The organism is Amycolatopsis sp. NPDC031561, assembly GCF_055580625.1.
Genome location: NZ_JBVILA010000004.1, coordinates 112,090 through 223,366, shown reverse-complemented (window position 1 = coordinate 223,366; position 111,277 = coordinate 112,090). Strand labels below are relative to the sequence as shown.

The window sequence follows — 111,277 nt, the reverse complement described above, 5'->3', positions numbered from 1 at the left end:
ACGAGGGTCTTGATGGTGCTGCGGTTGAGCCCCAGCTCGGTGGCCAGGGTCGCCCTGGTGCTCGGGCCGCTGACGTGCAGCAACCGGAGCAGGGTCGTGCGGTTGTGCCGGCGCACCTCGTCTGGTCGTGCAACGGGTGTGCTGGTCACGGACTTCATCATTCCATGCGGACTCAGCGCGGCGACGCAGCCGCGCGGCGCCGGGACAGCGCGTCCACCGTTGCCGCGAGCAGCAGCACCAGACCGGTGACGATGTTGACCACCGCCGCCGACTGCTTCAGCAGGCCCAGCGCGTTCTCGACGACCGCGAGCACGAGGCCACCGATCACCGCGTCGACGACCCGGCCCTTGCCGCCGAACAGCGACGTACCACCGATGACGGCGGCACCGACCGCGAACAGCAGCGTGTTGAGGCCACCGGCCTGCGGGTCGACCGAACCGACCTTCGACGAGTAGACGATCGCGCCGATCGCCGCCACCGCCGAGCAGATGACGAACACCGAAGCGCGGATCTTCTCGACGTTGATACCGGCGCGGCGGGCCGCTTCCCGGTTGCCGCCGACCGCGTAGATGTGGCGGCCGTACTGCGTGCGGTTGAGCACGTAGGTACCGAGCACCAGCAGGGCGAGCACGATCGGCACGACGTACGGGACACCGGAGATCACGATGTTCGGGTTGGGCGCGCGGTTGATCGTGAGCAGATAGGTCGCGATGGCCGCGACGACCGCGATCGCGCCGACCTTGAACAGCACCATCGGCGTCGGCTGGGTGACCAGGCCCCGTTTCAGCCGCGAGAAGTGCTGGCCCAGTGACACCGCGGCGAACCCACCGGCGGCGACCACGAACAGGATCCAGCTGCCCATCGTGGACAGGTTGCCGTTGGCGACCTTGAACAGCACGTCCGAGGTGCTGATGCCGAGGGTGCCGCCCTCACCGATGAACTGGAGGATGACACCTTGCCAGGCGAGGAAGAGCGCCAGCGTCACGACGAACGACGGCATGCCGATCTTCGAGACGAGGAACCCGGTGAGGACACCGATCGCGCCACCGACGCTGATCGCGAGCACGATCTCGATCCACGGATTGGCCGCCGCTCCCGAGAGCACCAGCGCGATGGCGAGCACGGCGAACCCGACACCCGCCCAGATCCGCAGAATCACCCCGAGCAGACCGGCGATCGCGAGCACCACGAGGAACGTGATGAACACACCGTTCCCCATCCCGCCCAGCAGGTTTCCGTTGCGCACGTAGTGCATCGCGAGGACGGCGGCGGTCACGCCGGACGCGGTGCCCGCGGACAGGTCGATCTCGCCGAGCAGCAGCACGAACACGATGCCCATCGCGATGATCGCCTTGCCGGCGCCCTGCGCCATCAGGTTCGCGATGTTGTTCATCGTCAGGAAGGTGTCCGACAGCGAGGCGAACACGATCACCAGCACGAGCAGGCCGAGCAGCGCGGGCAGCGAACCCAGCTGTCCCGCCTTGAGCCGGGAGAAGTAGTCGCCGATCGCCTCACCCGTTGACATCGATGTCGTGTCGATGCCGAAGTCCGTGATGGCCGCCGACGGGTTGAGCGCGGAAGCCGCCGACTTGCCCCCCTCCGGCGAGGCGGGCTTTGCAGGAGTCTCAGTCATTTCCGGTTCTTTCTCACTCACAGGACGGCGGCTTCGGGGCGGGCAAGGCCGAGGTCGCCGGAGCGGCCGGCGGTGATCAGTTCCACGACCTGGCCGTGGGTGACGTCCTTGGTGTGCACCTCGGCGACGAGACGGCCGAGGTAGAGCACCGCGATGCGGTCGGCGACCTCGAAGACGTCGGCCATGTTGTGGCTGATCAGCACCACTCCGAGGCCCTGTTCCGCGAGGCGGCGGACGAGGTCGAGCACCTGACGGGTCTGCGCGACACCGAGCGCGGCGGTCGGCTCGTCGAGCAGGACGACCTTCGAGTCCCACAGCACGGACTTGGCGATCGCGACGGTCTGCCGCTGCCCACCCGAGAGGGCCGAAACCGGTGTGCGGACGGACTTCACGGTGCGGACCGAAAGCGAGGCCAGTGTCTCGCGCGCGGCCTTCTCCATGCTGGCCTCGTCGAGCAGCCATTTGCTGCCGCGTTCGCGGCCGAGGAACATGTTCTGCACGATGTCGAGGTTCTCGGCGAGGGCGAGGTCCTGGTACACGACCTCGATCCCCAGATCCGCGGCGTCGCGCGGGCCGTGGATGTGCACCTGCTCGCCCTGGAACTTCACCGTGCCCGAGTCGTAGCCGTGGATGCCGGCGATCGACTTGACCAAAGTGGACTTGCCGGCACCGTTGTCGCCGACGAGCGCGGTGACCTCACCGGCGCGCACGTTGAAGTCCACGTCGTGGAGGACGTGGACCGGCCCGAAGCTCTTGTTCAGCTGCTTCAGTTCGAGGATGGGTTCGCTCATGGGGGTTTCTCGAATTCTCCCGGGTGGGAACCGGGCCGGGGCGCGCTGTCGGGAGCACGCCCCGGCCCGGTCGTCTGGATTAACGGGTCAGGAGATGCCGAGCTGCGTGCACGCCGCGGCCAGCTCGCCGCCGCAGATCTCGGCCGCCTTGACGTAGCCCTGCGTCACGACCTCCTTGACACCGTCCTTGGTGGTCAGCTTCGGCTCGAGGAGCACGGACTTGACCTCGCGGTTGCCCTTCGGGTCCTTCGCCTTGCCGGTGGCCAGCGCGTCGGCGCCCGCCTTGTCGCCCTTGGCCAGCAGGACGGCGAGCTTCGCCGCGGCCTCGGCCTCTTCCTTGATGGGCTTGAAAACGGTCATGTACTGGTCGCCGCGCAGGATCGCCATGAGGCCGTCCGCGGTGGCGTCCTGGCCGGTGACCGGGACCTTGCCGTTGAGGCCGTTCTTCTTCAGCACGGTGATGACCGCGCCCGCGAGACCGTCGTTCGCGGCGACGACGCCGTCGACCTTGCCCTTGTTGTCGGTCAGGATCTGCTCGAAGGTCTGACCGCCCTTCTGGTTGTCCCAGTTGTCGATGGCCTGTTCGCGCACGAGCTTGAGGTCGTTGCTGGCGAACTTCGGCTGCAGGACGGACTTCTGGCCGTTGGCGAACAGCGTCGCGTTGTTGTCGGTCGGGGCACCCTCGATCATGACGACCTCGGCGCCCTTCTTGTCCTTCAGCGCGTCGGCGAGGCCCTGGCCCTGGAGCTGGCCGACCTTCTCGTTGTCGAACGAGACGTAGTAGTCGGAGCTGCCGCCGAGGTTCAGGCGGTCGTAGTCGATCGTCGGGATGCCCGCGGCCTGCGCCTTCTTGGCGACGGCCGAGCCGACCTCGCCGTTGATGGCGGCGATGATCAGGACCTTGACGTTCTGCGCGATCATGCCGTCGGCCAGCGTGGTGAACTTCTGGACGTCGCCCTGCGCGTTCTGGACGTCGGCGTCGAAGCCCGCGTCCTTGAGCGCCTTGGTCAGGAACGGCTTGTCGAAGGACTCCCAGCGCGCGGAGGTGGCGGTCTCCGGCAGGATGACACCGACCTTGCCGCCGGCGGCGGCACCGCCCGGAGCCGGGGCGGACTGCGAGGAGTTGCTGCTGCCCGAGTCGGCGGAGTTGGCGCCACAGGCGGAGAGCACCAGGCCGGCGCCCACCGTCGCGGCGAGGAGGGTAAGGGTTCTGCTGCGCATCCTCGTTCCTTCCGGATCTTGCTCGCGGGCGGCGATCCTGGAGGACCGGTCGCACCATCGCGCATATGTTGTGGGCGACAACATATGCCGCCGAACGGGTTTCGCGGAAGACGGCTGAATCGATTAAGCCTCATCAAATGGACACGGTTTGGCAACGTGGCCGTAGCAAGACGTACGAAGTCTAGGTCCGTTGACGGTGTGACCGCCACCACTTGCGCAGCGTAATGTGCGCCGGTCCGCGCGTTCAGTCCCGGACGCAATGAACGGGACTTTCCTTGCAAATTTTGCAAGGAAAGTCCCGTTCATTACACGGGTACGGGGCGCTACCAGGTACGCAGGGTGACGATCCGCTCTTCGAGCTGTTCGACCGTCGCCATCGCGGTCGGCGGGCCGCCGCAGATCCGGCGGAGTTCGTTGTGGATCGCGCCGTGCGGCTTCCGCGTGCGGTGGTGGATCACGCCCACCAGGGCGTTCAGCTCCTTGCGCAGGGCACCGAGCCGCTCGCTGACCGACTGCGGCCGCGCGACCGGCGCCGCCTCTTCGGCCTTGGGCTTCCGGCGCTTCTCGTCCGAGAGCTGCTCCTCCTGCCGCTTCCGCAGCAGGGCGCGGACCTGGTCCGGTTCGAGCAGCCCCGGGAGCCCGAGGTACTCCTGCTCCTCGTCGGAACCGGAGAACACCGCGGTGCCGAAGGAGTTGCCGTCGTAGATGACCTGGTCGAGCTCGGCGGAGGCGCCCAGCGAGGTGAACGCCTTCTCCTCTTCGCCCGGCTCGTCCTCGGTGCGGTTGGCCTGGGCGAGGAGTTCGTCCTCCCAGCCCTCCTTCTCGCGGTGTGGCTTGCCGAGTACGTGGTCGCGCTGCGCCTCCAGCTCGCTGGCCAGTTCCAGCAGCACCGGCACGCTCGGCAGGAAGACCGAGGCCGTCTCGCCCGGTTTGCGCGAGCGCACGTACCGGCCGATGGCCTGCGCGAAGAACAGCGGGGTCGACGCGCTCGTGGCGTAGACGCCGACGGCGAGACGCGGGACGTCGACGCCTTCGGACACCATCCGGACCGCGACCAGCCAGCGGTCGGTCGAGTCGGAGAACTCCTTGATCCGCCCGGACGCCTTGGGGTCGTCGGAGAGGACGACAGTCGGGGTCTGGCCGGAGAGCCGCTCCAGGATCTTGGCGTAGGCGCGCGCGGAGTCCTGGTCGGTGGCGATCACCAGGCCGCCGGCGTCCGGGATGCCATTGGCGCGAAGCTGCGCGAGGCGCGTGTCCGCGGCCTGCAGCACCGCCGGGACCCACTCACCGGCCGGGTCGAGCGCCGTGCGCCAGGCCCGCGCGTTCTGCTCGGCGGTCAGCGGCTCGCCGAGCCGCGCGGTGAACTCCTCCCCCGCGCTCGTGCGCCAGGAGGCTTCGCCGGAGTAGGCGAGGAAGACGACCGGCCGGACCACGCCGTCGGCGAGCGCGTCGGCGTAGCCGTAGGAGTGGTCGGATTTGCTGCGCTGGAAGCCCGAACCGTCGGGCTCGTAGGTGACGAACGGGATCTGCGAGTCGTCACTGCGGAACGGTGTCCCGGTCAGCGCGAGACGGCGGACGGCGGGCGTGAACGCCTCGCGGATCGCGTCACCCCAGGACTTCGCGTCACCGCCGTGGTGGATCTCGTCCAGGATGACCAGGGTCTTGCGGTTCTCGGTGCGCACGCGGTGCAGCGTCGGATGCGCCGCGACCTGCGCGTAGGTCACCGCGACACCTTGGTAGTCGCGTGAGGTGGCACCGGCGCCGTTGCGGAAGTTCGAGTCGATCGCGATCCCCGCGGCCGCCGCCGAGGCGGCCCACTGGTGCTTCAGGTGCTCCGTGGGCGCGACGATGGTGATCGCTTCGATGGTCCGGTCGCTCAGCAGCTCGGCGGCGATCCGGAGACCGAACACCGTCTTGCCCGCGCCCGGCGTCGCGACGGCCAGGAAATCCTTCGGTTTCTTCGTCAGGTACTTCGTCAGCGCGCGGCGCTGCCAGGCACGCAGCGGGCGGGCGGTGCTGTCCTTCGACGCGGGAGGCGCGCCCAGCTCGCCTCGATTGCGCTCAACCGTTTCCGACATGCCGGTTCCCCTCCTCCCTCACCCGAAACCCCTGGTCATCCGCCCTGTCACAAGCGAAAACCCCCACTTTGGTATCCGGCCGCGACGCCGGCGCCTGAGGTGAGGGCACTCCAGTGAGCCTACCTGCCGGGCCCGTGGAACGCCGGAAGCGCCACCCCCGTTGTCGGTTTACTCACCCGAAAACCCAGGGGTGACGAGCCGAATGCCCGGACATGGACCATGCTGGACCCTGTCAAGGGCGCTCGGCGCCGGCGGAGGAGCTGCATGAGCGAGGAGAACGGCCGGAACGAGCCGGCCGCCGAGGTCACGAAGGCCCGCAGGCGCCCGTTGCGCCTACTCAGCCGCACGCTCAACAAGGCCTGGGAAGGCAACATCTTCTCCGAGGCCGCCGAAGCCGCGTTCTGGCAGACGCTGTCGCTGCCGCCGCTGCTGCTCGGACTCCTCGGTTGCCTCGGCTTCGTCGGCGACTGGTTCGGTCAGGAGGTCGTGACCGCGGTCCACGACCGGATCATCACCTTCAGCAAGACGATCTTCAGCGACAACGCCGTCCACGACATCATCGAGCCGACGGTCAACAGCATCCTGTTCGTCGGCAAGGGCGAGATCGTCTCCATCGGATTCCTGATCTCCCTGTGGGCGGGCTCGTCGGCGATGTCGTCGTTCGTCGACGCGATCACCGTGGCGCACGACCAGTACGGCGTCCGCAACGACGTCTGGCAGCGGATCTTCGCGCTGCTGCTGTACCTGGCCGGGCTGGTCATCCTGGTGGTCGGGCTGCCGCTGCTGGCGATCGGCCCGGACCTGCTCCCCCAGTTCTTCCCGAACGACTGGCGGGGCACGGTGTCGTACTGGGTCGGCACGCTGTACTACCCGGTGCTGGCCGTGATGATCGTGCTGGCGCTGACGACGCTGTACAAGCTGTCCCTGCCGCGCAGGCTGCCGTGGCACCGCGGGCTGCCGGGCGCGATGCTCGCCATGGTCGTGTTCCTGCTCTCCAGCATCGGCCTGCGGATCTACCTGAACTGGATCACCCAGACCGGCTACACCTATGGCGCGCTCGCCGCGCCGATCGCGTTCCTGCTGCTGATGTTCTTCATCGGGCTCGCGGTGGTCGGCGGCGCGTACTTCAACAGCGCGATCCAAGAACTGTGGCCCGCCAAGGCGACGAAACGCCAGCGCCGGAAATGGCGGCGGCTGGAGATGGAACGCGCCAGCGAACGGATCCGCGCCGAAGAGGGTCGCAAACTGTGGGAACGCACGACCGTCCCGCTCCGGCGTCCCCGCCAGAACGGCGATTCTCCCGACGGTGACGCCGAACACGCTTCGGAACAATCGGTGAACGAAGAAACGCAGAGCGAAGCCGATCAGGTGACAGAACGGCGAAGTTGACACCGGCCGGGGGATGACCTCATCCCGAAGTCGTACCCCGATTCCACCCGTGGTGTGAATCCAGTCCGCCCTCCGCCATGAAAGGCTCGCGGTAATCCGCACGTTCCCGAGTCGCCTTTCTGGGGGATCCCGTCATGTCCACGCTGGCCAGACTGAGCCTGCGCAACCGAAGTCTCATCGGGCTGCTCGCCCTGGTGGTCATCGGCTTCGGCGCCTTCGCTCTGCCGCAGCTGAAGCAACAGCTGTTCCCGTCTCTGCAGTTCCCGCAGGCGCAGATCATCACGCCGTACGCGGGCGCGTCGCCGGACGCGGTCGACCGTCAGGTCACCGAACCGCTCGAAGGCGGGCTGCAGGGCCTCAAGGGGCTCGAAGAACTGAACTCGACGTCGTCGGAGGGCTTGTCGCGGATCACCGCGCAGTTCGAATTCGGCACGGACATCGACGCGGCCGTCGGGCAGATCCAGCGCGTCGTCGACGGGGTCAAGGCGCGGCTGCCGCAGAACAGCGAACCGACCGTTTCGGCGGGCTCCACCGACGACCTCCCGGTCGTCCTGCTCGCCGCCGGGACCACCGGTGACCCGCAGGCCCTCGCGCCGGCGCTGACCGGGGAGGTCGCGCCGGAGCTGCGCAAGATCGACGGCGTCCGCGAGGTCGAGGTGACCGGTGCGCGGCAGCCGCGGGTCACCATCGCGCTGGACTACGCGAAGCTGGCCGCGGCGGGCGTCGACCCGTCGTCGATCGCCACCACGCTGCAGACCGCCGGTGCCGCCGTCCCGGCCGGGACGCTGACCGAAGGCGACAAGACGCTCACCGTCCAGGTCGGCGGCGGACCGACCACAGTGGACACGATCAAGAACCTTTACCTGACGCCGTCGGCGACGCCGGGATCGCGTCCCGGTGCCCAGGCGCCCAAGCCGGTACCGGTCAAACTAGGCGAGGTCGCGGACGTCCAGGCGGGCTTCGCGCCGCCGACGTCGATCACGCGCACCAACGGCAAGCCGAGCCTCGGGCTCTCGATCACCATGGTGGAGAACGGGAACGCGGTCGCGATCTCGGAATCCGTGCGGGACAAGCTGCCCGAGCTGTCGAAGAAGATCGGCGCCGAGATGAGCGTCGTGTTCGACCAGGGCACCCCGGTCAAGGACGCGATCAGCGGGCTGACCACCGAAGGCCTGCTGGGCCTGGCTTTCGCGGTCATCGTGATCCTGCTGTTCCTGATGTCGCTGCGGTCCACGCTCGTGACGGCGGTGTCGATCCCGCTCTCGGTGGTCGTGGCGCTGCTCGCGCTGTGGACCGGTGATCTGTCGCTGAACCTGCTCACCCTCGGCGCGCTCACCATCGCCATCGGCCGGGTCGTCGACGACTCGATCGTGGTGTTGGAGAACATCAAACGACATCTGGCGTACGGCGAGGAGAAGGAGCGCGCGGTCCTCGACGGCGTGCGCGAGGTGGCGGGCGCGGTGACCTCGTCGACGCTCACCACGGTCGCGGTGTTCCTGCCCATCGCCTTCGTCGGCGGTTTCGTCGGCGAGCTGTTCTCGCCGTTCGCGATCACCGTCACCGTGGCGCTGCTGGCGTCGCTGCTGGTCTCGCTGACGATCGTGCCGGTGCTGGCGTACTGGTTCCTCAAGCCGCCGAAGACCCCCGCGAACGAGCACGAAGCCGAGCTCACGCGGCAGGCGGCCGAGGACAAGGAACGCCGCGGGCTGCTGCAGCGCGGATACGTGCCGGTGATCAAGTTCGCTACCCGTCGCCGCGTCACCGTGGTGCTGCTGGCGCTGATCATCTTCGGTGGCACGGTCGGGCTCGCGTCGCAGCTGAACACGAACTTCCTCGACCAGTCCGGCTCGACGACACTGAGCCTTTCGCAGAAGCTGCCGCCCGGCACCAGTCCCGAGGCCAAGGAGAAGGCCGCGGGCGCGGTGGAGCAGGCGCTCGCCGCCGAACCCGCCGTCGAGACCTATCAGGTGAGCATCGGCGGAGGCAACTTCTTCGGCGGTGGCGGGACGGCCACCAACATCCAGGTCACCGTCGCCAAGGACACCGACGTCGAGGCGCTCTCGGATCGCTTGCGGGGCAAGCTGAGCGCGCCGGAACTCGGCGAGGTCAAGGTCGGCGCCGAAGCGGGCGGCTTCAACTCCGACGGCGTCTCGATCACCGTCACCGCTCCCGACGAAGCCTCGCTGAAGCCCGCCGCCGAGCAGGTCCGCCAGGCCCTGACCGGGGTGCCGGACCTGACCGAGGTGACCAGTGACCTCGCGCAGGGCTCGCCGCGCGTGCAGGTCGAGGTCGACGCCGCCAAGGCCGCCGCGAGCGGGCTTTCGGCGACGACGATCGGCCAGATCGCGAACCAGGCGATCGCCGGCCGCACGGTGACCCAGTTGCCGGTGGACGGCGAGCGCACGGACATCGTGCTGCGCGCCGGCTCGGCCCCGGTGTCGGTGGAAGCGGTCAAGGCGCTGCCGATCCCGAGCGCGACGGGCGTCGTCCGGCTCGACTCCGTCGCGAATGTGTCCACTGTGGACGGCCCGGCCGCGGTGCACCGCACCTCGGGCGAGCTGAGCACCACGGTCACCGCCAAGAACACCGGCGCGGACCTGGCCGCCACCACGAAGGCCATTCAGTCCAAATTGGACGGCCTGACCTTCACCGGCGGCGCGGCGTACAAGCTCGGCGGTGTCAGCGAGGACCAGCAGGAAGCCTTCGGGAACCTGTTCCTCGCGCTGCTGGCCGCGGTCGCGATCGTGTACCTGATCATGGTGGCGACGTTCCGCAGCCTGCTCCAGCCGCTGATCCTGCTGGTGTCGATCCCGTTCGCGGCGACCGGCGCGATCGGGCTGCTGCTGGCCACCGGTACCGCGCTGGGCCTGCCCGCGCTGATCGGGATGCTGATGCTCGTCGGCATCGTGGTGACCAACGCGATCGTGCTGATCGACCTGATCAACCAGTACCGGGCTTCGGGGATGAGCGTGTCCGAAGCGGTGATCGAGGGCGGCAGGCGACGGCTGCGGCCGATCCTGATGACCGCCGCGGCGACCATCTTCGCGCTGGTCCCGATGGCGCTCGGACTGACCGGTCAGGGTGGGTTCATCGGGCAGCCGCTGGCGATCGTGGTGATCGGCGGGCTGGTCAGTTCGACCCTGCTGACGCTGATCCTGGTGCCGACGCTCTACACGACGGTCGAGACGCGGAAAGAGAAGCGCCGCGCGAAGAAGGACGCGAAGCGGCGACGTCACACGGAAGCCCCGGCCTCCGAGACGCTGACGCCCGAGCCGACTTCGTAGGTCTGGGGGACGGGGGAGGAAGGCACGCCGGGCCGGTGGGACGCCCGGCGTGCCTTTCGCTCACGCCTTCCGGAAGCGCCACGTCTTGCTGTCGAAGGCCACACACCACGAAGGCGACAGCACCACGACCCGCAGGGTCCCGTCGGCGGCCACGTCGACGCCCTCGGTCTCGAAGTTCCCGCTGCAGGTGCTCTTCAACGGCAACTGCCCCAGCGAGGTCACCCGCCCGGTGACGTCCGAACCGGACGACGCGCCGGAAAGATCGACCTGCAGCAGCGGCTTGGTCGTCCCGAACAGCGTGCCCTCGGGGTCGTCGGACGCGCACAACAGCCGTGTCGCGGTGACGAAGTCGCAGCCCTGGATGTCCCGCACGGGCCGGTCGAGCCGGATCGCGGACGAGTACGGCAGGTTCGCCGACGGGTTCGTGTGCGCGACGCCGGGCATCGGGTGCACGAGGAGCCGGTCCATCGTGCCCCACTCGCCCGCCACCATCCAGCGCGCGTCGGGGGTCACGGCGGCGAACGAGTTGTTGTTCGCTTCCCACGATTCCAGCGCGTGCGTGTAGTTCGCCCAGGTCCCATCGGGCGACTCGACGCGGAAGAGCTTCGCGCCCCTGTCGTCGCGCTGGTACGGCTCGACGTACCAGCCTTGCGCCGAACCCGGGTCGCCGATGTGGTTCCAGCCCTGCGAAGACAGGTTGACGGGAACGGTCGCGATCCCGGTGTAGCGGTAGATGGTCCCGGAGGGCCGCTCGATGGTGGCCAGGCCCTGGCCCTCGTCGAGCGGGCGGGCGTTGTCCGAGCCGACCGTGGTCCAGCCCGTCACGGCCTGGGCCGCGGCGGGGGTGAACACCGCGAGCAAGGCGGCGATGGCGAGCACGATCCCGGTTTTGCGCATGAAGGCTCCGTCCCGACGGGTTTTCGCTGGCGGGTACTGAATTACCAGCGAAAACCGGGACGGGCAGCCACCATGTGAAGGATTTTCAGATTTTGTCCGGTTTCGGACACCGGACGGCCAGGTGTCAGTCGCCCGGCTTGAGACCGTCGTAGATCTTCTTGCAGTCGGGGCACACCGGCGAACCGGGCTTCGCCGACTTCGTCACCGGGAAGACCTCGCCGCACAGCGCCACCACGTGCGTGCCCATGACCGCGCTTTCGGCGATCTTGTTCTTGCGCACGTAGTGGAACATCTTCGGCGCGTCGTCGTCGGTGCCGTCGGTGCCCTCGGGACGGGTATCCGGCTTCGGAAGGGTCTGTGTACTCACCCCTCCATAATGCCCCAAAACCTCCTGCGCACACCGGCGACCTGGCAGGATCTCGCCCATGTTCCAGAAGGTGCTCGCGACATTCGGTTCGGGCGGGGCGAAGATCGACGCCCGGCTGCTCGATCGCTCGGTCTCCCCCGGCCGTCCCCTGCGCGGCGAGGTCCTGCTGCTCGGCGGTGAAGTCGATCAAGAGATCAACGGTCTCTCGGTGAAGCTGCTCGCCCGCGTCCAGATCCCGGGCGAACGCGAAACGAAGGTCGAAGACCTCGAGTTCGGCGCCCAGCAGCTCGCCGGCAGCGAGCGGATCACGCCCGGCCAGCAGGTCCGCATCCCGTTCGAGGTCGCCCTGCCGTGGGAGACGCCGGTCTCCAGCGTCTTCGGCAAGCCGCTGCACGGGATGGCCGTCGGCCTGCAGACCAGCCTCGACATCGCGAACTCCGTCACCGACCCGGTGGACGTCGACGGCGCCGCGATCGAGCCGCTGCCCGCGCAGAAACGGATACTGGACGCCTTCAGCCGGATCGGCTTCGTCTTCCGCGAGGCCGTGCTGGAACGCGGCCGGATCAACGGCGCGACCCAGCAGCTCCCGTTCTTCCAGGAGATCCGCTTCACCCCCTCGCCGCGGTTCACGAACGTCTTCACCTCCGTGGCGGTGACCTTCCTGTCCTCGGCGGCGGAGACGCAGGTCGTGCTGGAGGTGACCAAACGGGTCCGGGTGTCCAAGAGCGGCGGGTTCGGCGGGCGCGGCCAGGAGTTCCTCGGCCTGTTCAAGGTCGACCACGGGGCGCTGGACCGGGTCAAGTGGGAGCCGCAGATCGAAGGCTGGCTGCACGAAGTGGCCAAATCACGCGGAATCTTCGACTGAGATGGACTGGCCGACCGCGATCACCAGGCTCGGTGGCGATCACCAGATCGCCGCCGTCGCGTGGAACGACCTCGAAACCCGCTACGCCGAGCCGCATCGCCGCTATCACGATCTCCAGCACGCCAAAGCCGTCGCCCGCGACAGCGGTGCCCTCGCCGTCGCCTTCGGCCTGAGCTCCCGTGAGCGAGCCCTCATCGCCGTCGCCGCCTGGACGCACGACGTCGTCTACGACGCCCGACCCGGCGAGGACGAACAGGCCAGCGCGGCCTGGACCCGCGACGAACTCGCCAACGCCCGGGTCCCGGAGGCCGAAATCACCCGTGCGGAGGAGCTGGTCCTCAGCACGATCCACCACGCCGCCCCCGACGACGACGTCCTCGCCACCGCACTGCTCGACGCCGACCTCGCGATTCTCGGCGCCTCGCCGGAGAAGTACCAGGAGTACGCGAACGGTGTCCGGGAGGAGTACTCGATCTATTCGGACGAGGACTGGCGCATCGGACGCGCGACCGTCCTGGAGAGCCTGCTGGCGCGGCCGCGGCTGTATCGCAGCGACATCGCGCGGGCACGCTGGGAGAGCAAGGCGCGGGAGAACCTCGCGCGCGAACTGACCCGATGGCGTGGCGCGGACCCACATCACCGATGATGTTCGTTCGTGACTCCGCAACTGTCCCTTCACGAAGAGGTCGCCTCCGCCCTCGCCGACGGTGACCCCGTCGTCGCGCTGGAGAGCACCATCCTCTCCCACGGTCTCCCGCCCGGCCGGAACCTCGACGTCGCCCGGCGGCTGGAGAAGGTCGTGCGCGACGGCGGCGCCGTCCCCGCGACGATCGCCGTGCTCGACGGCGTCCCCTTGATCGGGCTCACCGGCGAGCAGCTGGAGCGCGTCTGCGCGCCGGGCGCGGACCTGGACAAGCTGTCCCTGCGCGACATCGGCCCGGCCGTCGGCCTCGGCCGCTCCGGCGCGACGACCGTCGCGAGCACCGCGGCGCTCGCCGCCGCGGCCGGGATCGGCATGTTCGCCACCGGCGGGCTGGGCGGCGTGCACCAGGGCGCGGCACAGAGCTGGGACGTCTCGGCGGATCTGGGCGTGCTCGCGAAGGTGCCGACCACGGTCGTCTGCTCCGGGGTGAAGTCGGTCCTCGACATCGCCGCGACGCTGGAGCTGCTGGAGACCAACTCGGTGCCCGTGCTGGGGTACCGCACCGGCGAGTTCCCCGCGTTCTACCTCCGCTCGTCCGGCTACGAGGTGCCGTGGCGGGTCGACGACGCCGCGCAGGCGGCCGCGGTCATCGCCGCCCACCGGGCACACGCGGATTCCGGGGTGCTGCTGGCGAATCCGATCCCGGCAGCGTCCGAAATGGACCGGGAACTGCACGATCGGCTGCTCGCCGAGGGGCTGGAACTCTTGAAATCGCAAGGGGTCCACGGCAAGGAGGTCACACCGGTGTTGCTGGAGCATTTCCACACCGCGAGCGGCGGCGTGAGTCTCGACGCCAACGAGGCGCTTGTCCTGTCCAACGCGGAACTGGCCACCTCGGTCGCCGTCGCGCTCGCCGGGAACGCGGCATGAGCGGGATCGTGGTCGTCGGCGACGTCGGTCTGGACGTGGTCGCGCGGCACGAAGGTCCCATCCCGCACGGCGGCGACATCCGCGCGAAGGTCCACTTCACCAGCGGTGGCGCGGGTGCGAACACCGCGCTGTGGCTGCGCGCCGAGGGAGCGGAAACCACGCTGATCGCGCGGATCGGCGACGATTCCGGCGGCCGCATGGTGAAGAGCGAGCTGGAAGCGGCGGGCGTCCGCTGCGAATTCGCGGTGGATCCCGAGGACCCGACGTTCTGCGTCGTGGTGCTCGTCGACGGTGCCGGTGAGCGGAGCATGCTCGCCGACCGCGGCGCGAACGCGAAGTTCGCTCCCGAGGACATCACCGAGCAGGCGCTGAGCGGGGCGAGCCACCTGCACCTCTCGGGCTACGTCCTGCTGTACCCGTCGTCCCGGCCCGCGGCGCTCGCCTCACTGGCGGCGGCGAAGAAGGCCGGGCTGACGACGTCGGTCGACCCGCAGGCGGCGACGCTGATGACCGATCCGGCGGGTTTCCTCGACGACGTGCGCGGCGTCGACCTGCTGATGCCGAACACCAGCGAGCTGGTCGCGCTGACCGGGTCGAGCGATCCGGAAGCGGCGAAGGAACTGCTGGGCTACGTCGGCGACGTCGTCGTCACCGCCGGTCTCGACGGCGCCAGCTGGATCGACGCGGGCGGCACCATCACCTCGGTGCCGTCGGTGCCCGCCGACTGCGTCGACTCCACCGGCGCCGGGGACGCCTTCGACGCCGGTGTGCTGGCGGCGTGGCTGCGCGGCGAGTCCACCGTGGAGGTGCTTCGGGCGGGTACGCGGCTGGGTGCCCGCGCGGTCGCGAAGGTCGGGCCGCAGCCCTGATCAGCCGCCGTCGATGACCTGGTGGTTGCCGCCTTCGATGCGGGTCGGTTCGGCCTGGTACCGGTTGACCGTTTCGCTCTTGCGTGGCGGCCGGTCGTTGGCCACCAGGACGGCGATCCAGGGCAGCGGGATCGAGATCGCGATCAGCGCCAGCGCGAGCCACCAGGTCTCGTAGAGGATGCCGGCGAGGATGAGGCACGGGATGCGGAAGGACATCATGATGATGTACTTCCGCTTCCGCTTGGCGAGCTGGTCTTCGTAGGACGGGGCGGCTTCGGTGATCAGCACCGGAGCGGGTTCCCTCGGTTCGGGACCGTGGGCGGGCGCGTTCACAGCACCACCTCCGGCTTCCATGCTCCCACTCGCCGGGCTCATCCGACACCCGGGTGGGTGAGCCGGTGCCAAGCCGCGACCACGAGCGTTTCCACGCCCGCCGAAAGCGTCGGATGCGGGAGCGGCGCGAACAGCGGCGAATGGTTCGACGGGATGTCCTGTTCGAACCGACCCGCCGTCATCGCGGCGATGACCTCCTGCTCGTCCAGCCCGCCGACCAGCCAGAACACCGACGGCACCCCGGCCGCGCGGCCGAACTCGCTGAAGTCCTCACTGCCGGTGACCAGCGGCGCGGGCATCACCCGGCCCTCGCCGAAGTGGTCGCGGAACGCGGCGGTGAGGCCTTCGGTGGCCGCGTCGTCGTTCTCGGTGACCGGGAACGTGCCGATGCGCTCGATCTCCGGCGGCTTCGGCGCGCCCGCGGTCGCGGCCTCGCCCTGGACGATCCGCTCGACCGCCGCGACGACCTTCTCCCGCACGGCCTGGTCGAACGACCGGATGTTGACCTCCAGCACGGCGTGGTCGGCGATGATGTTGTGCGCGGTCCCGATGTGCAGCGAACCGACGGTCACCACGGCCGACTCGGTCGCCGAGATCTCCCGCGAAACGATGGTCTGCAGTTTCAGCACCACGGACGCGGCGAGCACCGCGGGATCCACCGTCGTCTCGGGGCGCGAGCCGTGCCCGCCCCGGCCGTGCAGCGTGATGCGCAGCGCGTCGGTGGCCGCCATGATCACGCCCGGCCTGGTCAGCACCCAGCCCGCCGGACCGGGGACGACGTGCTGGCCGAGCACGACGTCGGGTTTGCCCGCGGGTTCGAAGACGCCGTCGCGGACCATGCCGACGGCGCCGTCCCCGGCCTCCTCCCCCGGCTGGAAGACGACCATCAGCGTGCCCGACCAGTGCTCGCGTCCGGCGGACAGCAGCGAAGCGGCGCCGGAGAGCCAGGTGGCGTGCATGTCGTGGCCGCAGGCGTGCATCACCGGGACGTCGCGGCCGTCGGCGTCGACCCCGCGGGCGGTGCTCGCGTAGGGCAGGCCGGTCTTCTCCTCGACCGGCAGCGCGTCGATGTCGGCGCGCAGCATGACCTTCGGGCCGGGTCCGTTGCGCAGCACGCCCAGGACGCCGGTGCGCCCGATGCCGGTGTGCACCTCGTAGCCGTCGGCCTCCAGGCGCCGGGCCAGTTCGGCGGCGGTGCGGGTTTCGGCGAACGACAGCTCCGGATGCCGGTGGAGGTCGGTGTACAGGTCTTCCAATCCGGGCAGCGCCGCCTGCAGCGGTGCCAGGACACTCTCGAGGCTCACGACGTCATCCTGGCAGTATTACCCACCGTGAGCACACCAGCGGCCTTCCCCGACCTGTCCGACGACGTCTGCGCGAGGCTGCGGGACGCCTTCCGCCGGGCGGGTTACGACGCCGACGGCGTGGTCGACGCGCTCGGCTCCGCGCAAGCCGCCCTCGGCCGCGGCGAACCCGAACTCGTCCATCGCGCGACCCGCGACGCCGGTGACCTCGGCACGCTGATCCGGCTGTTCCTCCTGGGCTCGACCGAAGCGGAGAAGGACGTCGAGGCCGCCTTCGCGCCGTTGTCCCTCGATGACGCGGTCGCCGCGACGCTGCTCGTCCCCGCCACCGACGGCTACCGGGCCGGTCTCGACGTCCGCCCGCACGGCGACGACGAGGGTTCGTGGTGGGTCGTTTCGGACCTGGACGCGGACATCCTCGGCCATACCGTGCCGGAGGACCACGTGCTCGGCATCGGGCAGGCGTCCCTCAGCCTGGTCCGCGCCACCGGCCGCCGCGAGGTCGGCAGCCTGCTCGACGTCGGCACCGGGAACGGCGTCCAGGCCCTGTACGCCACCCGCCACGCGAAGAGGGTCACCGCCACCGACGTCTCGGCCCGCGCGCTGGCGCTCGCCGCGGCCACCTTCCGGCTCAACGAACTGGACGTCGAACTCGTCCGGGGTGAATGGTTCGCCCCGGTCGCGCGGCGCCGGTTCGACCAGATCGTCTGCAATCCGCCGTTCGTGGTCGGCCCGCCGAGGGTGGACTACACCTACCGCGACTCCGGGCTGGCGGGCGACGACGCCAGCGCGCTCGTGGTGCGGCAGCTGCCCGGGTTCCTCAACGAAGGCGGCACCGGTCAGCTCCTCGCGTCCTGGTTGCACGTCGAGGGCGAGGACTGGGGCGATCGGGTGACCCGCTGGCTGCCCGCCGAGACCGACGCGTGGTTCGTCCAGCGGGACATCGCGGATCCTGGCCTGTACGTCGGCACGTGGCTGCGCGACGCGGGAATCGAGCCCCGCTCCCCCGAAGGCCGCGCGAAATCCGGCGCCTGGCTCGACTGGTTCGCCGAAAACGACGTCCAAGGCATCGGATTCGGCTTCGTCACCCTTCGCCGGGCGGACGGCGCGACCCCGACGATCGTGTGCGAGGACCTCCGGCAGGCCTACGACGACCCGCTGGGCGCCGAGGCGGCGAACTGGCTGGACCGGGTGGAATGGCTGCGCGCCAACGGGGAGTCACTCCTCGACACCCGGTTCCGGGTCCCGGAGAGCGTCCTTCTGGAGAGCGTCGCCGAGCCGGGCGAGGAGGGCTGGACCACGACCGTCCAGCGGCTGCACCGCACCGACGGTCCCGGCTGGTCACACGAGATCGACGAGCTGGCGACACGGCTGCTCGCCGGCTGTCAGGGCGCGCTGCCCCTCGAGGACCTGATCGTGCTCTTGGCGGCCGCTCAAGGCCTCGAACCGGAGGAACTGGCGGCCGCCGCGCTGCCCGTCGTCCGCGAACTGGTCCGGCACGGCATGCTCCTCCCCGCCGTCTGATGCGGGCGGTGGTGGCGAGGGTCACGGAAGCGAGCGTGACCGTCGGCGACGAGGTGACGGGCGCCATCGGCGAACCGGGTTTGCTGGTACTGCTGGGAATCCACGTCGACGACGATGTGACGAAGGCGGCCACGATGGCACGCAAACTTCACGAAGCTCGCATACTTCGCGACGAAGAGTCGTGTGCCACCACCGATGCCCCCCTGCTTGTCGTGAGCCAGTTCACTCTCTACGGCGATACCCGCAAAGGCCGCCGTCCGTCGTGGACGGCGGCCGCCAGGCCGGAAATCGCCGAGCCTCTCGTAACGGCCGTCGTGGACGCCCTGCGCGAACGTGGCGCACGGGTCGAGACCGGCCGGTTCGGGGCCATGATGGCGGTCCGGAGCGTGAACGACGGTCCGTTCACCCTCCTCATAGAGGTCTAGACCACATGGGTTTCTCCCCCACGGGCATTCTCAGGAAAAGCTCAGGGTTGGTCGAGCAACGTCCCAGGTCAGCCGCCCGTCTTCTCTGTAGCGGCCGGGAACGTTTTCGGACCTCCCGGCGTTGAGCAAAGTGTCCAGCCAAGCTGGGCCGACGAGGAGTAGCGGGTTTTCCACAGGGCTTGCTACGCCGAGGCGGTTCCGGCGGACACACCGCAGCACGTTCAGCCCGTGACCGGGGAGGCAGAATGTCAGTCCAGACTCTCGAACGCGAAGCGCGCGGGATTCGCGAGCGCCGTATCCCGGCGCAATCCACCGAGGAGCCGGTGATCGCGGGGGCGTTCACCGATGCAGCAGCAGATCTCGACGCCCAGAGCCCGGCCGCGGACCTCGTTCGCGTGTACCTCAACGGAATCGGCAAGACGGCACTGCTGTCCGCCGCCGACGAGGTCGAGCTGGCCAAGCGCATCGAAGCCGGAGTGTTCGCCCAGCACATGCTGGACACGGCCGAGAGCCTCACGCCGAAGCGGCGCTCGGAGATGACCGCCCTCGTGCGTGACGGCCACGTCGCGAAGAACCACCTGCTGGAGGCCAACCTCCGTCTCGTGGTCTCGCTCGCGAAGCGTTACACCGGCCGGGGGATGCCGCTGCTCGACCTGATCCAGGAGGGGAACCTGGGTCTGATCCGCGCGGTGGAGAAGTTCGACTACTCCAAGGGGTTCAAGTTCTCGACCTACGCCACCTGGTGGATCCGCCAGGCCATCACCAGGGGGATGGCCGACCAGGGACGCACCATCCGGCTGCCGGTCCACCTGGTGGAACAGGTGAACAAGCTGGCCCGCATCAAGCGCGATCTGCACCAGCAGCTCGGGCGCGACGCCACGCATGACGAACTGGCCGCCGAATCGGGCATTCCGGCGCACAAGATCTCCGATCTGCTCGACCACTCGCGTGACCCGGTGAGCCTCGACATGCCGGTCGGCACCGAGGAGGACGCCCCGCTCGGTGACTTCATCGAGGACTCCGAGGCGACCGACGCCGAGAGCGCCGTGATCTCCGGTCTGCTCCAGGACGACCTGCGTCGCGTGCTCGCGACGCTGGACGACCGGGAGTCCCAGGTGATCCGCCTGCGCTACGGCCTCGACGACGGCCAGCCCCGCACGCTCGACCAGATCGGCAAGCACTTCGGGCTCTCCCGTGAGCGCGTTCGCCAGATCGAGCGAGAGGTCATGTCGAAGCTTCGTCAGGGCGAGCGGGCCGACCGCCTGCGCGCCTACGCTTCGTAGTCCCCATTGCGCCTATCGGCGCGGAAAAAGCAACACCCGTTCGGCAGCGTTGACTTATGACCTGCGTCACGAGACCGTCGAGCAGGTAATAAGTCTTCGCGGTCGGGTGTTCGTGCCCGGATCGCTTTCCCCGGGAGGTCGGGTCCGTCGGGGTGGGCCCGGCCTCCCGAACTAATTTGTGCGGCGCGGCGACAAATTGCGGTGCGAAAATTGCAGTCCGCTTTAGCACTCCCGGACGCGGCGCCGGTCACTCGGGGCCCGCCTTGTACCGTGGGCGGGTTCCCGATGCCGGCAAAGGAGCCCGCGCAGTGGCGCCCACCACGTTCCAGCACACCGAAGTCCTCCCGCTCGCCAAGGACACCCACACCGAGTACCGGCTGCTCAGCGCCGAAGGTGTCGAGGTCGTCGAAGCGGCAGGCCGGAAATTCCTCAAGGTCGAGCCCGAAGCGCTGACCAAGCTCGCCAAGACCGCGATCACCGACATCCAGCACCTGTTGCGCTCGTCACACCTGGCGCAGCTGCGGGCGATCGTCGACGACCCGGAGGCGAGCGGTAACGACCGGTTCGTCGCGATGGACCTGCTGCGCAACGCGGCGATCTCCGCGGGCGGCGTCCTCCCGATGTGCCAGGACACCGGCACCGCGATCGTGATCGGCAAACGCGGCGAAGGCGTGCTCACCGGCGCCGACGACGAGCGCGCGCTGTCGCGGGGCATTTTCGACGCCTATCAGGAGTTGAATCTGCGCTATTCGCAGATGGCGCCGGTGAATTTCTGGGATGAGCGCAATACGGGCACCAACTTGCCCGCGCAGATCGAGCTCTATCACAAAGATGGCCAAGGCGACCCGAGCTATGAATTCCTGTTCATGGCGAAGGGCGGCGGCAGTGCGAACAAGACGTTCCTCTATCAGGAAACGAAAGCGGTCCTGAACCCGAAGCGCCTCGCGAAGTTCCTCGACGAGAAACTGCGCAGCCTCGGCACCGCGGCCTGCCCGCCGTACCACCTCGCGATCGTCGTCGGCGGCACGTCGGCGGAGTTCAACCTGAAGGTCGCGAAGCTGGCCTCGGCCCGCTACCTCGACGACCTGCCCACCGAGGGTTCCGAGCTGGGCCACGGTTTCCGCGACGTCGACCTCGAACAGCAGGTGCTGGAGATGACGCGCCAGTTCGGCATCGGCGCGCAGTTCGGCGGCAAGTACTTCTGCCACGACGTCCGCGTGATCCGCCTGCCGCGCCACGGCGCTTCCTGCCCGGTCGGTGTCGCCGTCTCGTGCTCGGCCGACCGCCAGGCCAAGGCGAAGATCACCGCCGACGGCGTCTTCCTGGAGCAGCTGGAACGCGATCCGGCGCGGTTCCTGCCGGACGTCACCGAGGACGACCTGTCCGACGAGGTGGTGACCGTCGACCTCAACCGCCCGATGGCCGAGATCCGCGCGCAGCTCTCGCAGCTGCCGGTGAAGACGCGCCTGTCGCTGACCGGCCCGCTCGTCGTCGCCCGCGACATCGCGCACGCGAAGATCGCCGAGCGGCTCGACGCGGGCGAAGAGATGCCTCAGTACCTTCGCGACCACCCCGTGTACTACGCGGGCCCGGCGAAGACACCCGAGGGCTACGCGTCGGGTTCCTTCGGGCCGACCACCGCGGGCCGCATGGACTCCTACGTCGAGCAGTTCCAGGCCGCGGGCGGCTCGCTGGTGATGCTGGCGAAGGGCAACCGGTCCAAGAAGGTGACCGCGGCGTGCAACGAGCACGGCGGTTTCTACCTCGGCTCGATCGGCGGCCCGGCCGCGCGGCTGGCGCAGGACTGCATCAAGAAGGTCGACGTCCTCGAGTACGCCGAGCTGGGGATGGAGGCGGTCTGGAAGATCGAGGTCGAGGACTTCCCCGCGTTCATCGTCATCGACGACAAGGGCAACGACTTCTTCGAGGCCACCTCGGAACCGACGCTGCAGATCAGCTTCCGCTGACGCTATGAAAGGCCCGTTACTTGCAAATTTTGCAAGTAACGGGCCTTTCATAGCACTCTCTGGAGCCCTACCGCATCTGCTTCAACACGACGGTCCGCTCTCCCAGCGGCGCCGCCAGCGACACCGAGATCACCGGATGCCGGATGTCCATCGTGCACATCTGGCCGGTCTGGCCCTTCAGTTCGGTCAGGTTGACGGTGACCCGGTTCCCGTCCTGCTGCGCGGCCTCCGCCGTCGCGTGCCCGCAGCCGCCTTCCTGGCCGCGGATGTTCAGGATCGTCCCGCCGTTGCTGGTGTACACCTCACGCGGGTAGTCCGCGGGAAGCGCCGCCGCGTCGAGCTGCTTGTCCGGCAGCTTCGTGCTGCCCTCCGGGACCTCCTGACGCGGCGCGCCCGGAATACCGGGCTGGCTGCCCGGGGCGGGCGTCGGCGAGGAGGACGGCGGGGCGGTCGGCGACGGCGGCACGGTACTCAGGGTGCCGCTACCGGGTCCGGCCGCGGGTTCCGCTGCCTGGTTCTGCGCCCCGCAAGCGGATACCGCAACGACGATCAGGCCAAGGCCGATGACATTCGTTAAGTACCTCATGCGGCTAGGACGGAACGAGGCCGCCGTGGGGTTGCACATGATCTCAACCCGCTTCCAGGACGATGGCCCGCGGCCCGATCGGCTCGGCGAGTTTCACCGGCAGGACGGCGTAGCGGATGACCTGCGGGCACATCTGCCCCGGCTTGCCGTGATCGATCTTCACCTTGATCACGACCCGCTGCGCGTTCTGTTCGGCGAGGTTCGCCGTCGCCTCGTCGCAGCCGCTCAGCTCGATGTGCACGTTCAGGCCACCGTTCTCGGCGCTGACCTGCGCGGGCACCTTGGCCTCGACCTGCGTCGGCGGCAGCATCTTGTCCGAGGGCGGTGGGCCGACGGTCGGTCGTGAGATCGGCGGTTTCGCGACCGGCGGGCTGGCCGGGAGCGAGGTGGGCAGATCCGAGGGTGTGGTGACGGCCGGTGGGGTGCTCGTGTTCGCCGGTGCTCCCGGGCCGCCCGCGCCGCAGGCGGCCGTCGCGGCGAGCACGAGCCCCGCGCCCAGCGTCTTCGCTGCGTTCTTCATGGCTGCTGGACGGAACGAAGCGGACAAACGGTTGCATCAGCGTTGCGCGGCACGACCGCGGGCCAGTCCGAGGATCACCACCCCGGCGAGCGTGACGGCCAGCAGCAGCACCGTGCTCGCCGACGCGAGGAACACCTGCCCCCGGTCCGTGAGCGCGAAGATGCTGGCGGGCAGGGTCCGCCAGTCCGGCGGGTACAGCATCATCGTCGCGCCCAGTTCGCCCATCGACATCGCCAGCGCGAGGCTCGCCGAAGCCGAGATCGACGGCAGCAGCACCGGGAGCCGCACCCGCAGCAGCACACGGACCGGCCCCGCGCCGAGGCTCGCCGCCGCCTGCGCCAGCAACGGGTCCATCCGCGCGATCGCGGCGGACACCGTGCTGTAGGAGAACGGCAGCAGGATCATCAGGTGCCCCAGCAGCACGATCCAGCGCGTGCCGTTGAAGGCCAGCGGCGGACGGCTGAACGCGACCAGCAGCGCCAGCCCCAGCACCACCGACGGCACCGCGATCGGCAGGTGGAACAGGGTGTCGACGGCCTTCCGCACCTTCGGCGGCGCGGACTGTGACGCGAGCGCGGCCCACGTCCCCAGCGCGACCGAGACCACCGAAGCGATGATGCCGGTCTGGATGCTCACCGAGAGACTCGCGAAGGTCTCCCCGGACAGCGCCTGCGCGAAATGCGAGCCGGTGAGCGCGCCCGGCAGCAGTCCCGTCCAGGTCCCGGCGACCGACGCCAGCACGATCATCAGCAGCGGCGCCAGCACGATCGCGGTGAACAGCACCGCGAACACCACCCACAGCAGGACACGGCTACGCCTGGTCCACAGCAGCACGACGGCCTCCCTTCGTCAGTCGCCGGTAGGTTCCGTACAGGGCGAGGGAGAACACGACGTTGACCACCGCGATGACACACGCCTGCGGGAAGTCGAACGTCACGATCCCCTTGCCGTACACAAGCATCGGCAGCGTCGTGACGTCCTTGGCGCCGAGGAACAGCACGATGCCGAACTCGTTCATCGCCAGCAGCATGGTCAGGCAGGCGCCGGAGGCCAGGGACGGCAAGGCTTCCGGGAGGATCACCCGGCGCAGTACGCGGCCGGGTTTCGCGCCGAGACTGGCCGCGACCTCCATCTGCGCCGAGGAGACCTGGCCGAACGCGGCGAGTGCCGGCCGCATCACGAACGGCGTGTAGAAGGTGATCTCCGCCAGCAGGATCCCGAACGGCGAGTACAGGAACCCGCCCGCGCCCAGGATCCCCGCGCTGCCGTAGATGAAGGTGAACGCGAGCGCGATGAGGAACGACGGGAACGCCAGCACGGTGTCCACCAGCCGCGAAAGCGTGCGCGCGCCGGGGAACGGCACGAACGCGATCACCAGCGCGAGGAACGTCCCGAGCACGACGCAGCCCGCGGTGGCGCCGAGCGCGAGCGCGACGGTCTTCCAGGCGGCGTCCCGGAATTCCGCCGAGCCCAGGACGTCCAGCCACACCGAGAGACCGAATTCGCCGGTCTTCGATTCCAGGGATTGGAGGACGACCAGCACCAGCGGGTAGCCGAAGAAGCCGAGCAGGACGAGCACCGGTGGCAGCAGGAGCCAACCGCGACGGGTCATCCGATACCCACCAGCGGGCAACCGTCCGGAATGGACACTCCGACCTTCTCCCCCACGCCCGGCAGTCCCTCGACGTCCGGCACCTCGGCCCGGACCTCGTCCCCGTTGTGCGCGAGTTCGAGGTCGAGCCGGAAGCCCGTGCCACGCCATTGGACGCCGCGCAGCACCGCGGGCAGCGCGCCGGGGGCGTCCACCGCGGTGATCCCGATCCGGTGGGGCCGCACGCCCAGCGCGACGGGCTGCCCCGCCCGGATCGGGCCGGACGGGTCGGCCGCCAGTTCGCGATCACCGAGCCGGACCCGGGTGCCGTCGGCCTGGATCAGCTCGACCGGGATGAGGTTGGACGCGCCGAGGAAGCTCGCGGTGAACTCGGTCGAAGGACGCTGGTAGAGCTCGCGGCTCGGGCCGAGTTCGACCAGTTTCGAATCGCGCATGACGGCGATCCGGTCGGCCAGCGCCAGCGCCTCACCCTGGTCGTGGGTGACGTAGATCAGCGTGGTGTCGGGCAGTTCGGCACGCAGTCGCAGCAGTTCCGCGACCATGTCTTCGCGCAGGGCGGCGTCCAACGCGGACAGTGGCTCGTCGAGCAGCAGCACGCGCGGCCGGATGGCCAGTGCCCGTGCGAGGGCGACCCGCTGTTGCTGCCCGCCCGAAAGCTCACGCGGATAGCGCCGGGCGTACTTGCCCATCCCGACCAGTTCCAGTGCCTCGGCGACCCTGCCCGCCGTCTCGGCGCGAGGTGTTTTCCTCGCCTTGAGCCCGAAGGCGACGTTGGCCTCGACCCGCATGTGCGGGAACAGCGCGTAGCTCTGGACGACCACGCCGAGGCCGCGCCGGTGGGGCGGCAGCTCGGTGACGTCCTCGCCGTCGAGCAGGACCCGGCCGGTGCTCGGCACGACGAAGCCCGCGAGCGCCTTCAAGGCCGTCGACTTGCCGGAGCCGGACGGCCCGAGCATCGCCAGCGTCTCCCCTCTCGCCACGGTGAGATCCAGTGGCGAGAGCGCGGTCGTCTGTCCGAAGCGGACGGACACCCCGCGGAACTCGACCGCCGGGGTCATCGGCCGACGGCCTTCTTGTACGCGGCGAGGTCGGCGTCGAGCTTCGCGAGGACGGTGTTCCAGTCCGGCTGCCAGATCTCGACGCCGTCGAGGGCGGCCTTCACCTTGTCCGCCCGCGGCCCGGACGGCGTGACGTCGGTCCGCGACGGGGCGCCGAAGGCGTCCACGGCCTTGCCCTGCACCTCCGGCGAGAGCAGGAAGTCCAGGAACTTCTTGGCGTTCTCCGCGTGCGGGGCGTTGTTCACGAGACCGGCGTAGTACGGGAGCGCGAACGTGGACCGCTTGCCCTGCGCGTCGGCCGGGAAGAAGATCTCGAAACCGCCGCTCTTCTCGATCGAGGCGAGGTTCATCTGCACGTCGCCGTTGGCCACCAGGATCTCGGCCTTTGCCACCTTCGGCTGCAGCTTGCCGGTGGAGGACGACGGGCCCACGTTGTTGGCTTCGAGCTTCGCGAGGTACTCGAGCGCGCCCTGCTCACCGAGGACGTGCTGCAGCTGCAGCAGGACGGCGGTGCCGTCACCCGCCTCGCCGGGGGTCGAGTACTGGAGCTTGCCCTTGAGCGCGGGCGCGAGCAGGTCGTCCCAGGTCTTGGGCGAGGCCTGCGGGTTGCGGATGAAGCTGAGGTAGTTGTTCATGACGGCGAAGTAGCGGCCCTGGCCGTCCTTCTGCCCGGCGGGGACCTGGTCGATCCCGGACGGCGCCGTGGTGGCGAGCAGGCCCTGCGACGCGGCCCGCTGGATGAACGGCGGGAGGGTGACCAGGATGTCGGCCTGGGTGTTGGCCTTCTCCTTCTCCACCCGGGAGGCGACCTCGCCCGATCCGGCGGTCACCGCCTGGACGGTGATGCCGGTCTTGGCCTTGAACTCCTCGATGCGCTGCGCGTACCAGTCTTCGAGACCGTCCACTGTGTACAGCGTGACGGTCTGGTCGCCGGACGCGCCTCCGGCGGTGCCACCACAGGCGGCCAGGGTGATCGTGAGCAGCCCGGCGAGGGCGGCGGCCGCGAGTTTCTTCATGTCGTCAAAGCTCCTTTTAGGACAGCAGGGTGGGGAGGTCGCGGACGGATTCGAGGACGTGGGTGGCACCGGCGGCTTCGAGCTCCGGCTTCTTCGCCGATCCGGTGAGCACGCCGGCGACGAGCGAGGCGCCGGACCGGAGCCCGGTCTGGACGTCCGACGGGGTGTCGCCGGCGACGGCGACCCGGCGGACGTCGGTGATTTCGAGCCGCAGCGCGGCGGCGAGGACGAGGTCGGGGAACGGGCGGCCCCGGACGCCTTCACCCGGCGCCAGTACGGCGTCGGCGAGGCCGTGCCAGCCCAGCGCGTCCAGGATCGCGTTCTGCGTGCTCGCGGCGAAACCGGTGGTGAGCGCGACCTTCACCCCTTGGGCGCGCAGTTCCTGGATCGTGTCCTCGGCGCCGGGGATCGGCTCGCAGTGGCCGTCGGCGACGAGTTTCCCGTAGGCGTCCTGGAACGCGGTGTTCGCGCGCCGGGCGAGTTCCTCGTCCCCGTCGAGCAGGGCACGGAAGACGACGATCTTGGACTGTCCCATGGTTTCGACGACGTAGTCGAGCATCCCGGGGTACCGGCTGTCCTTTTCGGACACTCCGGCGGCGGCGATCGCCTCGGTGAAGGCGCGGATCACCAGGCCGTCGTCGGCGACGGTGGTCCCGGCCATGTCCAGGACGACGAGTTCGGTGTTCACCACGACAGCTCCTCGGCGGTGTCTTCGGCGATGGCGGGCGAGCAGGTCATGCCCCGCCCGCCGGGTCCGGTGACGAGCCACGCGTTGTCCGCGACGCGGGCGCGGTGGACGATCCGGGAGGTGTCGGTGGTCTGGGCGTAGACCCCGGCCCAGCGCCGGGCGATCCGCGGGAGCGGCCGTCCGAGCAGCGCCCCGGCGACCTCGGCCAGGTGGTCGTACGGGTCTTCGGTGGTGTCGAAGGAGAACGGCTCGTCGTACTCGTGCGTGTCGCCGATGGTCAGCGAGCCGTCGAGGCGCTGGACCATGAGCAACTGCATGGCGTTGGCGGCGGCGATCGCACCCTGCGGCTGCCCGTTGTTGAGGCCGTCGAGCTCGGCGCCGCGGTACGCCGGGTAGTACCGGAAGCTGTCCGCGTCGGCGACCGTGGTGGTGAGGGTTTCACCGAGTGGCTCGGTCTGGGCCATCTGCAGCCGCACCCGGCGGACCGGGGTCTGCCCGGCGAGCTCCTTGACCAGGCCACCGGTCCAGGCGCCGGTGCACAGGACGACAACGTCGCCTTCGTGGGTCTCGCCCGTGTCGTCGACGACACCACGGGTGGTCAGGTCGCGGATCTCGCGGCCGGGCACCCAGGTGTAGCGGCCGGATTTCGCCAGTTCGGCGCGCAAGGCGGGCTGGGCGACGCGCGGTTCGACGGCGGCGTCGCGATCGCACCAGAGCGCGCCGAGGAAGTCGCCGCGCAGCGCCGGGTTCAGTTCGCGGGTGCGCGCGGCGTCGAGCAGCTCGAAACCGCGGTCCTCCGTGCTCGCCGCCGCGGCCTCGGCGACGGCGAGTTCGGCCTCCGTGCGGACGACGGTGAGGGAGCCGTTCGGCCGGAAGCCGATCCCCGGGACGCGGTCGCCGATGCGCTCCCACAGCACCCGCGCCCGGGCGGCCGTCTCCAGTTCGGGGCCGGTGGCTCGGCCGCCGACCCAGACCAGCCCGAAGTTGCGCACGGACGCGCCCCGGGCCTCGGGCTCGCGTTCGATCTGGACGACGTCGTGACCGCGTTCGACGGCCTGCCAGGCGTGCTGAGTGCCGAGCACTCCGCCGCCGATGATGAGGATTCGCACCCCGCAGACGCTCGCTTGCCCGCACCAACGCTCCGTGACCGCAGTGCTAACCCCAGGTGAAGTACCCCCGAAATGTGGACCAGACCTGTTATCTTCGCGTTACATTTCACCGCGTGTAGTCCTCTGCTTGCGGTCGTTGAAAGTGCAAGCACCGCAACTAGAGGACTAAACGCGCGGAGGGATCACTCCACGCGGCCCAGGCGGGTCTCGAACGAAAGGCGGTCACCCCGGAAAAGCGACCGGACGCGCTCGAACGGGACGCCGTCGGTCCCCCAGGAGGTCCGGTGCATCAGCAGCATCGGCAGTGCCGGATTCGTCCCGATCAGCAGCGCCTCCCGAGGGGTGGCGAGCACGGTCTCGACCCGCTCCTCGGCGCCGTCGAACACCACGCCGAGCCTTTCCCGCAAACACGCGTAGAGCGACTGTGTGGGATCGAACACATCCATCAGGGTCGGGAATCGCGCGGCGGTGAGATAGGTCGATTCCAGCCCGACCCGCTCGTCGTCGGCGAGCAGCACCCGTTCGATGTGGATGACGTCGTCGTCGGGATCGATTTCCAGTTCCGAAGCCAGCGACGGACCGGCCTCCCGGCGCTCCAGTGAGATCAGATTCCGGCCCGGCTGAATGCCCTGCCTCCTGAGTCCTTCGGTGTAACTCACCAAAGCGAGCGGCTGGACGAGCTTGGGGCCCGCGACATAGGTGCCGCTCCCTTGCCGCCTGCTGAGACGGCCTTCGAGCACGAGCTCACCGACGGCCTGGCGGACCGTCGCGCGGGAAACCTCGAAACGTTCGGATAGTTCCCTTTCGGTGGGAAGTGCCGCTCCTTGCCCCAATTCGGAGATCACGTCGAGCAGATCGACTTTGACCGCGTAATAGCGGGGAATGCGGCCGTGTTCGGGAATTCCGTCCCGCACCGGGCCGTCGGCAGTTGGATGGGCTTTCGGTGACCGTGTTCTCACTGTCCAGATCTTAGGCCGAATTCACCTGACCTGTACTGACCCGAACGAAGTGTTCATGCCACGCTCACACTCGTGGACGAAACGGGCACCTCGTTCGGCGGATCGCCTGCCACGCGGACCGGCCTCCTGTCCGAGGTGACCGTCCGTGCCCACGTTCAGCCTTCCGGCGGTTCCGGTGCTCGCCGGCTCCGGAGTAGGGGCACTAGGCACTCCGGCGTAGGCCATTCGTCGGCAGTACGCGACGAACGTCCGTTAATCACCATCATCGGCCCAAAGATCCGAAGAAAGTCGGTTGTCCCGGCATCGGGCGACCTGCTGTAGTCAGTTGGCCGCAGTCAGTCTCCCTGCCTCCACTGTGGACAGCCGGAAGGAATGAACCCTTGGACATCAAGCGTCGGTTCAGCCTGCTCAAAAAGACCCTGATCGCCGTCGCGGCGGCCGGAACCCTGGCGGGTCTCGCCACGGCTCCGCAAGCCGCGGCCGCTCAGCCGCCGTCCACCGACGTGGTCGGTGGCACCCGAGCCGCTCAGGGCGAATTCCCCTGGATGGTAAGGCTTTCCATGGGCTGCGGCGGTGCGCTCTACACCTCGCAGATCGTGCTGACGGCCGCGCACTGTGTGTCGCGGACCGGGGCCAACACGAGCATCACCGCCACCCTCGGCGTGGTGGACCTGCAGAGCGGCTCGGCCAAGAAGGTCAAGTCGACCTACGTGCACCGGTCACCGACCTACCCCACCTCCACCGGTGGTGACTGGGCCCTGATCAAGCTCGCGAGCCCGGTCACCGGGATCGCGACGCTGCCGATCGCCACCACGACGGCCTACAACAGCGGTACGTTCACCGTCGCGGGCTGGGGTGCCGCGTCCGAGGGCGGGGCGCAGCAGCGTTACCTGCTCAAGGCCACCGTCCCGTTCGTCTCCGACGCGACCTGCAAGGCGCAGGGCGGCAGCTACGCCGACCTGATCGACAGCGCCGAGATCTGCGCGGGCAACGTCAACTCCGGCGGCGTCGACACCTGCCAGGGTGACTCGGGCGGCCCGATGTTCCGCCGCGACAGCGCCAACGCCTGGATCCAGGTCGGCATCGTCAGCTGGGGCGAGGGCTGCGCGCGGCCTCGCGCTCCCGGCGTCTACGCCGAGGTGAGCACCTTCGCGACCGCGATCAAGAACGCGGCCGCCGGGTTGTAGCTTCAACGCACGGCATGCGCTGAAGGTCCCCTTCACCACAACGACGTGGTGGAGGGGACCTTCTCTTTCGCTTCAGCGGGTCTTGTCCAAACGCGACAATGCCTCCTCGTACCCCGAGACCAGCTCGGAGATCACGTCGGCGACCGGGCGCACCCGGTCCATCCGCCCGACGATCTGGCCGACCGGCATCGAGACCACGCTCGGATCCGCCGCATGGTGGATCCGGTTGTGCGCGTGCGAGACCAGCAGGTTCTGCAAGGGCATCGGCAGCGGTTCGGGCGCGTCGGGCGAGGCCCACGCCTCGGTCCACCGCGTCTTGAGCAGCCGCGCCGGTTTGCCGGTGTAGATCCGCGTCCGGACGGTGTCGGACGAGCCCGCCGCGACCAGCGCGCGCTGCATCGCCTCGGACTCCCCCATTGTCTGGAGGTACTCCTCGGTGGCGAGCCAGAAGGAGCCCATCCACACCCCGGACGCGCCCAGCGCGAGCGCCGCCGCGACCTGCCTGCCCGAGCCGATCCCGCCGGCGGCGAGCACCGGCACGCGGTCACCGACGGCGTCGGCCACTTCGGGCAGCAGGACCATCGACGCGATCTCGCCGGTGTGCCCGCCCGCCTCGTAACCTTGCGCCACAACGATGTCGACGCCGTTCTCGACATGCCGGACGGCGTGCTCGGCCTTGCCCGCCAACGCCGCGACCGGCACGCCCTTCGCGTGACACTGCTCGATGACGTCCACCGGCGGCGAGCCCAAGGCGTTGGCGATCAACCGGATGGGGTGTTTCAACGCGACCTCGACATGCGACCGGGCGACCGAATGCAGCCAGCCCAGCACTCCCGCGCGTTCGTCGGTGTCGTCCGGCAGCGGCGGGACCGCGAGATCGCGCAGCGTCCGCTCCACGAAGTCGCGATGCCCCTGCGGGATGTGCTTCGCGAGATCGATCGACGTCCCTTCGGCCGGGATCTTGGCGGGCATCACGATGTCGACGCCGTACGGTTTGCCGCCGGTGTTCTCGTCCATCCAGGACAGGACGGCGTCGAGTTCGGCGGCGTCGTTGAACCGCACGCAGCCCAGCACGCCCAGCCCGCCCGCCCGGCTGATCGCCGCGGCGACGTGTTCGGACGGGGTGAACCCGACGATCGGCAGGTCGATCCCGAGCCGGTCGCACAGAGAGGTGCGCATGAAACTCCTTACGCCGGTTGGATGGTGACGGGCTCGTGCTCGGTCGCGTAGCGCTGAGCCCAGGGATAGTCCGGTTTCCCGCTGGGCGACCGCCCGATCTCCTCGGCGAGCCACAGGGTGCGCGGCACCTTGTACCCGGCGATCTCGCCCCGCACGTGTGCTTCGAGCGCGGCGAAGTCCAGCTCCTTGCCGGTCCGCGGCTGGATCACCGCGGCCACCCGCTGGCCGAGCCGGTCGTCGGGGATGCCGATGACGAGCGCGTCGAAGACGTCCGGATGCGACTTGAGCGCACCCTCGACTTCTTCCGGATACACCTTCTCGCCGCCGGTGTTCACGCACTGTGAGCCCCTGCCGAGCAGGGTCACCGTGAGGTCTTCCTCGTAGCGCGCGTAGTCACCCGGGACGACGTACCGCTTGCCGTCGATCTCGACGAAGATCTTCTCGGTCTTCGCGGGATCCTTGTAGTAGCCGAGCGGGACGTGCCCGCGCCGGGCGATCAGCCCGATCGCCCCCGGTTTCGGATCGACGAGCGCGCCGTCGTCGTCCACCAGGATGGCGTCCTTGCCGAAGTTGACGCGGGGACCGGCGGAATGATCGCTGTCCTTGCTGACCATGCCGATGCCGGTGAACCCGCTTTCGGAGGAACCGATCGCGTCGGTGATCACCACGTGCGGGAGCATCGCCAGGAATTCCTGCTTCACCGACTGGGAGAACAGGGCGGCGTGACTCGACACCGCGACGATCGACGACGCGTCGTAGTCGCCCTCGCGGTAAGCGTCGATCAGGGGCCTCGCCATCGCGTCGCCGACGATCGTGAGCACCTGGACCTTGTTGTCCTGCACGGCTTTCCAGACTTCGTGCGCGTCGAACCGCGGGACGAACACGACCGGGCTGCCGGTGAACAGCGCGCCGAACGCGGCCCATTGCGCGGCGCCGTGGATCAGCGGCGCCGCCGGGAGCCGGACCAGGCTGCCCGACTTGCCCTGTTCCGCGAGCGTCCATTCGTCGGGGACGTACTCGCCGGTGACGAAGTTGATGCCGCCGCCGAGCGCGCGCCAGATGTCCTCGTGACGCCACAGGACGCCCTTCGGGTACCCGGTGGTCCCGCCGGTGTAGAGGATGTAGATGTCGTCGGCGCTGCGCTCGGCGAAGTCGCGCTCGGGTGAGCCTTCGGCGAGTGCGGCTTCGTAGTCCACGCCACCGTAGGACGAGCAGTCGCCGTCGCTTCCGTCGTCGACTACGACAACGTGTTTCAGTTTGGGGGTTTCCGGCAGGACGGCGGCGACCTTGTCCGAGTACTGCCGCTCGTGGACCAGCGCCACGAGGTCGGCGTTGTCGAACAGGTACCGCAGTTCGCCGTGGACGTAGCGGTAGTTGACGTTGACCGCGATCGCGCGCAGCTTGTACGCGGCGATCATCGATTCCAGGGCTTCGATCGAGTTCCGGGAATAGACACCGATGTGGGATCCAGGTCCCACGCCGTGTGCCGCGAGGTGATGCGCCAGCCGGTTGGCGCGCTCTTCCAGTTCGGCGAAGGTGACCCGCCGATCGCCGCAGACGACCGCGATGCGCTCCGGCACGGCGTCGACGGCGTGCTCGAGTAGATCCGCGATGTTGAGTGCCACTCGCCCAAAGTAGAACATGTTATCGTTCTGGGCAATGGCGGCTATTTCAGTGGAGGACCGGTGAGCGAACCGCACGCGCTGGTGAAGAAGATCGACCACACCCTCGTGGTCACGATGAACCGGCCGGAGGCCCGCAACGCGCTCAGCGGCGAGATGCTCGGGATCATGGTCGAGGCGTGGAACCGGGTCGACGAGGACGACGACGTCCGGTGCTGCGTGCTCACCGGCGCGGGCGGCGCGTTCTGCGCGGGCGCGGACCTCAAGTCGATGTCGAAGAACTCGCCGAGCGACTCGTTCGAGAAGGGCACGTTCGACCCCAGCCGGATCGAGGGCCTGCTCAAGGGGCGGCGGCTGACGAAACCGTTGATCGCGGCCGTCGAAGGCCCGGCGATCGCGGGCGGGACGGAGATCCTGCAGGGCACGGACCTGCGCGTCGCGGGCGAGAGCGCGAAGTTCGGCGTGTCCGAGGCGCGGTGGAGCCTGTTCCCGATGGGCGGTTCGGCCGTCCGGCTCCCCCGTCAGATCCCGTACACCGTCGCCGCCGACCTGCTGCTGACCGGACGCCACATCACCGCCGCCGAGGCGCTGGAGATCGGCCTGATCGGGCACGTCGTCCCGGACGGGAAGGCACTGGACAAGGCCATGGAGCTGGCGGGCCTGATCGCCGCGAACGGGCCGCTCGCGGTCCGCGCGATCCTCAAGACCCTGCGCGACACCGAGGGCATGCACGAGGAAGAGGCCTTCAAGCTCGACGCCCAGTACGGCATCGCGGTCTTCGCGAGCGAAGACGCGAAGGAAGGCCCCCGCGCCTTCGCCGAGAAGCGCAAGCCCGTCTTCCGGGGTCGCTAGACGCCCGGTGTCAGGGGGCGCGGTGGCCCTCCCAGTAGGGGTCGCGGAGCTTGCGCTTGTAGAGCTTCCCGTTCGGGTCGCGCGGGAGTTCTGGCAAGTAGTCGACCGAACGCGGGAGCTTGAACTTCGCCAGCCGGGCGGCGGCGTACTCGAAGATCTCCGCGGTCAGCTCTTCGGAGGGTTCGACACCGTCCGCGGGCTGCACGACGGCCTTGATCGCCTCGCCCCAGTCCTCGTGCGGGACGCCGAACACCGCGACGTCGGCGATCTTCGGGTGCATCACCAGTTCGCCCTCGATCTCCGCCGGGTAGATGTTGACCCCGCCCGAGATGATCAGATCCGCCTTGCGGTCGTGCAGGAAGAGATAGCCGTCGTCGTCGAGATGCCCGACGTCGCCGAGCGTGAACAGGTCCCCGACCCGCGCTTTGTCCGTCTTCGCCCGGTCTTTGTGGTACTCGAACTTCGAGTCGCCCATCTTCATGTACACGGTGCCGGTCTCGCCGGCGGGCAGTTCCGTGCCTTCGTCGTCGAGGATCTTGATCGTCGACCCCGGCCACGGCAGCCCCACCGAGCCCGGCTTCTTCAGCCATTCCTCACCCGAGATCGCCGTTCCGCCGCCTTCGGTGGCCGCGTAGTACTCGGTGACGACCGGCCCCCACCAGTCGAGCATCCGGCGTTTGACCTCCAGCGGGCACGGCGCGGCGCCGTGGATCATCACGCGCAGCGAACTCAGGTCGTGGGCCGCGCGGACGTCGTCCGGCAGCCCGAGCAGGCGGCGGAACTGCGTCGGGACCATGTGGCTGTGCGTGACGCGGTGCCGCTCGATCAGCCGCAGCATGTCTTCGGCGTCCCAGCGGTCCATCAGTACCGCCGTATGGCCCAGCTGCAGGGAAATCGCGACGAAGTTGAGCACCGCGGTGTGGTAGAGCGGCGACCCGCACAGGTGCACGTGGTCGTCGTGCGGCGCCAGCCCGAAGATCCCGAAGAACCACGTCGACGCGCCGGGAACGGAGTCCGGGTCCGCACCGGACAGCGGCCGCCGGACACCCTTGGGCCGTCCTGTGGTCCCGGACGTGTAGAGCATCGGCGAGCCCGCCGTACGCCGCTCCGGACGTCCGTCGCCTTCGCCTGAACCCAGTTCCTCGATCCGCCGGAATCCCGGGACGTCACCGACGGCGAACCGTCCGCGTTCGGGGACCCCCGCCTCGTCGGCGGCGGCGATCGCGACGTCGGCGAACCGTTCGTGCGCGAGGAACGCCTTGGCACCACTGTCGGAAAGGATGTAGGCGACCTCCGGCCCGACCAGGTGCCAGTTGACCACCACGATGTACAGACCGGACTGGATGGCGGCGAAATAGGCCGCCACGAGTTCGTCGCCGTTGGGCTGCAGGACGACGATCACGTCCCCGGCCTCGAGCCCGAGGGCCTGCAAGCCCCGGGCGTACGCGTTCGCTTTCGCGGCCAGGTCGCCGTAGCCGATCGAGCGGCCATCCGGATCGACGAGCGCGACCCGCTCCGGCTCCTGCGCGGCGATGTTCCAGACCCCAAGTGTCCCCGTAGCAGTCGACATACGCGCAAATCTAGAACGCGTTCCACTCAAGAGCAACCGCCAGCAAGGCCCAGAAGGCCGATCTTGCCGGAATTTCGAGAACGTGTTTCACTCAGACTGTGAGCGCACCTGAACTCCCGCTGTCGGCCCCGCTCAACGTGGGCTTCGACTACACGCGTTCGGTCGGCCCGGTACTCGGCCGGTTCGTCGACGCCCTGCGCGAGCGCCGTGTCGAAGGCGTCCGGGGCAGCGACGGCCGCGTCCACGTGCCGCCACTGGAATACGACCCCGTGACCGCCGAGGCGCTGTCCGAGTTCGTACCGGTCGCCTCCGAGGGCGAGATCGTGTCCTGGTCCTGGATCGCCGAACCGCTCGACGGCCAGCCGTTGTCGCGGCCGTTCGCGTGGGCGCTGGTCAAGCTCGACGGCGCGGACACCTCGATCTTGCACGCCGTCGACGCGGGCAGCCCTGAAAGCGTCCACACCGGACAGCGCGTGCGCATCCGGTGGGCGGAGGAGACCGTCGGCCATATCCGGGACATCGCCTACTTCGTCCCCGCCGACGGCCCCGACACCGAGCCCACCGAGGCGCCACCACCGGTCGCGAAACGCGAGGAAGGCGCGCCCGTCAGCGTGGTGATCACACCGATCCACCTGCGCTACGAGCATTCCGCGTCGCCGGAGGAAAGCCGCTACCTGCGCGGGCTCGCCGAAGGCAAGCTGATCGGCCAGCGCTGCCCGTCGTGCGAGAAGGTCTACATCCCGCCGCGCGGCGCCTGCCCCACCGACGGTGTCCCGACCACCGACGAGGTCGAGCTGCCCGACACCGGCATCGTCACCACGTTCTGCATCGTGAACGTGCCGTTCCTCGGCCAGAAGATCAAACCGCCGTACGTGGCGGCGTACATCCTGCTCGACGGCGCGGACATCGCGTTCCTGCACCTCGTCCTCGGCTGCGACGCCGCCGACGTCCGGATGGGCATGCGCGTGCGCGCCGCCTGGAAACCCCGGGACGCATGGTGGACGTCGCTGGAGAACATCGGCCATTTCGCACCGACCGGCGAACCCGACGCGCCGTACGAATCCTTCGCCCACCATCTGTGAGGACCACCGTGCCAGATGTAGCAGTCGTGGGCTTCGCGCAGGCCCCCAACGTCCGCAGCACCCCGGGCACCACCAATGGCGTGGAAATGCTGGTGCCGATCTTCGCCGAGGTCTTCGAGCGAACCGGTCTGTCCAAAAAGGACATCGGGTTCTGGTGCTCGGGCTCTTCGGACTACCTCGCGGGCCGCGCCTTCTCGTTCATCGCGGCCGTCGACGCCATCGGCGCCTTCCCGCCGATCCACGAATCCCACGTCGAGATGGACGCCGCCTGGGCGCTGTACGAGGCGTGGCTCAAGATCCGAATGGGCGAGGTCGAAACGGCGCTCGTCTACGGCTTCGGCAAATCGTCGGCCGGTCAGCTGCGGCGCGTGCTGGCGCTGCAGATGGACCCGTACGTCGTCGCGCCGCTGTGGCCGGACTCGGTGAGCGTCGCCGGGATCCAGGCCAGGTTGGGGCTCGAAGCGGGACTGTGGTCCGAAAAGGACCTCGCCGAGGTCGCCGCGCGCAGTCGCGCCGACGCCGCCTCGAACCCCGCCGCACAGTTCTCCGGAACGGTCGAGGTCGCCGACCTCCTCGACGCCCCGTACTTCGCGGATCCCTTGCGCGCCCATGACATCGCCCCGGTCACCGACGGCGCGGCCGTTCTCGTGCTCGCCTCGGCGGAGCGGGCGGCGGACCTCGTCGACAGCCCCGCGATGATCACCGGGATCGAGCACCGGGTCGACTCCCCCTCGCTCGGCGTGCGGGACCTCACCCGGTCACCGTCCACCGCGGCCGCCGGCCGGGCGCTCGACCTCGACGGCGTCGAACTCGCCGAACTGCACGCGCCGTTCACCCATCAGGAATTGATCCTGCGCGACGCGCTCGGCCTCGGCGAGCAGGTGCGGATCAACCCTTCCGGCGGCGTGCTGACCGGCAACCCGATGTTCTCGGCGGGGCTGGCGCGGATCGGCGAGGCGGCGAACCGCATCCTCGACGGCAGCGCGCGCAAAACCCTCGCCCACGCGACCAGCGGCCCCGTCCTCCAGCAGAACCTGGTCGCCACCTTGGAGGTCCTCTCGTGAAGCACCTCGCGGCCGTACTGGGCACCGGCCAGACCCACCACAAGGCCAAGCGCACCGACGTCTCCATGCCGGGCCTGCTCCGGGAGGCCATCGACCGGGCGATGCTCGACGCGCAGACCGGCTGGGACGACATCGACGCCGTCGTCCTCGGCAAGGCGCCGGACTTGTTCGAGGGCGTGATGATGCCCGAACTGTTCCTCGCCGACTCGCTCGGCGCGAACGGGAAACCGTTGCTGCGTGTGCACACCGCGGGTTCGGTCGGCGGCTCGACCGCGCTCGTGGCGGCGTCGCTGGTGCAGGCGGGAGTGCACAAGCGGGTCCTCACGGTGGCCTTCGAGAAGCAATCCGAGTCGAACGCGATGTGGGGCCTGTCGATCCTGCCGCCGTTCCAGATGCCGGTGGGCGCCGGCGCGGGCGGCTACTTCGCGCCGCACGTGCGCTCCTACATCCGGCGCTCCGGCGCGCCCGATCACATCGGCGCGATCGTGGCGGCCAAGGACCGGCGCAACGGCGCCCTGAATCCGTACGCGCATTTGCGGCAGCCGGACATCACCGTGGAATCGGTGCAGGCCTCGCAGATGTTGTGGGACCCGATCCGCTACGACGAAACCTGCCCGTCTTCGGACGGCGCCTGCGCGATGGTGATCGGTGACGAGGCCGCGGGCGACGCCGTTCCCGGTGGCGCGGCGTGGATCCACGCGACCGCGATGCGCACCGAACCGACCACGTTCGCCGGCCGCGATCAGGTCAACCCGCAGGCGGGGCGCGACGCGGCCGCCGCGTTGTGGCGCGACGCGGGTATTACCGATCCACTGTCCGAAGTGGACACAGCGGAGATCTACGTGCCGTTCTCGTGGTTCGAGCCGATGTGGCTGGAGAACCTGGGGTTCACCGACGAGGGTCAGGGATGGAAGCTCACCGAGGCGGGCGAAACCGCGCTCGGCGGGCGGTTGCCGGTCAACCCGTCGGGCGGCGTGCTGTCGTCGAACCCGATCGGCGCGTCCGGGATGCTCCGGTTCTCCGAGGCGGCCAAGCAGGTGATGGGCCGCGCCGGGGACTACCAGGTCGACGGCGCGCGCGTCGCGCTCGGGCACGCGTACGGCGGCGGTTCCCAGTTCTTCTCGATGTGGGTGGTGGGGTCGGCCAAGCCGAGCTAGCCGCGGCGGCGGGGCCGGAGGCGTTGCGCGGCGAGCGTCGCGACCACCCCGGTCACCGCGCCCACCAGCACCGGTTTGAGGCCGTGCCGATCGGCGGGCGCCACCACCGGCCGGACCACCACGGGCGGCGGCGGCCGGACCGGGTCGGCGGGCGCGTCCCGCGCGGTCGCCGTCCAGGCCGTGACGAACACCAGCATCCTGGCCACGAGCGAGATGAAGAAGATGAGACCGATGATGGAGCCGAACGCGACCCCGGTCGGCGAGTTCCCGATCAACCGCAGGTAGATCCCACCGGCCTGCTTCAGCAGTTCGAAGCCCAGTGCCAGCGCGACCGCGCCGCGCATCGCGCTGCGGACCCCGACCGGTTTCCGCGGCAGCCGGGTGAGCACCCACAGGAACACGAGCCAGTTGGCCAGCAGTGCCAAGGGAATCGAGATCGCCGACAGCACGTTGTGCCCCCAGGCGGTGTCGTCCACCCCGGCCAGCCCCAGCAGGTAGCGGCCGAGCGCGGACCCGGAAATGGTGATCGCGAAGGAGACCAGCAGCGCGCTCGCGAGACCGAGCAGCGCGAGCAGGTCCGCGGCGATCGTGCGCAGCAGCGGGAGATCCGACCGGTTCTGGCCCCACAGCGCGGTGAGCGCGTCCCGCAGCGAGTTCATCCAGTTCCAGCCGGAGTACAAGCCGATGATCAGACCGATGAGCCCGACGCTGGTGCGCTGGTCCACGAAGCGGGTGAGCAGATCCCCCGCCTGTTCACCGAGGCCACCCGGCAGCGTGCCGGTGATCGCGTTCAGCATCGACTCGATCAGCTGCGGCTGGCTCGCCAGCACGAAGCCCGCCACCGACACCGCGACCATGAGGATGGGCACCAGCGAGAACAGGCTGAAGTAGGTGATCGACGCGACGTAGTGGTAACCGCCGTACTCGACATAGCGGTTCACCGCCCGCGCCACGTGGTCCAGCCAGCGGTAGCGGGCACGCAGCCGCTTCCATTTCGTCGGTGCTTGCTTCTCCCTCACACGCCAATGTCTACCCCAGCGAGGTCACGGCTCGTGGGCAACACGCGATCAAGCGAGCGCGATCAGCTCCGAGCCGTCGTCCTCGGGCAGCGACGGGCCCGCGGTGGCCAGCACGGTGTTGCCGAGAAAGTCCAGCTCACAGCCGAGGGTGGAGAGGAAGGCGGTGTCGGTGGCGTCCCGCCCGGTCGCGATCCGGCTCAGGCTCTGCCTCGGCGCGAGACCGGTGGCGTCGAACACGTACCAGCGGTCGTCGATCGCGGCCTCGAACACGGCGTGGAAGTCCATTGGGGACAGTCCTGGCGCGTAGACCGCGGTGAACCGGGCGGGGATGTCGATCACCCGGCACAGCGAGATGCAGACGTGCGCGAAGTCGCGGCACACCCCTTCGCCCGCGAGGTAGGTGTCGACGGCGTCGTCGGTCGGCGAACCGGAACCGACCACATAGGACAGGTGCTCCCCCACGTGCCGGACGATCGCCTCGACCTGGGTGCGCGCGTCGGGCAGGTGGCCGAACCTCGACAGCGCGAGCCCGCCCATCCGGTCCGAGGGGCAGTACCGGCTCGGCCGGGTGTAGCGGACGAGGTCGTCCAGGGTGACGGGCTCCGCGTCGGCGGGACGGAGCGCGCGTTCGGCCCGGTAGCGCACAACGTGTTCGCCGAGCGGCAGGTCGAGGATCTGTGCCCGGGTCCCGTGTTCGAACGCGACCTGGCGCGGCGGCGCGGGATAGGCGAACTCCTCCTGCTCGGCCCCGCCGGCGAGCGCGACCACGAACGCGGCGGGGCCGGGTTTCGTGACCCGGAAGGACATTTCGACGTCGACCTGCACGTGGGGACCCATGGCCCCATGGTGCCCCACGGCGCCGGTCCGGGCCGATCAGGCCGTTTGATCAGGCATAGCGGACCTGGTAGTGCTTGATCCCGTTGAGCCAGCTCGACCGGAGCCTGTCGGGCTGGGCCACTTCGCTGATATCCGGCATGACGTCGGCGATGGCGTTGAAGATCAAGTCGATTTCCAGGCGCGCGAGGTTGGCGCCGATGCAGTAGTGCGAACCCGTGCCGCCGAAGCCGACGTGCGGGTTGTCCTCGCGGAGGATGTCGAATTTCTCCGGCTCGTCGAAGTGGTCCGGGTCGAAGTTCGCGGAGCTGTAGAACATCCCGACCCGGTCGCCCTTGCGGATGTGCTGCCCGCCGAGTTCGGTGTCGCGGGTCGCGGTGCGCTGGAAGGCGACCACCGGGGTGGCCCAGCGGACGATCTCGTCCGGCGCGGTCTTCGGCCGCTCCTTCTTGTACAGCTCCCACTGATCGGGGTGGTCCAGGAACGCCTTCATCCCATGGGTGATCGCGTTGCGTGTCGTCTCGTTGCCCGCGACGGCGAGCAGGATGACGAAGAAGCCGAATTCGTCCGAGGCCAGCGATTCACCGTCGACGTCGGCCTGGATCAGCTTCGTGACGATGTCGTCCATCGGGCACTTGCGGCGTTCTTCGGCCATGTTCCAGGCGTAGCCGACGATCTCCGCCGACGCGGCGAGCGGCTCGACCTCGTACTCGGGGTCGTCGTAGGAGACCATCTGGTTGGACCAGTCGAAGACCTTCATCCGGTCTTCCTGCGGGATGCCGATCAGTTCGGCGATGGCCTGCAAGGGAAGTTCGCAGGCGACGTCGACGACGAAGTCCCCGGAGCCCTTCTTCTTGGCCTCGCTGACGATCTTCTCCGCGCGATCGCGCAAAGTGTCCTCGAGTTTCGAAATCGACCTCGGCGTGAAGCCCTTCGACACGATGCGCCGCAGCTTGGTGTGCTGCGGGGCGTCCATGTTGAGCAGGACCAGACGGTTCGCTTCGAGGCTGTCGTCGGTCATGTTCTCGTCGAAGCGGATGATCGCGGTCTTCTCCCGCGAGGAGAACAGCTCGCTGTCCCTCGACACCGCTTTGACGTCCTCGAGCCGGCTGACGACCCAGTAGCCGTCATCACGGAAGCCCGCGGTGTTGTGCGGCTGCGGGTTCCACCAGACCGGCGCCGTCCGGCGGAGTTCGGCGAACTCCTCCAGAGGCAGTCTGGTGGCGTACAGATCCGGATCGGTGAAATCGAAACCGGCGGGGATCAGCGGAGCGGCCACGGGCTACCTCCTACGCGGTTCGCCAATGAAACACGTTCTAGACCCGATTGAAGCATACGGCGTTTACCAAGTGAAGACCTTTTAGTGAAACCTGTTAACTCGACCGAGCCGACATGAGGAAGCGCGGCGAGAAGCGGGAACTGCGACCAGTGATCAAAAACCAGTCGACCCTGGGACGGCTTGCTCAAATCGAGAACGTGTTCTACTTTTTCGGTAGTGAACAGTGTTTCCCCAGGAGGCGAACGTGGGTAGTCCGGTGATCGTCGAGGCGGTCCGCACCCCTGTCGGCAAGCGCAGGGGTCACCTGGCGGGGCTGCATGCCGCCGAGATCCTCGGCGCGGCGCAGCGCGCCCTGCTCGAACGCGCGGGGCTGGACCCCGCGCTGGTCGAGCAGGCGATCGGCGGCGCGGTGACCCAGGCGGGCGAGCAGGCGGGCAACGTCACGCGGACGGCGTGGCTGCACGCCGGCCTCCCCGAGACCACCGGCGCGACCACCATCGACGCCCAATGCGGCTCGGCGCAGCAGGCGACCCATCTGATCGCCGGGCTCATCGCGGCCGGGGCGATCGACGCCGGTGTTTCTTGCGGCGTCGAGGCGATGAGCCGGGTACCGCTGGGCGCGAACCGCGGCGAGGGCATCGGCACCCCGCGGCCGGAGTCCTGGTCGATCGACATGCCGAACCAGTACGGCGCCGCCGAGCGGATCGCGGAACGCCGCGGCATCACCCGCCACGACGTCGACCGGTTCGGGACGGCGTCACAGGCCAAGGCCGCCGCCGCGTGGGCCGCCGGGCACTTCGACCGCGAGGTCGTCGCGGTGAAGGCACCCGTGCTCGGCGAGGACGGCTCCCCCACCGGCGAGACCCGGCTGGTGACCCGCGATCAAGGCCTGCGCGACACGACCGTCGAAGGCCTCGCCAAGCTCAAGCCCGTCCTCGAAGGCGGCGTGCACACGGCAGGGACGTCTTCGCAGATCTCCGACGGCGCGGCCGCGCTCCTCCTGATGGACTCGGACCGGGCCCGGGCACTGGGCCTCAAGCCGCGAGCGCGGATCGTCTCGCAGGCCTTGGTCGGCGCGGAACCGTACTACCACCTCGACGGTCCCGTGCAGGCGACCGAACGCGTCCTGGCCAAAGCGGGGATGACGATCGGCGACCTCGACCTCTTCGAAGTCAACGAGGCCTTCGCTTCAGTTGTGCTGTCATGGCAACGGGTGCACCGGCCCGACGAGGACAAGGTCAACGTGAACGGTGGCGCGATCGCGCTCGGGCATCCCGTCGGCAGCACCGGCGCCCGCCTGCTGACCACGGCGCTGCACGAACTGGAACGCCGCGACGCGAGCACCGCCCTGGTGACGATGTGTGCCGGCGGCGCGCTTTCCACCGGCACCATCATCGAGCGGATCTAGCGCCGCCGTGGGGCTTCGGTACAGGGGGTCGTGAGTGGCAAAGCGGGAGATAAATAGAACGACACTTTCCGGTTGAGGCAGTGAGCATCCCGCACGTGACAGGACCGGTCACGACCGACTGTGTGGATTTCTGGTCATCCAACGCCCCGAAATCCACACAGTCGACGTCCTCGGCCCGGCGTCGCACAGGGTCACTGAACCGACCGCGAACGCGCCACTATGCCTTACCCGCCAAGGGAACCACCTCACCGCTCACGCCTGGTCCCGCGCGACCTCGACCACCGGACCGTTGTCCGGCCTCGCGAGCCGTTTGCTCCCCTGGCCCTCCTTCCAGAAGTCGAAATAGATGGTGTTGCCCTCGACCCAGGTCAGCACCACCTCGGTGAGGTCGAGCCGGAAGACGTGGGCCTCGCCGTCGTCACCCTGCAGGCGGGCGACCTCCGCCGGATCGGTGATCTCGACGGCCTTGCCCGACACCTTCGCGTCCGCGCCGCCCTCGTCGATCGCCGAGGCGGCGTGGATCGCGAACCTGCCGTCACGCCGCAGATCCTTCGCCTTCATCGCGTTGATCATCGAACCGATCAGCAGGTCCTGCTCACGGAAATCGACTTCACTGCCACTGACCCGGGGCGAGCCGTCCTTCCGGACCGTCGCCAGCACATGCGTTTTCTTCGCGGTGAACCGCTCTTTGATCTTCTCCGCCAGCGCGGGGGCCTCTTCACTGAATCGCTGCCACGTCGCCATGGGGAACAGCGTCCCACCGGGGTCCGACAGTTTCGAGCGGTCAGGGCCTGGGTGCCCCCATCGGGTTCGGCAGCGGGATCGCACCGGCGTCGAAGACACGGCGGCTGAGCGGCACGGCGATCCGCAGGACCTCGGCGGCACCGTCCTCACCCAACGCGTCGAGAGGACCGGTGGCGAGGCGATCGGTCTCGTCCTCGATCCGTTGGCGCAGCGCGATTCCCGAGTCGGTGAGCCGCAGATCGCCGTCGAGGACGCCCCGCTCACGAAGCAGCGCGACACTCTCATCCCAGTCTTCGTCGGACCAGCCGCGGTTGCCCTGGATGACCTCGCGCGTCACCGCCCCGCTGCCGATGTGGGTCAGTGTGGTGTCGAGCCCGCGCAGCCCGGCGGCGACGGCGGAAAGCACGTGACCGTCCCCGCGATGCTCGCGCAACACCGTCGCCGCGAGCCAGACCCTCCCGGCGGGCGTGGCGGGCCGGGCGACCGCCGACCAGGCGGCGGCGAGTGGCCTTGCCGCGTAATCGCATCCGGTGACGGCTTGTTCGAGCAGGTCGGCGAGTTCCCCCCAAGGCGCGTCTGCGGGCAGGATCCGGCCCAGCGCGACCTCGACGGCGTCCATCCGGCTCTGGAGCACCACCGCCGGCTCGGCGTATTTCCACGCGTCGGGCAGGGATCGCGCCACCATGCGGGGCGCGAATCCGAAGAGCATCGCCGTCACGGGTGGTTCCGGCAGTGGCCCGAGTGGCGCCACGCGCCCGGCGAAATAACCCATCCACCAGCCGGGCAGGCCCACCGCCTTAGCCGCGGCCGCCGTCTCCGGGGCGAAGTAGACGACGGCGTGCAGTGGCTCGACCGCTTCCCAGAGACGGCGCTGAAGTGACGTCACGTCCCCATCTTGGCCTCGCCGAAAACCGGATGCGACTCTTCGCGGCGTGGTGTGTGATCACCGGCATGGCGATCATCGTGGAGAAGCCGGGAGTCGACGGGCTGGGCGAGGCCGTGGCCGCGCTGCGGGACTGGCAGTCCGAAGGGGTGGCATGGCAGCTGCATCCCGGTGACCTCGGCTGGTTCTGGCGCTCCGGGGCGGAGGCCACGGCCGCGGCGGTCCGGATCTGGCGCCGGGACGGGCGGATTCTCGCCGTCGGGCTCCTGGACGGGGCCGACCTCCTGCGCGTGACGACCGCGCCCGATGTCCGCCGGGACGAGGAACTGGCGCGGCGGATGGCCGAAGACGTGATCGCGCCGGAACGCGGTGTGCTGCCGCCGGGAGAGGTGGCCGTCGAGGCGCCGATGGACGCTCTGCTCCAGGATCTGCTGCCCGGGCACGGCTGGCGCACCGGCGAACCGTGGACGCCGCTGAGCCGCGATCTCGCCGAGCCGGTGAAGGCCCCGGATCTGCGGATCGAGACGATCGGACCGGACAACTGCCACGTATGGGCCGACGTGATGCGAGGAGCGTTCGACGGCTCGACGTTCACTCCCGAGAAGTGGCGCGCGATGGCGACCGGTGCACCGTACGCCGACTCCCGGTACCTGGTCGGGTACGACGAGCGGGGCGACGCCGTCGCGGCGGTCGCCGTGTGGTCCGCGGGCGCGGGAAAGCCCGGGATCCTCGAGCCGATGGGGGTGCACCGGGACCATCGCGGCCACGGGTACGGCAAGGCGATCACCCTCGCCGCGGCGGCCGCGCTCCAGGAGCTCGGCTCGTCGAGTGCGGCCCTGGGCACGCCGAGTTCGAATGTCGCCGCCGTCGCGACCTACAAGTCGGCCGGGTTCCACGCGCGGCCCGAGGTCCGGGACCTGACCCGGGACGCCTAAGCCCCATAAACAGGTTCAGGGACCGGGGCCTCCGCCAGCAACTCCGTCACGACGGGGCCGAGTTCGGCCGGTGCCCACCGGGTTCCCTTGTCCCGCACCGTCCCGTGCCGCCAGCCCTGCGCGATCGAGACGCGTCCGCCGTCGACCTCGAACACCCGGCCGGTCACCCCGGACGACTCCTCGCTGCCGAGCCACACCACCAGCGGTGACACGTTTTCCGGGGCCATGGCGTCGAAACCGGCCTCCGGCGCGGCCATGTCGTCGGCGAACGCCTCTTCGGTCATCCGAGTGCGGGCGGCCGGGGCGATCGCGTTCACGGTCACCCCGTAGCGCCCGAATTCGGTGGCCGCGACCAGCGTGAGGCCCAGGATCCCGGACTTCGCGGCCGCGTAGTTCCCCTGTCCGACGCTGCCGAGCAAACCCGCGCCGGAACTGGTGTTGATCACCCGCGCGGTCCGCGTCCGGCCCGCCTTCGACTCCGCCCGCCAGTATTCGGCGGCGTGCCGCGTCGGCGCGAAATGCCCCTTCAGGTGGACCCGGATGACCGCGTCCCATTCGTCCTCACCGAGGTTGACCAGCATCCGGTCGCGCAGGAAACCCGCGTTGTTGACCAGGACGTCCAGCCCGCCGAAGGTTTCGACGGCGGTCCTCACCAGTGCCGCGGCGCCGTCCCAGGAAGCGATGTCGTCGGTGTTCGCGACCGCCTTGCCGCCGAGCGCCTCGATCTCGTCGACGACGTCCTGCGCCGGCCCCGCCGACCCGCCGCTGCCGTCGATCCCGGCGCCGAGGTCGTTCACCACCACCCGCGCGCCCTCGGCGGCGAACGCGAGCGCGTGTGCCCGTCCGATGCCGCGACCGGCACCGGTCACCACCACGATCCGGCCGTCGGCGATCCCGCTCACACCGGCTCCTTTCGTTCTTTGACCATCGAATTGGACGCGGCGAGGAAGGCAGGAACCTCTCCCCCGCCGTGCACGGTCAGGCAGGCACCGCTGACATAGGAGGCCAGTGGGGACGCCAGGAACACCGCGCAGGAACCGATCTCGTCGGGTTCGGCCAACCGTCCTAACGGGACTGTCGCGCCCACGGCCTCGATCCCGGCTTCGTCGCCGTAATGCAGATGCGAGTGCTCCGTCCGCACCATGCCGACGTCGAGCGCGTTGACCCGCACCTTCGGCGCCCACTCGACGGCGAGCGTCGCGGTCAGGTTGTCGAGGCCCGCTTTCGCCGCGCCGTAGGACGCCGTCCCCGGCGACGGTCTCGTCGCGCTGACACTGCTGATGTTCACGATGACGCCGCCGCTTTCCTGGCGCTGCATGATCGCGTTCGCCGCGCGGGCGACGGTCAACGGCGCCAGCAGGTTCAGCGCGACGATCTTCTCGTGGAACCGCGGCGACGCGTTCGCCACCTCGGCGAACGGCGCGCCGCCCGCGTTGTTGACCACGACGTCGAGCCTGCCGTGACGCCGGAAGATCTCCTCGAAGAGCGCGTCGACCTCGCCCGCGTCGCGGACGTCGCACGAAATGAACGTCGACGCCCTGTCTCCGGCGCGGACCGGGTGTTCGGGTTCGGTGCGGGCGCAGGTGACGACTTCGGCTCCCGCACGCAGGAAAGTCCTGGTGACACCGGCGCCGACGCCGCGTACGCCGCCGGTCACCAGCACCACGGCGCCGTCGAGCCGGAGTTCGAGTGCCATACCTGGCCTCCTTCACGCTCGCTGTACCTGGGCCGGACGCCCTGCTAACGTACCAAGCAAGTGCTAGGTTTGGTAGCGGAAGGGTGCACGATGAGCGTTTCCACCCACTCACCGGAGCCCGGCATCGCCGTGGTCACGGTCGACGCGCCCCCGGTGAACGCGCTGAGCGTGAAGGGCTGGTTCGCCCTCGCCTCCGCCGTCACCGGCGCCGGGCGCGATCCCGCGACCCACGTCGTGGTGCTGCGCGCGGAAGGCCGCGGGTTCAACGCGGGCGTCGACATCAAGGAGATCCAGCGCGATCCGGGGTACGGCGCGCTGATCGGCGCGAACGAGGGCTGCGCGGCGGCGTTCTCCGCCGTGTACGACTGCGCGGTCCCGGTGATCGCCGCGGTGCAGGGCTTCTGCCTCGGCGGCGGGGTCGGCCTGGTCGGCAACGCGGACGTCGTGGTCGCCAGCGAGGACGCGACCTTCGGGCTCCCCGAGGTCGATCGCGGCGCACTCGGCGCGGCGACGCATCTCGCGCGGCTGGTCCCCCAGCATCTGATGCGGGCGTTGTACTACACGGCCTCGACGATCACCGCGGACCAGTTGCATCACCACGGTTCGGTCTACGCCGTGGTCTCACGGGAAGAGCTCGACGAGACCGCGCTCGGCCTGGCGAGGCAGATCGCGGCGAAGGACACTCGCGTGATCCGCGCGGCGAAACAGGCCATCAACGGCATCGACGTCCAGCCCGTGCATCGCAGCTATCGCTTCGAGCAGGGATTCACCTTCGAACTCAACCTGGCGGGCGTGTCCGACGGCGCGCGCCAGGAGTTCTTGGACGGTAAGGGGAAGTGATGGCCGACAAGCGGATGACGCCGGACGAGATCGTCGGCGAACTCGAAGACGGCATGACGATCGGGATCGGCGGCTGGGGCTCCCGGCGCAAGCCCATGGCGCTGGTGCGCGCGATCCTGCGCTCACCGCTCAAGGATCTCACCGTGGTCTCCTACGGCGGCCCGGACGTCGGGCTGCTGGCGTCGGCGGGCAAGCTCAAGCACCTCGTCTTCGGCTTCGTCACCCTGGACACGATCCCTTACGACCCGTGGTTCTCCCGGGCGCGGGAATCCGGGACGATCACCGTCACCGAGTACGACGAAGGCGTCTTCGGGACCGGTCTTTCCTCCGCCGCGCAACGGCTTCCGTTCCTGCCGACGCGCGCGGGCCTCGGTTCCGGCGTGATGGACCTGAACCCGTCGCTGCGCACCGTCCGGTCCCCGTACGACGACGCCGAAGAACTGCTGGCCGTGCCCGCGATCGAGCTCGACGCGGCCCTCGTCCACCTGAACCGCGCCGACGCCCGGGGCAACGCGCAGTACCTCGGGCCGGATCCGTACTTCGACGAACTGTTCGCGCTCGCCGCCGACAAGTGTTACGTGTCCACGGAAAAGATCGTTGAGACGGCCGAGCTCGCCGAAGCGGGGCCGGTGCAAAGCCTGCTGCTGAGCCGGATGCTCGTCACCGGGGTCGCCGAAACGCCGAACGGCGCGCACTTCACCACCGCCGTCCCGGACTACGGACGCGACGAACGCTTCCAGCGTCACTACGCCGAAGCGGCCAAGGATCTCGACGCGTGGCCCGGTTTCGTGGACCGGTTCCTGTCGGGGGACGAAGCGAAGTACCAGAAGGCCGTCGCCGAATTCGGGGAGTCCGCATGAGTGACGCAACGCGCGCCGAGATCGCCGTCGTGGCCTGCGCCGAATTGTTCCGCGGCGACGGCGAGATCGTGGTGAGCCCCATGGGTTTCATCCCTTCGCTGGGCGCGAGGCTCGCCAGGCTGACCTTCGAACCGGACATCCTGCTCTCCGACGGCGAGGCGTACCTGATGACCCCCGAAGCCGTCGTCGAAGGCTGGCAACCGTTCCGCAAGGTCCTCGACACCGTGGTGCCGCGCGGAAAACGCCATGTGGTGATGGGCGCCAACCAGATCGACGGTGAGGGCAACCAGAACATTTCGGCGATCGGTGACCATTCCCAGCCGAAGAAACAACTTCTCGGCGTGCGCGGCGGGCCGGGCAACACGGCCAACCACCGCACGAGCTACTGGGTTCCGAGGCACAGCAAGCGGGTCTTCGTCGATCAGGTCGACATCGTGTCCGGCGTCGGTTACGCCAGGGCACGCGAGGCGGGTATGCGCTATCACGACGTCCATCACGTCGTCACCAACCTCGGCGTCCTGGACTTCGGCGGCGAGGACCACGCGCCGAGACTGCTTTCCGTGCATCCGGGGGTTTCCGTGGACGAGGTCGTCGAGGCGACGTCGTTCCCGCTGATCACCGACGGTGTCACGGAATCCCGGCTGCCGACCGAGTCCGAGCTGCTCCTGATCCGGACCAGCCTCGACCCGAAATCCCAGCGGGACAAGGAAGTCCCGTCGTGAAGACCGCGCTGACCGAACTGGCCGGGATCCGGCATCCGGTCGTGCAGACCGGGATGGGCTGGGTCGCCGGGCCGCGGCTGGTGTCCGCGACGGCGGAAGCGGGCGGCCTCGGCATCCTCGCGTCCGCGACGATGACCTACGACGAACTGGCGGCGGCGATCAAGGAGGTCAAGAGCCGCACGTCAAAGCCGTTCGGCGTCAACCTCCGCGCGGACGCCGAAGACGCCCAGCGCCGCGTCGAACTGCTCATCGGCGAGGAGGTCCGGGTCGCCTCCTTCGCGCTCGCGCCGAAGAAGGACATGATCGCGCGGCTCAAGGACAACGGCGTCCTCGTCGTCCCGTCGGTCGGCGCCGCCAGGCACGCGGAGAAGGTCGCGGACTGGGGCGCCGACGCCGTCATCGTGCAGGGCGGCGAGGGTGGCGGGCACACCGGCGGCGTCGCGACGACCCTGCTGCTGCCCTCGGTTCTGGACGCCGTCGACATCCCGGTCGTCGCGGCGGGCGGCTTCTTCGACGGCCGGGGGCTGGCCGCCGCGCTCGCGTACGGGGCGGCAGGCGTCGCCATGGGCACCCGGTTCCTCCTCACCCAGGAGAGCACCGTCCCCGACGAGATCAAGCAGGCGTACCTCGCCCGTGACCTCAACGGCACCGTCGTCACCCGCAAGGTGGACGGGATGCCGCACCGAGTCCTCCGGACGGATCTGGTCGACGCGCTCGAGTCCGCCGGTCCGGTGAGCGGGCTCGCGCGCGCCGCCCGCAACGCCGCGAAGTTCCGGAAGCTGAGCGGGCTGTCGTGGCGCTCGCTGGCCACCGAAGGACTGCGGATGAAACGCGGCGGCGACCGGACGTGGTCGCAGGTCCTGATGGCCGCCAACACGCCGATGTTGCTGCGCGCCGGGCTGGTCGAGGGCGACCGGAGCGCCGGGGTACTGGCGTCCGGGCAGGTCGTCGGCCTGCTGGACGACCTGCCCGCGGTCGGCGAGCTGATCGAGACGATCGTGGCCGAGGCCGACGGCGTCCTGAAGCGACTGGCCTCCGGATGAGCGGGCGAGCGCGCTGTGCTTGACTTCGGCCATGATCTCGGAGAGTCGTTGTCCGGTCGAGGACGGTGAGCTGTACGTCCGCAGCACCGGCGAAGGGCCGCTTCTGCTCCTGATCGCCGGTGGGCTGGGTTCGGCGGACACCTTCCGGGCGATGACGAAGCTGCTCGCCGACGACTACACCGTCGTCACCTACGACCGGCGCGGTCACTTCCGCAGTACCGACACCAGCACCGGCCCGGTCAGCGTGCCAAAGCAGGCCGAAGACGCCTACGCCGTCCTTCAGCACGTCGGCGGCGGGCCCGCGAGCGTGTTCGGGACCAGCGCGGGCGCCCTGATCGGCCTCGACCTCGTCGCCCGTCACCCGGAGGCGGCGACCACGCTGGTCGCCCACGAACCTCCCGCCATCCAGCTGCTCCCGGACGCGCTCGGCTGGCTCGACGAGGCCAATGCTCAGGTCCGGCTCGCGCAGGCGGGCGATCTGATGGGCGCGTTCAAGCGGTTCACCGACGGGATCGCCGGAGCCGCGCTGCCCGAACTGCGCGCGATCCGGCTGCCGAACGAGGAGGACTGGAAGCGGCTGTTCGGCCGCGAACTGTCCGAAATCCTCGACTACCTTCCCGATCTGCGAGCGTTGCGGCGGGCCCGGACCGAGATCTTCCCGGTCGCGGGGGTCGGCAGCCGGGGTCACTACCACTACCACCCCGCGAAGATCCTCGCGCTGGAACTGGGGCTGCCGTTCACGGAGGTGCCCGGGGCGCATCTGGCGCCGCAACGGAATCCGGTCCAGTTCACCGAAGCGCTGCGGGACCTCCTCGAGGGCTGAAGGTCACGCCATCAGGGGCAGCTTGCCGACCAGTTTGTCGATCCGGTTGCGCGGCCCGACGATGCCGATCGCGCAGAAGTCCATCTCTTCGGTCGGGATCTCCTTCATCGTCGCGAGGAAGTCGGCGTAGACCCGGATCTGCTGGGCGACCGCAGGCATGTCCGCGACGTGGCACCCCGGTGAGGCCGCGGCCTTGGCACGGATGGCCCGCAGCTTCCCGGCGTCGGCCGACAGCACCGAGCAGCCGACCCACGGCAGGCCGGTGTAGTGCTCGCCGCCGGCGTCGACCGCTTCCTCACCCAGGAGACCGGCCACGGCCCTCGTGGTGGCGACGGCGGTGCAGACCGCCGCGTTGACCGCGCGCCCGGGCGGCAGCTCGCTGTTGACCACGATGACCCACTTCAACCTGGCGGAGCGGGTGGACGCGGTGGGATCGATCTCGTCGGGGGCGAACCCGATGGCCGTACCGTACTCGGACATTCAGCTGGTCTCCTGCTCACATCAACGGATGAACAACGCCAAGCTAAGAGGACATACGAGTACAGTCCACCGTATTCGTACTTAATACGGTGAAAGGTCCGAGATGGCACGACTGGACGAACTTGATCAGGCGATCCTGGCGCAACTGCAGTCGGACGCACGGAAGACCAACCGCGAAGTGGCCGCCGCGGTGGGTGTTTCGCCGACCACCGCGCTGGACCGCACCCGCGGCCTTCGCGAACGCGGCGTGATCCGCGGCGCGCTGCTGGACGTCGATCTGCCGTCGATCGGCCGCGGGGTGCAGGCGCTCATCGCGGTGCGGGTGCGCCCGCCCTCGCGACGGAACATCGAGAACTTCCGGAACTTCGTCAACGCGCTGCCCGACATCGTCGGCCTCTACGTGACCACCGGGACCGAGGACTTCATCCTGCATGTGGCCGTCCCCGACAACGACAGCCTCTACGCCTTCGTGATCGACAAACTGACCGAACGCCCCGAGGTGGCCGACGTGCGCACTTCCATGGTCTTCGAGCACATCAGGCGCACCCGGATCACGCCTTCCGGCAAGTGAGCCTCAGAGCTCCCGGATGACCCGTGCCGGGTTACCCGCCGCGAACACCTTCGACGGCAGGTCCCGCGTGACGACGCTGCCCGCGCCCACCACGGTGTCGTCCCCGACGGTGACACCGGCGCACACGATGACGCCACCGCCGAACCACACGTTGTTCCCGATGGTGATCGGCGCGGCCGACTCCCAGCGCTGCCGCCGCAGCTCGTGGTCCTCCATCGGATGCAGCGCCGTCAGCAGCTGACAGCGCGGCCCGATCGAGCAGTCCGAACCGATCTTGATCGGGGCACAGTCGAGCAGGATGGCGTCGTAGTTGAGGAAACTGTTGGCGCCGATCTCGATCAGATAGCCGTAGTCGCACTGGAACCGCGGCATGATCCAGGAACTCTCGCCGAGTTTTCCCAGTAGTTCCCGCAGAATCGTGTCCCGCTCACCGGTCTCCTCGGCACCTGTCCCGTTGAAACGGTCGACGAGCGCCTGCGCGCGCCTGCGGTCCGCGACCAGCTCAGGGTCGTTGTCCCGGTACAGCTCACCGCGCAGCATGCGGTCCTTTTGCTCACCCATGCCGTCAACCTACCGAAAAACCCTGCCGGCGAGCTTCCCTCGGGAAGCCGCCGGCAGGGCGGGTGAATGCTTGCGGAGCATTCTTCAGTTGTGTCGATCGGTTTCCGAGTAGGGCCGGCCCGGCGGGTGGGTGAGGTGTAGGGGGGACCCGCCGGGCCGGAGTTTTTTCCTCCTGTTCGCCGATTCTCGGAAATCTCTGGTGGAGTTGTGAGGTAAACGATAACCCCGAACGGCGACGATTGCCATGGTGACCTGGATCACTATTTAAGTGGAAACCGTTGGGGCGCAACAAAGTTCTACAAGTATTAAGTACATTGTGGACTCATTGAGTCATTCGCGGCACTTGCGGCCCTCGTTGACGCAGCCGACGAGGCGATCCATGATCTGGTTCGACATCACGTTCGCGAAATCGTCATGGTCGGAGAAGGGGTTATGGTCCTCCTCCGGGAACGAGTCCACTTTGTACTGCCCGTTGACCTGGATCTCCCGGGGGATCCTGTAGGTCAGCGAGATGGTGAGCTCCGGGACGGCGGTCAGGCCGTTCGCGCACTCGCCGTTCTCGTCGGGATACTTGATGTGGTCCCGGTGGTTCTCGCTGTCGATGTTGTTGCCGTCGAGACAGCTCGGGAACGTGTGCACCCGCTTGACGTCACTGCCTTCGGGGCAGATCGGGTACTGCTTGATGACACGATCCTCGAAGCCGGTGCAGGTCCAGCTTTCCCGCGCGTTGGCTGGCCCGTTCGTGGTGACCTTCGCGTCACCGTAAAGGATGCGGAGGAACTTCGGCATCTCCTTCACCTTCTCCTGGGCGTTGCCCTTGAAGGTGATGTCGACGACCGCGGGACGCTGGATCTCACCGTCGTTGCCGGCGAGTTCGTTGTCCGCGTTCGGCGCGTCCAGTTCGGCCTGATCCTGATTGTTGTTCTGGTTTTGGTTCTGGTTGTCGTTGTTGTTGTTGTTCTGGTTCTGATTGTCGTTCTGGTCGCGGCCTTGCCGGTCGCCGCCCTGGTCCTGCTGACGGTTCCGGTCACCGTTCTGATCGCGATCGCCTTGCGGCTGGCCGCCACCGCCGGAGTTGCGGTCGGCCTGACGCTGCTGGTCCCGGCCACCCTGGTTCTGATCGCCACCGTTCTGGTTCTGGCCGTTCTGCTGCCGCTCGCCTTCCTCTTCGGTGTCGATCCGCACCACCGGCCAGAAGTACGCCGATTCGTCACCGTTCCGGCAGGTGGTCCCGGCGCCCAGCAGGCTGTTGTTGTTCGAATCCGCGTTGGTGGAAAGGTTTCCGACGTAGTCGTGCAAGTGCTGGGCGCCGTTGCGGATACCCGGCTGCGCGATGAAGTTGTCGGGATTGAAATGCCCGTTCTCGTTCTTGCCGCAGTCGACGGTGAACGAGCCCGTGGACGCGTTCCGGCCCTGCTCCGGCTTGTCGACGTTCGGCTGCACCTTGGTGATGTCCACGAACTGCGACTTGTCCACCTCGTCCGCGGAGGCCTTGTCGGAGTCGCCGGTCGTGGTGGACACCACCAGTCCACCGACCGCGATCGACAGGCCCAGCAACGCGGTCGCGATCTTGGTCCTGCGGGCGATACGATGGCGCCCTTGATTTCGTGCCATTGACTTGCTCACCTCATTCGTTTCCGGGCACACAAAAGAATCACTCGCACCCAGGCATGAGTCACGCATTTGTCGAATACGCCGATTACCGAATTCGCGGCGAACCTTCTGTTCGCCCGCCGAGGGAGATCCGGCTACTGAGAGATACGGTTCCGGCCGGGAGCCGGTTCAAAACGCGACCCCGCCGTTATCTTTCCGTTATAAAAACTTACCGGCGCACGATGGCCAGCACGGTGCCGTCCTGCTTGTGGACCTCGAAGCGTTCGATGTCGGCCTTCTGCAACGCCGTCGAACCGGTGATGACGAGGGGGTCCGGGGAACCGGGAACGCCGTAGCCCTTGGACGGCACACTCCAGTTGTTGACGACGTAGGCCTCTCCGCCATGGGAGTAGGCGAAGAGCTGGCAGGTCATCGGGCCGGTGAGGCCGCGCAGTTCGAGTTCGACCGCGCTGCCCCACTCCTTCTCCTGGACCGTGACCTCGGCGGCGACCGCGTTGCCCGCCTCGGACCAGCCGAACGGGGCGGCGCCGCCGTCCGGGCCGGGCTCCCTGGTCGGCGACAACGGCACCACCGACGTGACGACGGTGGGCGCCGCCTGCGTGATGACCGGTTCACGGTCGGTGAGCGAAAAGACGGTGAGCGGTCCGCCGACGACGAGCACGAGTACGGCGGCGGCCGTCGCGAGCCGGACGACCTTGCGACGGCGGCCCGCCTTGGCGGCGTCCGCGAGCAGCATCCGCAGCACCCGCGGCCCGGGGCCCTTCACGGGCGGATCCGGCCAGCTCTTCTTGACCATGTCCAGGATGTCGGGCAGGTGGTACATCTCCACCAGCTCGACCTGGCACTCGGGACACTCCAGCAGGTGCGCCTCGAACCTGGCGTGATCCTCCTCGCCGAGAACGCCCAGGACGTAGGCGGCGATATCCGTGTGCGGCGCTCCGGACACCTCGCTCACCCCCGCTCCTGCAACGCCCTGCGCAGCGCGCGCACAGCGTGGTGGATCCGCGATTTCACCGTACCGGGCGGAACCCCGAGCGTCGCCGCGACCTCGTTCACGGTGCGGTCACGCAGGTAGGTCTGCTGGACGGCTTCACGTTGTTCCGGGGAAAGATTGCGCAGGGCCTCGTAAACGATCATGGCCGCGAGCGTCTTCTCCGATTCGTCCGGCACTCCGATCGAATCCGACTCGAGTTCCTCCACCTCTTGAGGGCGGGCGCTCCGGCTCCGCCAGCCGTCGATGACGATGCGCCTGGCCACGGTGAAGAGCCAGGCACGCAGCATTTCCGGCTGCCGGTCGAGTTTGCCGGCGTTGCGCCACGCCTTGATGAGCGTCTCCTGGACCACGTCCTCGGCCCACTGGCGATCGTGGCCGGTCAACTTCAGCACGAACGCCATCAGGCTCGATCCGAACTCCTGGTACAACGCCCTGATGAGGTCGTCATGCCCGTTCGAAGCGGGTTCATGATCGACCATTGGCTGCAGTATCCGAGAGTGGCGTCCCACGCGGCACATCTTTGTGGGATCAGGGGCGATAAGTCCAGTACCAAAACCGTTCCCGCCCGGTTCTGCCGCAGGTGAAAGTTTTTTGAACCGTTCCCGACTCGTGACCGTATCCCCTACCGAAGACCCCCGACCCGGCGCTGTCCCCCGCACCGCCGAATCCACTGTGGATCTTGACCGTCCACAGTGTACTTAAACCTGCCTGCGCACCGTCACCCCGCGGCGACTGCGCACTCCTCTGGCCCCGACAGGAGGATTTCCGTGAACCCCGTGTCACGCTCGGTCATACCTCTGACTCTCACCTTGGCCGTGGTCACGCTGACCGCGGCCTGCACCACCGGTACCGCGGGACCGAACGGCTCTCCGGGCGCGGCCCCCGCCGCGGGCGCGGCGCAGATCCCCGGAATGCCCGACCCCGCGGCCGACGCGGCCCCAGGGGTCACCGCGGCGATCCTGTTCGACCTCGGACCGATCGTCACCGACACCAATGGCTTCACGCTTTACCGCTACGACAAGGACACGGTCGATCCGCCCAAGTCGAATTGCGCCGAAACCTGCTCCCGGACCTGGATTCCCGCGAAAGCAGGCGGCGACCTCGTGGTGACCGGTATCGATCGCGCGCTGGTCGGCACCGTGACCAGGGACGACGGCACCGAGCAGGTCACGCTCGCGGGCTGGCCGCTCTACCGCAACGCGAAGGACGCGATGCCCGGCAACACCGGCGGGCAGGGCGTCGACGACGCGTGGTTCCCGGTCAAGCCGGACGGGACGAAGGTGCTGCTGACCGCGGAGACCTGGCAGGCCGATGACCTCGGCATCTGACACTCCCGGTGCGTTTTCCCGCCTGCTGGTCGTTCTGCTGACGATGGCCGCGGTGACACTGCTCGGCCCCGCCGACGACGCGCACGCCCAAGAACTCTCCGCGGCGGACAAGAACCTGATCGTCAACGTCAAACTGGCCGGATTGTGGGAAATGCCCGCCGGGATGTGGGCGCAGGAACGCGGGAAGAGCAAGCGGACCCGCGAAGTCGGCCGGACCCTGATGATCGACCACGGCAGGCTCGACACCGCGACGCATTCCATCGCCGACCGGTTCGGCATCGCCCTGCCGTCCGAACCGTCGGACCAGCAGTCCGCGTGGCTCGGCGAGATGAAGGCCGCCCGCGACGACACCGAATTCGACCGGATCTTCGCCAACCGGCTCCGGTACGCCCACGGGGTGCTGTTCCCCATCATCGCCCAGGTCAGGGCCGGTACCCGCAACGACGTCGTCCGCGACTACGCCACCACGGCCAACCAGGCGGTGCTGCGGCACATGACCCTGTTGGAGAGCACCGGCGTGGTCGACCAGTCACTGATGCCGGAAGCGCCGCTGCCGCAGTCGAACTCGGCCAACTCCGCGATGGACGTCGGTTTCGGCGACTTCGCCCTCGGCCTGCTGCTCGCGGTGGTGCTCGGCGGCGGGCTGTTCTTCGCCATCCGGACCCTGCGCAGCAAGAACACCCGGACCCGCAAACGCGCGGCCGCCGCCGAACCAGAACTGGTTCCCAGTGCCCCAGGAGAGATCAATGTATGACCAGTGGTCCGAGGTGGTGATCGTCCTGACCCAGAAATCGGACACCGACCCCGGTATCAAGGGCATGGCGCAGACCTCCGCCCGGATCTCGTACGGCTTCATGTGCCTGACCCTGTGCTGGGGTGTGTTCACCGCGACCGGCTGGATCAAGTCGCTGACCGGGCGGAAGGCACTGCGCAACTCGCATATGGTGCTCGGCATCCTGACGCTGTCGTTCGGCGTCGTGCACGCGATGTCGTTCCTGTTCCTGCCCGACGGTTTCACCCTCGCGCAGATCTCGATCCCGCTCCTGCCGGGCACGCTGGCGCGGCACGAGCTCGGCGTCGTCGGGCTCGAGGTGATGATCGCCGTCGCGCTGACCGGCGGCATCAGCCGGTTCAGTTCCTACCGGCGTTTCCTGTGGATCCACCGGCTCGCCTATCCGGCGGTCGCGATCACGGCGCTGCACGCGTTCTTCGGTGCCATGGCCAACGGCCACCTCGGCCTCCTGTGGTTCGGCGGGATCACCCTGCTGGTCCCCGCGGTCCTGCTGACCGCGCTGCGGTTCACGCCCACCCGGTACCTGGAACGGCTGGGCCTGGTCGAGGAACTGGTCTGACGAGAGCGGAAACGACTTGGAGAGACGAAAAATGATCTTCGGAAGCGTGCGGCGCGGCACTCGCGTCAGCGTCGACAACGAGCGGTGCGAGATCTTCGGCTTCTGCGAGATGGAGGCGCCCGCGACGTTCAAGATCGGACCGGACGGCAAGCTCCGCATCCGCCGGATGGTCGACAGGGACGGACTGGACCAGGCAATTTCCGCCGCGAGGCTCTGCCCGAAACAAGCCATCAGAGTCAAGGGAGAAGGAGCGTACGACGATGAGTGACGGAGACCGGATCGTCATCGTCGGTGCGGGCGTCGCCGGGCTCCGCTCCGCGGAACGCCTGCGGGAACTCGGTTTCGACGGCGAGATCGTGCTGGTCGGCGACGAGCCGCGGAAGCCGTACCACCGGCCGATGGTGTCGAAGGAACTCATCACCGGCGGCGTGAAACCGGTGGCCGCGAGCCTGGAACCGTACCTCGACCTGGACGTCCACTGGCGGCTCGGCACCCGCGCGACCTGGCTCGACACCAAGGAACGCACGGTGCACCTGCCCGGCGGAGAGTCCCTTTGGTACGACGGCCTGATCGTCGCGACCGGCGTCCACCCCCGGCATCTCCCCGGCTCGCCGCGCCACGACCCCCGGGTCCGTGTGCTGCGCACCGTGGAGGACTCACTCGCCGTCCGGCGGGCTTTGGGGAACAGCAACAAGTCCGTCGTGGTGATCGGCAGCGGCCTGATCGGGAACGAATTCGCCGCGTCGATGCGGTACATGGGCCGCGACGTCACGCTCATCGGCCACGCGAAGGCGCCTTTGCACCGCTTCGGGGAGCGGATCGCGTCGGCGCTCACCAAGGAACACCAGCACCACCGCGCGAAGCTGGCGATGAACACCGAGGTGCGGAACTGGATCAGCACCAAGGAGACCGTCGGGCTGCACCTGACGAACAACCAGTTCCTGGTGGCCAGCTGCGTGGTGCTCTCGATCGGCAGCGTGCCCGCCGTGGACTGGCTGCGCGGTTCGGAGCTGACCATCGACGACGGCGTCCTGTGCGAATCGACCCTGTTCGCCGTCGGGGCGGAGGACGTCGTGGTCGCCGGCGACGTCGCGAAGTGGCCGAACCTGCGGATCGACGAGACCCCGCGACGGGTCGAGCACTGGATGAACGGCGTCGAATCCGGGCGCGCGGCGGCGGAAAGCCTGATGCTGGGCCGGGGCAACGCGCGGCCGTACACGCCGCTCCCCCGCGCCTGGTCGTCCCTGTACGACGCGCGGCTGCAGACGGTCGGGATGCCGTCGCTGGGCAAGGACACGATCGAACTGTCGGACGGGGTCACCGGTTTCGTCCGCGACGGCAGGCTCATCGGCGCTGCGGGCTGGGACCGGCCGAAGGCGATGATCCACTGGACCGCCGAACTCGACCGGCGGCTGCCGGTGCCCGAGCCGGTGTTCCCCGCGTCCGCTCCCGCGGAACCGTCGTTCGCGGCTTCCGCCGCTTCGGGTGCTTCGGGTGCCGAACCGGCGCCGATCGGGGAGGACATCCTCGCCCCGTTCGAGCGGGACTTCCTGTCCGACACCCCGACCGCGGCCGTACCCGCACAGGAGGAGATGCCCTGGGCTCGCGTTCCCGCCGGGTGACCCGGGTTCGCGACCGGACCGGGGCCGCGCGCGGCGGCCGCGGTCCCTCAGGTGGCGGTGGGTTGCTGGGCCTCCGCTCCCACCGCCACCCCCTGGGGACGCCGGGAGGATCCGGGACCGACGGAGATTCGGGCTCCGTCGGTCACCGCCCTCCGGGCTCCCCGCATCCGGTCGGGGCCCTTCCGGGCTTGACTCACCTGGAAGGGCCCCGATCTACGCGCGTGCCTTCACCACCACGGTGTCGTCCGGGCCGACGACGCGTCCATCCGCGGCACGGACCTCCAGCCCCCGCAGCGGACGCCCGCCGTCACGGTCCACCAGTTCCGACCGCGGCTCGTCAGCGGCGAAGAAGTGCGCCTCGCCCCATTGCCGCAGCGCGACGATCACCGGGAACAGAGCACGGCCTTTCGCCGTGAGGACGTACTCGCTGTAAGTGCTCCCGTCCGAAGCCGGGACCATGTCGAGCACCCCGTGCCCGACCAGCGCCCGCAGCCGGGCGGACAAGATGTTCTTCGCGACGCCCAGGCTGCGCTGAAACTCACCGAAGCGTCGGACGCCGTCGAAGGCGTCGCGCACGATCAGGAGTGACCACCAGTCGCCGATCGTGTCGACCGAGCGCGCCACCGGGCACGGGGCTTCGTCGAACGTCGTCCGCTTCACCATGGTTGCATCTTACAACCGCCGTGCTCTACCGTCGCCAGTGGTAGCAAGTTGAAACCATTGGAGGGTTCGTGCACCGCGGAGTCGTCCTGTTGTTCGCCGTGGCCGCCGGGACGGCCGTCGCCACGATCTACTTCGCCCAGCCGTTGCTCGTCACCATGGGTGCCGATCTCGGGATCGCCGCGTCGACCGTGGGCGGCATCGTCACGCTCACGCAGCTCGGTTACGGCCTGGGCCTGTTCCTCCTGGTCCCGCTCGGCGACCTGCTCGAGCGGCGGCGGCTCGTCGTCGGCCTGCTGACGCTGCTGGCGATCGCCGAACTGGTCGCCGCGACCGCCGCGAACGGCGTGATCCTGCTCGCCGGGATGGCGGCGATCGGTGTTCTCGCGGTGGTCACGCAGCTCCTCGTCGCGTTCGCCGCGTCGCTGGCCGACCCCGCCGGACGCGGGCGCGTGGTCGGCCTGGTGACGACCGGCGTCGTCCTCGGGATCCTGCTGGCGCGCACGGTGTCGGGCACGCTGGCCGACCTCGCGGGCTGGCGGGCGGTGTACTTCGCGTCCGCCGCGGTGACCGTGCTGATCGCGATCGTGCTGTACCGCGTGCTGCCCGCCTCGGTCCCGGCCGGACAGGGCATGGGCTACCGGCGGCTACTGCGTTCCACGGTGTCGCTTTTCGCCGACGAACCCGTCTTCCGGACGCGGGGAACGCTGGCGCTGCTGATCTTCGCCGCGTTCGGCACCCTGTGGAGTTCCGTCGCCTTGCCACTCAGCGAGGACGGCCTGTCGCACACCGCCATCGGCGCGTTCGGGCTGGCCGGGGCGGCGGGCGCGCTGGCGGCGGCGCCCGCCGGACGGCTCGCGGACCGCGGCCGGGCACAGTGGACGACCGGGCTGGCGCTGGGCCTGCTCTTGCTTTCCTGGGTGCCGCTGGGCTTCACCCGCGTTTCACTGTGGGCCCTGGTGGCGGGCGCCGTCCTGCTCGACCTCGCCGTCCAGGCCGTGCACGTCACGAGCCAGACCTTGATCTACCCGCTCCGGCCGGACGCCGGCAGCAGGTTGATCGGCGGCTACATGATCTTCTACTCGGTCGGCAGCGGCCTGGGCGCCATCGCCTCCACCGCTATCTACGCCTTCGCGGGCTGGACCGGGGTTTGCCTGCTGGGCGCGGCTTTCAGCGCCTTGACACTCCTCGTGTGGAGTGTCAGAGCCGTTCGATGATCGTGACGTTCGCCGTTCCGCCGCCTTCGCACATCGTCTGCAGCCCGTAGCGCCCGCCGCGTCGTTCGAGTTCGTGCAGCAGGGTCGCGAACAGCTTGGTCCCGGTCGCCCCGATGGGGTGCCCGAGTGCGATGCCGCCGCCGTTGACGTTGACACGGTCCGGGTCTGCGCCCGTCTCCTCGATCCACGCCAGGACCACGCTCGCGAAAGCCTCGTTGACTTCGAACAGGTCGATGTCGCCGATACCCAGCCCGGTCTTCCGCAGCGCGTGCGCGGTCGCCGGGATCGGCCCGGTCAGCATCCACACCGGATCGGCCGCCCGCACGGAAAGGTGATGGATCCTGGCGCGCGGCGTGAGACCGTGTTCCTCGACGAACTTCTCCGACGCGATGAGCGTCGCGCTGGCACCGTCGGAAATCTGGCTGGCCACGGCCGCGGTGATCCGCGAACCCTCGCTCAGCGGCTTCAGCCCGGCCATCCGCTCCAAGCTGGTGTCACGCCTGGGCCCCTCGTCCAGGCCGACACCGGCGAACGGCACTGTTTCGGCGGCGAACCGGCCTTCGTCGATGGCCGCGACCGCGCGCTGATGACTGCGGAAGGCGTACTCCTCCATCGCCTCACGAGTCAGATCCCAGTGCTCGGCGATCATGTCGGCACTGCGGAACTGCGAAACCTCGACGCTGCCGTACCGCTCCTGCCAGCCTTTCGAGCCGGAGAACGGGTCCTCGAAGCCGTACTCGCGCCCGGCCAGCATCGCCGCGCTGATCGGGATGGCGCTCATGTTCTGCACGCCGCCCGCGAGGACGAGGTCCATCGTCCCGGACAGCACCGCCTGCGCGGCGAAATGCACGGCCTGCTGGCTCGAACCGCACTGCCGGTCGATCGTCACACCCGGCACGTGGTGCCCGAACCCCGCCGCGAGCCACGCCGTCCGCGCGATGTTCCCGGACTGCGGCCCGAGTGTGTCGGTGCAGCCGAGGATGACGTCGTCGACCAGATCGGCGTCGACACCCGCTCGTTCGACGACGGCCTGGATGACGTGGGCGCCGAGGTCGGCGGGGTGGACGCCGCTGAGCCCTCCCCCGCGTTTGCCGACCGGTGTCCGGACCGCGTCCAGTACATAAGCCTCAGCCACGGCGCCTCCTCTTTGTCGCGATGCCGTCCAGCAGGATCCCGAGGTACTGCTGTGCGACGTCGTCCGCGCTCAGCGTCCCGTCGGGGTTGTACCAGCGCACCGCCACCCAGACGGTGTCGCGGATGAACCGGTAGGTGAGCTCGACGTCGAGGTCGGCGCGGAAGACGCCGGCCGCGATCCCGTCGGTGAGGATCGCGTTCCACAGCTTGCGGAACTCGGTGTTGCGGTCGGTGAGGTAGTCGAAACGCGGCAACTGCATCAGGTGTTTCGCTTCGGACTGGTAGATAGCCACCTCGGCGGGCCGCCGGTGAATGGATTCGAACGACGCCACGACGACGGCTTCCAGCGTTTCCCGCGGCCCTCTGCCCTCCGCGACGATTTCGGCGTAGGCGCCGAAGAGTTCGTCGAGGAATCCGGTGAGGATCTCGTCGGCCATCGACTCCTTCGAGTCGAAATGGTGGTAGAGGCTGCCCGAAAGGATTCCCGCCGCGTCCGCGATGTCCCGCACGGTGGTGGAGACGTAACCGCGCTCGGCGAACAGCTTCGCCGCCAGGGCGAGCAGTTCGGCGCGGCGGGACCCTGGACTGGACTTCATCGGTACCTCACGCATGCTGGGAACTCACGGACACGACCTCACCGGTGAGGTACGACGAGTACTCACTGGCGAGGAACACCATCACATTCGCCACTTCCCAGGGTTCCGCCGCCCTCCCCGAGACCTCGCGCGCGGTGAGTTCGGTGAGCAGTTCCTCGCTGGTCACCTTGGCCAGGAACGGATGCATCGCCAGGCTCGGGGCGACGGCGTTGACCCGGATGCCGTGTTCCGCGACGTCGACGGCCGCGCAGCGGGTGAGCGCCATGACTCCCGCCTTCGCCGCCGCGTAGTGCGCCTGACCGGCCTGTGCGCGCCAGCCGATCACGGAGGCGTTGTTCACGATCACCCCGCCGTCGCCCTGCGCGATGAACCGGTTCACCGCGGCCCTCGTCGCGCGGAAGGTGCCGTTGAGGGTCACGTCGATGACCCGCGCCCATTCTTCGTCGCCCATGTCCACTATGGACTTGGTGCCGCCGAGCCCGGCGTTGTTGACGAGCACGTCGACGCGGCCGTAGTGCGCGGCGGCTCCGTCGATGAGCGCCTGGACCTGTTCCTCTTGGGTGACGTCACAGGGAATCGCGTGGACGTCGCCCAGTTCGGCGGCCTTCTCTCCCAGGCGCCGCTCGTGCCAGTCGCTGATCACGACGCGGGCGCCTTCCTCCAGCGCGCGTTTCGCCACGGCGGAACCGATCCCGGTTCCGGCCGCGGCCGTCACCACGACCACCTTGTCCCGCAACAGGTTCGCCCCCTCGGGATACTTCGGAACCGGAATCACGGTCGCACCTCCCTTGGCAGGCCGAGCACCCGCTCGGCGATGACGTTGCGCTGGATTTCGTTGGAGCCGCCGTAGATGGTGTCGGCTCGAGTGAAGAGGAAGAGCCGCTGCCAGGCGTCGAGCCCGTCCTCGGCGACCATGCCCCGCGCACCGCGGACGAGCATCGCCAGCTCCCCGAGGTCACGATGCCAGTTCGCCCAGACCAGTTTGGACACTTCCGCGACACCCGGCGACGAGTCGCCCAGCGTGCGGATCGCGTGGGCCCGCATGACCTCCAGGCCGACCCAGGCCCGATCGATCCGCTCGGCGATGACGGGATCGTCCGGCGCGATCCTGGTGAGTTCCTCGAGTTCCCGGCGGAAGCCGACCTGCTGGCCGAGTGTCGCGACCCCGCGCTCGAAGGCGAGCGTGCCCATGGCCACCCGCCAGCCGTCACCGGGTTCGCCGACGACCAGGTCGCTCGCCGTGCGGGCGCCGTCGAAGAAGACCTCGTTGAACTCGGAGGTCCCGGTGAGCTGCTGGATCGGGCGCACCTCGACGCCGGGTTGCCGCAGCGGAACGAGCAAATAGGACAGTCCTTTGTGGCGCTTCGAGCCAGGTTCGGTGCGGGCGAGCACGAAACACCAGTCGGCCACGTGCGCGAGCGACGTCCACACCTTCTGGCCGTGCAACACCCACTCGTCGCCTTCGAGGGTCGCCGTGGTCGACACGGCGGCGAGGTCGGAACCGGCGCCGGGCTCGGAATAGCCCTGGCACCACAGTTCCTCGACGGCCACGATCGGCGGCAGGAACCTCTTTCGCTGTTCCGGCGTGCCGAACGCGATCAAGGTGGGGCCCAGGAGTTCCTGCGCCAGGTGACTCACCCTCGCCGGGGCGTCCGCTCGCGCGTACTCCTCGTGGAAGACGACCTGCTGTTCGAGCGTCGCACCCTGTCCGCCGTGCTCGACCGGCCAGCCGACGCAGGTCCAGCCCGCCGCGGCGAGCCGCCGTTCCCACTCCACGCGTTCGCCGAAGGCCTCGTGTTCGCGCCCCGGACCGCCCAAACCACGCAAGTCCGGCGGCAGGTTGTCCGCCAGCCAGGTGCGCACACGGTCACGAAAGCCGTCCTGAGCCACGCATGCCTCCTCTAGCCAAACCAGAGCCTGCTGCGTAGGCTACCCTACCAAGCACTTGCTAGGGAGGCTCGATGTCCCCAGGGACCATCCCGGCGGCGCTCGACAGGGCCGCGGAACGCTTCGCCGGACGAGAAGCACTCGTCGACGGCGAAGTCCGGCTCACCTATGCCGAACTCGCGCGGCGGGTGCGGCAGGCGGCACGGTTCTTCGAGGGCCACCAACGGGTCGCGATCTGCTCCCCCAACACCTGGCACTGGGTCGTCGCCGGGCTCGGCGCGCTGTACGCCGGCGCGACGCTCGTCCCGGTCAACACCCGCTTCACCGCCCGCGAGACCCTCGACATCCTCGGCCGCGCACGGGTTTCCGCGCTCGTGATCACCGGCACGTTCCTCGGCACCGACCGGCTGGCCGCCCTCGGCGACGAACGCCCCGGAACCATCCTGCGGATCCCTGTCGAAGGCACGGAAGAACCGGTCGACGGCGTCACGGAATGGGACGCGCTGGCCGGGCTCGACGACTCTTTCACCAGTCCGGCCAAGGCGGACGACGTCAGCGACATCCTGTTCACGTCCGGGACCACCGGCCGCAGCAAGGGCGCGATGAGCAGCCACCGGCAGGCGTTGAGCGTCGCCGAAGCCTGGGCGGACTGCGGTGGCCTGACCGAGCAGGACCGGTACCTCGTGATCAACCCGTTCTTCCACAGCTTCGGGTACAAGGCGGGCATCGTCGCCGCCGTGTCGCGAGGAGCGGCGATGCTGCCGCAGCGCACCTTCGACGTCCGGGAAACCCTGCGGCTCATCGAGACCGAACGTGTCACCGTGCTGCCGGGCGCGCCGACGATCCACCAAGTGCTGCTGGACGCGCCGGAACGCGCGGACCACGACCTGTCCAGTCTCCGGCTCGCCGTCACCGGTGCCGCCACGGTGCCGGTCGCGCTCGTCGAGCGGATGCAGACGGAACTGAGCTTCGACACCGTGCTCACCGCGTACGGGCTCACCGAAGCCGTGGTCGCGACGATGTCCCGTCCCGGCGACGACGCGAAGCTCGTGGCGAACTACACCGGCCGCGCGACGGCGGGATTCGAGGTGAAGCTCGGTGAGCACGACGAGGTCCTGTTGCGCGGGCCGAACGTGATGCTCGGCTATCTCGACGACCCGGAAGCGACCGCGAAGGCCGTCGACGCGGACGGCTGGCTGCACACCGGCGACGTCGGCGTGCTGAACGAACGCGGCTATCTCAAGATCGTCGACCGGATCAAGGACATGTACGTCTGCGGCGGGTTCAACGTCTACCCCGCCGAAGTCGAGCAGGTGCTCAGCAGGCTGGACGGTGTCGCGGAGTCCGCCGTGGTCGGCGTGCCGGACCACCGGCTCGGTGAGGTCGGCAAGGCGTTCGTCGTCCCGCGCCCCGGCGCCGCACTGTCCACAGAGGACGTCCTGGCGCATTGCGAGGGCGAATTGGCCAACTACAAGATTCCTCGATTTGTCGACTTCGTGGCGGAACTTCCGCGCAACCTGTCGGGGAAGGTGCTGAAACGCGTGTTGCGGGAGGAGAACGGATGACCGTCGAGTACGAGCGACGCGGGCCGGTGGCCGTCGTCACGATGAACCGGCCGGAGTACCGGAACGCGCAGAACTCGGCGATGACCTACGCGCTCGACGCCGCGTTCACCCGCGCCGTCGAGGATCCCGAGGTCAAGGTGATCGTGCTGGCCGGGGCGGGCAAGCATTTCTCGGCCGGGCACGACATCGGAACCCCGGAACGCGACGTGGACGTCTCCTTCGAGCGCAAGGCGGTCCTGTGGTGGGACCACGTCGGCGCCGAGGGCGGCGACCAGCGGTTCGCCCGCGAGTCGGAGGTCTACCTTGGCATGTGCCGCCGGTGGCGCGAGATCCCGAAGCCGACCATCGCGAGTGTGCAGGGCGCGTGCATCGCGGGCGCGCTCATGCTGGCGTGGGTGTGCGACATGATCGTCGCCTCCGACGACGCGTTCTTCGCCGATCCCGTGGTGCGCATGGGGATTCCCGGTGTCGAGTACTTCGCGCATCCCTGGGTCCTCGGTCCGCGCGCGGCCAAGGAGGTGCTGTTCACCGGTGAGCGTTTCACCGCGCGGCAGGCGAAGGAATGGGGCATGCTGAACCGCGTCGTCCCCCGCGCCGACCTCGAAGCCGAGACGATGGCGCTGGCCGAGAAGATCGCGGTGATGCCGCGGATGGGTCTCGCGCTCGCCAAGAAGGCCGTCAACCAGGCCGAGGATCTGATGGGGCTGCGGTCCGGAATGGACTCCGTGTTCGGCCTGCATCATTTCGCGCACGCGCACAACGCCGAAATGTCCGGCGGGGATTCCTTGGGCGGACAGGATGCGCGCTCGATGCGGGACGCGAGTTCGTGATGAACCTCGACCTGGAAGAGCAGACACTCGCCTTCCGTGACGAAGCACGCTCCTGGCTGGCCGCGAACGTTCCCGCCGAGCCACTGAAGTCGTTCGATACCGCCGAGGGTTTCGCCCAGCACCGCGAGTGGGAGGCGAAGCTGGCCGAGGCCCGATGGTCGGTCGTCTCCTGGCCGCGCGAGTACGGCGGGCGGGACGCGAGCCTCCTGGAGTGGGTGCTGTTCGAGGAGGAGTACTACGCGGCCGGCGCACCGCTGAGGGTCAACCAGAACGGCATCTTCATGCTCGCGCCCACGCTGTTCTCCCATGGCACCGAGGAACAACAGAGTCGCATCCTGCCGAAGATGGCGCGCTCGGAGGAGGTCTGGGCTCAGGCCTGGTCGGAACCCGAAGCGGGCAGCGACATCGCCGCGCTCCGGAGCACCGCGACCCGCTGCGACGGCGGATGGCGGGTCAGCGGGCAGAAGACGTGGAGTTCCCGCGCGACGTTCGCCGACCGGGCTTTCGGCCTGTTCCGCAGCGATCCGGATTCCGCGCGGCACAAGGGCCTCACGTATCTGATGGTGGATCTGCGGGCCGAGGGGATCACCGTCCGGCCGATCCCCCAGCTGGACGGCGAGCCGGGATTCGCGGAGATCTTCTTCGACGACGTCTTCGTCCCCGACGAGGACGTGATCGGCACGCCGGGCGAGGGCTGGCGGGTCGCGATGACGACGGCGAACAACGAACGCGGTCTGTCCCTGCGCAGTCCCGGCCGGTTCCTCGCCGCGGCCGACAGGCTGGTCTCGCTCTGGCGCGACACCGGACGCCCCGCCCACACCGCCGAGAGGGTGGCCGACGCGTGGATCGGCGCGCGGGCCTACCAGCTGTACACGCTCGGCACGGTCACCCGCCTCGCGGACGGAGCGGAACTCGGGCCGGAATCGAGTGTCAACAAGCTGTTCTGGTCCCACCTCGACGTCGCGCTGCACGAGACGGCGCTCGACGTCCTCGGCCCGGACGCCGAACTGCGCGGCCGGTGGAGTGACGGATGGCTGTTCTCGCTGGCGGGCCCGATCTACGGCGGGACCGACCAGATCCAGCGGTCCATCGTCGCCGAACGGCTGCTCGGCCTGCCGAAGGGAGCTCGATGAGGTTCGCGCTCTCCGGTGAGCAGGAGCAGTTCTCCCGCAGCCTGCACGATCTTCTGTCCGGTTTGGACACCGACACGGCCAACCGGTCCTGGGCGGCGGGTGATCCCGGCCCCGGTCTCAAGATCTGGCGACGGCTGGCGGACCTCGGGGTGACCGCGCTGGCGGTCCCCGAACGGTACGACGGGCTCGGCGCCACCCCGGTCGATCTGGTCGTCGGCTTCGAACGGCTCGGCTACCACTGCGTCCCTGGCCCGTGGACCGACACCGTGGCCGTACTGCCGTCCTTGCTGGACGACGAGCTGCTGACCTCGGTCGCGTCCGGCGAGACGCTGGCGTCGGTGGCGTTCGCGCCCCACGTGCCGTACGCCTTGGACTCCGACGTCGCCGACGCCCGGCTCGCGGTCGGGAACGGCAGGCTGCGCGCGTTCACCCCCGGCACACTCTTGTCCTCTGTGGACGGTTCACGACGGCTGTTCCCCCCGGTGTCGGGGGACGACCTCGGCACGGCGCTCGACGCGGACCGCGCGTTCGAACTGGGCTGCCTCGCCACGGCCGCGCACCTCCTCGGTGCCGGACGGTGGCTGCTCGACACGGCGGTGGCGTATGCCGCGCAACGCAAGCAGTACGGACGGGAGATCGGCGGGTACCAGGCGGTCAAACACCTGCTCGCCGACGTCGCGACCGGGCTCGCGCTGGCCGAACCGCTGCTCTACGGCGCGGCCGTCACCCTGGACCGGCGCGACGTCTCCGCGGCCAAGGTGGCGTGCGGCGACGCCGCGCACCTCGCCGCCCGGACCGGGCTGCAGGTGCACGGTGCGATCGGCTACACCGCCGAACACGCGCTCGGCCTGCGGCTGACCAGGGTGCGCGCGCTGGTCGGCGCCTGGGGAACGCCGCGGTTCCACCGGGAGCGGGTGCTGTCATGACGTTCACCGCCGAACAGGACGCGCTGCGCGACAGCGTCCGGAAACTGCTGGACCGGGAGGCTGATCCCTGGCCGGAGCTGTGCGAACAGATCGGCGTGGCGGCACTGGCCGTTCCCGAGCGGTTCGGCGGTCTCGGTGCCGGGACGGCGGAACTGCAGGTGGTCGCCGAGGAACTGGGCAGGGTCCTCGCGGACGTCCCGTTCCTCGGTTCGGCCGTGCTCGCCGTGCACGCGCTACTCGCCACGGGCGATGACGACGCTTGTGAGCGCCTGCTCCCCCGGCTCGCCGAAGGTGTCGTCGGCGCCGTGGCCTGGACGGATGCCGATGGCCGGTGGGACGCCCCGGCATGCACTGCGTCTGGAATCACTGTGGACGGCGAGGCCCACTACGTCCTCCACGGCGACGAGGCCGAGATTCTGCTGGTGCTCGCGGGAGACTCGCTGTACGAGGTGACCGACGCCCCTCGGGTGCGGACCGCCGCGATGGACGAGACCCGGCGGCTCGCCCGCGTGACCTTCGACCGCACCTCTGCCCGCTTGATCGGACCGGTCGACGTGGGCGCGCTCCGAGACGTCGCGTGCGCGGTGCTCGCCGCCGAACAGGCCGGGGCCGCGGCGCGGGCGTTCGAGCTGACGGTGGAGTACAGCAAGCAGCGGCACCAGTTCGGCAGGCCGATCGGCGGGTTCCAGGCGTTGAAGCATCGGATGGCGGACCTCCACGTCCTGGTGGAGACCGCGCGTTCGGCGGCCTATGCGGCTCCGGAGTCGAGCAGGCTGGCCGCGGTCGCGAAGGTGCATTGCTCGGAGGCGCTGGCGACGGTGGCGGGCGAGATGATCCAGCTGCACGGCGGGATCGCGATCACCTGGGAGCATCCGGCGCACCGCTACTTCAAGCGGGCGCACGGTGCGGCGCACCTTTTCGGTTCGCCCGGCGATCACCTCGGGCGGGTACGCGGCTCGTTCTGATCCAGGAACCGGGTGATGGCACGGACGCGGTCGCCGTCGAGGGTGAGGACCATCAGCCCCGCCGGTGCCTCGCCGTGCCGGCAGTCGAAGGCGGGCTGGTTGTTCGCCCGGGTCGGCGTCATCGTGAAGCCCTCCGGGACCGGCACGGCCATGGTCACGCGGAGGAAACCGGCGATCGCGTCGAGGCCGTGGTACTCGTGCGGCGCCGGCGGCATGGCGAGCCACGCGTCGTCGGTGAGCAGGTCGAGGACGCCGTCCAGATCGCCCTCGGTGAAGGCGTCGGCGAACCGCCTGGTCAGCTCGCGCTCCTGGGGTGACGGCCGGTGCCCGGCGCCGTCACGATGCTTGTCGAGCGAGGCACGGGCGCGCTGGAGGATGCCCTTGACCGCGGTTTCGGTGGTCGCGAGCATGCTCGCGACCTCGCCTGTGGGGAAGCACAGGACGTCTCGCAGGACGAGGGCGGCGGCCTGTCGCGGCGGGAGGAGCTGGAGGCCGGTGACGAAGGCGAGCTCGATCGCCTCCCTCGCGCTGTAGAGCGCTTCGGGGCCGGGCTCGCTGTCGGCGACGCGCTCGAGGAGTTCGTCCGGGTACGGCTGCAGCCAGGTCAGCTCGCCGCGGCGGCTGGGCTCCGGCGGGTCGAACGGGGGCACCGGTTCAGGGGGACGACGGCGTCCCGCGTCCCGCAGGGCGTTGAGACAGCGGTTGGTGGCGATGCGGTACAGCCAGGTGCGGAGCGAAGAGCGCCCTTCGAAGTCGTCGAGGCCGCGCCAGGCGGCGAGCAGCGTCTCCTGAACCGCGTCCTCGGCGTCGGTGAGGGAGCCGAGGATCCGGTAACAGTGCAGGTGCAGCTCGTGCCGATAGGTGTCGGTGAGCTCGCGAAACGCCTGGTCGTCCGTTGTCCTCACGGGCGCGATCTTGTCACGACCTTTTCGCGGCGCACCGTTCCGTTTCGGGTGGGGACGGTGTCTGACGGGATGAAGGTCGACGAAAGGAACCATCATGACCAGTCCGGCTTTGGACGTCGCGCTCTCCTACCACCGGGCGTGGACCGGCAGTGCCTCAGAGAAAGACTTCGAGAAGGCGATGACCTACGTCGCCGACGACGTCGTCTGCCACACGCCCGCTGGGCCGCTTACCGGCGTGGAAGCGTTTCGCGGGTTCATGGGCCCGTTCACCGAGATCCTGACCGGGTCGACCCTGCTTTCGGCGTTCGGGGACGAGACGACGGCGCTGCTGATGTACGACACCGCGACGGTGCCGGTGGCGAGTGCGCCTGGGGCCGAGTTGGTGACCGTGCGGGAGGGGAAGATCGTGGAGTTGCGGATCTTGTTCGATCGGGCGCCGTTCGATGCGGCTCGGGCGGCGGCTGCTGCTGGGGCGTAGGCCGGAGTGTCCGCGATGTCCTGAAACATGGCAGCCTTCGCTCAGAAGGGCGGGGCGTCGTCCTCCGGCTCGGGGCGTGGGTCGTGGAGTGGTTCCGGTGTCGCGTCGTAGGTGCGCCCGGACGGGGTGGTGATGCTCATGCCGCCGTTGCCGGTGGGCGTCGCGGACCAGCCGGGTTCCTCCTTGAGGAGATTGTGGATCTTGCACGCTCCGTGGCAGTTGTGGTGATCGGTCTTGCCGTTCCGCGCCCGGGGAATGATGTGGTCGATCTCGGAGAACTCCGCCGGACGGTGGCAGCCGGGATGCGTGCATTCCCGGTCCCGCGCCTTGATCAACCGGGTCAGCGAGGCCGGTGACCGGTATTTGTCGGCACCGGCCTCCAGGAGTTGCCCGGTGGCGGGATCGGTGATCAGCCGTGACCAGGTCGAGCCGGGATCGGAGGCGATCTCCCGCACGAGCCAGTCGGGGATGGGCCCGTAACCGGCCAGGGTCGCGGGATCCTCGCAAGCGCCGGCCAGAGTCAAGAAGTCGACGTAGACATGGATGTGCGCGCGAGGCTTTCCGTGCCCGTCCTCGGCCAGAAGCCGTTCGGCGAACACGTCCGCGCGATGCTGATCCAGGGTCCGAGACTTGTCCCGCGCCCGGCGCGCCTGCGCGGCGCGACTCATCGACGCGTAGATCGAGCTCGCCACCTCGGACGGCAGAAGACCGGAGAGAGTCGACATTGTCTCGTCTTCGTGGTCCAGCGAGACATGTCGTCGCGCGCGTTTCTTTTCCGCCCGTTCCTTATAGCCCGCCCGGTCGAACTTCTGCACCGCGCCGTTCACCGATTTGCGGATCGCCCCGGGGTCACGCCCGGCGAGCCGGTTGGCCATGAACGCGTCCACCTGCGCCGCGATCTCGTCTGAGACTTCGCGGGTCAGTTGACTGACCTTCGACGCCTTGTACAGATCGATGTCGCCTTTCTCCAGCGCCGCCAACGTGTTCGGCAAGCGCGCCACGAGAGAGCAGGACGTTTCGACCAGCAGGGAGGCTTGATTGCGAGAGACCGAGAAGCACAAGGCGACCTCCTCGGTCACCGATCTTCGCGAACCACCCGCCGCGGCGAACTCCGCTATGAACCGCACCTGACGACCCTGCGCCCGGCGAAGCGAGACTTCTTCGTCGTAGGCGGAATCGAGAAGGCGAGTGGCTTTCGGATTGAAGACAAGAGTCGTGGTCATGCCCATGATCATACTCGAACGTGCGTTCGATGGCCACGAATGAGAGACAGCTACCGAGAAAGATCTGCGGCATGACGGATACCCGGACGGAGCGACCCGGACAGCAGCGGCAAAGGCGGCGCTACGAGCCCGCATTCCGGATCAGCCGCTGAAGCACCTTCACCGTAGTGACGTAGTCCCTATCCTCAATACCTTCATGAAGAGCGGCACGGATGGCAGGTGCGTTGCGCGCGAGATCGAGGCGGGCCTGTTCCCCTTCCTCGATGAGCCATAGCCGGTTGTCGGTGTCCCAGGTCACCCAGCCACGCTCCACGAGCGCTTCAGCCTCCACCGCCAGATCGTCCTCAGGACGGATATACGAGACCATCGCCTCTCGCAGTTCGGCCAAGGTCATTCCCCGGCCGTCGGGTGAGATGTCGTTCGCCGACAGATTGCGCAGCAGCCAGAACTGCGGCTGGGTGTAGCCCTTTTCGGCCTGCCGAGCCCGGGTGTACGCGATGAGCGCTTCGTAAGCGACACCGGTCCAATACGCGGCCGGCTGTCCGGCCAGCTCGACGTCGGACATCTGCCGAGTCGTCATGTCGTGTCTCCTCTGGGTAGTTCCGTGCGGGTCATCCTGATGACGGTAGAACCTCCAGCACGGTCAAGGTCAAGCTCCGCGAACCGCAGGAGCCCACACCGGGCCAAGGTAGGGTCAACCCCCGCACCGACCCACCGGCCCACCGCATTCACCCCGCCCCCGTCCCCCTGCCAGAATCACAACGGTGACCGCAAACCTCCGCACAGGCAGCGATTTCGCCCGCCTGTCCCGCCGCGTCAGCGAAGCGGGCCTCCTCGACCGCCGTCCCGGCTACTACGTCTTCCGCATCGGCCTGGTCGCCACCCTCTTCGTCGCCGGCTGGGTCGCCTTCTTCGCGATCGGGGATTCCTGGTGGCAGCTGGGGATCGCCGTCTTCCAGGCGGTGATGTTCGGCCAGATCGCCTTGCTGTCGCACGATCTCGCGCACCGCCAGGTGTTCCGGACCCGCCGTCCGAGTGAGATCGCGGGCCGGATCGCCGGGAATCTCGGTGTCGGCATGAGTTACGGCTGGTGGATGGACAAGCACACCCGTCACCACGCGAACCCGAACCACGAGGACCTCGACCCCGACGTCGATCCGGACATCCTCGTGTGGTCGAAGGACCAAGCGAGGGCCAGCAAGGGACTTCCGCGGTTCATCGGCCGCTATCAGGCTTTCCTGTTCTTCCCGCTGCTCACCCTCGAAGGCCTGAACCTGCACTTCTCCGGTATCCGCGCGGTCTCGAAGCCGGGCATCCGGCGGCGCGGGATCGAAGCGGCCTTGCTGCTGGCGCATTTCGCGCTCTACTTCAGCGCGCTGCTCGTCGTCCTCTCCCCCGGCAAGGCGCTCGTCTTCTTCATCGTCCACAAAGCACTGTGGGGCGTCTACATGGGATCGATCTTCGCGCCCAACCACAAGGGGATGCCGATCCTGTCCGGTGACACCGAACTCGACTTCCTCCGCAAGCAGGTGCTCACGTCACGCAACGTCCGCGGCGGCAGGGTGGTCGACGTCGCGCTCGGCGGGCTCAACTACCAGATCGAGCACCATCTGTTCCCGAGTATGCCGTCGCCGCACCTTCGCCGCGCCCGGCCCATCGTCCAAGGATACTGCGCGGAGATCGGCGTCCCGTATCACGAGACGGGGCTGATCGAGTCGTACCGGCTCGCGTTGCGCAGTCTGCACGAAGCGGGTGAGCCGATCCGACTTTCGGAGGGTTCACCGGCTGGGACGACCGACGGGCGCCGTTGACACTCCAGATACGGCTTCTTACTTTCAGTGCATGACGCCCCCGAAGATCTTCCCCGGCGCCACCCTGCATCCAGAACCGTTCCCGCCGGCTCTGCGCGCGGCGATCACGGCCAGCGGGCTCCCGCTGGACCGGATCCGCCACCGCCTGGAGCTCCGCGGCGTCACCATCAGTGTGCCGACGCTGAGCCATTGGCAGTCCGGCAGACGCAGACCGGAACGCCCGGAATCCCTCCGGGCGCTCGCCGAACTGGAACAACTTCTGGCCCTGCCGCCGTTGGCTTTGCGTTCACTGCTCGGCCCGCCCCGGCCACGGGGACGAAAAAGCTCGGTCCCGGCGCAACGCCGGGACCGAGCCACCACCGAGGGAACCTACCCGACGTAGAGCGTGCGGTTCGGGCTACCGCTACCGGGGTTGGTCACCAGCCCCGGAGTCGATGCGCTGATCAGCGCCTGGGACACCTGAGCCGCGGTGGCCCCGGTGTGCGAAGACAGGTACAGCGCCGCGGCACCGGCCACGTGCGGAGCGGCGAACGAGGTGCCGTTACCTGTGTAGGTCGCGGTGTCGTTGTCCTTCCAGGCCGAGGTGATCGAGACGCCCGGCGCGAACAGGTCGATCACGGAACCGAAGTTGGAGAAGGAAGCGCGGCGGTCGGTGCGGTCCGCCGCGGCGACCGTGAGTGCTTCGGTCACCCTGGCGGGCGAGGTGTTGGCGGCGTTGACGTTCGAATTACCCGCGGCGACCGCCCAGGTGATCCCCGCCTTGATGGAGTTCCGCACCGCGGTGTCCAGCGCGGTCGACGCGCCGCCACCGAGGCTGGCGTTGGCCACGGCGGGCTTCTTGGCGTTCTGGGTGATCCAGTTGACGCCCGAGATCACGCCCGCGGTCGTGCCGCTGCCGTCGGAACCGAGGACCCGCACCGGGTACAGCGAAGCACCCTTGGCGACACCGTACTTCGCGCCGGCGATCGTGCCGGCGACATGCGTGCCGTGACCGTAACCGTCGTCCGCGTTCGTGTCATTGTCGACGAAATCGTAGCCCTGCTTCACCCGGCCGCCGAAATCGGTGTGCGTGGCGCGAATACCGGTGTCGAGAACGTAGACGTTCACATTCGAGGCGGTCGTCGAGTAATTGTACTTGTTGTCCAGCGGGAGATTGCGCTGATCGATGCGGTCGAGCCCCCACGACGGCGGATTCGTCTGCGTCGCCTCGGCGCGCACCACCTTGTTCTGCTCGACGAAGGCGACGGCCGGGTCGGCCGCGAGGCGCTTGGCCTGCCGCTCGCCCAGCGCCACCGAGAAACCGCTGATGCCCTGCGTGTACTGCCGTCCGATGGCGCCGCCGAACTTGCTTGCCAGCGAAGGCTTGTCGACGGTGGAGCCGTCCTTGAGCACGACGATGTAGCTGTCGGCGATGGCGCCTTCCGCACCGGCGCCGACGATCGAGCCCTCGGCGGCCTGCGCCGGCGTCACCCCGGCCAAGACCGTGACGACGGCGGCGGCCAAGCCGATTCCGGCCAGTCTGCGAGAATTCCCGTTCACGTTGCTGTCCCCATTCCTTGGTGAGCTTCCGGTGAAAACGCTAAGCGGAAGCACCAGGAAAGGACAGCTTTACATTTTTTCGTTTATACGGTTATCCAGTTGTACGATTACAGCCAATCATCGGGACGCGGCCACGGCATGAGCGCGGTGAGCGCGTCGGTCACCGGTTCCGTCACGGTGTACCGCCCGCGGTGGAACAGCAGGGGCCGGTCATCGGACGGTTCCCCGAGCGCGGTGACCCTGCCGACGGCGACGTAGTGGTCTCCCGCTTCGTGCACGGCTTCGAGCGTGCAGTCGATCCACGTCAAAGCCCCTGTCAGCAAAGGAGATCCGGACGGCGAGGGGGTCCAGTCGACCGACGCGAACTTGTCCGCGCCCCGCGACCCGAACACCGCGCTGACGTCCTGCTGGTGCTCGGCGAGCACGTTGACCGCGAACCGCCCGGACTCGGCCAGCACCGCCCAGGTCCGGGAAGTCTTGGCGGGACAGAACAAGACCAGCGGCGGATCCAGGGAAAGCGCCGCGAACGACTGGCACGCGAACCCCACCGGTGCCCGGCCGTCGTGCCCGGTCACCACGGCGACGCCGGTGCAGAAGTGCCCGAGCACCGAACGGAACCGGGCGGGCTCGATATCCGATCCGACGTCCGTCACCCGGGTCACGACTGACCCGGAGGCCGGGCACCGATTGAAAAGTCGTGTCCCCACAAGGAAACCGCCGTACTCTCTCGGGCGATCCAGCTCTCGTCGTCCACTTGCCTTCCCTCGCAGCCGTATTCGATGTCGAATCCGCCGGGGGTCTTCATGTAGAACGAGAGCATCAGATCGTTGACGTGCCGCCCGAGGGTGGCCGACATCGGCACCTTCCGGCGGATGGCCCGGTCGAGGCAGAGGCCGACGTCGTCGGTGTTCTCCACTTCGACCATGAGGTGCACGATGCCGCTCGGAGTCGGCATCGGCAGGAACGCGAGACTGTGGTGACGTGGGTTGCAGCCGAAGAACCGCAGCCACGCGGGCGCGCCGTCGGCAGGCCTGCCGACCATCTGCGGCGGCAGTTTCATCGAGTCCCGCAACCGGAATCCGAGGACGTCACGGTAGAACCGCAGCGCGGCTTCGTCGTCGTGTGTGGACAGTACGACGTGCCCGAGTCCCTGCTCGCCGGTCACGAACTTGTGCCCGTACGGGCTCACCACGCGCCGATGCTGCAACGCCACACCGTGGAAGACTTCGAGCGTGTTGCCGGAAGGGTCTTCGAAGGACACCAGGCCGTCGACCCGGCGATCGGCGAGTTGATCCGGAGTGCCTTCCTTGTACGGCACGGAGTTCGCGTCGAGCGAGTCCCGGATCTCGTCGAGCTCACCGGCGGTGGCGACCTCCCAGCCCGCCACGGCGAGCCTGTCGTGCTCGCCGGGGAAGATGACCAGCCGCGCCGGGAAGTCGTCCATGCGCAGGTAAAGCGCTTCCGGGTTCGTCCCGGAGCCCTCGACCATGCCGAGGACTTTCAGCCCGTATTCGCGCCACGCAGCCATGTCGGTGGCTTCGATGCGGAGGTAGGCGAGCGAACGGATACCCATCAGGAGGCTCCCAGGAAGTCGAGTGCCAGCCGGTTGAACTCGTCGAACTTCTCCAGCTGAGCCCAATGACCACAGCCGCCGAACACGTGCAGCTGGGCTCGCGGGATCGTCTTGAGCGCGAGCAGGGCGCCGTCGAGCGGATTGACCCGGTCTTCCCGACCCCAGATGAGCAGCACACGCTGACGGAGGTGGTGCGCCTCACGCCACAGCATGCCCTCCTCGTAGGTGTCGGGCTGGGCGAACGACTTGCCCATCGCCTTCATCGCCGCGAGGGACTCCGGCGCGCTCGCGGCGGCGAACCGCTCGTCGATCAGTTCGTCGGTGATCAAGGACTGGTCGTGCACCATGATCCGCAGGAAGGCTTCGAGCTTTTCCCTGCTGGGCCCCGGCGGGGCGCTGAACCTGCCCAGGTTCTTGATGCCTTCGGTGGGATCGGGCGCGAACAGGTTGAGGCTCAGCCCGCCCGGCCCCATCAGCACCAGCCGTCCGGCGCGGTGCGGATGGTTCAGCGCGAGCCGGACGGAAGCCCCTCCGCCGAGCGAGTTGCCTACGAAATGCGCCCGCTCGATGCCGAGTTCGTCCATAAGCCCGACGACGGCGTCCGCACTGTGGCGGAAGTACTGCGGATGCTCGGTCGGCTTGTCCGACCGGCCGAACCCCGGCTGATCGATCGCCAGTGTGCGGTAGTTCTTGGCGAACACCGGCAGGTTGCGGCCGAAGTTGCTCCACGCCGACGCGCCGGGACCACCACCGTGCAGGAGGATCACCGTCTCCGGATGCTCCACGCCCGCTTCGTGGTAGTGCAGCTTCAAACCGCCCTCTTGATGACCAGCGCGGACGGTGGCGTACTTGCCTTCGGTCATCAGACCATCGCATTCTCGACGGGCAGCCCGAAGGCGCCGGTTCCGAACATGACGTAGGCGCGCTCGGCGTCGTTCGCCGCGTGCACGCGGCCGGCGTGGGCGTCGCGCCAGAACCGCTGGATCGGGGTCCCGGCCTGCAAAGCACGGCCGCCGGAGTTCTCGAAAAGCCTGTCGATCGCGAAGATCGCGCGTTCCGTGCCGCGGACCTGGTCACGCCGGACCCGCAACCGCGTGGGGAACGGCAGCTTCTCCCCCTTGCACGCCAGCTGGTAGAGCTCGTCGATGTTGTGCGTCAGCTGGAGCCAGGCCGCGTCGATCTCGCTCGCCGCCTCGGCGATCCGCACCTTGGCGAACGGGTCCTCTTTGGACTGTTCGCCCGCGTACGCCGCGCGCACCCGCTTGCCCTGGTACTCGACGTGCGCGTCGTAGGCACCCTGTGCCATCCCGATGATGGGCGCGGTGATCGTGCTCGGATGCACCGAACCGTACGGGAGCTTGTACAGCGGCCCGGGGTTGAGCTCCTGGCCGGGCGTCTTGCACTTCGACGTCGCGATGAAGCTGAGCGCGCGGTGCTTCGGGACGAAGACGTCGTTCACGATGATGTCGTTGGACCCGGTGCCGCGCAGGCCCACGGTGTCCCAGACGTCTTCGATCGTGTAGTCGCCGATCGGCACCAGGTAGGTGCAGAAGTCGACGGGCTTGCCGTCCTTGAACACCGGCCCGCCCAGCAGCACCCAGGTCGCGTGATCACAGCCCGAAGAGAAACTCCAGCGCCCGCTGAGCCGGTAGCCGCCGTCGACGACGTCCGCCTTGCCCATCGGCGCGTACGAAGAGGAGATCCGGACGTCGTGGTCGTCGCCCCAGACGTCCTGCTGCGCCTGCGCTTCGAACAGGCCGAGGTGCCACGGGTGGACGCCGAGGATGGAGGCGACCCAGCCCGTGGACCCGCACGCGCTCGCGACGAGTTTGACAGCGGTGTAGAAGCTCACCGGGTCGGCTTCGAGGCCGCCGAACGTCTTCGGCTGCAACAGTTTGAAGAACCCGGTCTCCTGCAGGGACTTGACGGACTCCTCGGGAACGCGCCGGGCGTCCTCCGCCTCCTGCGCCCGTTCCCGCAGGACCGGCAGCAGCTCCCGGATCCCCGCGATCACGTCCTGCGCGGCGTGCTCGCTCATATGCGTCCCCTCTCTCGCCGTACTCCGTGAACCGGATCCAAGACTAGAACACGTTCTCGTTTTTGTCGACCGATCCCCGGTCGAGCGCACTGTGCGCTCCAGCACGCCGCCCGGAAAACACGCAGTCGGCCAGCGACAGTCCGCTCACATAGGACCTAGAACAGATTCCCACCGCGGTCCGGCCCGCCGCGTACAGCCCGCGAATCGGGGCGCCGGAGGAGCCCCGCACCGCACCGGTCTCCTCGTCGACGACCAGGCCGCCCAGCGTCAGCATCGGGCAGGGATAGCCGAGGTTGGGCCGGATCGAGACGTCGATCAGCGAGTACGGCGCCCGATCCAGCGGACGCGCGAACTCCGCGGGCTTGCCCGTCGGATCAGCGCCCGAGCGCGAGGCCTCGACACTGGCGACCAGCCCGCCGGGGTCGACACCGGCCTTGCGCGCGACGTCTTCGAGTGAACCGGCGACGACCCGTTGCCGCAGCAGGTAGCGCACTTGAAGTCCTTGGAACCACTGGCTTTGCTTCCGCGCGTCACGGCGCACGTCGCGCACGATGGCGTCGTCGACCAGCAGCCAGCCCCGCCCTCCGTGCTCGGTGATCATGCGTTCGCCGACGGCCGCGCCGTAGCGGGATTCGTCGATGATCCGCCCGCCCGACTTCCCGACGAGCAGGCCGCCGAGGAACGCCGACGGCGGGGTGATGAACCGCCAGGCGGAGATCCGTCCCATTTCCGCGGTGACCCCACCCGCCTCGACGCCCATCCGGATCCCGGACCCGTCGTCGGCGGAGGTCCCCAGCGCGAGGCCGCCGCGATACGCGGGCGCGTGCTCACGCACCATCTCCCGGTTCGCGATGAACCCGCCCGCCGCGAGGACGACCCCGCGCGAGGCCGAAATCCGCAGCTCACGGCCGTATCGGCGCTCGATCCGCTCCACTCGCCGATGCAGCGACTTCCGCAGCGACGGCACGTAGATCCCCGGTTTGGCGGCGTACGCGGCCAGCTTCCGATGGGCCGCCCGGACTCGCGCGGGCGCGTCCCGCAGGGTGGACACGACGACACCGGTCACGGTCCCGTTCTCGTCCACGATCAGATTCCGCGCCGCGGTCTGCGGCAGCACCTGGATCCCGCGGCGCCGGACGGCCTCGGCCAACCTCGCCATCAGCAGCTTCCCCGAGGTCCCCGGACCTTTGACGCGGTGTCCGCGCGGTGCCGGCTTCGCCGCGTCACGGAAGCCGCCCGCCGCCTCGCTGCCCGAGTAGTACAGATAATGCGCGTCGCTCGGGTAGGACGTCTTGTACGGGCACAGGCTCCCCTCGAACGGGACACCGTTGCCCTCCAGCCAGGTCACCATCTCCGTACTGCCCGCGCAGAACCGCCGCAGGGTCTCTTCGGAGACGACGTCGCCGACCTCGAGCCGCAGGTAGTCGTACATCGCGTCGACACTGTCGTCGACACCCGCGTCCCGCTGCTGCGCCGTCCCGCCACCGGCGTAGACGACACCTCCGCTGACGGCGCTCGCGCCACCACCGGAAAACCGCTCCACGACGAGCACGCGGGCGCCCGCGTCGGCGGCTTCGATCGCCGCACAGGCGCCCGCCGCCCCGAAGCCCACGATCACCACATCCGCGATGAGGGAGTCCATCACCCCACCCTAGAACTAGAACACGTTCTCGTCTATGGTGACTGGAGCAGCGCGGATGCTGCTACATGCTTCCTACAACGTGTTCCAGGTGAGGGGCGTATGGACTACGACGTGATCGTGGCGGGCAGTGGGGCCGCCGGGATGACCGCCGCACTGTCCGCAGCCCACCGGGGACTCGAGGTCCTGGTCGTGGAGAAGGCCGCCCACTTCGGCGGCTCCACCGCGCGGTCCGGCGGCGGCGTCTGGATCCCCGGCAACCACGCCCTGCGGGCGGCCGGGATCGAAGAACCCCCGGAGCGGGCGCGCGAGTATCTCGAGTCGATCGTCGGCGACGTCGTCCCGGCGGAACTCCGGTCGGCCTTTCTCGACCGCGGCCCCGAGGTCTTGTCCTTCGTCTGCGACAAGACGCCGCTGCGCTTCCGGTGGGTCCGCGGTTACTCGGACTACCACCCGGAGGCCCCCGGCGGGCGCGCCGGCGGACGGTCGGTCGAACCGGCCGCGCTCGACGGCAACCTGCTCGGGCCGGAGCTGGCGAATCTGGAGCCGCCGTACAGCGCTCCCCCGCTGGGCGCCCCGATCACCCAGGCGGACTACCGGTGGCTGAGCCTGCTCGCCCGGCATCCGCGCGGGATCCTCCGCGTCCTCGGTCTCGGTGGCCGTTGGCTGCTGGGCCGGATCCGCCGTCAGCGGCTTCTCTCCATGGGGCAAGCGCTTGCGGCCGGGTTGCGCGAGGGGCTGCGGCGGGCCGACGTCCCCGTCTGGCTGAACACGCCGCTCATCGATCTCAAGGTCGAGGGCGATCGCGTGATCGGCGTCGTGGTCCGCCACGAAGGCGAGGAGAAGCTGATCCGCGCGCGGCTCGGCGTCATCCTCGGCGCCGGAGGGTTCGAGCGCAACGAGGAGATGCGGGCCAAGTACCAGCGCGCACCCATCGGCACGGACTGGACCGTCGGCGCCGAAGCCAACACCGGTGACGCCATCGGCGCCGGGCTCAAACTCGGTGCGGCCACCGATCTGATGGACGACGCCTGGTGGGGCCCGTCCATCCCGCTGACCGGCGGCCCGTGGTTCGCGCTCGCCGAGCGGTCGCGGCCGGGCTGCCTGATGGTCAACGCGCGGGGCGAGCGCTTCGTCAACGAGTCGGCGCCCTACGTCGAGGCCGTGCACGCGATGTACGGCGACGGAGACGGGCCAGGCGAGAACTTCCCGACCTGGCTGGTGTTCGACCAGCGCAACCGCAACCGGTACATGTTCACCGGCCTCGGCCCGCGTCAGCCGCTCCCCGGCCGCTGGTTCAAAGCGGGCATCGCGGTCAAAGCGAGCACGATCGCGAAACTCGCCGAGCGGATCGAGGTCCCGGCCGACGCGCTGGAGTCCACCGTGCGGCGCTTCAACGGCTTCGCGAAAAGCGGCGTGGACGAGGACTTCCACCGCGGGCGCAGCGCGTACGACCACTACTACGGCGATCCGCGGAACAAACCCAATCCGAGCCTGGGCCCGCTGGACGTCGCGCCGTACTACGCGGTGAAGATCGTGCCCGGCGACCTGGGCACCAAGGGCGGTTTGAGGACCGACCCGCACGCGCGCGTCCTGCGCGAGGACGGGTCGGTGATCGACGGGCTTTACGCGGCGGGCAACACGAGCGCGGCGGTGATGGGCCGCACCTACGCGGGCCCCGGCGCGACGATCGGCCCGGCGATGGTGTTCGGCTACCTTGCGGCCGAGCATCTCGCGCAGCAAGATCACACCAAAGCGGGAGGCAGCCGATGACGACGGAATCCGTACGGCAGATCGACGCGGGCGCGCCCCCTTCGCGGTTCGCGCGCGGCTGGCACTGTCTCGGCCTCGCCGAGCCGTTCCGGGACGGGAAGCCGCACGCCATCACGGCGTTCGGGACGAAACTGGTGGTCTTCGCCGATTCGTCCGGCAAGCTGAACGTGCTCGACGGGTACTGCCGCCACATGGGCGGCGACCTCACCCAGGGCGAGGTCAAGGGCGACGAGATCGCCTGCCCGTTCCACGACTGGCGCTGGAACGGCAACGGCAAATGCGTCTCGATCCCCTACGCCAAGCGGGTTCCGCTGCGGGCACGGACGAAGACGTGGCAAGTGCTGGAGGAGAACAAGCAGCTGTTCGTCTGGCACGACCCGGAGGGCAACCCGCCGCCCGAGGACGTCGTCATCCCGCGCATCGAGGGCGTGTTCAACGGCGAGTGGAGCAACTGGACCTGGGACTCGGTGCTGATCGAGGGCTCCAACTGCCGCGAGATCATCGACAACATGGTCGACATGGCGCACTTCTTCTACATCCACTACGCCTTCCCGACCTACTTCAAAAACGTGTTCGAGGGGCATGTCGCCACCCAGTACCTGAACACGAAAGGCCGTCCGGACAAGGGAATGGCGTCCAACTACGGCGGCGAGGAGAACCTGCTGCGGTCGGAGGCGTCGTATTTCGGGCCGTCCTACATGATCAACACGCTGCTCAACACGTACCAGGGTTTCGAGATCGAGAACGTGCTGATCAACTGCCACTACCCGGTCACCGAGAACTCGTTCGTGCTGCAGTGGGGCGTGAGCGTGAAGAAGTTCGAGGGCGTCTCGGACGAGCACGCGGACAAGATCGCCGGGAAGTTCGCCAAGGGCATCGGCGTCGGTTTCCTGCAGGACGTGGAGATCTGGCGCAACAAGACGCGGATCGACAACCCGTTGCTGTGCGAGGAGGACGGGCCGGTCTACCAGCTGCGCCGCTGGTACGACCAGTTCTATGTGGACGCGGCCGACGTCACCGAGGACATGACCCGGCGGTTCGAGTTCGAAGTGGACACCAGCCGCGCCAACGAGGTCTGGGCGGCGGAGGTGGCCGACAACCTGGCGCGGCAGCAGGCGGAAGAGGCCGGGGTGTGAAGCCCGAGACCGTCGAGTTCCTCACCGCCGGGCTGCGGCCGCTGAACTGCCGCTCGTGCGGGACCTGTGTGCTGGTCAAGAAGAACAGCATGCAGCACACCAGCATCCAGTGGACGACCGACGCGTCACGGAGCTGCCCGGTGTTCGCGGCGCAGAAGGCGGCCGGCGCGCAGACTGCGCTGCTCGACACCTGCGGCAACCTCAGCGACAGCATCGACGCCGCGCTGAAGGACGGCCTGCTGGAGGTGCCCGAATGAGCGGTCCCGTCACCGTGACCGTGGCCGAGGTGATCGCCGAGACGGCCGACGCGTCGTCGATCGTATTCGAGATCCCGGCCGAGCACGCCTCCGTTTTCGCTTACACCCCAGGACAGTTCCTCACCGTCCGCGTGCCGAGCGAGCGGACCGGGTCGGTGGCCCGCTGCTATTCGCTCTCCAGCGCGCCGCACGAGAACCGGGTCCAGGTCACCGTCAAGCGCACCTCCGACGGCTACGGATCGAACTGGCTCTGCGACAACCTCCGTGCAGGGCAGGAGGTCCAAGTCCTGCCGCCCGCCGGGGTGTTCACCCCCGCGTCGCTCGACGAAGACTTCCTGCTGCTCGCGGGCGGAAGCGGGATCACGCCGGTGATGTCGATCCTGAAGTCCGCGCTGGAACACGGAACCGGCAAGGTGGCCCTGCTCTACGCCAATCGCGACGAAGCATCGGTGATCTTCGCGCGGGAACTGGCGGACCTCGCCGCGAGGTACGCGGACCGGCTGGTCGTGGTGCACTGGCTGGAGAGCCTGCAAGGTCTGCCGGCCGAGGCGCACCTGCGCGCCCTGGTCGCGCCGTACACCGCGCACGAGGCGTTCATCTGCGGCCCGGGTCCGTTCATGGACGCCGCGCGCACGGTGCTCAAGGAGCTCGGACTGCCGCGCAAACGGATCCATCTGGAACGGTTCCTGTCCCTCGGCGGGAATCCGTTCGAGGTGGCCGAACCCGTCGCCGTCGAAGAGGCCGAGACCCCGGCGGGGGTCGAGGTCACCCTCGACGGCGAGACCAGGAAGCTCGAGTGGCCCCGCCGGACGAAACTGCTGGACCTGTTGCTGGAAAAGGGTTTCGACGCGCCGTATTCCTGCCGTGAGGGCCAGTGCAGCGCGTGCGCTTGCCGGGTCACCTCCGGTGAGGTGAAGATGCTGCACAACGAGGTCCTCGACGGCGACGATATTGCCGAAGGCATCGTGCTGGCGTGTCAGTCTTTGCCGCTGACCGACGAGGTCACCGTCACCTACGAGTAGGAGTTCTTCGTGCCCATCGATCCTTCGGTCGCGATCGGCGCCGACCTCGGCGAGGTGAGTTTCGCCTGGACCGCGTCCGACGTGCAGCTGTACCACCTGGCGCTGGGCGCGGGCTCGGATCCGATGAGCCCGCGGGAGCTGCGCTACACCTACGAGGACGGCCTCCAGGTGCTGCCGACGTTCGCGACCGTGGCCGCGAACCTGCGCGTGTTCGAGCCGCCCGCCGTCTCGTTCCCCGGCGTCGAGGTCGACCTCGGGAAGGTGCTGCACGGCAAGCAGGAAGTGATCGCGCACCGGCCGATCCCGGCGTCGGGCAAGGCCGTGGCCAGGACGAGGATCGTCGACGTCTTCGACAAGGGGAAGGCGGCGGTGATCGTGAACGAGACGATCGCCACCGACTCGGACGGAACTCCACTGTGGACGCTGCGGTCGAGCATCTTCGCCCGTGGCGAAGGGGGTTTCGGCGGCGAGCGCGGACCGTCCGATCGCGTCGAACTCCCGTCACGGGAACCGGACGCGGTCATCGACACGCCGACGTTGCCGCAGCAGGCCCTCCTCTACCGGCTTTGCGGAGACCGCAACCCGCTGCACGCGGATCCCGCGTTCGCCGCGGCGGCCGGGTTCGGCAAGCCGATCCTGCACGGCCTGTGCACCTACGGCGTCATCGCGAAGGCCGTCACCGACGAGTTTCTCGACGGCGACACCTCGCGCGTCGCCTCGTTCGCGGCCAAGTTCGCCGGCGTCGTCTACCCCGGCGAACCGCTGCGGACCCGCGTCTGGCGGGAGCCCGCCGGGTTGCTGATCACGACCACCGCGCCGGACCGGGACGAGGCTCCCGTTCTTTCCGACACTTTATTGACCACTACAGACTGAATCCTCGTTCCCGCAGGTAGCGGCTCTGGCTAGACTCGTCCGCGTGCGCCCCTTGATCTCGGACCCGTATGCCGAACTCGGCCGGGATTACGCGCGATCGAGACGTCCGGATCCCCGGATCGCGGCCGCCGTGACCGCCGCGCTCGGCGACGCGCGGTCGGTGGTCAACGTCGGCGCGGGAGCCGGTTCCTACGAGCCGGAAGACCGCGGCGTGATCGCCGTCGAACCGTCGTCGCGGATGATCGGGCAGCGTCCGGTCACCGCGGCCGCCGCCGTCCAGGCTTGCGCGGAAGGGCTCCCCTTCCGTGACGGGGCCTTCGACGTCGCCCTGGCGGTGCTCACCGTGCACCACTGGACCGACGTGACCGCCGGGCTGGCCGAGTTGCGGCGGGTGTCCCGCCGCCAGGTGATCGTGACCTGGGACCAGGCGGTGTTCGCGCGGTTCTGGCTGGTGCGGGACTACCTGCCGGAGATCGCCGAGCACGAGAGCCGTCTGGCCTGCCTCGACAGGATCGTCGAAGAGCTGAGCGCGGCGGGCGAGACCCCTGCCGTGGCTCCGCTGCCGGTGCCGTCGGACTGCGTCGACGGGTTCCTCGGCGCGTATTGGCGCAGGCCGGAGGCCTACCTGTCCGAACGCGTGCGCGCGGGGATGTCCGGGGTGGCACTGCTGGACCAGAACGTCGTCGCCGCGGCCGTCGGCCGGTTGCGCGCCGACCTCGCCGACGGGCACTGGCACCGGCACCACGTCGGCCTGCTCGGCCGGACCGAGCTGGACCTGGGATACCGGCTCGTCACGACGTGACCGAGTACACAATGGACACTCTCGTGCCGTGGACGGCGGTCGACCTCGGGTCCAGGTCGTGGTATTCATGGCTTTCGTGACGGCAGGGACGGGGGCGGCATGACGGCGGAGTACTTCGTGGTCCGTGGCCAGGTGGAGAAGGGCGATCAGCGGGGCCGGGAACTGGGCTTCCCGACCGCCAACATCGCGCTGCGCGACCAGGACGGCCAGGTCGGCGACGGAGTGTGGGCGGGCTGGGCCGAGCGCGCGGACGGCACCCGGATCGCGGCCGCGGTCTCGGTCGGCAGGCGGCCGACGTACTACGGCGCGGACGGCTACCGGCTCGTCGAGGCGCACCTGCTGGACTTCGGCGGGAACCTCTACGGCGAGGTGCTGACCGTCTGGCTGGGGCACCACCTGCGGGAACAGCAGGCGTACCCGTCGTCGGAGGCGCTGATCGTCGCGCTGAACAAGGACATCGCCGACGCGGGCAAGTGGGCCGCGGACAACCCGGCCGAGGGCCTTCCCGCCGCCGAGGCGGCCGAAGAAGGTGTGGTCCGGCGCGTCCCGGCCCAATGACGTCAGACGGCCGCTCCCAGCAGCATGTAGCCCATCCCCAGCCCCATCACGACCCGGCACACCCGGCGTGAGACCTGGCCCGCGCCCGTGTCGCCCCGCGCGGCCGCGACCCCCGCGCGGATGGCGTCCACCGCGAAATACGCGGCCACGGCGCCGAAAATCAGGGAAAGCCACAGCGCCGAGGTGGAACCGGAGCCGGACATCACCAGCCACGGCCCGTGCGTGACCTCGCTGTGCGGCATGAACGTCACCATGAACAGCATCGCCGCGGCGGAGACAGCGTGGTGCCCGCAGGCCGCGTGCCCGGACCGCCGTCCCTTCCACCACGAGACGGCGAACCAGCCCGCGGTCAGCGCGAGTACCGCCTGCCAGCCGGCGGCGGGAATGGGGCCGCCGACCGGGGACAGCATCGCGACCATGGCGACGACGAGCAGCAGCTCGGCCAGATCACCGTTGCGGACCGCCGCGCCGTGGCGTCCGTAGTCCAGCCGGACGAGTCTCAGCACGCACGGCAGGACCAGGGCCGCGAACACCGCGGTCAGCGTCCACGCGACGACGATTGGTCCAGACATGGTGCCTCCCAGCCGGTCTCCCCCTCACCGTGGCAGGTACCGCTCTAGTACACCAGCGGGCATTGAGGTGATCTCACCCAGCGGTCAAGACCAGTCCGCTCGTAGGTACGCCCGTTCCGGCGGTCACGAGCACCCGTGCGGCCCCGTCGACCTGATTGACGGCGTCGCCCCGCACCTGCCGGACCCCTTCGGCGATCCCGTTCATCCCGTGGATGTAGGCCTCCCCCAGCTGCCCGCCGTGCGGGTTGAGCGGCAGCTTCCCGTCGAGTTCCAGGGTGCCGCCGCCGATGAAGTCCTTGGCCTCGCCCTTCCCGCAGAAGCCGAGTTCTTCCAGCTGCATCAGGACATAAGGGGTGAAGTGGTCGTACAGCACGGCGAGGTCCATGTCGCCCGGCCCGAGCCCGGACTGCGCCCACAGTTGCCGTCCCACGACCCCCATCTCGGGCAGCGCGGGCAGGTCGTCGCGGTAGTAGCTGGTCATCACGTACTGGTCCGGGCCGCTCCCCTGCGCGGCCGCCGCGATCACGGCGGGCCGGTGCGGCAGGTCGCGCGCCCGTTCGGCACTGGTGACCACGAGTGCGACCCCGCCGTCGCTCTCCTGGCAGCAGTCGAGCAGGTGCAACGGTTCCGCGACCCAGCGCGACGCCTGATGGTCCTCGAGCGTGATCGGCTTGCCGTGGAACCACGCCTTCGGGTTGGTCGCGGCGCGAGCGCGATCGATGACGGCGATCCGGCCGAAGTCCTCGCTGGTCGCGCCGTACTCGTGCATGTAGCGCCGCGCGAGCATGGCGACGGTGGCGGCGGGCGTCGCGATCCCCATCGGGTAGTGGAACGCGTTGTCGACGCCGGAGGAGTTCACCTGCCCCGCCGCGGCCGAGGAGACCTGGCCGAACCGCATCCCGGACCGTTCGTTGAAGGCCCGGTACGCGACGACGACCTCCGCGACACCGGTCGCGACGGCCATCGCGGCCTGCTGCACGGTCGCGGCCGCCGCCCCGCCGCCGTAGTGGATCCGGCTGAAGAACTTGAGTTCGGGGATGCCGAGTTCCCGCGCCACCGAGATCTCGCTGTTGCCGTCCATGGTGAACGAGACCAGACCGTCCACATCGGACGGCTTGAGCCCCGCGTCGGCCAGGGCCGCCGAAACCGCCTCCGCTGCCAGCCGAAGCTCGCTGCGCCCGGAATCCTTGGAGAACTCCGTCGCACCGATACCGGCGATCGCCGCCTTCCCGGACAGGGTCATCACTCGCCTCCCAGGGTGATCGCGACGGTGCCCACCACATGTTCGCCGAGACTGTCCACACCGGACACGGAGATCACCACGTCGTCGCCGTCGCGTTCGGTGACCCGCCCGGTGAAGGTCAAGGTGTCGTAGGCGTAGCAGGGCACGCCGAGCCGGATCTTGATCGACCGCACGAAGGCCTCCGGCCCCGCCCAATCGGTGACGAACCGTTGCACCAGGCCGGTGTCGGTGAGGATGTTGAGGAAGATGTCCTTCGATCCCCTTTGCACGGCGGCGTCCCGATCGTGGTGGACGTCCTGGAAGTCCCGGGTCGCCAGCGCGGTGCTCACCACGAAGGTCGGGGTGGCCTCGATCGTCAGCGGCGGCAACTCGGTGCCGACGGCACAGTCCTTCATCGCGCGACCCTCCAAGCGGGCAAGGTCAGTTCCTCGTCGACCTTCACGAAGGCGGCCTCCACCGGAAGTCCGATGTGGACGGCTTCGGGATCGACCTCGAGCAGCTCGCCCATCACCCGGACGCCCTCCTCCAGTTCGACGAGCGCGACCACGAACGGCAGGTCCTTGCCGGGGACCTTCGGATGGTGGTGCACCACGTAGCTGTAGACCGTTCCCCGCCCGCACGCCACGACGTGATCCGGCTTCGCGCCGAGGTCGCCGTCCGGCGGCATCGGGCCGGGCGGATGCCGCAGTGTCTCGCCCCACCGCTGGATCCGCAGTTCACCCTCGCGCAATCCGGCCCAGAAGAACTCGGTGTCCTTGCTGATCACCGGCCGCAGGACGGGTGCGGCCACCTTGGCAGGCTCGGCACCCGGCGGGCGGAACTTGAGTACCCGGAACACCATGTCCGCGACGGCTTCTTCGCCGACGTACCAGGTGGTCTTCGTCGTCACGAACCAGCCTTCGCCCAGTGCGGTGCGTTTCGGCCCGACGACGCTCTCGAGTTTCGCGGTCGCCTCGACCCGCTCGCCGTGCCGCAGGTAGCGGAAGTAGTTCTGCTCGGAGTTGGTCGCGACGACCGAGGTGAACCCGGCTTCGTCGAGCACCTCCATCATCGCGCCGAGCGGATCGTCCGACGCCCTCGTCCAGTGCAGCCCGCCCATCGTCCACACCTGTGCCATCGCGGGAGGCGCGACGAGTCCCTTGTGGACACTCTTCGCGGCGAACCCTTCGTCGACATAGACGGGATTGCGGTCGCCGATGGCCTCGACCCAGTTGTTCACCATCGCCTGGTTGACCGCGTCACGGGCCGCCCTCGGCGCGGATTCCCCTTGTGCGGCGATGCGTTCTGCCGCTTCCTGGATGCTCATCGCGGCACCCTCGGCAGGCCGAGCCCGGCGGTGGCGATCAGCTCGCGCTGGATCTCGTTGACGCCGCCGCCGAAGGTCAGCACCAGATTGCGTTTGGCCACCACGTCCAGCCACAGCGCCAGTTCCGCGGTCTCGGTGTCGGCCTGATCGCCGTGCCGCGCCACGATCTCCTCCAGCCTCCTCGCCAGGCGCTGGATGCGTTCGGAACCGACGATCTTGGTGGCCGAGGCGTCGGCCACCGCCACCGGTCCGGTCGCCGAAGACGCCGCTACCTGCCAGTTCAGCAGTTCGTTGACCCGGGCCGTCGCCCAGGTTTCGGTGAGGACGGCACGGACGTCCGGCAGGTGCGTCAACGGCGTGCCGTCCGGCGTCTTCCTGGACGCGGCCCAGTCGCGGACGCGGTCGTGGAGCCCGCCGATGCGGCCGGCCGGGCCGAGCATGACGCGTTCGTGGTTCAGCTGGGTGGTGATCAGCCGCCAGCCCTCGTTCTCCTTGCCCACCAGCATGTTCGCCGGGACCCGGACATCCGAGTAGTACGTGGCGTTCACGTGGTGCGCGCCGTCGCAGGTGATGATCGGCGTCCACGAGTAGCCGGGGTCGCGGGTGTCCATGATGAGGATCGAGATGCCCTTGTGCTTCGGCGCGTCCGGCGCGGTCCGCACGGCGAGCCAGAGGTAGTCGGCGTCGTGCCCGCCGGTGGTGAAGGTCTTCTGGCCGTTGACGACGTACTCGTCGCCCTCGCGCACGGCGCTGGTCCGCAGCGCCGCGAGGTCGGTGCCCGCGTCGGGTTCGGTGTAGCCGATGGCGAAATGGATCTCACCGGCCAGGATCTTGGGCAGGAAGAAGGACTTTTGTTCTTCGGTGCCGAACGCCTGCAGCGTGGGCCCGACGGTCTGCAAGGTCACCGACGGCAGCTGGACGTCGGCACGGGCGGCCTCGTCGACGAAGAGGTGCTGCTCGATCTCGCCGAAACCCCGGCCGCCGTACTGTTCCGGCCAGCCGACGCCGAGCCAGCCGTCGCGGCCCATCCGCCGGACGATCTCGCGGTACACCGGTCCGTGCCGCTCGCGCAGCATCGCGCGCCGCTCGTCGGCGCTCACCAGACCGGCGAAGTACTTGCGCAGTTCGGAGCGCAACTGCTGTTGCGCCGCGGTCAGTTCGATCAGCATCGGTTCACCCCGCCACCAGTTCGCCCAAGGCGGCCAGCCGATGCGAGGCGCCGCCGAGCGTCCGTCCCAGATCCTTGACCGCCGACGAGAATCGGTGCAGCGGATACGTTTCGTCCACGCCGATCCCGCCGTGCAGGTGATGGCAGACGGCCAGCGCCCCGGGCGCCTCCTCCGCCAGCCAGTACGCCGCGACGTCGAGATCCGCCTCGGCGTCGAGCCCCGCCGCGAGCCGCCAGACCGCCGACCGCGCGGCCAGCTGGACGGTTCTCGAAGCGACGTAGACGTCCGCGATCTGCTGCGCCACCGCCTGGAACGCCGCCAGCGGGCGCCCGAACTGCTCGCGTTCGCCGACGTGCTCGGTGGTCAGCGCGAGCGCGCCGGCGAGCAGACCGTCGCCGAACGCCACGATGCCCGCGAGCGCGAACCGGTGCAGGGTCGCGATCGCTTCGCCGGGGCCGGGCCCGTTCAGGAGGTCGGCGTCGGTGACGGTCACGGAATCGAGCGTCATCGTGTAGTCCGGGGTGCCGGACGAGGTTCTCGTCGGCGTCAGCGTCACGCCGTCCGCCCGGGGATCGACCAGGAAGACCCCGGTACCGCCGGGCATCGAGACCGGCGTCAGGATCCGGGTCGCCTCCGCCGCGAACGGGACGCCGACCTTGACCCCGCTCAGCCGCCAGTCCCCCGCCGGCTCGGCCGCGGTCGCGGGCCGGGTGGCGAACGGCGTGGAAGGTTCGTGGAGCGCCGCGGTGAGCACGGATTCGCCCGCGGCGACCGGTGGGAGCAGGGCCGCACGCTGGTCCGGGCCGCCGAGCGCCGCGACCGGCAGGACCCCGAAAGCCAGCGACGCCAGCGCGGGCGCCGGTGAAGCGACACGACCGAGCTCGGTCAGCACCAAGGCGACTTCGGCCACGCCGAGGCCGTCGCCGCCGAGTTCGGCGGGCAGCGCCAGCGCGAGCAGACCGGCGTCGGCGAGCGCGCGCCACGTCTCGGCGGGTTCGCGCTCCTTGCCGAGCACGCGCGCGGTCAGCGCGGTGACCTCGGTCTGCGTCTCGTCGAACTGGAAGTCCACACTGGCTCCTCACCGGGGCGAACGGGCACAATACTGAAACCTGTTCTAGTCTTATCCGGAAGGCGGCCGAACGGCAACCCCTCGCTAAGGAGCGGCCTTGAGGAGTTCCTGGAGAGCATCGGGGAAGTGGTCGGCGAGCGGCCACAGGTCACCGGTGAGTTCGCGGGCGCCGAGCAGGCCGACGTCCACCCGGCCCGCGTTGGACAGCACGGTGACGTTCAGCCCGGCGCCGTGGAACACCGGCCCGAGCGGGTAGAGCCCGGTGATCCGGCAGCCCAGCAGGTACAGGGGCATCGGCGGGCCGGGCACAGTGGACACCACCAGGTTGTGCACCACCGGATGCCGTTCGGCCAGGCGCAGCGCGGAATACGCGCGGACCGCGAGGCCGAACATGGTCGCCGCCGAGAACTGCGCCCAGTCCTGGAGCATGTCGGCGTCGATGTCGTGGTGGTGGTCCTTGGACAGCCGGTTCGACTCCGCGAGCATGAACACGCGCGCGGCGGGATCCTCCAGATGGGTGGGCAGCGACGCGAAGAAGGCCGAGACCTTGTTGCTGCCGTGGTCACGCTCGGTGCGTTCGTGCACCGACACCGGCACGGTCGCCACCAGCGGGTCTTCCGGTAGCTCGCCCCGGTCACGCAGGAACCGCCGCAGGGCACCGGAAACGACGGCGAGGACGACGTCGTTGACGGTCACCCCGAAGGCGTTCTTGATCCGTTTGACCTCGTCGAGGTCGAGGGAGGTGTAGGCGACACTGCGGTGTGCGGTGATCGTCCCGTTGAACGACGTGCGCGGAGCGGTGAACGGGACCGGCATTCCCTTGCCCTGCAAGGCTTTCCCGAGCCATTTCGGGACGAGTCCGAGCAGGTCGGGCAGCAGTTTCACCAGCTCGGCCGGGCGTTTCACGAACGACGTCAGCCCCGCGCCGAGCAGTGCGCGCCTGCCGGGAACACCCCCGTTGTGGCGTTCGTCCCGCGCGATCTCCGGCGGCGGGGCGTCCGGTTCGAGCCCGGCGAGATAGGTGATCAGGCTGGCGCCGCTCACCCCGTCGACGCTGGCGTGGTGCATCTTCAGCAGGACCGCGATCTCGCCGCCGGCCAGGCCTTCGATGACGTGCAACTGCCAGAGCGGCTGCGCGCGGTCCAGCCGTTGTCCCGCGATGTGGGCGCACAGTTCGGCCAGTTCGCGCCGGTCACCGGGCGCCGGTACGCCGATCCGGTGAACATGGGCCTCGAGGTCGAAATCCTCGTCCTCGACCCAGACGGGGTGGGTGGGATTCCAGAGTGGATTGTGCAGCTTGCGCCTGAATGCCGGGATCAGCGCGACCCGTTCGGCCAGTTTCTCCTTGAAGCGCTCGAAATCGTAGCCACCGGGCATGGTCGAACGGTCGAGGATGAGCAGTCCGCACACGTGCAGGACCTGGGCCTGCGTCTCCAGGTAAAGAAAACTCGCGTCCAGACCACTCAATCTCCGCATGAGAATCACCTTAAGTGAACTTTGCAACGGGTTCTAGGCGGTCACCCGGCGGTAGGATCGGTGTCCATGCAGCCGAGTTTCGTCGTCCGACAGGCACTCCAGCTCGCGCTCACCGCGAACGCGTTGAAGCCGCCGAGAGGCGCCAGGACGGCGGTTCCGGCGTTCTTCGCGGGCTGGCTCACCGGGGAACTCGCCCCGCATCTGCTCGCGCTCACCGCGGCCGACGCCGCCGCGCACGTCGCGCGTCACCGGGGCGGTTCGAGCAAGACCGGTCTCGCGCTGGCGGCCGCGTCGGCGGCCGGGCTCGGCGCGCTGATCGCGCAGTCCCAGCGGGCCCGCGACGAGATCGAGACGGCACTGACCGAAGGCATCGGCACGGCCTACACCGAGGAACTGGCGCATCCGCCGAGCCCGACCGACCTCGCGACACCGTGGGGCCAGCTGGCCATGCCGTTCCGCATGCGCGACCCGGAGGTCCGCCGCGAACGCAACATCGCCTACGCGCCCGGCGGGAAGCGGTTCCTGCTCGACATCTACGCCCCGCGCGAGAAGGTCACCGGCGCGCCGATCCTGCTGCAGGTGCACGGCGGCGCGTGGGTGATCGGCAACAAGGACCAGCAGGGCCTGCCGCTGATGCTGCACATGGCCAAACGCGGCTGGCTCTGCATCACGATCAACTATCCGCTCTCCCCCGCCGCCCGGTGGCCCGCGCACATCGTCGCGGCGAAACGCGCGCTGGCCTGGATCCGGGACAACGCCGAGTCCTACGGCGGCGACCCGTCCTTCGTCGCCGTCACCGGAGGTTCGGCAGGCGGGCACCTCGCGGCGCTGCTGGCGCTGACCGCGAACGACCCGGCACTGCAGCCCGGCTTCACCGAGTCCGACACGAGCATCCAGGCGTGCGCGCCGCACTACGGCGTGTACGACTTCGCCGCGACCAGCGGGCGGCGCTCCAGCCAGACGCGGTTGAAGACGCTGATCGCCCGGCACGTCTTCGAGGCGGAGAAGGACCCGGTGAACTTCCTCGACGACTACATCGCGGCGTCACCGCTGGACCGGATCACCGAGGACGCGCCGCCGTTCTTCGTCATCCACGGCGTCCACGACTCGCTGGTGCCGGTGGGCGAGGCCCGCGAGTTCGTGCGCCGCCTGCGGGAGAAGTCCCAGCGTGAGGTCGCGTACGCCGAGATCTCCGGCGCTCAGCACGCTTTCGACGTCTTCCCCTCGATCCGCAGCGCGCACGTGGTCCGCGGGGTGGAGCGGTTCCTGGAATGGAGCTATCGCACTTGGCGACGCCGGTCCAGCGGGTCGTGAGTGGCGTTTCGGGTTAGAACAGACCGGTATTTGCCTACGTTCGAGCGTGACGGCTCAGCGTGTACCGGATGTTGACGATGAAGGAATCGGGACGTTGAGTGTCCCGATTCCTTCATCGTCGATGGGCCGGGCCGAGCGGGGAAGATTCCGGACGCTCAACGTCCCAAATCCTCCCCACTAGCCCACATCGGCACCCAGAAAAAGCTCTACAAGCTCACCAAGACGACATCCGGATCCAGCGGGTCGGCAAATACGGGACCACCGGAACCCGAAACGCCACTCACGACCACCCCGCCCGGGTCTTCCGTCGGCTGCTTAGCGGAATGTCCTGAAGGTGTCGCGAAAGCCACCTTCGGGACACCAGAAGTCCTGAAAGTGGCTTTCGCGACACCGCGTCTGCTCGGGTGGCCTCGCTCGCCCACGTGCCGGCTTCGGATGTTGCGAAGGTGGCTTTCACAACCTTCATCGTCGCTAAAGCCACCTTCGCAACGCCCCCACCCCGGATCGAGGGCTTCCTCCGTCGAGGTCAGGGCGGGTAGATCACATCCGTCGGCCGCGTGGACGGCGGGCCGTCGACCCGCCAGCCCTCGCCGTCGCGCACGAAGCGGTACCAACGTTCGTCACGGCCGTAGCGCAGTTGCAGATCGCCCTGGGTGATCCGGTTCCGCCAGACCTTCGGCTCTCCCGGCAGTCCCGATTCGGCGAAGTCCGCTTTGGCCTGTGCGAGCGGTGCCTGCCCCGGCCGCCAGACCTCCCGGATCACCGCCATCCCGCCCCGGCCCGCCTCACGCCAGGCCTGCGCCCAGACGGCCAGATCCCGCACTGAGACGCTTGCGGCCTCGGCGAGTTCGGCGACGACGCCGGGATCGCTCGCCGCAGCCCGGCGCGCGAGGTCTTCCTCGAACGTCAGCTCCACCTCGCGCTCGGGCCCCATGACCAGTAGTTCCCAAGCTCTCGCGGCGGCGTCGGCGGCCAGTTCCGCGAACGTGTCGCTGCTCCAGCCCGTGCCGTGCGGCGGATCGACGTCGAGGACCGCGGGCGGCCCGACCGTGCCGGGGACGGCCAGCCGCGGGGGCACCGCGGCGATCCGCCGGGTGTAGGCGCGTTTCGGGTCGATCCCGGGCGCGGCGGGAGCGCGTACTCGCTTGCCCGGCTCTCTCGCGGGAGCCCGGCGGGACCGCAGTTCCGCGAGCACGGCCTCCCTCGGCCTGCCGCGCAGCAGGAACAGCACGAACGGATCGGCGTCGACCTCGTCCGCGACCAGGTAGTAGACAGCGGCGACGTGTTTGCACGGGTTCGCACTGTCGGGGCAGGAACACTTCGGGCGCAGGTCACCGGGGCCCGGCAGCAGGTCCGCGCCGGCGGACCGCGCGTCCTCGGCCAGCTCACCGGGCAATTCGCCGTCGAGGAGGGCGGCGACGTGCCCCAGCCGTGCACCGACCATGCCGAGCAGTCTCTCCCACTGCGCCTCGGTGAACGCCCGCATGTGGATGGTCACCCGATACGGCACGGCGCGGCTGCCCTGTACCCAGGCCGTCACCTCGCCCGTGCCGACCACCAGCTTGCTGACCGTCCCCTTGCGCGCGTACGTGCGCCCGCGCGGCAAGCGGTTCGGGTCGAGTTTGGCGCGGTCTTCCAAGGCTTCGACCCACGCCTGGCCCCACCACGTGTTGCCGAAGGTGCGCCGTTTCCGCCCGGTCGCGCTCGGCATCAGGTCTCCCCGAGCCGGACGAGGTCGGTGAGTTCGTCGTCGGACAGTTCGGTGATCCAGTTCTCGCCCGCGCCGATGACCGAGTCGGCCAGTCCGCGTTTGGTCTCCAGCATCGTGGCGATGCGCTCTTCCAGCGTGCCTTCGGCGATCAGCCGGTGCACCTGGACCGGTCTGTCCTGCCCGATCCGGTACGCGCGGTCGGTGGCCTGGTCCTCGACAGCCGGGTTCCACCAGCGGTCGTAGTGGATCACGTGGGTGGCCTTGGTCAGGTTGAGCCCGACGCCGCCCGCCTTGAGGGACAACAGGAACACCGGCACCTCGCCCGCCTGGAACCGGGCGACCATCTCCTCGCGGGCCGCCGGCGTGCTCGACCCGGACAGCAGCATCGTCGGCAGCCCGCGTTCGGCCAGGCGTTTCTCCAGCAGGCGGCAGAGCTGGACGTACTGGCTGAACACGAGCACGCTGTCGCCCTCGTCGAGGATGACGTCGAGCAGTTCCTCGAAGGCGGCGAGCTTGCCGGAGCGGCCGTGCAGCACGCCGGGCTCCTTGAGGTACTGCGCGGGATGGTTGCAGATCTGCTTGAGTTCGGTGAGCAGTTTGAGCACCTGCCCGCGCCGGGCCACCCCGTCCAGGTCGCGGATCATCGCGAGGTTCTCCCGGACGACGGCCTCGTACAGCGTCGTCTGCTCGGCGGTGAGCGGGACGAACCGGTCGGTCTCGGTCTTGCGCGGCAGTTCCGGGGCGATGTCCGGATCGGTCTTCTTGCGGCGCAACAGGAACGGGCGCACGGTCGCGGCGAGCCGTTCGGTGACGGCGGTGTCCCGGTCGCGTTCGATCGGGCGCGCGACCTTGCGGCGGAACCCGTCGAGCGAGCCGAGCAGTCCCGGCGTCGTCCAGTCGATGATGGACCACAGTTCGGTGAGGCGGTTCTCCATCGGTGTCCCGGTCAGCGCGACCTTCGCAGCGGCCGGGATCTTCCGCAGTTCCTTGGCGGTGACCGAAAGCGGGTTCTTGACGTGCTGCGCCTCGTCGGCGGCGATCATCCCCCAGTCCACTTCGGACAGTGTCTCGCGATCCCGGCGGAGGACGCCGTACGTGGCGAGCACGACCTCGTCCTGCGCGACCTCGTCGAGATGGCGCCCGCCGCCGTGGAACCGGCGCACCGGGATGTCCGGCGCGAACCGGGCGAACTCGCGTTCCCAGTTGCCCAGCAACGAGGTCGGGCACAGGACGAGCGTGGGGCCTTCCTTGAGCGGGCGGCGGTGCAGATGCAGGGAGATGAGCTGGATCGTCTTGCCCAGCCCCATGTCGTCGGCGAGGCAGGCGCCCAGACCCAGCCCGGTCATCGTCGCCAGCCAGGCGAGGCCCGCCTTCTGGTACGGCCGCAGGGTGGCTTGCAGTTCGGCGGGTTGCTCGATCGGTTCCGCGGCGCTGTCACGGATCCGCTGGAGCAGCCCCGCCAGCGCGGACGGGACGGTGAACTCGACCTTCTCGCCGTCCAGTTCCAGTTCGCCGGTGAGCGCCGCGGCCAGTGCCTCGGCCCCGGACAGCTTCTTCGCGCGGTGAGCACGCACCTTCGCGATCAAGCGCGCGTCGACCTTGATCCATTTGCCCCGCAGCCGCACCAGCGGCCGTTTCGCCTCCGCGAGCGCGGTGACCTCGTCGTCGGTGAGTTCCTCGTCCCCGACGCTCAGCCGCCAGCGGAACTGCAAGAGGCTCTTGAGCGTGAACTCGGGACCGGTGACACTGCCCGGTGCCTGCGTCGCGCTCGCCTTGGCCTTGAGCTCGCCCGAGAACAGGTCCTTCGGCCACTGCACCTCGATACCCGCGCCGCCGAGCGCCGCGTCGCCGTGGGTCAGCAGGTCGACGACCTCGTCGTACTCCAGCGCCAGTTCGGTCGGCGCGGCCGATCGCAGCATGCGGCCGAGCGGCGACCACGCCCTGGCGCCTCGCCGCAGACCGAGCAGCAACTGCGTCTCGACCTGCTCGCCCATCCGCTCCAGCACGGCTTCGGGCGCGTCCCACAACGTCGCCGCCTCGACGATCAGGCTCGGATCGGCGGTGCTCCGCACGGCGAGGACCGCGGCGAAAGTGGGCTCTTCCTCGGGGTTCTCGGGCTCGTGCACCTCCATGCGCAGGATGAGACGCGCGCCCTGGGCCTGACGGGCGTTCAGTTCCGCCAGCCACGCGGCACCGTCCGGCCCGACCAGCGTCGGCTCGGCCGAGGCGAACGCCGGACCACCGGCGGCGACACTCGCGGCGGGCGTGCGCACCAGCACGTCCGCCGTCGCGTCCCAGAGCGCGCGGATCAGCGACTCCGGTGAGTGCAGCCGGATCCGTTTCAGCCCGGACAACGGCAGCGCGTGCGCCTCGGGCGGCAGCGCGGCGCCGAGCCCGCGCAGCAGCTCCTCGTCGGCGACGTCGAGCGGGCCGACCCGCCACGAAGCCACCCCACCGGGTGAGGCCGCGGGCAGCAGCCTGCCGCGGGCGATGAGGTTCACCCCGGCCTCGGCGGCGGCCGACCACGCGGCGATGGCCGGGCTCAGCTCGCCCTCGGCGGTCAGCAGCCGCGGAATCGCGCGTGACAACGGGACGAGCGCCGCGTCGACCTTCGTGCGCCGGAAGACCTTTCCCACCGGCAGCACGAGTTCGATCGCGGTGTCACCCGCTACGCCGTCTCCCCAGAGCGCCAGCACGCCGTCCCGCGGGGGATCCGAGGGGACGAAGGTGGCTTGGGTTCCTGTGCCGAACTCCACGACCCGCACGCTAGAGCACGGGACCGACAACCGGCCGGCCGACGTGTAATGAACGGGACTTTCATTGCAAATTTTGCAATGAAAGTCCCGTTCATTACACGTCACGGAGCCGTGACCGGGACTTTCAGGACCGCGGGAGCCCCAGCAGCCGCTCGGCCGTCAAGGACAGCAGCACCTGCGTGGTGCCGCCCGCGATGCTGAGGCAGCGGGTCAGCAGGAACTCGTGCTGCGCGGGGTCACCGGCGACGAGGGCGTTCTCGCCGAGTGCCTCCAGCGCGAACTCCGCCACCGCCTGCCGGTGCCGGACGCCCAGCAGTTTGCGCACGCTCGACTCGGCTCCCGGGTCCTGGCCGTCGAGCCGCCGCAGCGTCGCCCGCAGGTCCAGCACCGAACACGCGCTGCCGTCGGCGATCAGCGCGCCGAGTTTCTCCGGATCGGCGCCGTCCCCGAGCGTGGCGAGCAGGTTCTCGACGCCTTCCCCGACCGCGGACCCGCTCCCGAGGGCGACGCGTTCGTTCGCCAGTGTCGTCCGCGCGAGCCGCCAGCCGCCGTCGACCTCGCCGACGACCATGTCGTCCGGGACGAAGACGTCGTCGAGGAATACTTCGTTGAAGACGGCGTCGCCGGTGATCTCGCGCAGCGGGCGGGTGCTGATCCCACCGGCGGTCATGTCGACGAGGAAGTACGTGATGCCCTTGTGTTTCGGCGCGGCCGGATCGGTGCGCGCCAGGCAGATCGCCCAATCGGCTTCGCGGGCCAGCGACGTCCACACCTTCTGGCCGTTGAGCAGCCATCCGCCGTCGACGCGCCGGGCCGTCGTGCGCAGCGACGCGAGATCGGAGCCGGCTTCGGGCTCGCTGAACAGCTGGCACCAAATGATCTCGCCGCGCAACGTGGGTGCGGCGAACCGGTCCCGCTGTTCGGGAGAACCGTGCTCCAGCAGCGTCGGGATCGCCCAGGAGCCGATGACCAGGTCGGGTCGGCGGACGTCGCCGTCGGCGAGCGCGGCGTCGATCCGCAGTTGCTCGGCGGCGGCCGCGCCCCGGCCGTAGGGCGCCGGCCAGTGCGGGGCCAGCAGCCCCGAATCGGCCAGCGCGACACGTCGTGCCGTCTCGGGCAGAGCGGCGATTTCGCCGACCAGGGCACGGAGTTCGGCGTCTTCGCCGACCTCGACGCGCAGCGTCCGGCGGTCGCCGCGCAGCGCGAGTTCGGCGGCGCGACGACGCCACCGGGCGGAACCGCCGAGCCACTGGCGCAGGGCCACGGCACGGCGCAGATAGAAGTGCGCGTCATGCTCCCAGGTGAATCCGATGCCGCCGAGGATCTGGATGCAGTCCTTCGCGTTGGCGACGGCCGCGTCGAGGGCGTAGGCCGCCGCCGTCGCGGCCGCGAGGGGATGCTGCGCCGGGTCGTCGGCCGCCCTCGCCGCGTCCCACGCGAGAGCGTCGGTGGCTTCGGCCCGGCAGAGCATTTCCGCGCAAAGATGCTTGATCGCCTGGAACGAGCCGATGGGACGGCCGAACTGCTCTCGCACTTTCGCGTACTCGACAGCGGTCCGGAGACACCATCGTGCGATCCCCGCGGCTTCGGCGGCGCCGAGCGTGGCGGCGTAGGCGTCCACGGGAAGCGACTCGAAAACCGCTTCGGCCCGCACGCTCGTGCAGCGGACGCGGCCGACCGGCCTGGAGACGTCGAACGGGTCGCACCGTTCGATGTCCACTCCGGACGCCCCGGGCGGGATGAGCGCGCAGACGTCACCGTTGGAGACCAGCAACCATGCCGACGGGTGAACGTCGAGAGCCGGTCCTGACTCACCGTCGACGACCGAGTCCGCGATACGGAACCCCGGGCCGAGCACCACCGCCAGCCGTTCGGCCCCGTCCGCGAGACCGGGCAGGATCTCCTTGGCGGCCAGGGGATCCGTCGCGAGCAGTGCCCCTCCCAACGCGGTCCCGAGGACCGGACCGGGTACGAGTGCTTCGGCGGCTTCGGCGAGCCCGGCGGCCAGATCGGCGAGCGTGCCACCGGCACCGCCGACGTCTTCGGGGATCGCGACGCCGAACAAGCCGAGTTCCGCCAGCCCTGGCGGCGGCTCGGCGATCCGGCCACTTCGGACGGCGTCGACGGGGCGGGCGGCAGCCGCCCACGCCCGGATCGACGCGGCCAGCGCCGCCTGTTCCTCGGTGAGCGCGATCGACACGGGTGAGACCTCCTCGCCGGACCTACCCGCGAGTGTAGAACGTGTTACAGTTTCTTGCCCAGTGGGTCACGTCTTGAACAGTTCGTCCGCTTAGGTACGCTACGCGGGGGAAGTGGAACAAGTTCCGAAGATCGGTTCGATGAAGGGGGACGTGGCGATGCCAGGGAAGGCCAAGGCACCCACGAGCGCGAAAGCGCGAAGCGGCAACGGTCTCTCCGCCCTGGGCGGCGAAGAACTCGGCTCCGCGGCACAACGCGACCGGCGGCGCCGCATCATCGACGCGACCCTGACCCTCGCCGCCAAGGGCGGGTACGACGCGGTCCAGATGCGGGCGGTCGCCGAGAAGGCGGACGTCGCGCTCGGCACGCTGTACCGCTACTTCCCCTCGAAGATCCACCTGCTCGTCTCCGGGCTGGCCAGGGAATTCGAACGCGCGCAGGAGAAACTGGAACGCGCGGCCATCCCCGGCGACACCCCGAGCGAGCGGCTCATGGTCGTGCTCGGCCGCAACACCCGGCTGATGCAGCGGGACCCGCATCTGACCGAGGCCATGGTCCGCGCGTTCATGTTCGCCGACACCACCGCGGCCGCCGAGGTCGAGCAGGTCGGGCGGCTGATGGAGAACATGTTCGCCAAGGCCATGGGCATCGAGGACCCGACCGAGGCCGACCGCGACATCTTCCACGTCATCGCCGACGTCTGGATGGCGAACCTGGTCGCCTGGGTGACCCGCCGCGCTTCGGCCGCCGACGTGGCGAACCGGCTGGAGCTCTCGGTCCACCTGCTGCTGGACAAAAACGGCTGAAGGGGACTTTCCCCGCATGTGATGCGGGGAAAGTCCCCTTCAGCTCGGCTCAGGCGGTGAGCTTCGGGAGCACGTCCCGCCCGAAGGTCTCGATGAACGCGTCCTGGTTCCGCCCCACGTTGTGCACGTAGATCCGGTTGAAGCCGGCATCGACGTACTTCTGCAGCGCGGCACGGTGCACGTCCGGGTCGGACGAGACGACCATGCGGCCCTCGAAGTCCTCGCGCCGCACCAGTTTCGCCATCTGCGCGAAGTCGAACGGCGAGCGGATGTCGGCCTTTGGGAACTTCATGCCGCCGTTGGGCCACTGGTCCATCGCGTTGGCCCACGCCGTCTCGTCGTCCTCGGCCCACGACAGGTGCACCTGCAGCAGCTTCGGCATCGCGTCCGGGTCCTTGCCCGCCTTGCGCGCGCCGGTCCCGAAGTTGTCGAGGATCCCCGCCAGCTTCTCGATCGACGCGCCCGGCGTGATCAGCCCGTCCGCGAGTTCGCCGGTCTTGCGCGAGGTGTACGGGCCCGCCGACGCGATGTAGATCGGCGGCGGCTCGTCCGGCAGCGTCCACAGCCGGGTGGTGTGCAGTTTGAAGAACTCGCCGCTGTGCTTGACGTCCTTGCCGGTGAACAGCTTCCGGATGACCTCGAGCGCCTCGAACATCCGCCGCACCCGCTCGGGCGCTTCGGGCCAGTAGCCGCCGATGATGTGTTCGTTGAGCGCCTCGCCGGAGCCGATGCCGAGCCAGGTCCGGCCCGGGTAGGTCGCTTCCAGCGTCGCCGCGGCCTGCGCGACCATCGACGGGTGCAGCCGGAACGACGGGCAGGTCACGCCCGGCCCGAGATCCCCGGTGGTGTTCTCGGCCAGCGACGCGAGCACGCTCCACACAAAGGAAGCTTCACCCTGTTGAGGGACCCACGGCTGGAAGTGGTCGGCGGCCATCTGGCCGGAGAATCCGTGCTGTTCGCCGAGCGCGGCCAGCCGGATCGACTCGCGCGGCGAGAACTGCTCGAGTGCCGCGGCCAAGCCGATTTGAACCTCAGTCACGCCTGCTGCCCCTTTCGAACGCTTTCGGCGACCTTCGCGTACTGGTCGAGTCGCTCCAGTGTGGCCGCTTCGGGCTCGGTCGGCAGGAAGAGCGTGGCCTCGTCGACGCCGCCGTCGGCCAGCTTGCCGAGCGCGTCCTCCTCCGGGGTGGCGCCGAAGGCCGAGAACTTGATGTCGCTCCGGCCCTGGTCGGCCAGCCACTGGCGCGCCCGGCGGAGTTCCTCCGGCGGGGTGTGGGCGTGGGGAAGCCAGCCGTCGCCGTACTTGGCGATCCGCTCCATCGCCTTCTCCCCCGCGCCGCCGATGTAGATCGGCGGATGCGGCTTCTGCACCGGCTTGGGCCACGCGAAGATCGGGTCGAAGTCGATGTGCTCGCCGTGGAACTCGGCCTCGTCCTTGGTCCAGATCTCCTTCAAGGCGGCGAGCTGCTCGTCGACGAGCACGCCCCGTGTCCGCGGATCCGTGCCGTGATTGCGCATTTCCTCCCGGTTCCACCCGACGCCGACGCCGAAGAGGAACCGGCCTCGCGAAACCAGGTCCAGCGAAGCGACCTCCTTCGCCGTGTGGATGACGTCGCGCTGCTGCAGCAACGCGACCCCCGTGCCCAGTTTCAGCGTCGACGTGGCACCGGCCGCCGCGGTCAGCGCGACGAACGGGTCCAACGTCCGGTAGTACACGCGCGGCAGGTCGCCACCGCCCGGGTACGGCGTTTCCCGGCTGACCGGGATGTGCGAATGCTCCGCGATGTGCAGCGAGCTGAACCCGCGCTCTTCCGCCGCGGCTGCGAGGACGTCCGGCCTGATGCCTTCATCGGTGATGAAGGTGGCGATTCCGATCTCCATGTTCTGCAACTACCCGAACACGCCCCGCGATATTCCCGCGCCGTCAGACGTTGCGGCGGTACTGCCCCCCGACCTCGAAGAACGCCTCGGTGATCTGGCCGAGCGAGCACACCCGGGCCGCGTCCATCAGCACGCCGAACAGGTTGCCGCCGCGGGTCGCCGCCTCGCGCAGCGTCTTGAGCGCGACCTGCGCCTCGGCGTGGTGCCGGTGCTGGAAGTCCTCCAGCCGGTTCAGCTGCGACACCTTTTCGTCCTCGGTCGCCCGCGCCAGCTCCACCTCGACGTCGTTCTCGCCGCCGTGCGGGTTGCGGAAGGTGTTGACGCCGATGATCGGCAGCGTGCCGTCGTGCTTCTGGCGTTCGTAGAGGATCGACTCGTCCTGGATCTTGCCGCGCTGGTAGCCGGTCTCCATCGCGCCCAGCACGCCGCCGCGTTCGGAGATCCGGTCGAACTCCAGCAGGACGGCCTCTTCGACCAACTCGGTCAGCTCGTCGATGATGAACGAGCCCTGCAACGGGTTCTCGTTCTTCGACAGGCCCCATTCCTTGTTGATGATCATCTGGATGGCCATCGCGCGCCGGACCGAGCTCTCCGACGGCGTCGTGATCGCCTCGTCGAAAGCGTTGGTGTGCAGGGAGTTCGCGTTGTCGTACAGCGCGCACAGCGCCTGCAGCGTGGTCCGGATGTCGTTGAAGCTCATCTCCTGCGCGTGCAGCGACCGGCCGGAGGTCTGCACGTGGTACTTGAGCTTCTGCGAGCGCTCGTTGGCGCCGTAGCGTTCCTTCATCGCGACGGCCCAGATCCGGCGGGCGACCCGGCCCAGCACCGAGTATTCGGCGTCCATGCCGTTGGAGAAGAAGAACGACAGGTTCGGCGCGAAGTCGTCGATGCTCATCCCGCGCGCGAGGTAGCTCTCGACGTAGGTGAAACCGTTCGACAGGGTGAACGCCAGCTGCGAGATCGGGTTCGCCCCGGCCTCGGCGATGTGATAGCCGGAGATCGACACCGAGTAGAAGTTCCGGACGCCGTGGTCGATGAACCATTCCTGGATGTCGGCCATCATGCGCAGGCTGAACTCGGTGGAGAAGATGCAGGTGTTCTGCCCCTGGTCCTCCTTGAGGATGTCCGCCTGCACGGTGCCGCGGACGTTGCGCAGCGCCCATTCGCGCAGTTCGGCGGCCTCGTTTTCGGACGGCTCGCGGCCGTGTTCGGCCTTGAACGCCTCGACCCGCTGGTCGATCGCGGTGTTGAGGAAGAACGCGAGGATCGTCGGTGCCGGGCCGTTGATCGTCATCGACACCGACGTGCTCGGCGACGTCAGGTCGAAGCCGTCGTAGAGCACCTCCATGTCCTCGAGCGTCGCGATGGAGACGCCGGACGTGCCGACCTTGCCGTAGATGTCGGGACGGGTGTGCGGGTCGTGCCCGTAGAGCGTCACGGAGTCGAACGCGGTCGAAAGGCGCTTCGCGTCGGAGTCGGCCGAGAGCAGTTTGAACCGCTTGTTGGTGCGGAAGGGATCGCCTTCGCCGGCGAACATCCGCGCCGGGTCCTCACCCTCGCGCTTGAACGGGAAAACACCCGCGGTGTAGGGGAAGTATCCAGGCAGGTGCTCGCGGCGCAGGAACGACAGCAGCTCACCGGACTCGGTGTAGCGCGGCAGCGCCACGCGCGGGATCCGGTTGCCGGACAGCGTCTCGCGCCAGAGCTGGGTGTGCAGTTCCTTGTCGCGGATCTTCACGACCAGTTCGTCGGCGCGGTAGGACTCGGCGAGCTCACTGAAGCGTGCCAGCAGATTCGTCGACTCACCGTCCACATCGGATTCGGCGGCGGCGAGCAGGCCGTCGAGCGCGTCGGTGCTCGCGTCGACCGCGGCCAGCGCTTCTTTGGCGACGGCGAGGTGCTCGCGTTTGCGGAGCGCGGCGACCTGCTGCTCGGTCTTGGTGTGATAGCCGCGGACGGTGTCGGAGATTTCCGCGAGGTAGCGCGTCCGGTTGGCCGGGATGATCGTGCTGGCGTCGGTGGACACCTTGCCCGCGACCTTCGGGAGCACCCCGGGCGAGACGGTCAGGCCGCGTTCGGCGAGCGTGTCGCGCAAGTGCTGGTAGAGCGCGGTGACACCGTCGTCGTTGAACTTCGCGGCGCTGGTGCCGTAGACCGGCATGTCCTCGGGCGAGGAGCTGAACGCCTCACGGTTGCGGACGAGCTGGCGCGCGACGTCACGGCGGGCGTCTTCGGCGCCGCGGCGCTCGAACTTGTTGATCGCCACCGCGTCGGCGAAGTCGAGCATGTCGATCTTCTCCAGCTGCGACGCGGCGCCGAACTCCGGCGTCATGACGTACAGCGACTGGTCCACGTAGTCGACGATGCCGGCGTCACCCTGGCCGATACCCGGGGTCTCGACGATCACGAGGTCGAAGCCCGCGGCCTTGCAGGCGAGGATCGACTCCGAAAGCCCGGTGGGGATCTCGCCGCTGGTGGTCCGCGTGGCCAGCGAACGGAAGTAGACGGGGCTGCCGTCGAGACAGTTCATCCGGATCCGGTCGCCGAGCAGCGCTCCCCCGCCCTTGCGGCGCGACGGGTCGACGGCGAGCACGGCGATGCGGAGCTTGTCCTCCTGGTCGAGCCGGAACCGCCGGATCAGTTCGTCGGTGAGCGACGACTTTCCCGAACCACCCGTTCCGGTGATGCCCAGCACCGGCGTCGTCCGCGCCTTGGCGGACTCGGCGATCTTGTCGAGCCACTCCCGCGGCAGGGTTTCACGCTGGAGCTGGGTGATGACGCGGGACAGCGCCGGGATGTCACCCGAAAGCAGTTTGTCCAGCGAGCCGGGCGACTCCGCGGACAGATCGGTGTCGCAGGCCTTGATCATCAGGTTGATCATGCCCGGGAGGCCCATCTCGTAGCCGTCCTCGGGCGAGAAGATCCGGGCGACGCCCCGCGAGTGCAGCAGGTCGATCTCCTCGCGGACGATGACACCGCCCCCGCCGCCGAACACCTTGATGTGCCCGGCACCGCGTTCGTTCAGCAGCTCGACCAGGTAGCTGAAGTACTCGACGTGCCCGCCCTGGTAGGCGCTGATGGCCACACCCTGGACGTCCTCGGCGATGGCCGCGGTGGCGACCTCGTCGACCGACCGGTTGTGCCCGAGGTGCACGACCTCCGCACCTTGCGACTGCAGGATCCGCCGCATGATGTTGATGGACGCGTCGTGGCCGTCGAAGAGGCTCGACGCCGTCACGAAGCGAACTGGGTTCACGGGCCGGTGCAGGTCGCTGCTCATCTCTCCAAAATACTTGGACTTCCGACTATTTTAAACCCATCCACTCGCGTGACGGCCCTCTCACTCGTCCTTGACAGATCAACTCGTACCAGTATATTCAACCAAAGGGTTAAACAACCGATTGATTGAGCAAAGATGACCACTGATCAGCTCAGCGCCACATTCGCCGCCCTGGCGGACCCCACCCGCCGGGCGATCCTCGCCCGGCTCTCCACCGGCGAGGCCAGCGTCAACGAGCTCGCCGAGCCCTTTCCGGTCAGCCTCCAGGCCATCTCCAAGCATCTGAAGGTCCTCGAGCGCGCGGGCTTGATCAGCCGGAGCCGGACGGCGCAATGGCGGCCCTGCCGGCTGGAGGCCGCCCCGCTCGGCGACATCGCCGACTGGGTCGAGCGGTACCGGCGGTTCTGGGACGGCGGCTTCGACAGGCTGGAAAGTCATCTGGCCGAACTACAGAAAGGCGATCGCGATGACTGAGACCACGGCACTGCCGGAAATCGTCTCGCAGGACGAATGGCGGACAGCGCGCGAAGCGTTGCTGGCCAAGGAAAAAGAGCTCACCCGTGCCGCGGACGCGGTCGCCGCCGAACGACGGCGGCTGCCGATGGTCCGCTTCGACGGCGGCTACGAGTTCGAAGGACCCCAGGGCCGGGTGACGCTGCTGGACCTGTTCGAGGGACGACGTCAGCTGATCGTCTACCACTTCATGCTCGCTCCCGGGCAGAAGGCGGGCTGCCCGGGCTGCTCGATGGTCGTGGACAACATCGGTCACCTCGCCCACCTGCACGCCCGGGACACGACACTGTCCGTGGTCGCGCCCGCGACACTGCCCGAGATCGAGCGGTACAAGGAGCGGATGGGCTGGACCGTCCCGTGGGTCTCGACCGGCGGCGACTTCAACGCGGCCTGCGACGTCGGCGCCGGGTTCGGGATCAGCGTCTTCCTGCGCGACGGCGACGAGGTGTTCCGGACCTACTTCACCACCGATCGCGGCGGCGACCAGCTGGTGGGGACGCTGCGATACCTGGATCTGACGCCGTTCGGGCGGCAGGAGGCATGGGAGGAGTCCGGCCGCGGGACGGACGGGCCGGGGCACTGGTGGAAGCTGCACGACGAATACTGAGTCAGTGGCAAAGGACGGTTATCGAAGGGTAGGGCAAAGGCGTCGTCTTCAGGCGCGGGTCGGGCGAACCGGTCCCGCTGCCGAACCGAGTCCCTCACTGTGTGTGTTCCGAGCCGTGAAAGCCTCCTTCCCTACCTTGAGAGCAGGGCCCCGGCAAAGTCGG

At 69.0% G+C, this 111,277-nt stretch carries 108 protein-coding genes (1 of these 108 cut by a window edge); 48 read left to right on the top strand and 60 right to left on the bottom strand.

Annotation, left to right across the window (positions count from 1 at the left end; translation table 11 throughout):
- The 5 genes from ACZ5IK_RS12640 to ACZ5IK_RS12620 form a co-directional block, all read right to left on the bottom strand.
- Nucleotides 1–161: the 5' end (the start) of an ROK family transcriptional regulator gene (locus tag ACZ5IK_RS12640; RefSeq protein ID WP_101606588.1), read on the bottom strand. It extends 1,021 nt beyond the left edge of the window; 161 of the gene's 1,182 nt are visible here — the first part of the coding sequence; its start codon is at nucleotides 159–161; its stop codon lies beyond the left edge, outside the window.
- Nucleotides 162–172: 11 nt separating this feature from the next.
- Nucleotides 173–1,633 carry a sugar ABC transporter permease gene (locus ACZ5IK_RS12635; protein ID WP_465487817.1) on the bottom strand — a complete coding sequence of 487 codons (1,461 nt, stop codon included), beginning with the start codon at nucleotides 1,631–1,633 and terminating at the stop codon, nucleotides 173–175.
- Between the two features lie 17 nt (nucleotides 1,634–1,650).
- Entirely contained in the window at nucleotides 1,651–2,424 is a 774-nt protein-coding gene (locus ACZ5IK_RS12630) for an ATP-binding cassette domain-containing protein (protein WP_101606586.1), read from the bottom strand.
- A gap of 87 nt (nucleotides 2,425–2,511) precedes the next feature.
- Nucleotides 2,512–3,645 carry a sugar ABC transporter substrate-binding protein gene (locus ACZ5IK_RS12625; protein WP_465487816.1) on the bottom strand — a complete coding sequence of 378 codons (1,134 nt, stop codon included), beginning with the start codon at nucleotides 3,643–3,645 and terminating at the stop codon, nucleotides 2,512–2,514.
- A 323-nt stretch (nucleotides 3,646–3,968) separates the two neighbouring features.
- Entirely contained in the window at nucleotides 3,969–5,723 is a 1,755-nt protein-coding gene (locus ACZ5IK_RS12620; protein WP_465487815.1) for a DEAD/DEAH box helicase, read from the bottom strand.
- A 264-nt stretch (nucleotides 5,724–5,987) separates the two neighbouring features.
- Between ACZ5IK_RS12620 and ACZ5IK_RS12615 the strand changes: the two genes are divergently transcribed.
- On the top strand, nucleotides 5,988–7,112 hold the full coding sequence (locus ACZ5IK_RS12615; RefSeq protein ID WP_465487814.1) for a YihY/virulence factor BrkB family protein: 1,125 nt from the start codon (nucleotides 5,988–5,990) through the stop codon (nucleotides 7,110–7,112).
- Nucleotides 7,113–7,246: 134 nt separating this feature from the next.
- The gene (locus tag ACZ5IK_RS12610) at nucleotides 7,247–10,396 is read left to right on the top strand and encodes an efflux RND transporter permease subunit (protein WP_465487813.1); all 3,150 of its coding nucleotides are present in this window, start codon (nucleotides 7,247–7,249) and stop codon (nucleotides 10,394–10,396) included.
- A gap of 60 nt (nucleotides 10,397–10,456) precedes the next feature.
- Here ACZ5IK_RS12610 and ACZ5IK_RS12605 read toward each other — a convergent pair whose 3' ends face one another.
- Both ACZ5IK_RS12605 and ACZ5IK_RS12600 read right to left on the bottom strand, forming a co-directional pair.
- Nucleotides 10,457–11,293: a hypothetical protein gene (locus tag ACZ5IK_RS12605; protein WP_465487812.1), complete on the bottom strand. Its 837-nt coding sequence runs from the start codon at nucleotides 11,291–11,293 to the stop codon at nucleotides 10,457–10,459.
- Between the two features lie 124 nt (nucleotides 11,294–11,417).
- A complete protein-coding gene (locus tag ACZ5IK_RS12600; protein WP_005164469.1) occupies nucleotides 11,418–11,660 on the bottom strand; it encodes a DUF3039 domain-containing protein in 243 nt (80 codons plus the stop codon).
- Nucleotides 11,661–11,718: 58 nt separating this feature from the next.
- Between ACZ5IK_RS12600 and ACZ5IK_RS12595 the strand changes: the two genes are divergently transcribed.
- The 4 genes from ACZ5IK_RS12595 to ACZ5IK_RS12580 are packed head-to-tail and all read left to right on the top strand — an operon-like array spanning nucleotide 11,719 to nucleotide 14,967.
- Complete coding sequence (locus tag ACZ5IK_RS12595) at nucleotides 11,719–12,525, top strand: sporulation protein (protein ID WP_465487811.1); 807 nt, start codon at nucleotides 11,719–11,721, stop codon at nucleotides 12,523–12,525.
- A gap of 1 nt (nucleotide 12,526) precedes the next feature.
- Complete coding sequence (locus ACZ5IK_RS12590; RefSeq protein WP_465487810.1) at nucleotides 12,527–13,171, top strand: HD domain-containing protein; 645 nt, start codon at nucleotides 12,527–12,529, stop codon at nucleotides 13,169–13,171.
- A 9-nt stretch (nucleotides 13,172–13,180) separates the two neighbouring features.
- A complete protein-coding gene (locus ACZ5IK_RS12585; RefSeq protein WP_465487809.1) occupies nucleotides 13,181–14,098 on the top strand; it encodes a pseudouridine-5'-phosphate glycosidase in 918 nt (305 codons plus the stop codon).
- Entirely contained in the window at nucleotides 14,095–14,967 is an 873-nt protein-coding gene (locus ACZ5IK_RS12580) for a carbohydrate kinase family protein (RefSeq protein ID WP_465487808.1), read from the top strand. The genes ACZ5IK_RS12585 and ACZ5IK_RS12580 overlap by 4 nt, the downstream gene beginning before the upstream one ends.
- Here the strand turns inward: ACZ5IK_RS12580 and ACZ5IK_RS12575 are convergent, their stop codons facing one another.
- Nucleotides 14,968–15,321 carry a DUF3099 domain-containing protein gene (locus ACZ5IK_RS12575; RefSeq protein ID WP_101606577.1) on the bottom strand — a complete coding sequence of 118 codons (354 nt, stop codon included), beginning with the start codon at nucleotides 15,319–15,321 and terminating at the stop codon, nucleotides 14,968–14,970. It lies immediately after the preceding gene.
- A gap of 17 nt (nucleotides 15,322–15,338) precedes the next feature.
- Entirely contained in the window at nucleotides 15,339–16,604 is a 1,266-nt protein-coding gene (locus tag ACZ5IK_RS12570; RefSeq protein WP_465487807.1) for an amidohydrolase, read from the bottom strand.
- Between the two features lie 27 nt (nucleotides 16,605–16,631).
- Here ACZ5IK_RS12570 and ACZ5IK_RS12565 point away from each other — a divergent pair, with 27 nt between their 5' ends.
- The 4 genes from ACZ5IK_RS12565 (at nucleotide 16,632) to ACZ5IK_RS12550 (ending at nucleotide 21,803) form a co-directional block, all read left to right on the top strand.
- Complete coding sequence (locus tag ACZ5IK_RS12565; RefSeq protein ID WP_465487806.1) at nucleotides 16,632–18,128, top strand: DUF7782 domain-containing protein; 1,497 nt, start codon at nucleotides 16,632–16,634, stop codon at nucleotides 18,126–18,128.
- Nucleotides 18,128–18,553: a D-aminoacyl-tRNA deacylase gene (dtd, locus tag ACZ5IK_RS12560; RefSeq protein ID WP_465487805.1), complete on the top strand. Its 426-nt coding sequence runs from the start codon at nucleotides 18,128–18,130 to the stop codon at nucleotides 18,551–18,553. Before ACZ5IK_RS12565 ends, dtd begins: the two co-directional genes overlap by 1 nt.
- Nucleotides 18,554–18,798: 245 nt before the next feature.
- Entirely contained in the window at nucleotides 18,799–19,836 is a 1,038-nt protein-coding gene (locus tag ACZ5IK_RS12555) for a sigma-70 family RNA polymerase sigma factor (RefSeq protein ID WP_465487804.1), read from the top strand.
- 308 nt (nucleotides 19,837–20,144) lie between these two features.
- A complete protein-coding gene (locus ACZ5IK_RS12550) occupies nucleotides 20,145–21,803 on the top strand; it encodes a fumarate hydratase (RefSeq protein ID WP_465487803.1) in 1,659 nt (552 codons plus the stop codon).
- Between the two features lie 67 nt (nucleotides 21,804–21,870).
- Here the strand turns inward: ACZ5IK_RS12550 and ACZ5IK_RS12545 are convergent, their stop codons facing one another.
- The 9 genes from ACZ5IK_RS12545 to ACZ5IK_RS12505 all read right to left on the bottom strand — a co-directional run bounded on the left by ACZ5IK_RS12545 (nucleotide 21,871) and on the right by ACZ5IK_RS12505 (nucleotide 29,351).
- Complete coding sequence (locus ACZ5IK_RS12545) at nucleotides 21,871–22,269, bottom strand: hypothetical protein (protein WP_101606573.1); 399 nt, start codon at nucleotides 22,267–22,269, stop codon at nucleotides 21,871–21,873.
- 163 nt (nucleotides 22,270–22,432) lie between these two features.
- Nucleotides 22,433–22,909, bottom strand: coding sequence for a hypothetical protein (locus ACZ5IK_RS12540; protein WP_465487802.1), 477 nt, complete (start codon nucleotides 22,907–22,909; stop codon nucleotides 22,433–22,435).
- A gap of 36 nt (nucleotides 22,910–22,945) precedes the next feature.
- Nucleotides 22,946–23,743, bottom strand: a complete 798-nt coding sequence (locus tag ACZ5IK_RS12535) for an ABC transporter permease (RefSeq protein ID WP_465487801.1) — start codon at nucleotides 23,741–23,743, stop codon at nucleotides 22,946–22,948.
- On the bottom strand, nucleotides 23,721–24,521 hold the full coding sequence (locus ACZ5IK_RS12530) for a 2-aminoethylphosphonate ABC transporter permease subunit (protein ID WP_465487800.1): 801 nt from the start codon (nucleotides 24,519–24,521) through the stop codon (nucleotides 23,721–23,723). Before ACZ5IK_RS12530 ends, ACZ5IK_RS12535 begins: the two co-directional genes overlap by 23 nt.
- The gene (locus ACZ5IK_RS12525; RefSeq protein WP_465487799.1) at nucleotides 24,518–25,579 is read right to left on the bottom strand and encodes an ABC transporter ATP-binding protein; all 1,062 of its coding nucleotides are present in this window, start codon (nucleotides 25,577–25,579) and stop codon (nucleotides 24,518–24,520) included. The genes ACZ5IK_RS12530 and ACZ5IK_RS12525 overlap by 4 nt, the downstream gene beginning before the upstream one ends.
- Nucleotides 25,576–26,595 carry a 2-aminoethylphosphonate ABC transporter substrate-binding protein gene (locus ACZ5IK_RS12520; RefSeq protein ID WP_465487798.1) on the bottom strand — a complete coding sequence of 340 codons (1,020 nt, stop codon included), beginning with the start codon at nucleotides 26,593–26,595 and terminating at the stop codon, nucleotides 25,576–25,578. The genes ACZ5IK_RS12525 and ACZ5IK_RS12520 overlap by 4 nt, the downstream gene beginning before the upstream one ends.
- Nucleotides 26,596–26,611: 16 nt before the next feature.
- Complete coding sequence (locus ACZ5IK_RS12515; RefSeq protein ID WP_465487797.1) at nucleotides 26,612–27,286, bottom strand: phosphonatase-like hydrolase; 675 nt, start codon at nucleotides 27,284–27,286, stop codon at nucleotides 26,612–26,614.
- The gene (locus ACZ5IK_RS12510; protein ID WP_465487796.1) at nucleotides 27,280–28,392 is read right to left on the bottom strand and encodes a TIGR03364 family FAD-dependent oxidoreductase; all 1,113 of its coding nucleotides are present in this window, start codon (nucleotides 28,390–28,392) and stop codon (nucleotides 27,280–27,282) included. Before ACZ5IK_RS12510 ends, ACZ5IK_RS12515 begins: the two co-directional genes overlap by 7 nt.
- 182 nt (nucleotides 28,393–28,574) lie before the next feature.
- Nucleotides 28,575–29,351, bottom strand: coding sequence for a GntR family transcriptional regulator (locus tag ACZ5IK_RS12505; protein WP_465487795.1), 777 nt, complete (start codon nucleotides 29,349–29,351; stop codon nucleotides 28,575–28,577).
- Between the two features lie 380 nt (nucleotides 29,352–29,731).
- Between ACZ5IK_RS12505 and ACZ5IK_RS12500 the strand changes: the two genes are divergently transcribed.
- Nucleotides 29,732–30,538: a S1 family peptidase gene (locus ACZ5IK_RS12500; RefSeq protein ID WP_101606564.1), complete on the top strand. Its 807-nt coding sequence runs from the start codon at nucleotides 29,732–29,734 to the stop codon at nucleotides 30,536–30,538.
- Nucleotides 30,539–30,610: 72 nt separating this feature from the next.
- On the opposite strand, the gene ACZ5IK_RS12495 is transcribed toward ACZ5IK_RS12500, so the two are convergent.
- Nucleotides 30,611–31,717 (bottom strand): NAD(P)H-dependent flavin oxidoreductase, encoded by a 1,107-nt coding sequence (locus ACZ5IK_RS12495; RefSeq protein ID WP_410602097.1) that lies wholly within the window; start codon nucleotides 31,715–31,717, stop codon nucleotides 30,611–30,613.
- Nucleotides 31,718–31,725: 8 nt separating this feature from the next.
- Entirely contained in the window at nucleotides 31,726–33,342 is a 1,617-nt protein-coding gene (locus ACZ5IK_RS12490) for an acyl-CoA synthetase (RefSeq protein ID WP_465487794.1), read from the bottom strand.
- A gap of 60 nt (nucleotides 33,343–33,402) precedes the next feature.
- Between ACZ5IK_RS12490 and ACZ5IK_RS12485 the strand changes: the two genes are divergently transcribed.
- A complete protein-coding gene (locus ACZ5IK_RS12485) occupies nucleotides 33,403–34,191 on the top strand; it encodes a crotonase/enoyl-CoA hydratase family protein (protein WP_465487793.1) in 789 nt (262 codons plus the stop codon).
- A 10-nt stretch (nucleotides 34,192–34,201) separates the two neighbouring features.
- Here the strand turns inward: ACZ5IK_RS12485 and ACZ5IK_RS12480 are convergent, their stop codons facing one another.
- The gene (locus ACZ5IK_RS12480) at nucleotides 34,202–35,761 is read right to left on the bottom strand and encodes an acyl-CoA synthetase (protein ID WP_465487792.1); all 1,560 of its coding nucleotides are present in this window, start codon (nucleotides 35,759–35,761) and stop codon (nucleotides 34,202–34,204) included.
- 98 nt (nucleotides 35,762–35,859) lie between these two features.
- Between ACZ5IK_RS12480 and ACZ5IK_RS12475 the strand changes: the two genes are divergently transcribed.
- From ACZ5IK_RS12475 to ACZ5IK_RS12465, 3 genes are read left to right on the top strand one after another with little or no spacing between them, the layout of a single operon-like run.
- The gene (locus ACZ5IK_RS12475) at nucleotides 35,860–36,843 is read left to right on the top strand and encodes a Zn-ribbon domain-containing OB-fold protein (protein WP_465487791.1); all 984 of its coding nucleotides are present in this window, start codon (nucleotides 35,860–35,862) and stop codon (nucleotides 36,841–36,843) included.
- 8 nt (nucleotides 36,844–36,851) lie between these two features.
- A complete protein-coding gene (locus ACZ5IK_RS12470; RefSeq protein WP_465487790.1) occupies nucleotides 36,852–37,907 on the top strand; it encodes a thiolase domain-containing protein in 1,056 nt (351 codons plus the stop codon).
- Complete coding sequence (locus tag ACZ5IK_RS12465; protein WP_465487789.1) at nucleotides 37,904–39,064, top strand: thiolase domain-containing protein; 1,161 nt, start codon at nucleotides 37,904–37,906, stop codon at nucleotides 39,062–39,064. Before ACZ5IK_RS12470 ends, ACZ5IK_RS12465 begins: the two co-directional genes overlap by 4 nt.
- On the opposite strand, the gene ACZ5IK_RS12460 is transcribed toward ACZ5IK_RS12465, so the two are convergent.
- From ACZ5IK_RS12460 to ACZ5IK_RS12450, 3 genes are read right to left on the bottom strand one after another with little or no spacing between them, the layout of a single operon-like run.
- Nucleotides 39,061–40,083 carry a YhjD/YihY/BrkB family envelope integrity protein gene (locus ACZ5IK_RS12460; RefSeq protein ID WP_101606558.1) on the bottom strand — a complete coding sequence of 341 codons (1,023 nt, stop codon included), beginning with the start codon at nucleotides 40,081–40,083 and terminating at the stop codon, nucleotides 39,061–39,063. The genes ACZ5IK_RS12465 and ACZ5IK_RS12460 overlap by 4 nt on opposite strands.
- 48 nt (nucleotides 40,084–40,131) lie before the next feature.
- On the bottom strand, nucleotides 40,132–40,920 hold the full coding sequence (locus tag ACZ5IK_RS12455) for a transglutaminase-like domain-containing protein (protein ID WP_465487788.1): 789 nt from the start codon (nucleotides 40,918–40,920) through the stop codon (nucleotides 40,132–40,134).
- A 49-nt stretch (nucleotides 40,921–40,969) separates the two neighbouring features.
- On the bottom strand, nucleotides 40,970–42,196 hold the full coding sequence (locus ACZ5IK_RS12450) for a cytochrome P450 (RefSeq protein WP_465487787.1): 1,227 nt from the start codon (nucleotides 42,194–42,196) through the stop codon (nucleotides 40,970–40,972).
- A 244-nt stretch (nucleotides 42,197–42,440) separates the two neighbouring features.
- On the opposite strand from ACZ5IK_RS12450, the gene ACZ5IK_RS12445 reads away from it, so the two are divergent.
- Nucleotides 42,441–43,604 (top strand): steroid 3-ketoacyl-CoA thiolase, encoded by a 1,164-nt coding sequence (locus tag ACZ5IK_RS12445; protein WP_410602102.1) that lies wholly within the window; start codon nucleotides 42,441–42,443, stop codon nucleotides 43,602–43,604.
- A 252-nt stretch (nucleotides 43,605–43,856) separates the two neighbouring features.
- Here ACZ5IK_RS12445 and ACZ5IK_RS12440 read toward each other — a convergent pair whose 3' ends face one another.
- Both ACZ5IK_RS12440 and ACZ5IK_RS12435 read right to left on the bottom strand, forming a co-directional pair.
- On the bottom strand, nucleotides 43,857–44,348 hold the full coding sequence (locus tag ACZ5IK_RS12440) for a pyridoxamine 5'-phosphate oxidase family protein (protein WP_465487786.1): 492 nt from the start codon (nucleotides 44,346–44,348) through the stop codon (nucleotides 43,857–43,859).
- Nucleotides 44,349–44,388: 40 nt separating this feature from the next.
- Nucleotides 44,389–45,234: an SCO6745 family protein gene (locus ACZ5IK_RS12435; RefSeq protein WP_465487785.1), complete on the bottom strand. Its 846-nt coding sequence runs from the start codon at nucleotides 45,232–45,234 to the stop codon at nucleotides 44,389–44,391.
- Between the two features lie 65 nt (nucleotides 45,235–45,299).
- Here ACZ5IK_RS12435 and ACZ5IK_RS12430 point away from each other — a divergent pair, with 65 nt between their 5' ends.
- Nucleotides 45,300–46,166 (top strand): GNAT family N-acetyltransferase, encoded by an 867-nt coding sequence (locus ACZ5IK_RS12430; RefSeq protein WP_465487784.1) that lies wholly within the window; start codon nucleotides 45,300–45,302, stop codon nucleotides 46,164–46,166.
- On the opposite strand, the gene ACZ5IK_RS12425 is transcribed toward ACZ5IK_RS12430, so the two are convergent.
- Complete coding sequence (locus tag ACZ5IK_RS12425; RefSeq protein ID WP_465487783.1) at nucleotides 46,163–47,068, bottom strand: SDR family oxidoreductase; 906 nt, start codon at nucleotides 47,066–47,068, stop codon at nucleotides 46,163–46,165. The two genes, ACZ5IK_RS12430 and ACZ5IK_RS12425, sit on opposite strands and share 4 nt — an antisense overlap.
- Entirely contained in the window at nucleotides 47,065–47,862 is a 798-nt protein-coding gene (locus ACZ5IK_RS12420; protein WP_410602106.1) for an SDR family oxidoreductase, read from the bottom strand. The genes ACZ5IK_RS12425 and ACZ5IK_RS12420 overlap by 4 nt, the downstream gene beginning before the upstream one ends.
- 90 nt (nucleotides 47,863–47,952) lie before the next feature.
- Between ACZ5IK_RS12420 and ACZ5IK_RS12415 the strand changes: the two genes are divergently transcribed.
- From ACZ5IK_RS12415 to ACZ5IK_RS12395, 5 genes are read left to right on the top strand one after another with little or no spacing between them, the layout of a single operon-like run.
- Nucleotides 47,953–48,702 (top strand): enoyl-CoA hydratase family protein, encoded by a 750-nt coding sequence (locus ACZ5IK_RS12415; RefSeq protein WP_465487782.1) that lies wholly within the window; start codon nucleotides 47,953–47,955, stop codon nucleotides 48,700–48,702.
- Nucleotides 48,702–49,562, top strand: coding sequence for a CoA transferase subunit A (locus tag ACZ5IK_RS12410; RefSeq protein WP_465487781.1), 861 nt, complete (start codon nucleotides 48,702–48,704; stop codon nucleotides 49,560–49,562). The genes ACZ5IK_RS12415 and ACZ5IK_RS12410 overlap by 1 nt, the downstream gene beginning before the upstream one ends.
- Nucleotides 49,559–50,284 carry a CoA-transferase subunit beta gene (locus ACZ5IK_RS12405; RefSeq protein WP_465487780.1) on the top strand — a complete coding sequence of 242 codons (726 nt, stop codon included), beginning with the start codon at nucleotides 49,559–49,561 and terminating at the stop codon, nucleotides 50,282–50,284. The genes ACZ5IK_RS12410 and ACZ5IK_RS12405 overlap by 4 nt, the downstream gene beginning before the upstream one ends.
- Nucleotides 50,281–51,327: an NAD(P)H-dependent flavin oxidoreductase gene (locus ACZ5IK_RS12400; protein ID WP_465487779.1), complete on the top strand. Its 1,047-nt coding sequence runs from the start codon at nucleotides 50,281–50,283 to the stop codon at nucleotides 51,325–51,327. Before ACZ5IK_RS12405 ends, ACZ5IK_RS12400 begins: the two co-directional genes overlap by 4 nt.
- 31 nt (nucleotides 51,328–51,358) lie before the next feature.
- On the top strand, nucleotides 51,359–52,150 hold the full coding sequence (locus tag ACZ5IK_RS12395) for an alpha/beta fold hydrolase (RefSeq protein ID WP_465487778.1): 792 nt from the start codon (nucleotides 51,359–51,361) through the stop codon (nucleotides 52,148–52,150).
- Between the two features lie 3 nt (nucleotides 52,151–52,153).
- Here the strand turns inward: ACZ5IK_RS12395 and ACZ5IK_RS12390 are convergent, their stop codons facing one another.
- Nucleotides 52,154–52,630 (bottom strand): DUF2000 domain-containing protein, encoded by a 477-nt coding sequence (locus ACZ5IK_RS12390; protein ID WP_465487777.1) that lies wholly within the window; start codon nucleotides 52,628–52,630, stop codon nucleotides 52,154–52,156.
- Nucleotides 52,631–52,733: 103 nt separating this feature from the next.
- On the opposite strand from ACZ5IK_RS12390, the gene ACZ5IK_RS12385 reads away from it, so the two are divergent.
- Nucleotides 52,734–53,201 carry an Lrp/AsnC family transcriptional regulator gene (locus ACZ5IK_RS12385; protein ID WP_101606544.1) on the top strand — a complete coding sequence of 156 codons (468 nt, stop codon included), beginning with the start codon at nucleotides 52,734–52,736 and terminating at the stop codon, nucleotides 53,199–53,201.
- A 3-nt stretch (nucleotides 53,202–53,204) separates the two neighbouring features.
- Here the strand turns inward: ACZ5IK_RS12385 and ACZ5IK_RS12380 are convergent, their stop codons facing one another.
- The 4 genes from ACZ5IK_RS12380 to ACZ5IK_RS12365 all read right to left on the bottom strand — a co-directional run bounded on the left by ACZ5IK_RS12380 (nucleotide 53,205) and on the right by ACZ5IK_RS12365 (nucleotide 56,849).
- Nucleotides 53,205–53,762, bottom strand: coding sequence for a sugar O-acetyltransferase (locus ACZ5IK_RS12380; protein ID WP_410602112.1), 558 nt, complete (start codon nucleotides 53,760–53,762; stop codon nucleotides 53,205–53,207).
- A 330-nt stretch (nucleotides 53,763–54,092) separates the two neighbouring features.
- Entirely contained in the window at nucleotides 54,093–55,376 is a 1,284-nt protein-coding gene (locus ACZ5IK_RS12375) for a DUF1996 domain-containing protein (protein WP_465487776.1), read from the bottom strand.
- 208 nt (nucleotides 55,377–55,584) lie between these two features.
- Nucleotides 55,585–56,331: an anti-sigma factor family protein gene (locus ACZ5IK_RS12370; RefSeq protein ID WP_465487775.1), complete on the bottom strand. Its 747-nt coding sequence runs from the start codon at nucleotides 56,329–56,331 to the stop codon at nucleotides 55,585–55,587.
- A complete protein-coding gene (locus ACZ5IK_RS12365; protein ID WP_233224236.1) occupies nucleotides 56,328–56,849 on the bottom strand; it encodes a sigma-70 family RNA polymerase sigma factor in 522 nt (173 codons plus the stop codon). Before ACZ5IK_RS12365 ends, ACZ5IK_RS12370 begins: the two co-directional genes overlap by 4 nt.
- Before the next feature lie 336 nt (nucleotides 56,850–57,185).
- Between ACZ5IK_RS12365 and ACZ5IK_RS12360 the strand changes: the two genes are divergently transcribed.
- Genes ACZ5IK_RS12360 through ACZ5IK_RS12340 form a run of 5 tightly spaced genes read left to right on the top strand, consistent with a single transcriptional unit; the run spans nucleotide 57,186 to nucleotide 60,672 of the window.
- A complete protein-coding gene (locus ACZ5IK_RS12360; RefSeq protein ID WP_465488016.1) occupies nucleotides 57,186–57,698 on the top strand; it encodes a hypothetical protein in 513 nt (170 codons plus the stop codon).
- Nucleotides 57,682–58,452 carry a DUF4142 domain-containing protein gene (locus tag ACZ5IK_RS12355; RefSeq protein ID WP_465487774.1) on the top strand — a complete coding sequence of 257 codons (771 nt, stop codon included), beginning with the start codon at nucleotides 57,682–57,684 and terminating at the stop codon, nucleotides 58,450–58,452. Before ACZ5IK_RS12360 ends, ACZ5IK_RS12355 begins: the two co-directional genes overlap by 17 nt.
- On the top strand, nucleotides 58,445–59,050 hold the full coding sequence (locus tag ACZ5IK_RS12350; protein ID WP_465487773.1) for a ferric reductase-like transmembrane domain-containing protein: 606 nt from the start codon (nucleotides 58,445–58,447) through the stop codon (nucleotides 59,048–59,050). Before ACZ5IK_RS12355 ends, ACZ5IK_RS12350 begins: the two co-directional genes overlap by 8 nt.
- A gap of 31 nt (nucleotides 59,051–59,081) precedes the next feature.
- A complete protein-coding gene (locus ACZ5IK_RS12345; RefSeq protein ID WP_005164337.1) occupies nucleotides 59,082–59,318 on the top strand; it encodes a ferredoxin in 237 nt (78 codons plus the stop codon).
- Nucleotides 59,311–60,672 carry an NAD(P)/FAD-dependent oxidoreductase gene (locus tag ACZ5IK_RS12340; RefSeq protein WP_465487772.1) on the top strand — a complete coding sequence of 454 codons (1,362 nt, stop codon included), beginning with the start codon at nucleotides 59,311–59,313 and terminating at the stop codon, nucleotides 60,670–60,672. The genes ACZ5IK_RS12345 and ACZ5IK_RS12340 overlap by 8 nt, the downstream gene beginning before the upstream one ends.
- Nucleotides 60,673–60,885: 213 nt before the next feature.
- Here the strand turns inward: ACZ5IK_RS12340 and ACZ5IK_RS12335 are convergent, their stop codons facing one another.
- Nucleotides 60,886–61,335, bottom strand: a complete 450-nt coding sequence (locus tag ACZ5IK_RS12335) for a winged helix-turn-helix transcriptional regulator (RefSeq protein WP_465487771.1) — start codon at nucleotides 61,333–61,335, stop codon at nucleotides 60,886–60,888.
- 68 nt (nucleotides 61,336–61,403) lie between these two features.
- On the opposite strand from ACZ5IK_RS12335, the gene ACZ5IK_RS12330 reads away from it, so the two are divergent.
- The gene (locus ACZ5IK_RS12330) at nucleotides 61,404–62,549 is read left to right on the top strand and encodes an MFS transporter (RefSeq protein WP_465487770.1); all 1,146 of its coding nucleotides are present in this window, start codon (nucleotides 61,404–61,406) and stop codon (nucleotides 62,547–62,549) included.
- Here the strand turns inward: ACZ5IK_RS12330 and ACZ5IK_RS12325 are convergent.
- Genes ACZ5IK_RS12325 through ACZ5IK_RS12310 form a run of 4 tightly spaced genes read right to left on the bottom strand, consistent with a single transcriptional unit; the run spans nucleotide 62,533 to nucleotide 66,169 of the window.
- Complete coding sequence (locus ACZ5IK_RS12325; RefSeq protein WP_465487769.1) at nucleotides 62,533–63,684, bottom strand: acetyl-CoA C-acetyltransferase; 1,152 nt, start codon at nucleotides 63,682–63,684, stop codon at nucleotides 62,533–62,535. The genes ACZ5IK_RS12330 and ACZ5IK_RS12325 overlap by 17 nt on opposite strands.
- Complete coding sequence (locus ACZ5IK_RS12320; protein ID WP_465488015.1) at nucleotides 63,677–64,279, bottom strand: TetR/AcrR family transcriptional regulator; 603 nt, start codon at nucleotides 64,277–64,279, stop codon at nucleotides 63,677–63,679. The genes ACZ5IK_RS12325 and ACZ5IK_RS12320 overlap by 8 nt, the downstream gene beginning before the upstream one ends.
- A gap of 7 nt (nucleotides 64,280–64,286) precedes the next feature.
- Entirely contained in the window at nucleotides 64,287–65,054 is a 768-nt protein-coding gene (locus tag ACZ5IK_RS12315; RefSeq protein ID WP_465487768.1) for an SDR family oxidoreductase, read from the bottom strand.
- Nucleotides 65,051–66,169, bottom strand: a complete 1,119-nt coding sequence (locus tag ACZ5IK_RS12310; RefSeq protein WP_465487767.1) for an acyl-CoA dehydrogenase family protein — start codon at nucleotides 66,167–66,169, stop codon at nucleotides 65,051–65,053. Before ACZ5IK_RS12310 ends, ACZ5IK_RS12315 begins: the two co-directional genes overlap by 4 nt.
- A gap of 71 nt (nucleotides 66,170–66,240) precedes the next feature.
- On the opposite strand from ACZ5IK_RS12310, the gene ACZ5IK_RS12305 reads away from it, so the two are divergent.
- The 5 genes from ACZ5IK_RS12305 to ACZ5IK_RS12285 are packed head-to-tail and all read left to right on the top strand — an operon-like array spanning nucleotide 66,241 to nucleotide 71,585.
- Nucleotides 66,241–67,731, top strand: a complete 1,491-nt coding sequence (locus ACZ5IK_RS12305; RefSeq protein ID WP_465487766.1) for a FadD3 family acyl-CoA ligase — start codon at nucleotides 66,241–66,243, stop codon at nucleotides 67,729–67,731.
- The gene (locus ACZ5IK_RS12300) at nucleotides 67,728–68,561 is read left to right on the top strand and encodes an enoyl-CoA hydratase (protein WP_465487765.1); all 834 of its coding nucleotides are present in this window, start codon (nucleotides 67,728–67,730) and stop codon (nucleotides 68,559–68,561) included. The genes ACZ5IK_RS12305 and ACZ5IK_RS12300 overlap by 4 nt, the downstream gene beginning before the upstream one ends.
- Nucleotides 68,561–69,694, top strand: coding sequence for an acyl-CoA dehydrogenase family protein (locus tag ACZ5IK_RS12295; RefSeq protein WP_465487764.1), 1,134 nt, complete (start codon nucleotides 68,561–68,563; stop codon nucleotides 69,692–69,694). The genes ACZ5IK_RS12300 and ACZ5IK_RS12295 overlap by 1 nt, the downstream gene beginning before the upstream one ends.
- Nucleotides 69,691–70,620 carry an acyl-CoA dehydrogenase family protein gene (locus ACZ5IK_RS12290; RefSeq protein WP_465487763.1) on the top strand — a complete coding sequence of 310 codons (930 nt, stop codon included), beginning with the start codon at nucleotides 69,691–69,693 and terminating at the stop codon, nucleotides 70,618–70,620. The genes ACZ5IK_RS12295 and ACZ5IK_RS12290 overlap by 4 nt, the downstream gene beginning before the upstream one ends.
- Nucleotides 70,617–71,585, top strand: a complete 969-nt coding sequence (locus tag ACZ5IK_RS12285; protein WP_465487762.1) for an acyl-CoA dehydrogenase family protein — start codon at nucleotides 70,617–70,619, stop codon at nucleotides 71,583–71,585. Before ACZ5IK_RS12290 ends, ACZ5IK_RS12285 begins: the two co-directional genes overlap by 4 nt.
- Here ACZ5IK_RS12285 and ACZ5IK_RS12280 read toward each other — a convergent pair.
- Complete coding sequence (locus ACZ5IK_RS12280; RefSeq protein WP_465487761.1) at nucleotides 71,555–72,490, bottom strand: RNA polymerase subunit sigma-70; 936 nt, start codon at nucleotides 72,488–72,490, stop codon at nucleotides 71,555–71,557. The genes ACZ5IK_RS12285 and ACZ5IK_RS12280 overlap by 31 nt on opposite strands.
- 94 nt (nucleotides 72,491–72,584) lie before the next feature.
- Here ACZ5IK_RS12280 and ACZ5IK_RS12275 point away from each other — a divergent pair, with 94 nt between their 5' ends.
- Nucleotides 72,585–72,968, top strand: coding sequence for a nuclear transport factor 2 family protein (locus tag ACZ5IK_RS12275; protein WP_465487760.1), 384 nt, complete (start codon nucleotides 72,585–72,587; stop codon nucleotides 72,966–72,968).
- Between the two features lie 41 nt (nucleotides 72,969–73,009).
- Here the strand turns inward: ACZ5IK_RS12275 and ACZ5IK_RS12270 are convergent, their stop codons facing one another.
- Both ACZ5IK_RS12270 and ACZ5IK_RS12265 read right to left on the bottom strand, forming a co-directional pair.
- Nucleotides 73,010–74,191, bottom strand: coding sequence for an HNH endonuclease signature motif containing protein (locus tag ACZ5IK_RS12270; protein WP_465487759.1), 1,182 nt, complete (start codon nucleotides 74,189–74,191; stop codon nucleotides 73,010–73,012).
- Between the two features lie 121 nt (nucleotides 74,192–74,312).
- Nucleotides 74,313–74,771, bottom strand: a complete 459-nt coding sequence (locus ACZ5IK_RS12265) for a MarR family transcriptional regulator (RefSeq protein WP_465487758.1) — start codon at nucleotides 74,769–74,771, stop codon at nucleotides 74,313–74,315.
- Nucleotides 74,772–74,955: 184 nt separating this feature from the next.
- On the opposite strand from ACZ5IK_RS12265, the gene ACZ5IK_RS12260 reads away from it, so the two are divergent.
- Nucleotides 74,956–76,002 carry a fatty acid desaturase family protein gene (locus ACZ5IK_RS12260; RefSeq protein WP_465487757.1) on the top strand — a complete coding sequence of 349 codons (1,047 nt, stop codon included), beginning with the start codon at nucleotides 74,956–74,958 and terminating at the stop codon, nucleotides 76,000–76,002.
- Nucleotides 76,003–76,033: 31 nt separating this feature from the next.
- Entirely contained in the window at nucleotides 76,034–76,384 is a 351-nt protein-coding gene (locus ACZ5IK_RS12255) for a transcriptional regulator (protein ID WP_465487756.1), read from the top strand.
- Here the strand turns inward: ACZ5IK_RS12255 and ACZ5IK_RS12250 are convergent.
- The 6 genes from ACZ5IK_RS12250 to ACZ5IK_RS12225 form a co-directional block, all read right to left on the bottom strand.
- Nucleotides 76,372–77,505, bottom strand: coding sequence for a S8 family peptidase (locus ACZ5IK_RS12250; RefSeq protein ID WP_465488014.1), 1,134 nt, complete (start codon nucleotides 77,503–77,505; stop codon nucleotides 76,372–76,374). The genes ACZ5IK_RS12255 and ACZ5IK_RS12250 overlap by 13 nt on opposite strands.
- Before the next feature lie 143 nt (nucleotides 77,506–77,648).
- Nucleotides 77,649–78,203, bottom strand: a complete 555-nt coding sequence (gene hsaB / locus ACZ5IK_RS12245; protein ID WP_465487755.1) for a 3-hydroxy-9,10-secoandrosta-1,3,5(10)-triene-9,17-dione monooxygenase reductase subunit — start codon at nucleotides 78,201–78,203, stop codon at nucleotides 77,649–77,651.
- Nucleotides 78,200–79,114 (bottom strand): iron-dependent extradiol dioxygenase HsaC, encoded by a 915-nt coding sequence (gene hsaC, locus ACZ5IK_RS12240; protein ID WP_465487754.1) that lies wholly within the window; start codon nucleotides 79,112–79,114, stop codon nucleotides 78,200–78,202. Before hsaC ends, hsaB begins: the two co-directional genes overlap by 4 nt.
- Nucleotides 79,114–79,977, bottom strand: coding sequence for a 4,5:9,10-diseco-3-hydroxy-5,9,17-trioxoandrosta-1(10),2-diene-4-oate hydrolase (gene hsaD, locus ACZ5IK_RS12235; protein WP_465487753.1), 864 nt, complete (start codon nucleotides 79,975–79,977; stop codon nucleotides 79,114–79,116). Before hsaD ends, hsaC begins: the two co-directional genes overlap by 1 nt.
- The gene (gene hsaA / locus ACZ5IK_RS12230; RefSeq protein WP_101606515.1) at nucleotides 79,977–81,152 is read right to left on the bottom strand and encodes a 3-hydroxy-9,10-secoandrosta-1,3,5(10)-triene-9,17-dione monooxygenase oxygenase subunit; all 1,176 of its coding nucleotides are present in this window, start codon (nucleotides 81,150–81,152) and stop codon (nucleotides 79,977–79,979) included. Before hsaA ends, hsaD begins: the two co-directional genes overlap by 1 nt.
- Nucleotides 81,153–81,195: 43 nt before the next feature.
- The gene (locus ACZ5IK_RS12225; RefSeq protein ID WP_465487752.1) at nucleotides 81,196–82,794 is read right to left on the bottom strand and encodes an FAD-binding protein; all 1,599 of its coding nucleotides are present in this window, start codon (nucleotides 82,792–82,794) and stop codon (nucleotides 81,196–81,198) included.
- A 99-nt stretch (nucleotides 82,795–82,893) separates the two neighbouring features.
- On the opposite strand from ACZ5IK_RS12225, the gene kstD reads away from it, so the two are divergent.
- From kstD to ACZ5IK_RS12190, 7 genes are all read left to right on the top strand, one after another.
- Nucleotides 82,894–84,564 (top strand): 3-oxosteroid 1-dehydrogenase, encoded by a 1,671-nt coding sequence (gene kstD, locus ACZ5IK_RS12220; RefSeq protein WP_465487751.1) that lies wholly within the window; start codon nucleotides 82,894–82,896, stop codon nucleotides 84,562–84,564.
- Nucleotides 84,561–85,700 carry a Rieske 2Fe-2S domain-containing protein gene (locus ACZ5IK_RS12215; RefSeq protein WP_101606512.1) on the top strand — a complete coding sequence of 380 codons (1,140 nt, stop codon included), beginning with the start codon at nucleotides 84,561–84,563 and terminating at the stop codon, nucleotides 85,698–85,700. The genes kstD and ACZ5IK_RS12215 overlap by 4 nt, the downstream gene beginning before the upstream one ends.
- Nucleotides 85,697–85,957, top strand: coding sequence for a hypothetical protein (locus ACZ5IK_RS12210; protein WP_465487750.1), 261 nt, complete (start codon nucleotides 85,697–85,699; stop codon nucleotides 85,955–85,957). Before ACZ5IK_RS12215 ends, ACZ5IK_RS12210 begins: the two co-directional genes overlap by 4 nt.
- The gene (locus tag ACZ5IK_RS12205; RefSeq protein ID WP_465487749.1) at nucleotides 85,954–86,979 is read left to right on the top strand and encodes a 2Fe-2S iron-sulfur cluster-binding protein; all 1,026 of its coding nucleotides are present in this window, start codon (nucleotides 85,954–85,956) and stop codon (nucleotides 86,977–86,979) included. Before ACZ5IK_RS12210 ends, ACZ5IK_RS12205 begins: the two co-directional genes overlap by 4 nt.
- 9 nt (nucleotides 86,980–86,988) lie before the next feature.
- On the top strand, nucleotides 86,989–87,852 hold the full coding sequence (locus ACZ5IK_RS12200) for a MaoC/PaaZ C-terminal domain-containing protein (protein WP_465487748.1): 864 nt from the start codon (nucleotides 86,989–86,991) through the stop codon (nucleotides 87,850–87,852).
- Between the two features lie 52 nt (nucleotides 87,853–87,904).
- Nucleotides 87,905–88,654, top strand: a complete 750-nt coding sequence (locus ACZ5IK_RS12195; protein ID WP_465488013.1) for a class I SAM-dependent methyltransferase — start codon at nucleotides 87,905–87,907, stop codon at nucleotides 88,652–88,654.
- A gap of 99 nt (nucleotides 88,655–88,753) precedes the next feature.
- A complete protein-coding gene (locus ACZ5IK_RS12190; RefSeq protein ID WP_465487747.1) occupies nucleotides 88,754–89,212 on the top strand; it encodes a riboflavin kinase in 459 nt (152 codons plus the stop codon).
- 2 nt (nucleotides 89,213–89,214) lie between these two features.
- Here the strand turns inward: ACZ5IK_RS12190 and ACZ5IK_RS12185 are convergent, their stop codons facing one another.
- The 7 genes from ACZ5IK_RS12185 to ACZ5IK_RS12155 form a co-directional block, all read right to left on the bottom strand.
- Nucleotides 89,215–89,784: a DUF5134 domain-containing protein gene (locus ACZ5IK_RS12185; protein ID WP_465487746.1), complete on the bottom strand. Its 570-nt coding sequence runs from the start codon at nucleotides 89,782–89,784 to the stop codon at nucleotides 89,215–89,217.
- Nucleotides 89,785–89,857: 73 nt separating this feature from the next.
- Nucleotides 89,858–91,027, bottom strand: coding sequence for a lipid-transfer protein (locus tag ACZ5IK_RS12180; RefSeq protein WP_465487745.1), 1,170 nt, complete (start codon nucleotides 91,025–91,027; stop codon nucleotides 89,858–89,860).
- Entirely contained in the window at nucleotides 91,027–91,422 is a 396-nt protein-coding gene (locus ACZ5IK_RS12175) for a MaoC family dehydratase (protein WP_465487744.1), read from the bottom strand. Before ACZ5IK_RS12175 ends, ACZ5IK_RS12180 begins: the two co-directional genes overlap by 1 nt.
- Nucleotides 91,419–92,333 (bottom strand): bifunctional MaoC family dehydratase N-terminal/OB-fold nucleic acid binding domain-containing protein, encoded by a 915-nt coding sequence (locus tag ACZ5IK_RS12170; protein WP_465487743.1) that lies wholly within the window; start codon nucleotides 92,331–92,333, stop codon nucleotides 91,419–91,421. The genes ACZ5IK_RS12175 and ACZ5IK_RS12170 overlap by 4 nt, the downstream gene beginning before the upstream one ends.
- The gene (locus tag ACZ5IK_RS12165) at nucleotides 92,330–93,502 is read right to left on the bottom strand and encodes an acyl-CoA dehydrogenase family protein (RefSeq protein ID WP_465487742.1); all 1,173 of its coding nucleotides are present in this window, start codon (nucleotides 93,500–93,502) and stop codon (nucleotides 92,330–92,332) included. Before ACZ5IK_RS12165 ends, ACZ5IK_RS12170 begins: the two co-directional genes overlap by 4 nt.
- 4 nt (nucleotides 93,503–93,506) lie before the next feature.
- On the bottom strand, nucleotides 93,507–94,571 hold the full coding sequence (locus ACZ5IK_RS12160; RefSeq protein WP_465487741.1) for an acyl-CoA dehydrogenase family protein: 1,065 nt from the start codon (nucleotides 94,569–94,571) through the stop codon (nucleotides 93,507–93,509).
- Between the two features lie 84 nt (nucleotides 94,572–94,655).
- A complete protein-coding gene (locus ACZ5IK_RS12155) occupies nucleotides 94,656–96,047 on the bottom strand; it encodes a WS/DGAT/MGAT family O-acyltransferase (RefSeq protein WP_465487740.1) in 1,392 nt (463 codons plus the stop codon).
- Nucleotides 96,048–96,113: 66 nt separating this feature from the next.
- Between ACZ5IK_RS12155 and ACZ5IK_RS12150 the strand changes: the two genes are divergently transcribed.
- Nucleotides 96,114–97,361: an alpha/beta hydrolase fold domain-containing protein gene (locus ACZ5IK_RS12150; RefSeq protein ID WP_465487739.1), complete on the top strand. Its 1,248-nt coding sequence runs from the start codon at nucleotides 96,114–96,116 to the stop codon at nucleotides 97,359–97,361.
- 526 nt (nucleotides 97,362–97,887) lie between these two features.
- Here ACZ5IK_RS12150 and ACZ5IK_RS12145 read toward each other — a convergent pair.
- The 3 genes from ACZ5IK_RS12145 to ACZ5IK_RS12135 all read right to left on the bottom strand — a co-directional run bounded on the left by ACZ5IK_RS12145 (nucleotide 97,888) and on the right by ACZ5IK_RS12135 (nucleotide 104,028).
- A complete protein-coding gene (locus ACZ5IK_RS12145) occupies nucleotides 97,888–99,072 on the bottom strand; it encodes an SWIM zinc finger family protein (RefSeq protein ID WP_465487738.1) in 1,185 nt (394 codons plus the stop codon).
- Nucleotides 99,072–101,837, bottom strand: coding sequence for a DEAD/DEAH box helicase (locus tag ACZ5IK_RS12140; protein WP_465487737.1), 2,766 nt, complete (start codon nucleotides 101,835–101,837; stop codon nucleotides 99,072–99,074). The genes ACZ5IK_RS12145 and ACZ5IK_RS12140 overlap by 1 nt, the downstream gene beginning before the upstream one ends.
- Before the next feature lie 115 nt (nucleotides 101,838–101,952).
- On the bottom strand, nucleotides 101,953–104,028 hold the full coding sequence (locus ACZ5IK_RS12135; RefSeq protein WP_465487736.1) for an acyl-CoA dehydrogenase family protein: 2,076 nt from the start codon (nucleotides 104,026–104,028) through the stop codon (nucleotides 101,953–101,955).
- A gap of 157 nt (nucleotides 104,029–104,185) precedes the next feature.
- On the opposite strand from ACZ5IK_RS12135, the gene kstR reads away from it, so the two are divergent.
- Entirely contained in the window at nucleotides 104,186–104,833 is a 648-nt protein-coding gene (gene kstR / locus ACZ5IK_RS12130; protein WP_101613050.1) for a cholesterol catabolism transcriptional regulator KstR, read from the top strand.
- Between the two features lie 49 nt (nucleotides 104,834–104,882).
- On the opposite strand, the gene ACZ5IK_RS12125 is transcribed toward kstR, so the two are convergent.
- The 3 genes from ACZ5IK_RS12125 to icmF are packed head-to-tail and all read right to left on the bottom strand — an operon-like array spanning nucleotide 104,883 to nucleotide 109,994.
- Entirely contained in the window at nucleotides 104,883–105,872 is a 990-nt protein-coding gene (locus tag ACZ5IK_RS12125) for a TIGR03557 family F420-dependent LLM class oxidoreductase (RefSeq protein ID WP_465487735.1), read from the bottom strand.
- Nucleotides 105,869–106,714: an LLM class F420-dependent oxidoreductase gene (locus ACZ5IK_RS12120; protein WP_465487734.1), complete on the bottom strand. Its 846-nt coding sequence runs from the start codon at nucleotides 106,712–106,714 to the stop codon at nucleotides 105,869–105,871. Before ACZ5IK_RS12120 ends, ACZ5IK_RS12125 begins: the two co-directional genes overlap by 4 nt.
- Nucleotides 106,715–106,757: 43 nt before the next feature.
- Nucleotides 106,758–109,994, bottom strand: coding sequence for a fused isobutyryl-CoA mutase/GTPase IcmF (icmF, locus tag ACZ5IK_RS12115; RefSeq protein ID WP_465487733.1), 3,237 nt, complete (start codon nucleotides 109,992–109,994; stop codon nucleotides 106,758–106,760).
- Between the two features lie 135 nt (nucleotides 109,995–110,129).
- On the opposite strand from icmF, the gene ACZ5IK_RS12110 reads away from it, so the two are divergent.
- A complete protein-coding gene (locus ACZ5IK_RS12110) occupies nucleotides 110,130–110,468 on the top strand; it encodes an ArsR/SmtB family transcription factor (protein WP_101606493.1) in 339 nt (112 codons plus the stop codon).
- On the top strand, nucleotides 110,461–111,114 hold the full coding sequence (locus ACZ5IK_RS12105; protein WP_465487732.1) for a DUF899 domain-containing protein: 654 nt from the start codon (nucleotides 110,461–110,463) through the stop codon (nucleotides 111,112–111,114). The genes ACZ5IK_RS12110 and ACZ5IK_RS12105 overlap by 8 nt, the downstream gene beginning before the upstream one ends.
- Nucleotides 111,115–111,277: the final 163 nt, after the last annotated feature.

Bases quoted from the DNA above. Each gene is read 5' to 3' on its own strand.
- ACZ5IK_RS12635 (WP_465487817.1), bottom strand. From the start codon at position 1,633: ATGACTGAGACTCCTGCAAAGCCCGCCTCGCCGGAGGGGGGCAAGTCG.
- ACZ5IK_RS12630 (WP_101606586.1), bottom strand. From the start codon at position 2,424: ATGAGCGAACCCATCCTCGAACTGAAGCAGCTGAACAAGAGCTTCGGG.
- ACZ5IK_RS12625 (WP_465487816.1), bottom strand. From the start codon at position 3,645: ATGCGCAGCAGAACCCTTACCCTCCTCGCCGCGACGGTGGGCGCCGGC.
- ACZ5IK_RS12620 (WP_465487815.1), bottom strand. From the start codon at position 5,723: ATGTCGGAAACGGTTGAGCGCAATCGAGGCGAGCTGGGCGCGCCTCCC.
- ACZ5IK_RS12615 (WP_465487814.1), top strand. From the start codon at position 5,988: ATGAGCGAGGAGAACGGCCGGAACGAGCCGGCCGCCGAGGTCACGAAG.
- ACZ5IK_RS12610 (WP_465487813.1), top strand. From the start codon at position 7,247: ATGTCCACGCTGGCCAGACTGAGCCTGCGCAACCGAAGTCTCATCGGG.
- ACZ5IK_RS12605 (WP_465487812.1), bottom strand. From the start codon at position 11,293: ATGCGCAAAACCGGGATCGTGCTCGCCATCGCCGCCTTGCTCGCGGTG.
- ACZ5IK_RS12595 (WP_465487811.1), top strand. From the start codon at position 11,719: ATGTTCCAGAAGGTGCTCGCGACATTCGGTTCGGGCGGGGCGAAGATC.
- ACZ5IK_RS12590 (WP_465487810.1), top strand. From the start codon at position 12,527: ATGGACTGGCCGACCGCGATCACCAGGCTCGGTGGCGATCACCAGATC.
- ACZ5IK_RS12580 (WP_465487808.1), top strand. From the start codon at position 14,095: ATGAGCGGGATCGTGGTCGTCGGCGACGTCGGTCTGGACGTGGTCGCG.
- ACZ5IK_RS12575 (WP_101606577.1), bottom strand. From the start codon at position 15,321: ATGGAAGCCGGAGGTGGTGCTGTGAACGCGCCCGCCCACGGTCCCGAA.
- dtd (WP_465487805.1), top strand. From the start codon at position 18,128: ATGCGGGCGGTGGTGGCGAGGGTCACGGAAGCGAGCGTGACCGTCGGC.
- ACZ5IK_RS12555 (WP_465487804.1), top strand. From the start codon at position 18,799: ATGTCAGTCCAGACTCTCGAACGCGAAGCGCGCGGGATTCGCGAGCGC.
- ACZ5IK_RS12540 (WP_465487802.1), bottom strand. From the start codon at position 22,909: ATGAAGAACGCAGCGAAGACGCTGGGCGCGGGGCTCGTGCTCGCCGCG.
- ACZ5IK_RS12530 (WP_465487800.1), bottom strand. From the start codon at position 24,521: ATGACCCGTCGCGGTTGGCTCCTGCTGCCACCGGTGCTCGTCCTGCTC.
- ACZ5IK_RS12525 (WP_465487799.1), bottom strand. From the start codon at position 25,579: ATGACCCCGGCGGTCGAGTTCCGCGGGGTGTCCGTCCGCTTCGGACAG.
- ACZ5IK_RS12520 (WP_465487798.1), bottom strand. From the start codon at position 26,595: ATGAAGAAACTCGCGGCCGCCGCCCTCGCCGGGCTGCTCACGATCACC.
- ACZ5IK_RS12495 (WP_410602097.1), bottom strand. From the start codon at position 31,717: ATGCGCACCTCTCTGTGCGACCGGCTCGGGATCGACCTGCCGATCGTC.
- ACZ5IK_RS12480 (WP_465487792.1), bottom strand. From the start codon at position 35,761: ATGTCGACTGCTACGGGGACACTTGGGGTCTGGAACATCGCCGCGCAG.
- ACZ5IK_RS12455 (WP_465487788.1), bottom strand. From the start codon at position 40,920: ATGGGTCCCCACGTGCAGGTCGACGTCGAAATGTCCTTCCGGGTCACG.
- ACZ5IK_RS12440 (WP_465487786.1), bottom strand. From the start codon at position 44,348: ATGGCGACGTGGCAGCGATTCAGTGAAGAGGCCCCCGCGCTGGCGGAG.
- ACZ5IK_RS12430 (WP_465487784.1), top strand. From the start codon at position 45,300: ATGGCGATCATCGTGGAGAAGCCGGGAGTCGACGGGCTGGGCGAGGCC.
- ACZ5IK_RS12420 (WP_410602106.1), bottom strand. From the start codon at position 47,862: ATGGCACTCGAACTCCGGCTCGACGGCGCCGTGGTGCTGGTGACCGGC.
- ACZ5IK_RS12415 (WP_465487782.1), top strand. From the start codon at position 47,953: ATGAGCGTTTCCACCCACTCACCGGAGCCCGGCATCGCCGTGGTCACG.
- ACZ5IK_RS12410 (WP_465487781.1), top strand. From the start codon at position 48,702: ATGGCCGACAAGCGGATGACGCCGGACGAGATCGTCGGCGAACTCGAA.
- ACZ5IK_RS12405 (WP_465487780.1), top strand. From the start codon at position 49,559: ATGAGTGACGCAACGCGCGCCGAGATCGCCGTCGTGGCCTGCGCCGAA.
- ACZ5IK_RS12395 (WP_465487778.1), top strand. From the start codon at position 51,359: ATGATCTCGGAGAGTCGTTGTCCGGTCGAGGACGGTGAGCTGTACGTC.
- ACZ5IK_RS12390 (WP_465487777.1), bottom strand. From the start codon at position 52,630: ATGTCCGAGTACGGTACGGCCATCGGGTTCGCCCCCGACGAGATCGAT.
- ACZ5IK_RS12385 (WP_101606544.1), top strand. From the start codon at position 52,734: ATGGCACGACTGGACGAACTTGATCAGGCGATCCTGGCGCAACTGCAG.
- ACZ5IK_RS12380 (WP_410602112.1), bottom strand. From the start codon at position 53,762: ATGGGTGAGCAAAAGGACCGCATGCTGCGCGGTGAGCTGTACCGGGAC.
- ACZ5IK_RS12375 (WP_465487776.1), bottom strand. From the start codon at position 55,376: ATGGCACGAAATCAAGGGCGCCATCGTATCGCCCGCAGGACCAAGATC.
- ACZ5IK_RS12365 (WP_233224236.1), bottom strand. From the start codon at position 56,849: ATGGTCGATCATGAACCCGCTTCGAACGGGCATGACGACCTCATCAGG.
- ACZ5IK_RS12355 (WP_465487774.1), top strand. From the start codon at position 57,682: ATGACCTCGGCATCTGACACTCCCGGTGCGTTTTCCCGCCTGCTGGTC.
- ACZ5IK_RS12350 (WP_465487773.1), top strand. From the start codon at position 58,445: ATGTATGACCAGTGGTCCGAGGTGGTGATCGTCCTGACCCAGAAATCG.
- ACZ5IK_RS12345 (WP_005164337.1), top strand. From the start codon at position 59,082: ATGATCTTCGGAAGCGTGCGGCGCGGCACTCGCGTCAGCGTCGACAAC.
- ACZ5IK_RS12340 (WP_465487772.1), top strand. From the start codon at position 59,311: ATGAGTGACGGAGACCGGATCGTCATCGTCGGTGCGGGCGTCGCCGGG.
- ACZ5IK_RS12335 (WP_465487771.1), bottom strand. From the start codon at position 61,335: ATGGTGAAGCGGACGACGTTCGACGAAGCCCCGTGCCCGGTGGCGCGC.
- ACZ5IK_RS12320 (WP_465488015.1), bottom strand. From the start codon at position 64,279: ATGAAGTCCAGTCCAGGGTCCCGCCGCGCCGAACTGCTCGCCCTGGCG.
- ACZ5IK_RS12305 (WP_465487766.1), top strand. From the start codon at position 66,241: ATGTCCCCAGGGACCATCCCGGCGGCGCTCGACAGGGCCGCGGAACGC.
- ACZ5IK_RS12300 (WP_465487765.1), top strand. From the start codon at position 67,728: ATGACCGTCGAGTACGAGCGACGCGGGCCGGTGGCCGTCGTCACGATG.
- ACZ5IK_RS12295 (WP_465487764.1), top strand. From the start codon at position 68,561: ATGAACCTCGACCTGGAAGAGCAGACACTCGCCTTCCGTGACGAAGCA.
- ACZ5IK_RS12290 (WP_465487763.1), top strand. From the start codon at position 69,691: ATGAGGTTCGCGCTCTCCGGTGAGCAGGAGCAGTTCTCCCGCAGCCTG.
- ACZ5IK_RS12285 (WP_465487762.1), top strand. From the start codon at position 70,617: ATGACGTTCACCGCCGAACAGGACGCGCTGCGCGACAGCGTCCGGAAA.
- ACZ5IK_RS12275 (WP_465487760.1), top strand. From the start codon at position 72,585: ATGACCAGTCCGGCTTTGGACGTCGCGCTCTCCTACCACCGGGCGTGG.
- ACZ5IK_RS12270 (WP_465487759.1), bottom strand. From the start codon at position 74,191: ATGACCACGACTCTTGTCTTCAATCCGAAAGCCACTCGCCTTCTCGAT.
- ACZ5IK_RS12265 (WP_465487758.1), bottom strand. From the start codon at position 74,771: ATGACGACTCGGCAGATGTCCGACGTCGAGCTGGCCGGACAGCCGGCC.
- ACZ5IK_RS12255 (WP_465487756.1), top strand. From the start codon at position 76,034: ATGACGCCCCCGAAGATCTTCCCCGGCGCCACCCTGCATCCAGAACCG.
- hsaC (WP_465487754.1), bottom strand. From the start codon at position 79,114: ATGGGTATCCGTTCGCTCGCCTACCTCCGCATCGAAGCCACCGACATG.
- hsaD (WP_465487753.1), bottom strand. From the start codon at position 79,977: ATGACCGAAGGCAAGTACGCCACCGTCCGCGCTGGTCATCAAGAGGGC.
- hsaA (WP_101606515.1), bottom strand. From the start codon at position 81,152: ATGAGCGAGCACGCCGCGCAGGACGTGATCGCGGGGATCCGGGAGCTG.
- ACZ5IK_RS12225 (WP_465487752.1), bottom strand. From the start codon at position 82,794: ATGGACTCCCTCATCGCGGATGTGGTGATCGTGGGCTTCGGGGCGGCG.
- kstD (WP_465487751.1), top strand. From the start codon at position 82,894: ATGGACTACGACGTGATCGTGGCGGGCAGTGGGGCCGCCGGGATGACC.
- ACZ5IK_RS12215 (WP_101606512.1), top strand. From the start codon at position 84,561: ATGACGACGGAATCCGTACGGCAGATCGACGCGGGCGCGCCCCCTTCG.
- ACZ5IK_RS12205 (WP_465487749.1), top strand. From the start codon at position 85,954: ATGAGCGGTCCCGTCACCGTGACCGTGGCCGAGGTGATCGCCGAGACG.
- ACZ5IK_RS12190 (WP_465487747.1), top strand. From the start codon at position 88,754: ATGACGGCGGAGTACTTCGTGGTCCGTGGCCAGGTGGAGAAGGGCGAT.
- ACZ5IK_RS12185 (WP_465487746.1), bottom strand. From the start codon at position 89,784: ATGTCTGGACCAATCGTCGTCGCGTGGACGCTGACCGCGGTGTTCGCG.
- ACZ5IK_RS12180 (WP_465487745.1), bottom strand. From the start codon at position 91,027: ATGACCCTGTCCGGGAAGGCGGCGATCGCCGGTATCGGTGCGACGGAG.
- ACZ5IK_RS12175 (WP_465487744.1), bottom strand. From the start codon at position 91,422: ATGAAGGACTGTGCCGTCGGCACCGAGTTGCCGCCGCTGACGATCGAG.
- ACZ5IK_RS12170 (WP_465487743.1), bottom strand. From the start codon at position 92,333: ATGAGCATCCAGGAAGCGGCAGAACGCATCGCCGCACAAGGGGAATCC.
- ACZ5IK_RS12165 (WP_465487742.1), bottom strand. From the start codon at position 93,502: ATGCTGATCGAACTGACCGCGGCGCAACAGCAGTTGCGCTCCGAACTG.
- ACZ5IK_RS12155 (WP_465487740.1), bottom strand. From the start codon at position 96,047: ATGCGGAGATTGAGTGGTCTGGACGCGAGTTTTCTTTACCTGGAGACG.
- ACZ5IK_RS12150 (WP_465487739.1), top strand. From the start codon at position 96,114: ATGCAGCCGAGTTTCGTCGTCCGACAGGCACTCCAGCTCGCGCTCACC.
- ACZ5IK_RS12145 (WP_465487738.1), bottom strand. From the start codon at position 99,072: ATGCCGAGCGCGACCGGGCGGAAACGGCGCACCTTCGGCAACACGTGG.
- kstR (WP_101613050.1), top strand. From the start codon at position 104,186: ATGCCAGGGAAGGCCAAGGCACCCACGAGCGCGAAAGCGCGAAGCGGC.
- ACZ5IK_RS12120 (WP_465487734.1), bottom strand. From the start codon at position 106,714: ATGGAGATCGGAATCGCCACCTTCATCACCGATGAAGGCATCAGGCCG.
- icmF (WP_465487733.1), bottom strand. From the start codon at position 109,994: ATGAGCAGCGACCTGCACCGGCCCGTGAACCCAGTTCGCTTCGTGACG.
- ACZ5IK_RS12110 (WP_101606493.1), top strand. From the start codon at position 110,130: ATGACCACTGATCAGCTCAGCGCCACATTCGCCGCCCTGGCGGACCCC.
- ACZ5IK_RS12105 (WP_465487732.1), top strand. From the start codon at position 110,461: ATGACTGAGACCACGGCACTGCCGGAAATCGTCTCGCAGGACGAATGG.